The sequence below is a fragment of the Paractinoplanes globisporus DSM 43857 genome (assembly GCF_000379645.1).
GTDB classification, from domain to species: domain Bacteria; phylum Actinomycetota; class Actinomycetes; order Mycobacteriales; family Micromonosporaceae; genus Actinoplanes; species Actinoplanes globisporus.
In genome coordinates this window covers 1-89,843 of the sequence record NZ_KB903327.1, presented here as the reverse complement: position 1 = coordinate 89,843, position 89,843 = coordinate 1, and the positions used below count along the sequence as shown (strand labels likewise).

56 protein-coding genes are annotated in these 89,843 nt (G+C 71.0%); 35 read left to right on the top strand and 21 right to left on the bottom strand.

From position 1 onward, the window contains the following. A partial coding sequence (locus A3CQ_RS55400) for an arabinofuranosidase catalytic domain-containing protein (protein ID WP_020516030.1) occupies positions 1-1,217 on the bottom strand: 1,217 nt, incomplete at its 3' end. A gap of 593 nt (positions 1,218-1,810) precedes the next feature. On the opposite strand from A3CQ_RS55400, the gene A3CQ_RS0137115 reads away from it, so the two are divergent. The 4 genes from A3CQ_RS0137115 to A3CQ_RS0137100 are packed head-to-tail and all read left to right on the top strand — an operon-like array spanning position 1,811 to position 6,181. After that, on the top strand, positions 1,811-3,166 hold the full coding sequence (locus A3CQ_RS0137115) for an ABC transporter substrate-binding protein (RefSeq protein ID WP_026206633.1): 1,356 nt from the start codon (positions 1,811-1,813) through the stop codon (positions 3,164-3,166). Continuing rightward, positions 3,163-4,095: a carbohydrate ABC transporter permease gene (locus tag A3CQ_RS0137110; protein ID WP_020516028.1), complete on the top strand. Its 933-nt coding sequence runs from the start codon at positions 3,163-3,165 to the stop codon at positions 4,093-4,095. The genes A3CQ_RS0137115 and A3CQ_RS0137110 overlap by 4 nt, the downstream gene beginning before the upstream one ends. Positions 4,096-4,098: 3 nt before the next feature. Beyond that, the gene (locus A3CQ_RS0137105) at positions 4,099-4,998 is read left to right on the top strand and encodes a carbohydrate ABC transporter permease (RefSeq protein WP_020516027.1); all 900 of its coding nucleotides are present in this window, start codon (positions 4,099-4,101) and stop codon (positions 4,996-4,998) included. A gap of 28 nt (positions 4,999-5,026) precedes the next feature. Next, a complete protein-coding gene (locus tag A3CQ_RS0137100; protein ID WP_020516026.1) occupies positions 5,027-6,181 on the top strand; it encodes a mandelate racemase/muconate lactonizing enzyme family protein in 1,155 nt (384 codons plus the stop codon). Positions 6,182-6,194: 13 nt separating this feature from the next. On the opposite strand, the gene A3CQ_RS0137095 is transcribed toward A3CQ_RS0137100, so the two are convergent. From A3CQ_RS0137095 to A3CQ_RS0137080, 4 genes are all read right to left on the bottom strand, one after another. Beyond that, the gene (locus tag A3CQ_RS0137095) at positions 6,195-6,947 is read right to left on the bottom strand and encodes a FadR/GntR family transcriptional regulator (protein WP_020516025.1); all 753 of its coding nucleotides are present in this window, start codon (positions 6,945-6,947) and stop codon (positions 6,195-6,197) included. A 107-nt stretch (positions 6,948-7,054) separates the two neighbouring features. Then, the gene (locus tag A3CQ_RS0137090; protein WP_020516024.1) at positions 7,055-8,548 is read right to left on the bottom strand and encodes an arabinofuranosidase catalytic domain-containing protein; all 1,494 of its coding nucleotides are present in this window, start codon (positions 8,546-8,548) and stop codon (positions 7,055-7,057) included. Positions 8,549-8,622: 74 nt separating this feature from the next. Beyond that, complete coding sequence (locus A3CQ_RS0137085; protein ID WP_026206631.1) at positions 8,623-10,437, bottom strand: RICIN domain-containing protein; 1,815 nt, start codon at positions 10,435-10,437, stop codon at positions 8,623-8,625. Positions 10,438-10,707: 270 nt separating this feature from the next. Further along, positions 10,708-12,078: an endo-1,4-beta-xylanase gene (locus tag A3CQ_RS0137080; RefSeq protein ID WP_157296802.1), complete on the bottom strand. Its 1,371-nt coding sequence runs from the start codon at positions 12,076-12,078 to the stop codon at positions 10,708-10,710. 797 nt (positions 12,079-12,875) lie between these two features. On the opposite strand from A3CQ_RS0137080, the gene A3CQ_RS0137075 reads away from it, so the two are divergent. The 7 genes from A3CQ_RS0137075 to A3CQ_RS0137045 all read left to right on the top strand — a co-directional run bounded on the left by A3CQ_RS0137075 (position 12,876) and on the right by A3CQ_RS0137045 (position 24,495). Continuing rightward, the gene (locus tag A3CQ_RS0137075; protein WP_020516021.1) at positions 12,876-14,222 is read left to right on the top strand and encodes a glycoside hydrolase family 10 protein; all 1,347 of its coding nucleotides are present in this window, start codon (positions 12,876-12,878) and stop codon (positions 14,220-14,222) included. A 76-nt stretch (positions 14,223-14,298) separates the two neighbouring features. Beyond that, the gene (locus tag A3CQ_RS0137070) at positions 14,299-16,290 is read left to right on the top strand and encodes a family 43 glycosylhydrolase (RefSeq protein WP_026206629.1); all 1,992 of its coding nucleotides are present in this window, start codon (positions 14,299-14,301) and stop codon (positions 16,288-16,290) included. Between the two features lie 14 nt (positions 16,291-16,304). After that, positions 16,305-17,567 carry a CE1 family esterase gene (locus tag A3CQ_RS0137065; RefSeq protein WP_020516019.1) on the top strand — a complete coding sequence of 421 codons (1,263 nt, stop codon included), beginning with the start codon at positions 16,305-16,307 and terminating at the stop codon, positions 17,565-17,567. Between the two features lie 331 nt (positions 17,568-17,898). After that, positions 17,899-19,617 (top strand): RICIN domain-containing protein, encoded by a 1,719-nt coding sequence (locus A3CQ_RS0137060; protein WP_157296793.1) that lies wholly within the window; start codon positions 17,899-17,901, stop codon positions 19,615-19,617. Positions 19,618-19,924: 307 nt separating this feature from the next. After that, complete coding sequence (locus A3CQ_RS0137055) at positions 19,925-21,028, top strand: ricin-type beta-trefoil lectin domain protein (RefSeq protein WP_245577506.1); 1,104 nt, start codon at positions 19,925-19,927, stop codon at positions 21,026-21,028. Positions 21,029-21,030: 2 nt separating this feature from the next. Then, positions 21,031-22,656, top strand: coding sequence for a glycoside hydrolase family 27 protein (locus tag A3CQ_RS0137050; RefSeq protein ID WP_020516016.1), 1,626 nt, complete (start codon positions 21,031-21,033; stop codon positions 22,654-22,656). Between the two features lie 27 nt (positions 22,657-22,683). Further along, positions 22,684-24,495, top strand: a complete 1,812-nt coding sequence (locus A3CQ_RS0137045) for a family 43 glycosylhydrolase (RefSeq protein ID WP_020516015.1) — start codon at positions 22,684-22,686, stop codon at positions 24,493-24,495. 55 nt (positions 24,496-24,550) lie between these two features. Here the strand turns inward: A3CQ_RS0137045 and A3CQ_RS0137040 are convergent, their stop codons facing one another. Further along, entirely contained in the window at positions 24,551-25,903 is a 1,353-nt protein-coding gene (locus A3CQ_RS0137040; protein WP_020516014.1) for an extracellular catalytic domain type 1 short-chain-length polyhydroxyalkanoate depolymerase, read from the bottom strand. A gap of 277 nt (positions 25,904-26,180) precedes the next feature. Here A3CQ_RS0137040 and A3CQ_RS0137035 point away from each other — a divergent pair, with 277 nt between their 5' ends. From A3CQ_RS0137035 to A3CQ_RS0137005, 7 genes are all read left to right on the top strand, one after another. Next, a complete protein-coding gene (locus A3CQ_RS0137035) occupies positions 26,181-27,131 on the top strand; it encodes a PaaX family transcriptional regulator (protein WP_020516013.1) in 951 nt (316 codons plus the stop codon). A gap of 111 nt (positions 27,132-27,242) precedes the next feature. Further along, entirely contained in the window at positions 27,243-28,235 is a 993-nt protein-coding gene (locus tag A3CQ_RS0137030) for a LacI family DNA-binding transcriptional regulator (protein ID WP_020516012.1), read from the top strand. A 138-nt stretch (positions 28,236-28,373) separates the two neighbouring features. Beyond that, positions 28,374-28,529 carry a hypothetical protein gene (locus A3CQ_RS0137025; protein WP_157296790.1) on the top strand — a complete coding sequence of 52 codons (156 nt, stop codon included), beginning with the start codon at positions 28,374-28,376 and terminating at the stop codon, positions 28,527-28,529. A 76-nt stretch (positions 28,530-28,605) separates the two neighbouring features. After that, complete coding sequence (locus tag A3CQ_RS0137020; protein ID WP_026206628.1) at positions 28,606-29,961, top strand: ABC transporter substrate-binding protein; 1,356 nt, start codon at positions 28,606-28,608, stop codon at positions 29,959-29,961. After that, positions 29,961-30,869 (top strand): carbohydrate ABC transporter permease, encoded by a 909-nt coding sequence (locus A3CQ_RS0137015; RefSeq protein WP_020516009.1) that lies wholly within the window; start codon positions 29,961-29,963, stop codon positions 30,867-30,869. The genes A3CQ_RS0137020 and A3CQ_RS0137015 overlap by 1 nt, the downstream gene beginning before the upstream one ends. Next, positions 30,866-31,690: a carbohydrate ABC transporter permease gene (locus A3CQ_RS0137010; RefSeq protein ID WP_020516008.1), complete on the top strand. Its 825-nt coding sequence runs from the start codon at positions 30,866-30,868 to the stop codon at positions 31,688-31,690. Before A3CQ_RS0137015 ends, A3CQ_RS0137010 begins: the two co-directional genes overlap by 4 nt. After that, positions 31,687-32,556: an SGNH/GDSL hydrolase family protein gene (locus A3CQ_RS0137005; protein WP_020516007.1), complete on the top strand. Its 870-nt coding sequence runs from the start codon at positions 31,687-31,689 to the stop codon at positions 32,554-32,556. Before A3CQ_RS0137010 ends, A3CQ_RS0137005 begins: the two co-directional genes overlap by 4 nt. Positions 32,557-32,733: 177 nt before the next feature. Here the strand turns inward: A3CQ_RS0137005 and A3CQ_RS0137000 are convergent, their stop codons facing one another. Continuing rightward, positions 32,734-34,203 carry a sigma-70 family RNA polymerase sigma factor gene (locus A3CQ_RS0137000; protein ID WP_245577505.1) on the bottom strand — a complete coding sequence of 490 codons (1,470 nt, stop codon included), beginning with the start codon at positions 34,201-34,203 and terminating at the stop codon, positions 32,734-32,736. 164 nt (positions 34,204-34,367) lie between these two features. Next, positions 34,368-35,549, bottom strand: coding sequence for an RCC1 domain-containing protein (locus A3CQ_RS0136995; protein ID WP_020516005.1), 1,182 nt, complete (start codon positions 35,547-35,549; stop codon positions 34,368-34,370). A 600-nt stretch (positions 35,550-36,149) separates the two neighbouring features. Here A3CQ_RS0136995 and A3CQ_RS0136990 point away from each other — a divergent pair. Both A3CQ_RS0136990 and A3CQ_RS0136985 read left to right on the top strand, forming a co-directional pair. After that, the gene (locus tag A3CQ_RS0136990) at positions 36,150-37,172 is read left to right on the top strand and encodes a glycoside hydrolase family 11 protein (protein WP_026206627.1); all 1,023 of its coding nucleotides are present in this window, start codon (positions 36,150-36,152) and stop codon (positions 37,170-37,172) included. A gap of 76 nt (positions 37,173-37,248) precedes the next feature. Continuing rightward, positions 37,249-38,466 (top strand): MFS transporter, encoded by a 1,218-nt coding sequence (locus tag A3CQ_RS0136985; RefSeq protein WP_020516003.1) that lies wholly within the window; start codon positions 37,249-37,251, stop codon positions 38,464-38,466. On the opposite strand, the gene A3CQ_RS0136980 is transcribed toward A3CQ_RS0136985, so the two are convergent. The 6 genes from A3CQ_RS0136980 to A3CQ_RS0136955 form a co-directional block, all read right to left on the bottom strand. Continuing rightward, positions 38,461-39,210, bottom strand: a complete 750-nt coding sequence (locus A3CQ_RS0136980) for an IclR family transcriptional regulator (RefSeq protein WP_051115465.1) — start codon at positions 39,208-39,210, stop codon at positions 38,461-38,463. The genes A3CQ_RS0136985 and A3CQ_RS0136980 overlap by 6 nt on opposite strands. Next, the gene (locus tag A3CQ_RS0136975) at positions 39,207-40,142 is read right to left on the bottom strand and encodes a PDR/VanB family oxidoreductase (RefSeq protein ID WP_051115466.1); all 936 of its coding nucleotides are present in this window, start codon (positions 40,140-40,142) and stop codon (positions 39,207-39,209) included. Before A3CQ_RS0136975 ends, A3CQ_RS0136980 begins: the two co-directional genes overlap by 4 nt. Beyond that, the gene (locus tag A3CQ_RS0136970) at positions 40,142-40,330 is read right to left on the bottom strand and encodes a hypothetical protein (RefSeq protein ID WP_020516000.1); all 189 of its coding nucleotides are present in this window, start codon (positions 40,328-40,330) and stop codon (positions 40,142-40,144) included. The genes A3CQ_RS0136975 and A3CQ_RS0136970 overlap by 1 nt, the downstream gene beginning before the upstream one ends. After that, complete coding sequence (locus tag A3CQ_RS0136965) at positions 40,327-41,352, bottom strand: Rieske 2Fe-2S domain-containing protein (protein ID WP_020515999.1); 1,026 nt, start codon at positions 41,350-41,352, stop codon at positions 40,327-40,329. Before A3CQ_RS0136965 ends, A3CQ_RS0136970 begins: the two co-directional genes overlap by 4 nt. Before the next feature lie 73 nt (positions 41,353-41,425). Continuing rightward, on the bottom strand, positions 41,426-42,694 hold the full coding sequence (locus tag A3CQ_RS0136960) for an MFS transporter (protein ID WP_020515998.1): 1,269 nt from the start codon (positions 42,692-42,694) through the stop codon (positions 41,426-41,428). A 196-nt stretch (positions 42,695-42,890) separates the two neighbouring features. Then, entirely contained in the window at positions 42,891-43,946 is a 1,056-nt protein-coding gene (locus A3CQ_RS0136955) for an iron-siderophore ABC transporter substrate-binding protein (protein ID WP_020515997.1), read from the bottom strand. A 104-nt stretch (positions 43,947-44,050) separates the two neighbouring features. On the opposite strand from A3CQ_RS0136955, the gene A3CQ_RS0136950 reads away from it, so the two are divergent. The 5 genes from A3CQ_RS0136950 to A3CQ_RS0136930 are packed head-to-tail and all read left to right on the top strand — an operon-like array spanning position 44,051 to position 50,391. After that, positions 44,051-45,121: a FecCD family ABC transporter permease gene (locus A3CQ_RS0136950; RefSeq protein ID WP_020515996.1), complete on the top strand. Its 1,071-nt coding sequence runs from the start codon at positions 44,051-44,053 to the stop codon at positions 45,119-45,121. Further along, positions 45,118-46,191, top strand: coding sequence for a FecCD family ABC transporter permease (locus A3CQ_RS0136945; RefSeq protein WP_245577503.1), 1,074 nt, complete (start codon positions 45,118-45,120; stop codon positions 46,189-46,191). The genes A3CQ_RS0136950 and A3CQ_RS0136945 overlap by 4 nt, the downstream gene beginning before the upstream one ends. Beyond that, a complete protein-coding gene (locus A3CQ_RS0136940) occupies positions 46,188-47,012 on the top strand; it encodes an ABC transporter ATP-binding protein (RefSeq protein ID WP_020515994.1) in 825 nt (274 codons plus the stop codon). Before A3CQ_RS0136945 ends, A3CQ_RS0136940 begins: the two co-directional genes overlap by 4 nt. Further along, positions 47,009-48,670, top strand: coding sequence for an ABC transporter ATP-binding protein (locus A3CQ_RS0136935; protein ID WP_020515993.1), 1,662 nt, complete (start codon positions 47,009-47,011; stop codon positions 48,668-48,670). Before A3CQ_RS0136940 ends, A3CQ_RS0136935 begins: the two co-directional genes overlap by 4 nt. Beyond that, positions 48,667-50,391 carry an ABC transporter ATP-binding protein gene (locus A3CQ_RS0136930; RefSeq protein ID WP_020515992.1) on the top strand — a complete coding sequence of 575 codons (1,725 nt, stop codon included), beginning with the start codon at positions 48,667-48,669 and terminating at the stop codon, positions 50,389-50,391. The genes A3CQ_RS0136935 and A3CQ_RS0136930 overlap by 4 nt, the downstream gene beginning before the upstream one ends. Before the next feature lie 21 nt (positions 50,392-50,412). Here A3CQ_RS0136930 and A3CQ_RS0136925 read toward each other — a convergent pair whose 3' ends face one another. The 5 genes from A3CQ_RS0136925 to A3CQ_RS0136905 form a co-directional block, all read right to left on the bottom strand. Continuing rightward, a complete protein-coding gene (locus A3CQ_RS0136925; protein WP_020515991.1) occupies positions 50,413-50,613 on the bottom strand; it encodes an MbtH family protein in 201 nt (66 codons plus the stop codon). Continuing rightward, the gene (locus A3CQ_RS0136920; protein ID WP_020515990.1) at positions 50,610-61,094 is read right to left on the bottom strand and encodes a non-ribosomal peptide synthetase; all 10,485 of its coding nucleotides are present in this window, start codon (positions 61,092-61,094) and stop codon (positions 50,610-50,612) included. The genes A3CQ_RS0136925 and A3CQ_RS0136920 overlap by 4 nt, the downstream gene beginning before the upstream one ends. After that, a complete protein-coding gene (locus tag A3CQ_RS0136915) occupies positions 61,091-71,392 on the bottom strand; it encodes a non-ribosomal peptide synthetase (RefSeq protein WP_020515989.1) in 10,302 nt (3,433 codons plus the stop codon). The genes A3CQ_RS0136920 and A3CQ_RS0136915 overlap by 4 nt, the downstream gene beginning before the upstream one ends. After that, positions 71,389-75,462 carry a non-ribosomal peptide synthetase gene (locus tag A3CQ_RS0136910; protein WP_020515988.1) on the bottom strand — a complete coding sequence of 1,358 codons (4,074 nt, stop codon included), beginning with the start codon at positions 75,460-75,462 and terminating at the stop codon, positions 71,389-71,391. Before A3CQ_RS0136910 ends, A3CQ_RS0136915 begins: the two co-directional genes overlap by 4 nt. Before the next feature lie 91 nt (positions 75,463-75,553). After that, positions 75,554-76,498, bottom strand: a complete 945-nt coding sequence (locus A3CQ_RS0136905) for a methionyl-tRNA formyltransferase (RefSeq protein ID WP_026206625.1) — start codon at positions 76,496-76,498, stop codon at positions 75,554-75,556. Between the two features lie 106 nt (positions 76,499-76,604). Between A3CQ_RS0136905 and A3CQ_RS0136900 the strand changes: the two genes are divergently transcribed. From A3CQ_RS0136900 to A3CQ_RS0136860, 9 genes are all read left to right on the top strand, one after another. Continuing rightward, entirely contained in the window at positions 76,605-77,936 is a 1,332-nt protein-coding gene (locus A3CQ_RS0136900) for a lysine N(6)-hydroxylase/L-ornithine N(5)-oxygenase family protein (protein ID WP_020515986.1), read from the top strand. Positions 77,937-78,227: 291 nt separating this feature from the next. Beyond that, complete coding sequence (locus tag A3CQ_RS0136895; protein ID WP_063713651.1) at positions 78,228-79,280, top strand: acyltransferase family protein; 1,053 nt, start codon at positions 78,228-78,230, stop codon at positions 79,278-79,280. Positions 79,281-79,418: 138 nt separating this feature from the next. Then, the gene (locus tag A3CQ_RS58085) at positions 79,419-80,561 is read left to right on the top strand and encodes a hypothetical protein (protein ID WP_020515984.1); all 1,143 of its coding nucleotides are present in this window, start codon (positions 79,419-79,421) and stop codon (positions 80,559-80,561) included. A gap of 159 nt (positions 80,562-80,720) precedes the next feature. Next, a complete protein-coding gene (locus A3CQ_RS61305; RefSeq protein WP_020515983.1) occupies positions 80,721-81,209 on the top strand; it encodes a hypothetical protein in 489 nt (162 codons plus the stop codon). A gap of 77 nt (positions 81,210-81,286) precedes the next feature. Continuing rightward, the gene (locus A3CQ_RS0136880) at positions 81,287-83,092 is read left to right on the top strand and encodes an ABC transporter substrate-binding protein (RefSeq protein WP_020515982.1); all 1,806 of its coding nucleotides are present in this window, start codon (positions 81,287-81,289) and stop codon (positions 83,090-83,092) included. Positions 83,093-83,162: 70 nt separating this feature from the next. Beyond that, complete coding sequence (locus A3CQ_RS0136875) at positions 83,163-84,152, top strand: ABC transporter ATP-binding protein (protein WP_020515981.1); 990 nt, start codon at positions 83,163-83,165, stop codon at positions 84,150-84,152. Further along, positions 84,149-85,150 (top strand): ABC transporter ATP-binding protein, encoded by a 1,002-nt coding sequence (locus A3CQ_RS0136870; protein WP_020515980.1) that lies wholly within the window; start codon positions 84,149-84,151, stop codon positions 85,148-85,150. Before A3CQ_RS0136875 ends, A3CQ_RS0136870 begins: the two co-directional genes overlap by 4 nt. Next, the gene (locus A3CQ_RS0136865; RefSeq protein WP_020515979.1) at positions 85,147-86,094 is read left to right on the top strand and encodes an ABC transporter permease; all 948 of its coding nucleotides are present in this window, start codon (positions 85,147-85,149) and stop codon (positions 86,092-86,094) included. The genes A3CQ_RS0136870 and A3CQ_RS0136865 overlap by 4 nt, the downstream gene beginning before the upstream one ends. Then, positions 86,091-87,050, top strand: coding sequence for an ABC transporter permease (locus A3CQ_RS0136860; protein ID WP_020515978.1), 960 nt, complete (start codon positions 86,091-86,093; stop codon positions 87,048-87,050). Before A3CQ_RS0136865 ends, A3CQ_RS0136860 begins: the two co-directional genes overlap by 4 nt. A gap of 10 nt (positions 87,051-87,060) precedes the next feature. Here A3CQ_RS0136860 and A3CQ_RS0136855 read toward each other — a convergent pair whose 3' ends face one another. Both A3CQ_RS0136855 and A3CQ_RS0136850 read right to left on the bottom strand, forming a co-directional pair. Further along, positions 87,061-87,735 (bottom strand): response regulator transcription factor, encoded by a 675-nt coding sequence (locus tag A3CQ_RS0136855; RefSeq protein WP_026206623.1) that lies wholly within the window; start codon positions 87,733-87,735, stop codon positions 87,061-87,063. Between the two features lie 48 nt (positions 87,736-87,783). Beyond that, positions 87,784-88,251 carry a hypothetical protein gene (locus A3CQ_RS0136850; protein WP_020515976.1) on the bottom strand — a complete coding sequence of 156 codons (468 nt, stop codon included), beginning with the start codon at positions 88,249-88,251 and terminating at the stop codon, positions 87,784-87,786. 45 nt (positions 88,252-88,296) lie between these two features. Between A3CQ_RS0136850 and A3CQ_RS0136845 the strand changes: the two genes are divergently transcribed. Continuing rightward, positions 88,297-89,655 (top strand): sensor histidine kinase, encoded by a 1,359-nt coding sequence (locus tag A3CQ_RS0136845; protein ID WP_020515975.1) that lies wholly within the window; start codon positions 88,297-88,299, stop codon positions 89,653-89,655. The last annotated feature ends 188 nt before the right edge of the window (positions 89,656-89,843 follow it).

Below are 89,843 nucleotides of genomic sequence, written 5' to 3'. Positions count from 1 at the left end.
GTCCACCGCTGATTCGCACCACCCGAGCAATCCCACAACTGCGCCAGCGCACCGTTCGCCGTGCTCTGACCCGTGACATCGAGACACCGCCCGGACTGAGCGCCGACGATCTCGGCGTTGCTCGGATTGCTGCCGCCACCGAAGGAGTAGCCGGCGGCGGTGATGCTGGCCTGCACCGCGTTCTCGGTCGCGTCGGACGGGTAGCCGGAGATGATCGCGCCCTCGAAGAAGTACCCGACACCGGTGACGCTGTTGTCCCCGCCGGTGCCCAGCAGGAGAGAGCTGTCGGTACGCATCGGCGAGTAGCCGTTCGGCAGCGGCCCCGAGAAGGTGGTGGTCAGGCCGCCGCTGGTGGCGTTGCCGTACTTGAGCGTGAAGTTGCTCGTGCCGTTGTTCTTCTCCCAGGCGCTGACGAAGGGGAAATGCACGCCGGAGTTCGCGGGGTCTTTGTTGGAGCCGGTGTTCGTGTGGTACATCCCGTTCTCCAGGTCGGCCTCGACCCACGGGCCGGCGCCGACGCATCCGCCGAACCAGCAGGCGGTGCCCCACTCGATGGCGTTCATGGTGGCGTTGCCGGTGTCGGTGTGGGAGTTCTCGCCGCTGCCGTAGTCGAAGCAGCACCACTGGTTCACGTAGTTCGAGGACGTCACCATGTAGATGCCCTCGGGATGCGAGCCGGTCGGCGCGTTCCGGGCGTTGTCGACGCGATATCCGACTCCCTGGGTCACCTTGATGCCGTAGGCGGGGTGCCCGGCGACGGTCAGCGGCAGCGCCTTGGCGTCGGCGCCGACGTCGGCGCCGTTGGGGCCGGGTCCCTTCCAGTAGCCACCCCAGGAGATCGGCATGTCGTTGTGATTGCTGGTCTGGTCATAGATCTTGGTGATCGTGCAGGCCGTGCCGGCGCAGAAGGAGTCCTGCGTCGCGGCGTTGGCGTAGCCGCCGGCCGAGAGCAGTCCGACGTCGGTGTATGCCTTGTCGGACGCCCGCTGCACCTGGTAAAGCGGGCCGTTGTAGGACCCGGACAGCGCGCGGGTCGTGCTGTGCGCTCCGATGCACGGCGTGCCGCCGGCGGCGTAGATGTCACACACCGCGGAGGGGGCGGCGACCGCGGAGGTGGCCGGCGCGAGGGCCACGATCGTCGCGGCGGCCGCGAGAACGGACGCGAAGGTGCCGGCCGTGCGGAAGCGTTTTCTTTGTCGGCGGATTGCCTGCCACATGATGTTCTCCCGGCGATCAGGGCTGGTTGGACGGTGTCGACGCGACCCTTGACGCGTAGCGGCGATGCCGGGGAGTAACCACGCCGCTCGAGGGATGAGAACGTTAACACCTCAATTCAGCAGGTTGCCAGAATGTTTCCCCACATTCAAGTACAAGAATTTGTTGACGCATCTCCTGAGGCATACCAGCAGCTCATCATGGTTCCTGCTGCCGCGCTCACGGCGTGCGACCCTCGGCCGGCGCTCGGCATAACAACTTTCAGCACGTCCTCAAATCTTTTTCCGGACATCATTTCGCGAATGGGGTCGATGGCGCCGAACACCGCCCGGAATGGCCTTTCCGCTGGGCATTTACGGAAGCTGTCGAACCAGGTGCCGTCCACCGCGAGAATCGCATCGGAGAGGTAGCCCGGCGCGGCCGGGCAGCGAAGATCGCCGCGCCGGCGAGGTCGTCGGCGCGGGCGGGCCGACGGCGCCGGTGTCGTCCCGGCGGCATCCTGTCGGCGAGGTCTTGCAAACATAATACGTATGCTCTTATATTTCGTGACGATGAACTCCCCGTCGATACGGTCTCCCTGACTAAGGACCTCAATATGGGTGGAATCACGCGAGCTTCACGTGCGATCGGCGGCGCCGGGGCATTAGCCGTCGCCCTGGCGTTGGCCGCCTGCGGTGGCAGTGGTGGCGGCGACACCTCGGCCGGCTCCTACGGATTTCCGCAGGCTGCTCAGGACGACAAGGCTGAGATCACGGTGTGGGTGGACGCCGACCGTTCGGGTGCGGCGGACGCCTTCAAGAAGGCCAACCCCGACGTACCGATCAAGGTGGTCACCTACGACGGCTCGGCGAACGGCTCCAATTCGTTCCGTACCAAGATGCAACTGTTCGACCGGGCCGGCAGCGGCTGGCCGGACGTCGTGTTCTCGAGCCAGAACAACGACGCGGCGTGGGCGAGCCAGAAGTCCGGCGGCAAGCAGGCGTTCGCGGCCGTGCTGGGCGGCGGGCTGGTCCCCAAGGCCACCCTCGACGGTTTCACGCCGGGCTCGCTCGACCCGTGCACGGTGGAGGGCAAGGTCTACTGCCTGCGCAACGACCTCGCCCAGGTGGTGCTCTGGTACAACAAGGACCTGCTGACGAAGTTCGGCTACGCGGTACCGACGACCTGGGAGGAGTACCAGGCGCTCGGCGAGAAGGTGGCGCGGGAGCACCCGGGCTACATCGTCGGGACGGTCGGCGACGCCTTCGCTCCGGAGATCTACTTCTGGAGCAGCAAGTGCCAGGCGAACGGTGTCACGGGGCCCACGTCGGTCACGGTCGATACCGGCACGACGGAGTGCAAGCGGGTCGCCGCCATGCTCGACACCCTCATCAAGAACGGCACCACCCCCAACATCAGCGTCTTCACGCCGGAGTTCGTCAAGAAGTACTCCGGCAAGGTCCTCGTCATGCCCGGACCGGCCTGGTACGCCGGCGCCATCTTCAACAACCCGCAGTCGCTCAACGTGCCCAAGGGGCAGCTCGGCGTCGCGGCCCCGCCGGCCTGGCAGGGCGACGCCGCGGTGACCGGCAACGTCGGCGGCGGCACCTGGTTCATCAGCAGCCATTCGAAGAACCTGAAGGCCGCGGCGAAGTTCGCCGAGTTCGTCACCACCGCCGACGACTACCAGGTGAACCTCGCCCCCGGTTACCCGGCCTTCACGGCGGCCTCCGACAAATGGGTCAAGAAGCAGGAGTCGAGCGGCTACTACGCGACCGATCTGCAGCCCATCATCAAGGCCGGCACGGAGATCTGGGACGGCTGGGGTTCCGGGATCTTCAGCCAGGAGGCGATCTGGGCCAAGACCATGACTCCGGCCGTCGCCGACGGCAAGAGCCTGGTCGATCTGCTTCCCGAGTGGGGAACGGCGATCAAGAACCAGGCTCAGGTCAACGGTTACACGGTCAAATGACCGCTCTGGAACAGACCGCACGGCCGGCGGCGCTCGCACGCCGCCGGCCGGGCGGCCGGAAGCGGGCCGGCGGCCGGAGCGCGATGAGCTACGGCTTCATCGCCCTCTACACGGCCCTGACCGTCGCCTTCGGGATCGTTCCCGCCCTGTACGCGCTGTACCTCTCCCTCACCGACGCTGACGGCGGCTTCGCCGGGCTCGCCAACTTCACCAAGGTCGTCGGGGACTTCCGCTTCCTGCCCGCGGTGGGACACGTCGCGTACTTCCTCGTGCTCTGGCTGATCGCGCTGGTCGTGCTGGTGACGGTCCTCGCGATCGCCGTGCACGCCATCCGGCTGCGCTGGCTCGGCAGCGGCCTCCGGCTCATCTTCTATCTGCCCGGGGCGCTGGCGGGCGCGTCGAGCGTGCTGCTCTGGCTGTTCCTGCTGGACCCGACCGCCAGCCCGGTCGGCGGGCTGTTGCGGTTCCTGGGCCTGTCCAGCTTCGTCGAGGTCATCGTCCCCGGCCACCTGCCATTGATCTTCGCCATCATCGCGTTCTGGACCGGCGCCGGCGGCTGGATCGTGATCATGTACGGCGCGCTCAACAACATCAGCGCCGAGGTGATCGAGGCGGCCCGCATCGACGGCGCCGGCCCGGTTCAGATCGCCTGGCGCATCCAGCTGCCGATGCTGCGTAAGTGGATCTCGTACATGGGGATCATGTCGCTCGCCGCCGGCACCCAGCTCTTCGTCGAGCCGCAACTGCTGTCGCAGGCCAGCAATGCCATCGTGCCGAACGACTACTCGCTCAACCAACTCGCCTACCAGTACGCGTTCCAGCAGAACGACTTCAACGGCGCGGCGGCCATCTCCCTGCTGCTGCTCGTCATCGCCCTCGCGCTGTCGGCGGTGTTCGTGCTGCGCGGCGGCCTGTTCGAGACGGATTGAGCCATGACGACAGCAACTACCGGCCGGCGGTCAGGTCTCGGCGGCTGGAGCGGCCGTACGATCGTCGGGGTCGTTCTCGCGATCTTCGTGCTGTTCTTCGTCATCCCGATCGTCTGGCTGCTGCTGGCGACGACGAAGTCGGCACGTGGCCTCATCGTGCGCGATCCGTTCGCTCCGGGCGGGCTCAGCGACCTGAGGGCCAATTGGCACCAGCTCTTCGCGTTCCAGGACGGAGCGGTCACGACCTGGGTGGCCAACTCGGCGCTGTACGCGGTGGGTGCGTTGGTGATCACCCTGATCGCCAGCATCCCGGCCGGTTACGCGATGGCCCTGACCCGGTTCCGGTTCCGGCGGCTGCTGCTGATCCTCACGCTGATCGTGATGCTGATCCCGAACACGGCGCTCGTCCTGCCCATCTTCCTGGAGCTGAACACCCTGGGCCTGATCGGCAGCCCGCTCTCGGTGATCCTGCCGATGTCGTTCTTCCCGTTCGGCGTCTACCTCACCTACATCTACTTCTCGACGAGCATCCCGCGGGACCTGCTCGCCGCGGCGCGGATCGACGGATGCTCCGAGTTCCAGGTCTTCGCGAGGGTGGCCCTGCCCCTGGCCGCCCCGATCGTCGCTCTCGTCGCCTTCTTCAGCTTCGTCCAGAGCTGGAACAACTTCTTCCTGCCCTTCGTGATGCTGCCCTCGAGCGACGGGTACCCGATCCAGGTGGGACTCACCTCCCTGCTCGCGTCCACCCCCGCGTTCAATCCCAGTTCCGCCGGGACGCAATCCGTGCAGCTGCCGACGCTGGCGCTCGCCACGGTGATCTCGGTGCTGCCGGTGCTGATCGTCTTCCTCTTCTCCCAGCGTTTCCTGGTCGCCGGCATGACGGCGGGCGGCACGAAGGAGTGAGTCGAATACCTGCCGAGAAGGAGCAACAGTGAAAGTCACCGGGTACCGGAGCGTGACGACCGAGCATGACTGGGGGAGGCTGACCGGCGACGCCAACGGGGTGATGTCCGGGCCACGGACCGAGGTGCATGTGCTGATCCTCGAGACGGATGCCGGCATCGACGGGGTGGGCGTCGGCCCGCACGGCGACATCGACCGGGTCTTCGACGCCGTGGAGGGCCAGGATCCGCGGGGCGTGTCGGTCCTCTACGACAGGATGCTGGCCCGGGCCTTCAAGACCGGGCACGCCGGCGCGACGTTCGGTGCGATCGGCGCCATCGACACGGCGTTGTGGGATCTCAAGGCGAAGGCCGCGGGCGAACCCCTTTGGCGTACCCTCGGCGCGCTCGACCGGTTCGTGCCGGGCTACGCCTCGGGTCTCGACATCGCGCTCGACGACGAGGGGCTTGCACGCCTGTATGAGGAGTTCGCCGATCGCGGCTTCAGCGCCGGCAAGCTCAAGGGCGGCCGGAGTCTCGGCGACGACCTGCGGCGGCTGAAGATCATGCGCGGCGCGCTCGGCCGCAACTCGGCGAACCCCGCGCTCATGCTGGACGCGAACGAGTCCTGGAACCGGTCTCAGGCCGTACGGTATCTGACCGCGCTCGAGCGGGAGGTCGATCTCACCTGGATCGAGGAGCCCGTACGCCGATGGGACGCCGCCGGGCTCGCCTCGGTGCGCCGGGGCGTCCGCGCCGCCGTCGCGACCGGCGAGAACCTCACGGGACTCGAGCAGTACCGGCCGCTGCTGGACGCCGACGCGGTCGACATCGTGCAGGTGGGCAACGTCTGGGGCATCACCCACTTCCTCCGGGTCGCGGCGGTGGCACACGGCCACGACCTGCCGGTCAGCCCGGTGGCCTACCACACCAACCCGGTCGCGCACGCGGCCGCGGCCGTGCCCAATCATCTCGCCTTCGAGGTCCAGGGTCTCCACTCACCGATCGGGCTCCGGGTGGACCAGGAGTACGACGACGGGGGAATCGTTCTCGGGAACGAGCCGGGGATCGGCATCCAGGTCGACGAGGACGTCATCGGCCCCGCGCGGGCGGCCGGCCGGCGCCCGGAGGACGCGGGGCCCCACGTCCGGCCCGGCCGGGCGGGCCTGCGCCTGGTTCCCGACTCGTCACGCGATCTGTTGTGAGGCCGATGCTCTCCTAGGCCTCCGCGTCGCCGCGGGACGGGTCAAACCGGCGTCGCTGCCAGGAGCCGACGATGTGGTCGCGCATCGCCCGTTCCGCCGCGGCGACGTCCTGCCGGGCGATCGCGTCGACGACCACGGCGTGCTGGTCGAGGGTCGAGCTGAACGCGCCCTCGTACTGCATCCCGTGGTATCTCGTGCTCTCGAGCGCGCGCCGGTAGAGGCGCTTGGTGATGTTCTCGGCCAGGCGGTTGCGGGAGAGCTCCATCACCGTGAGGTGGAAGACCACGTCCGCCTCGTTGAAGGAATCGCTCTCGTGCTGCATCTGCCGCATCACCTGCAGCGCGTGCTCGATCCGGGTCAGCTCCTCCGGCGTGCGGTTGGCGGCGACCGCCCCGGCCATCGCGGACTCGAGATTTCCCCGTACGACGGTCAGCTCGTCCAGCACCCCCAGCGACTCGTCATTGTCGATGAGCGCGGAGAGCACGACCGGATCGAGCATGTTCCACGACCCGGACCGCGCCACCTGCGTCCCCCGGCCCTGACTGACGATCAGCAGGCCCTTCTCCTCGAGCCGCTTGGCCGACTCGCGGATCACCGTGCGGCTCACGCCGAAGTGCTCGCTGAGCGGACCCTCGGGCGGCAGCAGATCGCCCTCGGCCAGTTGCCCGGTGACGATCAGCTCGACCAGCTCGGTCACTACCGCGACGCTCAGCCGCTCGGCGCGGCGGCGGGGAGGGAGCTTGAATGCGTCGGATGGGGCCGTCATGGCTGGTACCTTACCCACCGGTCGCGGACCGTTCCCCATGGTCAGGCCGGCGGAGCACGACCGGCGGCGGCCCGGGTCCGACCGGGCCGCCGCACGGGCCCGAGGGATCAGCGGTAGCCGGCGGCCACCACGTTCGCCTGAACCGCGTTCTCGGTCGCGTCGGACGGATAACCGGAGACGACCGCCCCCTCGTAGAAGGTGCCGGCACTCTGGTTGGCGCCGCCGTCCGGCTTGCAGCAGTCACCGCCGCTGCCGAGCACGATCGCGCCCTGCTTCTTCATGGGGCTGTATCCCGACGGCAGCCCGCCGTCCCACAACGTGAAGAGGCTTCCGCTCTGGGCGTTGCTGCCCTTGATGGCGAACCGAGAGGTCCCGTTGTTCTTCAGCGTGGCGGTGACGAACTTGCTGGTGAACGCCCGCTGGTTGGAGTTCCAGGAACTGCTGCCGCCCGGGAACAACCCCCATTCGAGGTCGGCCTGCACCCACGGGCCGGTACCCGAGCAGCCGCCGAACCAGCAGCTGGTGCCGAAGTAGATCGCGTCCATGGCGCCGGCCGCGTCCGCCTTCCGCGTGGTCTCGCTGTTGCCGTAGTCGAAGCAACAGCCGCTGTTGACATGCGTCCCGCTGGTGACCATGTAGACGCCCTGGGGAGCGCTGCCGGTCGGCACGCCGGTCAGGTGGCCGTCGCGCCAGTAGCTGTTGCCCGGGTTGATGTAGAGCGAGTACGCCTTGGACCCGCCGATGGTCAGCGACTCGGTGGTGGCGGTGGCCGGGCGGCTCTGCGAGGACCCGGGCACCACCGAGGATCCCTGGTACCACAGGTCGTTGCCGCGCCCGGACTGGTCGTAGACGACGGTGATCACGCAGGTGGTGCCGGCGCAGAAGCTGTCCTGGGCGGCGGCGTCGGCCGTGCCGCTGCTCAGCGTCCCGATGTTCCGGGTGCTGCTGTCGGAGGATCGCCGGACCTGGTAGAGAGAGCCGCGGTACGCGCCGTACAGGGCGCGTACGGTGCTGTGCGCGGCCACGCACGGCGTGCCGCCCGAGGCGTAGATGTCGCACGGCCCTCCGGAGGAGCCACCCGAGGTCGCCTGCGTCCATTGCTGGTTGGTCTGTCCGTTGCAGGACCAGAGGATGACTTTGGTGCCGTTGGCGGTGGCGGCCCCGTTGGCGTCCAGGCACAGTCCGGACTGCACGCCCGTCACGGTGCCGTTCGCGTTGACGTTCCACTGCTGGTTGGTCTGGCCGTTGCAGTCCCAGATCACGACCGCGGTGCCGTTGGTGGTGCCCCGGCCCGAGGCGTCCAGGCACTTGTTCCCGTAGACCGTGAGTTGCTTGCCCGAGCCGTACGTCCAGGACTGGTTGCCCTGGCCGCTGCAGTCCCAGAGCTGGGCCTGGGTGCCGTTGGTGGTGCTGGAGTTGGGCACGTCGAGACAGCGTCCGGACTGAGCGCCGACGATGGGGGTCGGGGTGCCGACGACCGCGGCGTCCGCGGCGTCGTGGCCGGCGACGATTCCGGCCGCGATCAGGAACAGGCTCAGGGTGGTGGCGAGGAGGAGGCGGCGACGGCTGGGGCGCCGCACCGCCGAGGCGGGATGGACCATGGGAGTTCCTCCGGGGATGGAGAGGACACATGGATCGCGAGACGGGCCGGGGCTCGTCCCGGGGAGAGGGAGGCCTAGCGGCCGAGCAGTCGCCAGGTCTGGTTGAGCGGGCTCGCCTGGCCGGCCGGGTTGCACTGCCATTGGTGGACCAGGGCGTGGGCGGCGGTGGAGACGCCGCTGACGTCGACGCACTTGCCGCTGTGCCGGGCGACCAGTTGGTAGTCGTGCGGGTCGTTGCCGGCGTAGGTGACGCGGCGGAGCGTGAACTGCTGGTTCTGCGCCCCGCTGAGGCAGGTCCACTGCTGCACGACGGCGCCGTCGGCGGTGGACACCGCGTTGACGTCGAGGCACTTGCCGGTCTGCTGATTGACGACCGTGTACGTGCCGGCGACCCCGGCGACCGGCTTGAAGTTCCACTGCTGCTGGTCGCCGCCTTCGCAGTAGAACTGCTGCTGCTGGTTGCCGTCGTTCGTGCGCAGGTCGGTGTTATCCAGGCACTGCCCGCTGTGCTGCACGACCGCGACGCTCTGGAAGCTCGTGTCGCCCGGCGGCAGCAGGGTGACGGTGAAGGTGTCGTTCACGTCGGGATGCGCCACGTTCACGGTGGTGGCTCCGTTGGACACGGTCACCACGCTGTCCTGGACGGTCACCGGCCCGGCCACCGCGCCGCCGCTGTTGTACGGGACTCGCTGGACGCGTACCCGGATCTGGTTGTTGGTCACGATGCCGGAGGTCGCCCCGAGGCCCTGGATGGCGACCGCGATGTTGCCGGTCGTGCGGCCGCCGCCGATCAGGATCTTCGCGCTGCCGCTGGTCCTGGTGGCGAACGCGTCGTAGTCGTTGCTCGGCGTGGTCGCCACGATCGTGCCCGTCTGCCCGGCGTAGAAGCGGTAGACCCACCACTCGCCCTTGGGCTGGTACTGCCCGGCCGAGTTGCGGAGCAGCAGGTTGCCCAGGTCGTTGTGGAGGTTGTTGCCGCCGGCCCAGTTGGCCCGCAGGCCGTCGGTGCCGGCCCGCTCCAGGCGGGTGACGTACCAGGAGCCGTCGCCGGGGTTCTGCTCGTTGGACGCGCCGTACTCATTGATCTGGTACGGGCGGGAGTGCGCGATGCCCCGGGAATCCAGGGTCGTGGTGGCGGTGGCCGCGTTCGACACCGGATCGCCGGGCAGCGAGTGCCAGCTCACGATGTCGGGGACGACGTTGTTCGCCTTCACGTAGTCCAGGTACTGGGTCCACCAGCCGGACGTCGAGGGTACGCAGGCGCAGCTCGGACCGACGATGACCGTGCCCGGGAGCTCGGCCCGGACGCGCTGGTAGGTACGCCGCCACAGCTCGAAGTACTGCGACTGCGGCCGGTTCCAAAACAGGGTGATGTTGGGTTCGTTCCAGATGTCCCACTGAACCGGGACGCCGGTGGCCCGGACGTCGGCGAAGAGCCGGGTCAGGAAGTTGTTGTAGTCGGTCCAGTCGCCGTTGTCGCCGGGGAACCGCGAGATGGCGGCGCCGTCCGCGCCCCACAGGTCGTGAGCCAGCAGCACGAACTTGCCGCCGAGCGCGTTCGTGCGCACGAGCTGGGCCCGGGTCGCGTTCCAGCGGCGATCGTAACCACCGCCGACCCAGCCGCCACCGGGCAGCTGCGCGCCGCCCGCCCGCATGGCCCGGAACTTGACGTCGGTGAAGAAGTGCGACGGCGGATTGGCGCCGTCCTCGGTCATGCCGTAGATCCAGCCGGACGCGCGGTAGGTCGGGGAACCGCCGCCGGCCGCGAAGTTCACGGTGATGCCCTGGTCGTTTGCTCGGGCGGGCGCACCGACGGCGACCAGAGCCGCGACGACGAGGGCCGCCACCACCAGTCGTCCGGTACTGCGGCCACGCGACGGGAATCTCACGGTGCCTCCTGCGATAGGGATGGGATGAGCACGCAAACCCGGCGGGGCCACCGAAGCGGGGGAGACAGTCCCGTCGAACCGATTCGCTGAACACGCTAGGCAGCGAAGGCGGCCGATGTCAACGGTGTTAAGGTTTGCAGCCTCCTAAGGCGCTGGGCCCCTGTCGTCCGGCGAACCGAGAAGTCGAACCGATTCGCTACACCGGGACCGGAAGCGGCGACGCGGTGTGGCAGCATCCCGCCGCCACACCGCGCGTTCAACGCGTCGAGGTCAGTTCAAGCTGAACCGCTGGTTGGCCTGTCCGCTGCAGTCGTAGATCTGGACCTGCTGACCGTTGCCGGTCCCCCAGACGTCCAGGCAGCGTCCGGACTGGACGCCGGTGATGGTGCCGTTGGAGTTGACGTTCCACTGCTGGTTGGTCTGCCCGTTGCAGCTGTAGATCTGCACGGCCGAGCCGTTGCCCGACCCGGCGGCGTCCAGACACCTGGTGCCATAGACGGTCAGTTGTTTGCTCGAGGTGAGGGTCCAGGTCTGGTTGGTCTGGCCATTGCAGTCGTAGAGCTGGACCCGGGTGCCGTTGTTCTGCGACGCGTTCGGCACGTCGATGCAGCGGCCGGACTGGGCGCCGACGATCCGGTTCCCGGTGCCCTGCGTGGGCGGCGGAGAACTCGTGCTGCCGCCGGTGGGGGTGGGAGAGGTCGTCTGGATCGGGCCGGCCGAGTTGAGGGCGTTGAGCACCGAGGTGTACGCGGCCTTCTTGTTGCCGCCACCGTCGAAGAGCAGCGGGCTCTCGCCGGAGCGCCAGGAGTCGCTGTCGCGTACGCCCCAGACGGTGATGCCGACGCAGCGGGACACGTTCAGGCAGGCCTGGGTCAGTCCGGCGTACTGGCTGGTCGAGGCGTTGGTGACGTCGACCTCGGTCAGGGCCACGTCCACGCCCAGGGCGGCGAAGCTCGAGAGGGTGGTCTGGAAGTTGCTCGGCAGCGAGCTGCCGCCGGTGAAGTGGGTCTGCAGGCCGACGCAGTCGATCGGCACGCCGCGGGACTTGAAGTCCTGGATCATGCGGTAGACGCCCTGCGTCTTGCCGTACGACCAGTTCTCGATGTTGTAGTCGTTGTAGCAGAGCTTGACCGACGGGTCGGCATTGCGGGCGGTACGGAACGCCACCTCGATCCAGTCGTTGCCGGTGCCCTGCAGGTTGGAGTTGCGGCGGCTGCCGTCCTCGTTGAACGCCTCGTTGACGACGTCCCAGTACGCGAGCTTGCCCTTGTAGTGGGCCATCACGCCGTTGATGTGATCGATCATCGCCTGGCGCAGGCTGCTGCCGCTGAGGCTCTGCATCCAGCCGGGCTGCTGGGAGTGCCAGGCGAGGGTGTGGCCGCGCACCTTCATGCCGCGCTGAGTCGCCCAGTTGTAGATCTGGTCGCCCGAGCTGAAGTTGAACTGGCCCCGCTGCGGCTCGGTCGCGTCCGGCTTCATCTCGTTCTCGGCGGTGACCATGTTGAACTCGCGCCCGGCGATCGTGCTGTAGGTCGAGTCACCGAGCCGGCTCGCGGCGATCGCCGTGCCGAAATAGCGGCCCGACTGCGCGGCGGCCGCGCCCAGGGTGCCGGCGGCGGCGCTCGCGTCCGGCACCACCATCACCACACCGAAGGCCGCGACGGCGGCGACGGCGCCGCTGACCAATAGTCGGACACGCAACGATCGGCTTCCCGGGGAGCCGGGGGAGGGGTCGGGAGAACTGACTGCCACGTTGGCTTCCTTTCTCGATCCTGTCCCGGGCGCCGCGCACCCACACGCGCCGGCGGCCGTAGCCGCCGCGCGTGCGGGGGAGTCGGTGGATCGCGCAACCCGGACTGAAGAGCGATGGACTTCAATGCCACGTCATGCTAGGCACGGCAACATCGCCGAAACAATACCTTCCGGAGAACTACCGGAAATTATCAGCGCAGTCATGGTGCATGATTTGCGCCGCGATACCGCCTCTAGCTGCGAGTTCGCCGACAGATGTGTCGTGTGGACTGTTGCTTCGTGGTTACGGCAGCGTAATCGGCGGCTGGACGCGGGGATCGGACACCGAAACTTACGGACTTCGGATCGTAAAGTGCCGGGCCGGCCGGCGCCGCTCGCGTCCGGGGGCGCCTCGCCGGTGCAGCGCATTCTTCTGGATGCTTCCGGCATCGCGACCAAATTATGGGCCGTCTATTTGCCTTCGATGTTTCGACATTCGGAAAAAATGGCGAGCTGAAAAGTGATATGACCACGACCTCGGCATCGTAGTGCCTGGTAGGGCCCCCGATGCAGCAGGTATTGACGGGGATCGCTTGATTGTATGGGAGCGCTCCCGTAACATCCGGGACATCACGCTGTTAACGTTCACTATTCGTCTGCGAAGGCCCTCATCCTTTCTTTCGACCATTCCCTGGAAGGTTCCCCTCATGCCCATCCCCAGGCACGGCCGTCTCGCCCTGCTCGCCACGGCCGCCGCCGGCGTCGTCGTCGCGGCGAGCGTCGCCGTGATCGGCACCGCCGACGCCGCTTCCACGCTCGGCGCCTCGGCGGCGCAGACCGGTCGTTACTTCGGGGCGGCGATCGCGGCCGGCAAGCTCGGCGACTCCACCTACACCGGCATCCTCAACCGGGAGTTCAACGCGGTGACACCGGAGAACGAGATGAAGTGGGACGCGACCGAGCCGTCCCAGGGCCGGTTCACGTACACCAACGGCGACCGGATCCTCAACCAGGGGATCTCGATGGGCGCCAAGATCCGTGGACACGCCCTGCTCTGGCACCAGCAGCAACCGTCCTGGGCGCAAGGACTGTCCGGCAGCGCGCTGCGCAACGCCGCGATCAACCACGTCACGCAGGTCGCCACCCACTACAAGGGCAAGATCTACGCCTGGGACGTGGTCAACGAGGCCTTCGCCGACGGCGGCAGCGGCGGCCGCCGCGACTCCAACCTGCAACGCACCGGCAACGACTGGATCGAGGCCGCTTTCCGGGCGGCGCGGGCGGCCGACCCGAACGCCAAGCTCTGCTACAACGACTACAACACCGACGGCGTGAACGCCAAGAGCACCGGCGTGTACAACATGGTCCGCGACTTCAAGTCCCGCGGGGTGCCGATCGACTGTGTCGGCTTCCAGTCGCATCTGGGCACCAGCATCCCCGGCGACTATCAGGCCAATCTGCAGCGCTTCGCCGACCTCGGCGTCGAGGTGCAGATCACCGAGCTCGACGTGGCGCAGGGCGGCAACCAGGCGAACATCTACGCCGCGGTGACCCGGGCCTGCGTGGCCGTGTCCCGCTGCGGGGGCATCACCGTGTGGGGCATCCGGGACAGCGACTCCTGGCGGACCGGCGAGAACCCGCTGCTGTTCGACTCGTCCGGCAACAAGAAGGCCGCGTACACGTCGGTGCTGAACGCCCTCAACGCCGGTGGCCCCACCAACCCGACAACCCCGGTCACCACCACGCCGACGGGCAATCCGCCGTCCGGGGCCTGCGCCGCGAGCGTGTCGCTGAACTCCTGGAACGGCGGCTTCGTCGCCACCGTCCGGGTCACCGCCGGCTCGGCCGCGGTCAACGGCTGGACGGTCAGCCTGGCCCTTCCGTCGGGCAGCGCGGTCACCAGCACCTGGAACGCCACCGGCAGCGGCTCGACCGGCACGATCAGCTTCCGCAACGTGAGCTACAACGGCCAGATCCCGGCCGGTGGCTACACCGAGTTCGGCTTCCAGGGCACCGGCGCCGGACCCGGCACCGCCTCCTGTACGGCCGGCTAGCCCGGCCCTTTTCTCCCCGTGCTCTCCGGCCCGGCACCCCCAGGGCCGGAGAGCCCCCCGAACGAGGAGTCGACCCATGAGAAGACAGTTCTGGTTGGCGTCCGCGCTCACGCTCGCCGTCGCGGCCGGCCTCACCGCGGTCGCCACCACCGCCGAGGCCGCCGCCGGGTGCCGGGTCACCTACACCGTGACCAACCAGTGGCAGGGCGGGTTCGGCGCCGACGTGACCATCACCAACCTCGGAGATCCGCTCACCGGCTGGCAATTGTCCTGGGCCTACGCCGCGGGCCAGACGGTGACCCAGCTGTGGAACGGCACAGTGACCCAGTCGGGAGCGCAGGTGACCGTCACCAACACCGGATACAACGGCGCCCTCCCCACCGGCGGCACCGCAAACTTCGGCTTCAACGGAAGCTGGACCTCCAGCAACCCGGCGCCGGCCGGCTTCACGCTCAACGGCGTCGCCTGCACCGGATCCACCACGCCGACCTCAGCACCGACCACCGATCCGACCACGACCCCGACCACCGCGCCGACCACCTCGGCCCCGCCCCCCACGGACCCGCCGACCAGCGCGCCGAGCACCTTCAGTAATCCGGTCGTGTGGCAGGACTTCGCCGACGGCGACATCATCCGGGTCGGGGACGTGTACTACTACTCGGCCTCGACCATGCACTACTCGCCGGGCGCGCCGATCCTGCGCTCGTACGACCTGGTGAACTGGGAGTACGCCGGGCACTCGGTGCCGCGGCTGGACTTCGACTCGAGCGCCTACGACCTCAGCGGCGGCCGGGCGTACGTGAAGGGCATCTGGGCCTCGGCCTTCAACTACCGGCCGAGCAACAGCACGTTCTACTGGCTGGGCTGCACCGAGTTCAACCGCACCTATGTGTACGCCTCGACGGCGATCGGCAGCGGCTGGGGCAAGAAGGCCCGGATCAACAAGTGTTACTACGATGCCGGTCTGCTGTTTGACAACGACACCCCGTATGTCGCCTACGGCAACACCACGATCAGCGTCGCCCAGCTCGCGCCCGACCTGACGTCGGAGGTGCGGTCGCAGACGGTCTACACCACCCCGTCGAGCATCGGCACGCTCGAGGGCTCCCGGATGTACAAGCGCGGAAACTACTACTACATCTGGCTCACCCGGCCCGCCAACGGCCAGTACGTGCTGCGCTCGACCAGCCCGTGGGGCCCGTACGAGCAGCGTCAGGTCCTGCTGAACCTGCCCGGCCCGATCTCCGGCGGCGGCGTGCCGCACCAGGGCGGTCTCGTGCAGACCCAGAACGGCGACTGGTGGTACATGGCGTTCACCGACGCGTACCCGGGGGGCCGGATGCCGACCCTGGCCCCGATCACGTGGAGCAGCGACGGCTGGCCGGTCCTGCAGACCGTCAACGGCCGCTGGGGCGCCACCTACCCGAGGCCGAACCTGCCCTGGCACCCGCTGGCCTCGATGACCGGGTCGGACAGCTTCACCACCGGCGCCCTGGGCCCGCAGTGGGAGTGGAACCACAATCCCGACACCAGCAAGTTCAGCGTCGGCAACGGGCTGCGGCTGTCCACGGCCACCGTCACCAACGATCTCTACAACGCCCGGAACACGCTGACCCGCCGCATTCCGGGTCCCTCGTCGACCGCGACGATCCAGCTGGACTACACCGGCATGGCCAACGGTGACCGGGCCGGGCTGGCGATGCTGCGCGACCAGTCGGCCTGGATCGGCATCCGCAAGGACAACGGCGCCACCCGGGTGTCGATGACCAACGGTTTGACCATGTCGACCAGCGGCTGGACCACCACCGGCACGGGCACCGAGCAGGCCGGCGCGACGGTGTCCGGCGGGAAGATCTGGCTGCGGGTGTCCGCGAACATCCAGCCCGGATCCGGCCGGACCGCCGGCTTCTCGTACAGCACGAACGGCAGCACCTTCAGCCCGCTCGGACCCGCTTTCACGCTCAACAACGACTGGCAGTTCTTCATGGGCTACCGGTTCGGCGTCTTCAACTACGCCACCAGCGCGCTCGGCGGCTCCGTCACCGTCAACCAGTTCGCCGTCTCCTGAAACGAGGAACCGTGATGTCCATCCGTAAACTCGCCGGTGGGGTGGCGGCCGCCATGCTGGCCATCGCCGCGGCGGTGGCAGTCATGACCGCGGCGCCCGCCGACGCGGCGGTGACCGCCGGCTGCGGCAAGGCGCCGACGCTGACCAGCGGCACCCGCACCATCTCCAGCGGCGGCCAGAACCGCACCTACATCCTGCGGGTGCCGGACAACTACAACCGCAACCAGCCGTACAAGCTGATCTTCGCCTTCCACTGGCTGAACGGAACCGCCGCCAACGTCGTGAGCGGTGGCTACTACGGGCTCCAGCAGCTGTCGAACAACTCGGCGATCCTGGTCGCCCCGCAGGGCATCGACAACGGCTGGGCCAACACCGGCAACCGGGACCTCACGCTCGTCGACAACCTCACCTCGTTGATCGAGGGCGACCTCTGTGTCGACACGTCCCAGCTGTTCGCGCTCGGCTGGAGTTACGGCGGCTCGATGAGCTACGCCGTCGCGTGCGCCCGGCCCACCGTCTTCCGGGCGGTCGCGGTGCTCTCCGGCGCCAACCTCAGCGGCTGCAGCCCCGGCACCCAGCCGGTCGCCTACCTCGGGATCCACGGCATCCACGACAGCGTGCTCAACATCTCGCTCGGCCGCTCGATCCGGGACACCTTCGTCCGGAACAACGGCTGCACCTCGCAGAATCCGCCGGAGCCCGCCCAGGGCAGTCTGACCCACATCGTGACCGCGTACGCGGGCTGTCGCGCCGGATATCCGGTGGCGTGGGCGGCGTTCGACGGCGACCACACCCCCGAGCCGGTGGACGGAACCACGTCGACCAGTGGCGCCCGGACCTGGGTGGGCGGCGAGATCTGGAAGTTCTTCTCGCAGCTGTCCAGCACCACGCCGACCTCGTCCCCGCCGACGTCACCCTCGTCCCCGCCGACCTCGCCGACCTCGCCCCCGCCCACCTCGTCGCCCACCGGCCAGCCCGGCGCCTGCTCCGCGGTGTACCGGATCACCGGCCAGTGGCAGGGCGGATTCCAGGGCGAGGTCACGGTGACGGCCGGTTCCACCGCCCTGACCGGGTGGCGGGTGAGCTGGACGTTCGCGAACGGCCAGACGATCAGCCAGATCTGGGGCGGCCGTAACACCGCCAGCGGCAGCACCCAGACCGTCACCAACGAGACCTGGAACGGCACCGTCGCCGCGGGCGCGTCCACCACCTTCGGGTTCCTCGGCAGCTGGAACGGAACCAACAGCGTGCCCTCGGCGAGCTGCTCGGTGGCTTAGTCGCACGGGGGGATGAGGGGGTGCCGCCGGATCGTCCGGCGGCACCCCTGCTTTTGGGCCCGTTCATCGACGTCGACCGCTTGACACGGCCGAAACGGCGCCGATACATTTAGGAAAACGATTTCCTTTCACGAAGTCCGAGGTGAACGCTAATTTCGGACCGTGAAAGTACACGCGTTTTCCTACCCGCCGACCTCGGTTCGCGCCGCTCCCTCGTGCTTGAACTCGGGTCGAGACCTGGGCCGCCCGTCCACACCGCGGCCTGGTGCCGGCTCCAAGCGGGACGAAGCAGGAACCTCGACGAACGGAGACGAGCAGGATGATCCGATTCATGCGAACGACCGGCCCCAGGCGGGTCCGCCGCCCGTTGGTCGCGGCAGCCGCCGCCGGCCTCCTCGGCCTCGGGCTGACGGCGGCGCCCGCCTCGGCGGCGGCCGCCTCGGCAACCCTGGTGGTGAACGCGAACCAGGTGCTGCGGTCGGCGACCCACGTGGCGACCGGCAGCCTGTACGGGCTCGCGAACGCGACCCAGCCGACCGTCGCCCTCGCCCAGGCGATCAAGCCGAACACCTTCGTGCAGATGCCGGCGGGCGGCAAGCAGCAACCCACCGGCGACATCTCGGTGGTGGCGCCGACCGCGGTCAGCGTCGGCGCGAAACTGGTCAACCGGCTGTCGGACTACTACGCCGGCTGGCCCTATCAGTTCAGCTGGAGCACCTGGACGCCCTTCATCACCTCGCAGATCAACGCGATGAAGTCGTCGTCCTACTACAACAACATCTCCGCGTACGAGCTGTGGAACGAGTCGGACAACACCTGGAAGTCGGCCAACGGGACGTACGAGTCCTTCTGGACCACGACCTTCCGGCAGGTCCGCTCGATCGACGCCGGCAAGCCCATTCAGGGCCCGAGCTTCTCCGACAACATCAGCGACATGGAGAACTTCCTCCGCAACGCGGTCGCCACCAACACCGTGCCCGACATCCTCGCCTGGCACGAGCTGTCCAGCTCCTCCAAGATCGCCGGTGACGTGGCCAAGGTCCAGGCACTCGAGGATCAGCTCGGCATCAGCCGGCGGCCGATAGCGATCGAGGAGTACGCGTCACCGAGCGAGGTCGGCCTGCCCGGTCCGCTCGTCGGCTACATCTCGAAGTTCGAGCGGCTCGGCATCCGCGACGCCGAGCTGGCCTTCTGGAACCAGTCCGGCACCCTCGGCGATCTGCTGACCGCGAGGGGCGGCAGCCCGAACGCCGCGTACTGGCTCTACACCTGGTACGCGGCCATGAGCGGCAACATGGTGGTGACGAACCCGCCCGCGCAGACCGGCATCGACGGGTTCGCGTCCGTGCCGTCCGGCAACAACCAGGTGAGCATCGTCGTCGGCAACTGCAACGGGTCGTGCGCCGTCACCGTCAACGGGCTCAACGCGCTCAGCCTCGGCAGCACCGTCACCGTGAAGGTCGAGCAGACCGTGTCCCAGGGCCGCACCGTCGCGTCCGGCGGCCCCAGCACGATCTCGAGCACGACCTACACCCCGTCCAACGGCACCATCAGCGTTCCGATCACGATGGCCACCAACAACGCGTACCGCATCACCATCACGGCCGGTTCGACGAGCCCGAGCCTCGCCGGCACGTACCGGATCACGAATGTCAACAGCAGCCTGCGTCTCGCCACGCTGAACGGCAGCACGGCCTGGGGCACCTCGGTGATCCAGGAGACGGCCGGCAGCGGCTCCTCCCAGGTCTGGACCCTCGTGGCCGACGGCTCCGGGCACTACAAGATCGTCAATCAGGCGGGCAGTGTGGTCCTCGGCATCCAGAACCAGTCGACCACGCAGGGCGCCCCGGCCCTCGTGTGGGGAGACACCGGCACGCCCGATCACCTGTGGACGATGACCCCGGACGGCGCCGGCCACTACAAGATCGTGAACGTCAACAGCAACCTGATGCTCGGCGTCACGAACATGGCCACCACCTCCGGCGCCCAGGTGCTCCAGTGGGGCGACAACGGTACGGCCGACCACCTCTGGACCCTGACCAGGGTCTGATGACGATTCCGGCGGGTGCGGTCCGGGCCGACCGGGCGGCACCCGCCGTTCTTGCGAAAGCAATTCGCCGCCGGAATGGCACTGAACAAACGTTACGTGAACGCCGACCGGCCGTATCGACGATTGCCACTTGTCCACGCGGAAACATTCTGGCAATGTCACGAATCGAACTTGTTAACGTTCCCATCCCGTCCCCCTCGGCGAATCTTCAACTCCCCCGGTTAGTTGAATGCTCGATTGTTATCGCTAACACGTGCCGATTCGTCACCTCGCTCCGAGCGGCCCCGCCGCGGAAGGAGGCACCCCCGTGCAGAGAAGAAGACGATGGTTCGTCAATGCGGCACTCGGCGCCATGGCCATCGCGATCGGCATCACCGTCCCGGCCGGCAGCGCGGCCGCGGAGTCGAACGGCGGCGTCAGGGTCATGCCGCTGGGTGACTCCATCACCGAAGGCACCCAGGTCCCCGGCGGTTACCGCATCGGACTGTGGCAGCGGATGGCCGCCGCCGGCTACCGGGTCGACCTGGTCGGCTCGCAGTTCAACGGGCCGGCCGCTCTCGGCGATCACGATCACGAAGGCCATCCCGGGTGGCGGATCGACCAGATCGACGCCAACATCACCGGATGGCTGGGCAGCACCAGCCCGCGCACCGTGCTGCTGCACATCGGGACCAACGACGTTCTGCAGAACTACAACCTCGGCGGCGCGCCCGGCCGTCTGTCCACTCTGATCGACCACATCACCGCGGCGGCGCCGTCGGCGGACGTGTTCGTGGCGACGATCATCCCGTTGAGCTCCGCGAGCCAGGAATCGGCCGGGCGCACCTTCAACGCGGCTGTTCCGGGAATCGTGCAGGCCAAGGCCAACGCGGGCAAGCGGGTCCACCTGGTCGACATGCACGCCGCCCTGACCACCGCGGATCTCATCGACGGCATCCATCCCACGGCCACCGGCTACGACAAGATGGCCGCCGCCTGGTACGCGGCATTGCGCGCGGTTCCCGGCACCATCGGCGACCCCGGTACCCCCGGCACCGGCGGCGCCCTGGTCGGCGTCGCCTCCGGCCGCTGCCTCGACGTGCCGGGCGGCAACACCGCCAACGGCACCCAGCCGATCATCTGGGACTGCAGCGGCGCCACCAACCAGCGCTGGACCGTCAACGGCCAGGCCCTGCAGGCCCTCGGCAAATGCCTGGACTCACCGACCAACGCCACCGCGGGCGCCAAGGCACAGCTGTGGGACTGCCACGGCGGCACGAACCAGCGGTGGAACCTCAACTCCAACGGCACGATCAGCAATGCGCAGTCCGGGCTCTGCCTGGACGTCAGCGGCAATGCCTCGGCGAACGGCACCCCCGTCGTGCTGTGGACCTGCACCGCGGCCGCGAATCAACTCTGGACGAGGCGGTAACCATGAGACGTCTGAAGACCGCGCTCGCCGCGGGACTGCTGTTGCTGTCGGGCGCCCTGACCGTCGTATCCGCCCCGGCCGCGCAGGCCCTGGAGAACGGGGTGGCCCGGACCCCGCCGATGGGATGGAACAGCTGGAACACCTTCGGGTGCAACATCAACGAAACGCTGATCCGGCAGATGGCCGACGCCATGGTCAGCTCCGGGCTGCGCGACCTGGGCTACCAGTACGTCGTGGTCGACGACTGCTGGTTCAACCCGAATCGCGACTCGGCCGGCAACCTGCAGGGCGACCCTTCCCGCTTTCCCAGCGGCATGAAGGCCCTCGGCGACTACCTGCACGGCAAAGGCCTGAAGTTCGGCCTGTACGAGGTGCCGGTGGACAAGACCTGCGCCCAGTACTTCAGCTCCTACCCCGGCGCGACCGGCAGCCAGGGCCACGAGGCCCAGGACGCCCGGCAGTTCGCCGCATGGGGCGTCGACTACCTCAAGTATGACTGGTGCTCGCCCAACGGGACCATCAACGACCAGGTCGCCACCTTCGCCAAGATGCGCGACGCGCTCGCCGCCACCGGCCGGCCGATCGTCTACAGCATCAACCCCAACAGCATCCACGCCAAGACCGGGCCCCAGCGCAACTGGGGCGACGTGGCCAACATGTGGCGCACCACCGAGGACATCACCAACGCCTGGGACACCGGGCAGGCCAACGGCTACCCGATGGGGATCCGGAACATCGTCGACGTGACCGTGCCGCTCGCCGGGTACGCCCGGCCCGGCGCCTTCAACGACCCCGACATGATGGAGGTCGGCCGGGGCGGCATGACCGACACCGAGATGCGCAGCCATTTCGCGCTCTGGGCGATGCTCGCCTCGCCGCTGATCGCCGGCAACGACCTGCGCTCGATGACCTCGGCCACCCAGGCCATCCTGAAGAACCAGAACCTCATCGCGATCAACCAGGACACCTTCGGCCTGCAGGCCACGCAGATCTCGAACGACGGCACCCGCCGGGTGCTGGCCAAGCGACTGTCCAACGGCGACGTCGCGGTGGCCCTGTTCAACCAGGGCAGCGCGACGACGACCGTCTCGACCACGGCCGCGGCCGTCGGCAAGTCCGGCGCCTCGTTCACCCTGCTCGACGCCTGGACCGGCGCGACCGCCACCACCACCGGGACGATCAGCGCGACGGTGCCGAGCCACGGCACCACGGTGTACCGCGTCAGCGGCGGCGGAACCGGTACCCCCTCCGGCGCCACCACCCTGGTCAGCGCGGCGTCCGGCCGCTGCCTGGACGTGCCCAACGGCAACACCGCCAACGGCACCCAACCGGTCATCTGGGACTGCAACGGTGGCGCCAACCAGCGCTGGACCGCTTCCGGGCAAAGCCTTCAAGCGCTCGGCAAGTGCCTCGACGCCCCGGTCAACGCCGCCGCCGGCGCGAAAGTACAGCTGTGGGACTGCAACGGCGGCACCAACCAGCAGTGGACGGTCAACTCCGACGGCACGATCCGCGGCACGCAGTCCGGCCTGTGCCTCGACGTCGACCACAACCTCACCGCCAACGGCACCGTCGTTCTGCTGTGGACCTGCAGCGCGGCCGCCAACCAGCGGTGGTCCCGCGTCTGACCCCCGCCCTTTCCCCAAGGAGTCCCCTTGCGCTCCAAGCTCATCGGCAGCCTCATGACTGTCGCGATGCTGTGCCTGGCCGCCCTGTTCGCGCCGGCCGCGCACGCCGACAACCCGATCGTGCAGACCATCTACACCGCCGATCCGGCGCCGCTGGTGTACAACGGCCGCGTCTACCTCTACACCGGGCACGACGAGGACAACTCGACGTACTTCACGATGAAGGAATGGCGAGTCTATTCGTCGGCCGACATGGTCAATTGGACCGACCACGGCTCGCCGCTGAGTCTGGCCAGCTTCAGCTGGGCCAGCGCCAACGCCTGGGCCGGGCAGACGATCTACCGCAACGGCAAGTTCTACTGGTACGTGCCGATGACCGTGCGCGCCACCGGCCAGATGGGCATCGGCGTGGCCGTCTCCACCAGCCCCACCGGTCCGTTCACCGACGCGATCGGGCATCCCCTGGTCAGCAACGGCCAGATCGACCCGACCGTGTTCGTCGACGACGACGGCCAGGCGTACCTGTACTGGGGCAACCCGGATCTCTGGTACGTCCGGCTCAACGCCGACATGACCTCCTACTCGGGCAGCCCCACGAAGATCCCGCTGACCACCGCCGGGTTCGGGACCCGCACCGGGGATGCCAACCGGCCGACCCTGTTCGAGGAGGGGCCGTGGGTGTACAAGCGCAACGGCCTCTACTACATCGTCTTCGCGGCGAAGTGCTGCTCGGAGTTCATCGCCTACTCGACCGCGCCCGGTCCGACCGGGCCGTGGACGTACCGCGGCACCATCATGCCGACCCAGGGCAGCAGCTTCACCAACCATCCCGGCGTGATCGACTTCAACGGCGGGTCGTACTTCTTCTACCACAACGGCGCGCTGCCCGGCGGCGGCGGTTACACCCGGTCCGTGGCGGTGGAGAAGTTCAGCTACAACTCGGACGGGAGCATCCCGACGATCACCATGACCACGGCCGGAGCGCCGCAGAACGGCACTCTCGACCCGTACGTGCGTCAGGAAGCCGAGACCATCGCCTGGAGCTCGGGCGTCGAGACCGAGCCGGCGAGCGAGGGCGGCATGAACGTCGGTTATATCGACAACGGCGACTACATCAAGGTGAAGGGGGTGGCGTTCGGCGCCGGCGCGACATCGTTCTCGGCACGGGTCGCCTCGGCCGCGTCCGGTGGCAAGATCGAGCTCCGCCTGGGCGGTACGAGCGGCACGGTGGCCGGCACCTGCACCGTCCCCGGCACCGGCGGCTGGCAGACCTGGACGACGATCACCTGCCCGGTCAGCGGGGCCACCGGCACGCAGGACCTCTATCTGCGGTTCACCGGCGGCAGCGGCTCACTGTTCAACGTCAATTGGTGGCAGTTCAGCGGCGCCGCCGGGAGCAGCGACGCGATCACCAACGGCAACACCGAGAACGGCACGACCGGCTGGCGGGTCTTCGGCAGCGGGACGTTGTCGTCGAACACGAGCGTGGTGCACGGCGGCTCCCGATCCCTCGCGATCACCGGCCGTACGGCGTCCTGGAACGGCATCGCCCAGGACGTGACCTCGCGCCTGACGAACGGCAAGACGTACACCACCAACGCGTGGATCCGAACCCAGAGCGGCACCCCGGCGGCGCGCGCCACCCTCGCCGTCGCCGCGGGCGGCTCGACCAGCTATGTCTCGCTGACACCGGCGACGACGGTCAACTCCGGCGGCTGGACGCTGCTGTCCGGCACGGCGGCCGTCTCGTGGAGCGGGAGCCTGTCGAGCGCGACGCTCTACGTCGAGACGGACTCCGGCACCGACGGCTACTACCTCGACGACGTATCGCTGCGATAGCGGGCGACCGGCGCGGCTCGACGTCCCGATGTCGAGCCGCGCCGTCGGCCCGGACTCAGGCGATGCCGCAGGCGTTGCCGTTGAGCGTGAACGCGGACGGCTTGCCGGTGTTGCCGGTGTGGGTGGCCTGGAAGCCGATGGTCACCGATCCGCCGGCCGGGATCGCGCCGTTGTAGGACGCGTTCCGGGCGGTCACCTGGCCGGAGGACGGCGAGTACGTGGCGTTCCAGCCCGAGGTGATGGTCTGCCCGCCCGGGAGCGTGAAGACCAGCGACCAGCCGTTGACGGCGGCGGACCCGGTGTTGGTGATGGCGAGGTTCTCGGTCAGGCCGGTGTTCCACGCGTTCACGGTCGCCGTCACGCGGCACGCGCCCTGGGAAGGCGGGCTGGTCGGCGGCGAGGTCGGTGGCGTGGTCGGGGGAGTGGTCGGCGGGGTGGTCGGGGGAGTGGTCGGCGGGGTGGTCGGGGGCGTGCCGCCGGTGAGGCCGAAGAACGCGATCGCCGACGCGGCCATGCCCGTCCCCGGCAGGGTGTGCCCGGCGCCCTGGATGCTGTACGCCTCGACCTGAACCGTGCCGGAGCTGTCGGCAAAACGGCGCCGGTTCCAGCCGGACTGTGGCGTGTCGGTGGACGTCGGCGTCTGACTCAGCCCGAACACGTTGGTCCACTGCTCGATCTCCTCCTGCAGCAGCGAGTACGGCACCAGGGTGTCACTGGTGCCGTGCCAGAGCTGCATGCGCGGGCGCGGGCCGGAGTAGCCCGGGTACGCCTGGCGGACCGCGTCGCCCCACTGCTGCGGGGTCCGGTCCATGCTGCCCCCGGTGCACTTGCTGGTGCCCGGCGGGTAGTCGGCGGCGTTGGCGAAACAATTGAACGGCACACCCATGAACGCCGCTCCGGCCTTGAAGACGTCGGGGTAGAGGGCGAGCATCTCGTTGGTCATCATCCCGCCGGACGAGCTGCCGGTCGCGTAGATCCGGTTCGGGTCACCGCCGTACTGCCGCTCGGCGTACGTGATCATCGAGACGATCGACACCGGATCGCTGCCGCCGCCGCGCCGTTTGGCCGCGTCCGACCAGGTGTCGAAGCAGTTGCCGAACCCGGCCTGCTGGGTCGCGCTGGGATAGATGACCAGGAACCCGTACCGGTCGGCCAGCCCGGCGAACTCGCTGCCGGAATAGAAGCCGGGTCCCGAGCCGCCGCAGCCGTGCATGGCCACCACGATGGCGGGGTTGGCCGGGCGGGAATCCGGGACGTAGATGTGCATCCGCATGCCGCCGGGGTTGTCGCCGAAGGCGGTGACCTCGGTCAGCGAGGCGGCGAACGCGGGCCGCGCCGCCGGCACGGCCAGGCCGGCGACGGCCAGCGACATGGCCGCCACGAGCAGGATCTTCCGTCTGATCTTCATCGTCTGGCTCCTTCGATTCCCGCGCAGGCGGGCGGGACCGGTCGCGCGGTGGACTGCGCGATCGGCGGGCTGGATTGAGGGGTACGCGTGGGGGGAGTCGGCCGAGAGAACGGCCGCGCCGAGGTGGTGCATGACATGCCGCGTGCAACGCGCATCAGGACAACGAGCGTGTCCGGGTCCACCACCATCGCGTGACACTTATCATTCACTCGGGACAAGCAACTGTCAATCGATGTACCTCGATCAAATGACCGGCCCGGCCTTTAGAGTCGTCGTTGTGACCAGCCCGTACGACATCGACGAGATCTTCCCGGAGGAGGCCTCCGGCGCGGTCCGGCTGCCGCGGCGGCAGGCCGGCAACTCGCCGCAGGGCCTGGCGATCACCCTGCTGGCGGACTACACGCTGCGGTCGCGGGCCTGGCTGCCGTCGGCGGCCATCGTCGCTCTGCTGGCCGAGGCCGGAATCAGTCCGGCCGGCGCCCGGACGGCGATCAGCCGGCTCGCCCGTCGCGGCGTGCTCGAGAGCCGCCGCCAGGGCCGGCACAGCTCCTACCGGCTGACGGCGGCGGCCGCTGCCTTCCTGGTGATCGGCGGCGGCGCCATCGTCGCGGGAGCGGCAACGCGGTCGTGGGACGGGCAGTGGACGCTGATCGCCTTCTCGCTGCCGCAGGAGGAGGGCGCGCTCCGCCGGGGACTGCGCAGCCAACTGCGGTGGATGGGATACGCGCCGCTGTACGACGGGCTCTGGATCTCCCCGCACCAGCTGACCGAGAAGACCAAGGCGCGGCTGGCCGAGCTCACCCTCGGCACCCTGACCGTCTTCCGCGCCCGGCACGTCGAGCTGGACGCGGCGATCCGCCGGAATCCGCTCGACGCCTGGGACACCGCGGAGATCGGGCGGCAGTACGAGTCCTTCATCCGGCACTGGTCCGCGACGCCGACCCGGATGGCCGCCGGGCAGATCGCCGGGCCGGAGGCGGTCCGGGCCCGTACCGAGGTGATGGACACCTACCGCCGACTGCCCATCCTCGACCCCCAGTTGCCCGTACGGCTGCTGCCGCCGGGATGGTTGCGCGAGCCGGCCCGTGGCCTCTTCGTCGCCGTCTACGACGGTCTGGCCGAAGCCGCCGAGAGCCACGTACGCGCGGTGACCGGTCGGCACGCCGGCGGGCAGATCTCCGGCATACGCGCGCACACCGTCGCCGACCTGACGACCGGCTTCTCCTGACGACCGGACACCGACAGCGGGCGGCCGTTGATCGGCGCCGCCTGTAGAGTGCTTGTACTAAAGCGCTTTGCGGCATCGGGCCGCGGCGACGGCGGGAACCGGGGCGGGACGTTGACGGCGGGACATCGAGTCACGATCTACGAGGTCGCCGAGCGCGCGCAAGTCAGCATCTCGACCGTCTCCAACGTGCTGAACAAGCCGGACCGGGTCAGCCCGGCGACCCGCGAGCGGGTGCTCGCGGTCGTCGACGACCTGGGGTTCGTGCCCAAGGTACAGGCGGTGAGCCTGGCCCGGCAGGGTACCGGCCGGATCGGCGTGATGGCGCCCTTCACCTCGTACGGCTCCTATCTGCGGCGGCTGTCCGGGCTGCTCACGGTGGCGACCGAGCTCGAGATCGACGTGGTGGTCTTCGACCACGAGTCGGCGGCCCTGGCCTCCTCGCCGGTGCTGGCCAGCATGCCGGTGCACGGCCGGCTGGACGGGCTGATCGTGATGGGGCTGCGCATCGAGGACGCCATCGCCGACCGCCTGCGCGAGCGGCGTCTGCCCACGGTGGCGGTCGACGCCGACAGCGCGTTGTTCAGCCGGGTGGTGATCGACGACCGTGGCGGCGGACGCCTGGCCGGCGAGCATCTGCGCGATCGCGGCCATCGCCGGGTCGGTTACGTTCTCGAGCGGCAGGTCTCGGACTACGAGTCGCAAGCGATCAAGCGACTGGCAGGCTTCCGCGAGGTGGTCGCCGCGGCCGGCGGCGAGGTGGTCGTGACGGACAGCGGCAACTCGGTCGACGACGCCCGGCAGGCCGCCGCGGACCTGCTCGATCGGCCGGACCGGCCTACCGCGATCATGGCGCACCACGACGCGCTCGCCGTCGGGGTGCTGCTGGCCGCGCGTGACCGCGGGCTGCGTGTCCCGCAGGACGTCGCCGTCATGGGCTTCGACGACGGTGAGCTGGCCACCGCCGCCGACCTGACCACGGTGCGCCAGCCGTTCGAGGAGTCCGGCAGCACCGCCCTGAGCGTGCTGCTCGGCCATCTCGGCGGCTCCGACCTGCGATCGACGACGGTGCTCGACGTCCGCCTGGTCAAGCGCTCGACCACCTGACCGGCGATCCGGCCTTCCCGCGGCGTCCGGCGCTCGCGCATAAAAGTGCTTCTAGAGAATCTCTTGACACTGTCTTCGCCGTGCGGTTTCGTGCATGTAACGCGGAGCCGCACCCGCTGGTTCGCCGAGGAGGTGTCCATGGACCTGGATCCGGCCGTACTCGCCCTGGATCTGACCCTCCAGGGAATGCGTAACTCCGGTGTAAGCGACGAATACGGCATTACGGTCGGCGAGATGGAACTGTGCCGCGATGGCTCGATGGTGACGGCGCCCCGCCAAGCACACGCGCGGTAGGCCCGCGCTTCCGACAGACCTGATTCCGCCGGCCCTCCCTCCGGCCGGAGAGGAACCTCTCGCAAGGAGTAGCAATATGTCAGCAAAAAGAATAAGAAAACCCGTCCTTGCGGCACTGGGTAGTGCCGCCGTACTGCTCGCCACGGCCTGCAGCGCGCCCGGCGGCGATGCCGGCTCGACCACCGGCGGTGCCACCAGCGCGGCCGCCGTGGCCACCTCGTGCGGAAGTGGCCCGGTCACGCTCAAGGGGTATTTCGAGACGGGCTTCCCTCTGCCCAAGCAGCTGGCCGACGAGTTCACCAAGCAGTTCCCGAACGTCAAGTGGGACATCCGTGAGGACCAGTTCGCGGTCATCACGCAGAACGCGCCGCGGGTGCTGGCCGACGACCCGCCGGACCTCATGCGTCTGCCGCAGGTTTCCGAGCTGGTCAAGGACGGCCTGCTGAAGAACCTCGACGGCTACGCGCAGGCGTACGGCTGGGACAAGTGGCCCGCCTCGCAGCTGGAGCAGATGCGGGTCGGCTCCAACGGTCAGCGCGGCGACGGCCCGCTCTACGCCCAGGGCCTGAACTTCAGCATGACCGGGGTGTTCTACAACAAGAAGCTCGCCGCGCAGATCGGGATGACCCAGGCGCCGGCCACGCTGGCCGACCTGGACTCCGCGCTGCAGAAGGCCAAGGACGCCGGGATCACGCCGATCAACCAGTTCAACGGCGGCGCCACCGGCGGACTGGCCTTCCCGCTGCAGAACCTCATGGCCGCGTACGGCGAACCGGGCCCGATCAACGACTGGATCTTCCAGAAGCCGGGCGCCACCATCGACACGCCCAGCAACCTGCAGGCCACCCAGCACCTCGAGAAGTGGATCAAGGCCGGTTACTTCGCGTCCGACATCAACTCGCAGGACTACGCGACGATGATGAGCCGCTTCATCGGCGGCAAGGCGCTGTTCATCTTCGACGGCGACTGGGAGTCCGGGAACCTGGACAAGCAGATGGCCGGCAACGTCGGGTTCTTCCTGATGCCACCGTCGCAGGCCGGTGGTAAGCAGGCCGCGATGTCGGCGCCGCTCACGTACGGGATCAGCGCGAAGGCCGCGAACGCCGACTGCGCCGCGTTCTTCCTCAACTGGGTGGCGACCAACCAGAAGGCGCGCGACATCGACGTGTCGGTGGGCGGATCGCACCCGATGGGCCCGTCCGACGCGTACATGCCGCCCGTGAAGGAAGGCTCGATCACGGCCGCCACGCTGGAAGCCGGCGCCACCATCGGCAAGGACAACGGGTCGATGGACTTCATCGCGAACGCGACCGGGGCCATCTACGCCAAGAGCTGGACGCCGCAGCTGCAGAAGCTCGCGGCCGGCCAGCAGACACCGGACGCGCTGCTCAAGTCGGTGCAGAAGGACTACGAGAGCCAGGTCAAGGGCTGATGCCGGCCCCGGTCACGGGACGGCGCGCGCGTCGCGCGCGCCGTCCCGGCGCCTGGCTGGGCTGGCTGTTCGTGGCCCCCGCGGCCGTCATGTACGCCGTCTTCGTCCTGCGCCCGCTCGGCCTCACCGTCCAGTACTCGTTCTACGACTGGAACGGGATCGGCGCGTCCACCTGGGTCGGGCTGGAGAACTACGCCCGGTTGTTCACCGAGCCCGAGCTGTTCGCGACGATCGTGCACGCCTTCGAGCTGATCCTGTTCTTCAGCCTGATCCCGGTGCTGCTGGGACTGTTCGTGGCGGCCACCATCCGCGGTATCGCGCAGAGCCGCCTGGCGCTGGTCGCCCGTACGGTGCTCTTCCTGCCGCAGGTCATCCCCCTGGTCGCGGCCGGGATCATGTGGAGCTGGCTGTTGTCCTCCACCGGCCTGGCGAACCAGCTGCTGTCCGCGGTCGGGCTGGGCGGGGTGACCCGCGCCTGGCTCGGCGACTTCGGCACCGCCCTGCCGGCCGTGGGCGTGATCGGCGCCTGGGTGCTGGTCGGGCTGTGCACGCTGCTCCTGCTGGCCGGGATGAGCAAGATCGATCCAGCGCTGTACGAGTCGGCCCGCCTCGACGGCGCCGGCCCGGTCCGCGAGTTCTTCGCCATCACGCTGCCCAGCCTGCGGCAGGAGATCGGCGTCTGCGTCACGGTGACCGTGATCGCCGCCCTGGCCAGCTTCGACGTCGTCTACATCTCCACCCAGGGCGGCCCCGGCAACTCCACCATGGTCCCCGGACTCGAGATCTTCTACCTCGCGTTCTCGGAGCGCGAGGTCGGCCGGGCGTCCGCCCTGGCGGTCGTCCTCATCGTCCTCGTTCTGGCCTGCGTCCTGCCCATCCAACGCCTCACCAGGGACGGATCCCGATGATCGTCAATCGCCGCGAAGTCCTGACCGGGCGGATCCTGCTCGTCCTGCTCATGGCGATCACCGTGGTGCCGTTCCTCAGCCTGTTCGTCACGGCGCTGCACCCTGCCGGGACGTACCCGTCGGGATTGTCCTGGCCGGCTCATCCGCACTGGGGGAACTTCACCGACGCCTTCCGGGCCGCGCACATGGGCGAGTTGCTGCTCTCCAGCGTCCTGATCGTGGCCGGCGTCGTCCCGATCTCGCTGCTGCTGGGCACGATGGCCGGCTTCGCCTTCGGCCACCTGCGCATGCCCGGTCACCGCGTCGGCTTCCTGATCTTCGTGCTGGGCCTGACCCTCCCGTTCGAGGGCATCATCACCCCGCTTTACTACCAGATCCGCGACCTCGGGCTGCTGAACACCCGATGGGCGATCATCCTGCCGCTGATCGGCCTGTTCATGCCGTTCTCGGTGCTGTGGATGCGGGCGCACTTCGTCACGATGCCCGACGAGCTGTCCGAGGCGGCGCGGATCGACGGCGCCGGCACCTGGCAGCTGTTCTGGCGCGTACACGTCCCGCTGTCGCGCCCGGCGCTGTCGTCGCTGGCGATCCTGCTGTTCCTCTGGACCTGGAACCAGTTCCTGCTGGCCATCGTCCTCGTCGACGACCCGGCCAAACGGACCATGGCCGGCGCGCTCGGCGCCTTCCAGGGCCAATGGGGGACCGACATCCCGCTGCTGTGCGCGGGCTCGTTGCTCATTCTCGCCCCGACGCTGGCGGTCTTCCTGATCTTCCAGCGACGCTTCGTGGCCGCTCTCCTGCAAGGTTCGATCAAGGGATGACCGCCCCGCACCGCCTCACCGACGCCCAGGTCCGGGACTTCATCCGCTACACCGATACCCGGCGCTGGCCGCTGCTCGGGCGCTTCCCCGTCGGGGAGGAACTGCACAGCGAACTGCTCGCCCAGATGCTCGGCTCTTCCCGGGACACCGTGCGGTCGATCGTCGGCGAATTCGCCTCGCGGGCCCGCCGGACCGCGGAAGAGATGCTCGCCGACCGCCGCTTCCGCGACTCGATCCGGGCGCTGCCGTTCGGGCCGGGGGACCGGGTCGTCGGAGTCGGCGACTCGGTCACCGCCGACCGGCTCGGCTGGTTCGAGCTGCTGTCCGCCGCGGCGGCGCTCGGCGGGCGGTCCGCCGGTGACATGGTCAACCTGGGCGTCAGCGGGAACACCACCGCCGACGTGCTCGAGCGATTCGACCTGCTGGAGGAGGCCCGGCCCAGCCATGTGCTGCTCATGCTCGGCACCAACGACGCCCGCTCGCACGGTCGCGCCGTCGCCTACCGCATGGTCAGTGCGGCGGAGACCGAACGCAACTTCCGTGCGCTCGTCGACCTCATCGTCACCGGGCTCGGCGCCGGCGTCACCGTCATCACGCCACCGGCGGTGGATCAGCGCCGCATCGACACGTCCTTCGCCGAGGCCGCCGTGGGATGGCGTGCCGACGATGTCGCCGAGGTCGCTGGCATCGCCCGTAAGGTCGCGCCGGCCGGCATCGATCTGCACGGCCTGACCAGCGATCACGTCGGGGGAGATTTCCTCGAGGCCGACGGCGTCCATCCCACCCCGGCCGGCCAGCGGCTCATCCTGACCCGCGTCGTCGCTCATCTCGCCGAGAGGCCGGCCACGATCGGCAGGCGCCGATGATCCCGGTCGAAGGCGCCGGGGTCCCGGTCCACCGTCCGGGCGCCCCGACGCCGGTCAGCCGGCGGATCGGGCCGGGACCGGAGTGTCGCCCCAATCGTGCCAAAGCGGCTCCGGTCAGTTCAAGATCCGACCATTCGGAAGACCCGTGCATAGCAGTTTTTCATCGGGCCATTACGGTCAGCCCAGCGGCGGCCGTACGAAGAATGAGCTGTCCGCGCGGAATTCCGCGCTCCCGTCGTACTGGTCGATCCACATTTGATCGCCGACATGGCGCAGGAAGAAGTTGCGGTAGTTGAACGATTCCAGCGAGATCGAGCCGGCGAGGAAGCCGGCGCGGGCGCAGAACGTCGCGTCCTGGCGGAACAGCACTGTCCCCTCGTCCGGGCTCAGCCGCAGCCGGAACGAGGAATGCCGTAGGTAGCGGCCGTCCGGCCGGCGGAACGAGAAGCACGACGGGTCGGCCAGGCCGGCGACGGCTCGCAGGCCGGCCCGTTCCCGCGCGGCCGGGTCGCTCGACGGGCCGACCGCGGCGAGCACGCCGGTGTCGCCCGTGACGGCGACGTATCGTCCAGCCGTGCCGGCCGATTCCAGCGAGACCCGGCCGATGGCGAGCGTTCCGGCCGTGACGCTGGGTGGAGGGCCGGCCGTGCCGGTCAGCCCGGGCGGGGGCGGCGCCGACCTGGTCCAGCCGGTCGTCGGGACGGTGACGCCGACGGCCAGGATGCCGGCGGTGACCGTGGCGGCGACCGGGTGTGCGGCCGCCGCCTGGACCGCGCGGCCCAGCCAGGAGACGACACCCGACGCGGCCGTCGCGCCCGAGCCGGCCGCCGCGCCGGTCGCGAGCGCCTTGGCCGCCACCGCGGCCGCGAGCGCGACCGGGACGGGCAGAAGGAACAGCCCGGTCATGAGCCGGTCGGTGGGCAGCAGCCGTCCGGTGGCGCGGGCGCACACCGGGCAGGACGACACGTGGCGCGCGAGCCGCTTGCGCCAGTACGGACTCGGCGTTCCGTCCCATCCGGCCATGAGGTCGCCGAGCACGTCGCAGCCGGGCATGGCCTCCAGCGCGGCGACGATCTGCCGGCTGGACTCGAGCTGTTCGCGCATCCGCTGCATCCGTACGCCGGCATACGCGATGGTCATTCCGAGGGCGGAGGCGACTTCGGCCCGGGTGAGCTCGCCGGCCATTTCCAGCCACCACAGCGAGAACGCCGTACGCTCGTCCGCGCCCATCCAGGACAGCGCGTGTCCCACCTGCTTCCGTTGACCGGACAGCTCCACCCGCAGCAGCGCCGGTCCTTCCACCTCGGCGCCGGCGTCCGGGCGGCCTATCGCGACATCCAGCGGAGCCTGACGGTGGGCAGCGAGATCCTCCCGGGACAGGTGGGTGCCGATCTGGCGTACGGCGATGGCGGCCAGCCACGGCCGGAAGCTGCCCGCCGAGCGCAGGTCCGGAAGCTGCCGCAGGGCGCGTACCAGCACGTCCTGCACGACGTCGTCGACCGCCGGGTCATCGTGCAGCGCGCGCCGGACGAGGTTGTAGACCATCGGCAGGTGCCGGCGGATCAGTTCGTTCAGTGCGGACCGGTCGCCGGCCCGCGCGGCGACGACGAGCGCGTCATCGCCGGCGCGGGACGGTTGAACCAACACGATGTCCTGACTATGACAAGGGAAAGTGAACGCTCACATTCTGCGACCACATGCTATGAGCGCGGACCCTCATATTCAAGACGGTGTTTGCCGACCAGGCCATTGTCTACGTTTCAATCCGTTGCCCGAATTCCATTTTCGAGCGTCGAGAGAAACCGTCGGCGTCAGGCCGGGAAATTCACCCGCGCCGGAGCGGTCCGGTTCACGGTGGTGCCGTCGCCGAGCTGGCCGGCCGGGTTGTAGCCCCAGCACCACAGTGTCCCGTCGGCTCCGGCGGCGCAGGCGTGATAGGCGACGTCGAGGCTGCCGGTCCAGCCGGCGGCGTCACCGACCCGCGTCGGGGCGTACCGGTTGACGGTGGTGCCGTCGCCGACCTGGCCGGCCATGTTGTTGCCCCAGCACCAGAGGGTGTGGTCGGTGCGGGTCGCACAGGTGGTGTTGAAGCTCGCGCCGACGGAGGCCCAGGTGGTGCCGTCGCCGACCCGCATCGGGGTGGTCTGGTACGTGGTGGCGGCGCCCAGCTGCCCGTACCCGTTCTCGCCCCAGCACCAGAGGGTTCCGTCGGAGCGGACCGCGCAGGTGAAGGCGTACCCGGCCGTGACGCCGGTCCAGGTGGTGGCGGTGCCGACCTGGGCCGGGGTGGCGGTGTAGCTGAGGATGCCGAGGCCGAGCTGCCCGGTCGTGCTGTCGCCCCAGCACCACAGGGTGCTGTCGGTCCGGATGGCGCAGGTGTGCGCGAAGCCGGTCGTGACCCGGGCCCAGGTGGTCGCCGTGCCGACCTGGACCGGTGTGGTGGCGTAGTAGACGTCGATGCCGATGCCCAGCTGGCCCAGGCGGTTGAAGCCCCAGCACCAGAGCGTGCCGTCGGTGCGCACGGCACAGGTGTGGCTGTCGCCGGCGCTGACCGAGGCCCACGTCGTGGCGGTGCCGACCTGCACCGGGGTGCCGCGGTCGGTGGTGGTGCCGTCGCCGAGCTGGCCGCGGCGGTTGCTGCCCCAGCACCAGAGCGTGCCGTCGGTGCGGACCGCGCAGGTGTAGCTCGTGCCGGCGTCCACCGTGGCCCAGGTGGTGGCGGCGCCGACCTGGGCCGGGGCGGAGTGGCTCGTGGTGGTGCCGTCGCCGAGCTGGCCGCTCTCGTTGCCGCCCCAGCACCACAGCGTTCCGCCGGTGCGGACGGCGCAGGTGTGCGAGTAGCCGGTGCCGATGACGGCCGGAGCGGGACTGGCGGCCGCGGCGGCCGGGCCGGTGACGCCCCAGATGAGTGCCGCGACGGCGGCGGAGATCAGCGCCGCGACGACGATCGATCGGCGTCTGGCGCGCGGGCGGTCGTCCGGAAATCTGTTCATGTCGTTTCCCCAGCGATTCGATGCGTGAACGGTGGTGGCTCCGTTGCCGCGGGTCGCGGACGACCCATCAGTTCATAGCATCGACCCCAATGCATTGACCAGAAGCAATATGTTGAGGCTTGGTCGAACGCTGCGCGACTTTGGCCGAGAAATCTGCATAACAGGTTTTCAGTAAATATTTGAGTGCCGAATACGTTCGAGTCCCGGCTCCGGAAGTTTCGGAACCGAAAGATCTCGACATGGGCGGCGGGCGTGGCGGGCTACCTGATCGGTGGTTGATTGCCATCCGGAAATAGCAGGCAAACGCACATGGATCGGGGCAGATCTTGCGCGATGGCGGGGCAAGAAACTTCCGCGAACTTCCGGTAATTGTTGACACGCGAGCGGTCTCCGGATGATGATGTCGCCACGGATGGTTAGACCCCTATCGATGAGGTCCGCCGCGATCCGGCTCTCCCCGGGCCGGTCGACTGACACCCCAGAGAATCGCTACCTGCGGGTGCGGCGCCGATGTGCCTTGCCGTCGCTCAGGCATTCGGCTCCCGCCGGCAACGTCCTGCTGTCCGTATGTCCCCCGAGTCCTCCGGAAAGGACGTATCGATGAACCACACAACAGCTCAGCCGGGGCGCCGCGGGCGCCGCCGCACGCGGTTGTTCCTCGGCCTGGCCAGCACCGTGGCCATGGCCGTGGCCACGGTGGGCGTCGCTGGCGTCGCCCACGCCGAGGCGGACCGCACGATCACTTCCAACTCGACCGGCACCCACAACGGGTACTTCTACTCGTACTGGAAAGACAACGGCAACGTCACCATGAACCTGGGCGCCGGCGGCAACTACAGCGTCCAGATGAGCAGCATCAACAACTCCGTCGTCGGCAAGGGCTGGAACCCGGGCTCGACCAGCCACACGGTCAACTACTCCGGCTCCTTCAACTGCGGCGGCAACTGCTACCTGGCCCTGTACGGCTGGATGACCAACCCGCTCGTCGAGTACTACATCGTCGACAACTTCGGCTCGTACAACCCGAGCTCGGGCGCCACCCGGCTGGGCTCGGTCACCACCGACGGCAGCACCTACGACCTCTACCGCACCCAGCGGGTCAACCAGCCCTCCATCCAGGGCACCGCGACGTTCTACCAGTACTGGAGCGTCCGTCAGCAGCACCGCACCGGCGGCACGATCTCGGTGGGCAACCACTTCAACGCGTGGCGGCAAGCCGGCCTGCAGCTGGGTAGTCCGAACTACCAGATCCTGGCCACCGAGGGCTACCAGAGCAACGTCAGCTCCAACATCACGGTCAGCGAAGGCTCCGGCGGTGGCGGTGGCGGTGGCGGCGGTGGCGGTGGCGGTGGCGGCGGCGGTTGCACGGCCAGCCTTTCCGCCGGACAGAAGTGGAGCGATCGCTACAACCTCAACGTGGCGGTGTCCGGTTCCAGCAACTGGACCGTGACGATGAACCTCGCCTCCCCGTCGGTCGTCAGCTCGACCTGGAACACCAGCGCCAGCTGGCCCAGTCAGTACGTGATGGTCGCCAAACCGAATGGAAGCGGCAACAACTTCGGTGTCACGATCATGGCGAACGGCAACTGGACCTGGCCGTCAGTCTCCTGCAGTGCCGGCTGACCACCGGCACATCCCACCAACCTGACCCACGGCGCGGCGGCTTCGGCTGCCGCGCCACAACCCCGAAAAGGCCGTGATGCGACGACCGTCGAGGGGGCCGGTCCTCCTGGCGTACGCCGCCTTCGTGCTCGTCGGCGTGAACGCCGGCGTCACCGGCGTGTTGCTGGCCGCGCAGATGGACGACTACGGCGTCTCCCGGGCAACGCTCGGCCTCACCTTCTTCGCCGGCTCGGCCGGGTTCGTGCTGGCCGGAGTCACCGCCGGCGCGCTGATCCACCGATTCGGCACCCGGATCGCGGTGGCGACCGGCGGCTGCGTGTACGTGCTCGCCGCCCTGTACGCGGGCACTCGACCGCCATTCGTGGCGCTCGTCGTACTCCAGATCGCGTCCGGCTACGGGGTCGGGTTGCTGGAGTCCCTGCTCAACGCGTACCTGTCCGCCCTGCCGAACGCGACCACGCTGCTCAACCGGCTGCACGGCTTCTTCGGCGTCGGGGCGCTGCTCGGTCCTCCGATGGCGGCCGGGATCGTGGCCGTCGCCTCCTGGCCCACGGTCATGCTGCTGCTCGGGGCGGTGGCCGTCCCGCTCACGGCCGGCTTCCTGATCGTCTATCCGCGTGCGGGGTCGGATCCGGCCGCGGCCAAGCCGGAGTCGCCGGCCCCGGGCCGCCTGGCCGGTCTCGCGGCACGGCAGCGGGGCGTTCTGCTCGGCGCTGCGCTGCTCACCGTCTACGTAGGACTCGAGCTGGGCATGGGGAACTGGGCGTTCGGCTACCTCGTCCAGACGCGGGGACAGGCCGAGGTGCTCGCCGGGTACGCGGTCAGCGGTTACTGGTTCGGGCTCACCGCCGGCCGGTTCCTGCTCGGTCCGATCGCCACCCGGTTCGGCCTCACCGCGGCCGGCCTGATGCGGACCTGCCTCGTCGGCGTCTCCGTCGTCACCGCGCTGACCTGGCTGCTGCCGGGCCAGGCCGCCGCCGCGGCGGGTCTGGTCCTGCTCGGCTTCTTCCTCGGGCCGATCTTCCCGACCGCGATGGCCGTGGCGCCGCGGCTCACCACCGAGCGTCTGGTGCCGGCCTCGATCGGCATCATGAACGCGGGATCGGTCGTCGGTGGCTCGCTGTTCCCCTGGCTCGCCGGCGCGATCGCCGGGGGCGTGGGGGTCTGGACCCTGCTTCCCTTCACGCTGGCCCTGTCCCTGCTCCAGCAAGTGATCTGGTGGCCGATGGCCCGGCGGGTCGGCGCCCACCCGGAATCGCCGTCCCGCACCACCGGCTCAGCCGCACGCTCATGACCGCAGCGCCCGGGTGATGCCCTGCGCGGTGGCCCGCACCGCCGGGGCCAGCGCGGCCGGCAGGGCCGTTCCGGACGTCACCACGATCGACACGGCCGCTACCACCTCGCCGTCGGCGGCCCGGATCGGCGCGGCGACCGAGAGCGAGTCCATGGTCACCTGGCGGTCGTTCACGGCGAAACCGTGCGCCCGGACGTCAGCGAGGATCTTGCGTAGTGCGTCCGGGTCGACGACGGTGAGCGGGGTGAACCGGGTGAGGGGACCGGCCAGCACCGCCTCCTGAATGTCGGTCGGCGCATGGGCCAGCAGCACCCGGCCGACGCCGGTGGGATGCAGGGGGAAGCGGCCGCCCACCCTGGTCAGCACGGGAACGGCGTGCCGGCCGGCCAGCCGCTCCACGTAGACCGATTCGACGCCCTCGCGGACCGCCAGCTGGACATTCTCCCGGGTCACGGCGAACAGGTCCTCCATGTACGGCAGGGCCCGCTCGCGCAGACCGAGGCCGCGCGGGGCCAGCGAGGCGATCTCCCAGAGCCGCAGGCCGACCCGGTACCGGCCGTCGGCGTCGCGCTCCAACAGGCCGCAGTGAACCAGCTCGCCCACGAGGCGGTGGGTGGTGGTCAGGGGCAAACCGGCGCGGCGGGCCAGCTGGGTCAGTGTCAGGGCCGGCCGGTCCGAGGTGAACGCCGTCAACACTTGGGTGGCGCGCCGCAGCACCGGCCCGGTCTCGCCCCTGGAACTCATAGGTCCAGGATCAGGCGTGGACCGGCCGCGCGGGACACGCAGATGAACATCGTGTCGTTCGCCGCCCGTTCGCCCGGCGTCAGCAGGCTGTCCCGATGGTCGACCTCCCCACCGAGCACAGCGGTCTCACAAGTGCCGCAGGTTCCTTCGGTGCACGACCAGAGCACCTCGACACCCGCGTCCTCGACCGTCCGCAGGATCGACCGGCCGGGTGGCACGGTCAGGGTGCGGCCGGTGCGGGCCAGCTCCACCTCGAACGAGTCGGTGCGAACCGGTTCGCCGTGCTCGTTCGGGTCCCTCGGGGCGAAGCGCTCCAGATGCAGCGGGCGGCCCGGGCAGCGCTGCTCGATCGCCGTCAGCAGCGGTTCCGGCCCGCAGCAGTAGATCGGCGTGTCGGCCGGCTCGTCCGCGAGGATTCCATCCAGGTCGAGCAGGCCGGTTTCGTCCTGCGGACAAATCAAGACCCGGCCGCCGTACGCGGAACGGAGCGCGGATCGGAACGCCATGGAACCGCGGCTGCGGCCGCCGTAGTGGAGCCGCCATTCCGCTCCGCGCGCCGCGGCGGCGGCAATCATGGGCAGCAGCGGGGTGATGCCGATGCCACCGGCGACGAACAGATAGCGGGGAGCCGGCACGAGCGGGAAGTGGTTGCGCGGGCCGCGAACCTCGACGAGGTCGCCCTCGGCCAGCTTGTCGTGCAGTGCCCGCGAGCCGCCGCGGCCGTCCGGCTCGCGGAGCACGGCGATGCGCCAGACCGTGCGGTCGGCCGGGTCTCCGCAGAGCGAGTACTGCCGCACGACGCCCGCGGCCGGCACCACGTCGATGTGCGCACCCGGCGTCCAGGACGGCAGGTCGGACCCGGACGGATCGCGCAGGTCGAGAACCACGACACCGTCGGCGACCACCTCGCGCCGGACCAACGACAGCCGCATCACGGGGCTTCCCGGCGTACGAAGGATGGATGGTTTTGATGGTCTGGCCAATGGTTTGGATGGTCCAGCAGCCATTTCCACATCGCGACCGGATCGTCCGCGACCGATTCGGCGCCGCAATGGCAGCGCCCGCGCAACTGGTCGGAGCCCGGCACCCAGTCGACCTGCAGCACCTTCCGGCCGGTCATCGGAGTTTGGCGATCAGCCGGCGAGCGGCGAGGCCGCCGGTGTCGATGTTGATCGACAGTTCCTGGTATCCGTCCGGCTCGGCGGCGATGACCCGCTCGAGGACGTTGAGCGCGGCCACGTCCTGCAGGACGACGGTCCGGTTGTTCTCCTCGAGGAAGCCGGACACGCCCTGGTCGTCGAGGGCGAAATCGCGGGCGACGGCCCAGAAGTCGTGCGTCGAGTGCTCGGTCTCCGGGGTGAGCGCGTAGACCACCTCGACGTGGAACGCGTCGGGGTCGGCGCCGTCCGCGCCAGGCAGCACCCCGACCGGCGCGATCCGGCTGTGCAGCAGATAGAGGCAGGGCGGCGTGAACTCGATGTCCTGCCAGCGGGTGATCCGGCCGGTGATGCCGGTGCTCTTGGCGTAGAACGGCGGGCAGGCGGCATCGGCCATCCGCCGGGAGACGTGGACGATCCCGGCCTCCTCGTCGACCCGGGTGACGATCGGTGTCTCGGCGACCTCCGGCGTGCCGATGTAGCCGCCGTGCAGATAGGTCTCGTGGGACAGGTCGAGCAGGTTGTCGACGAGCAGGCTGTACCGGGCGGCCAGCGGTTCCATTCCGGAGACCGCGGTCCAGCCCGGCATGTCGAGCCACGGCGCTCGGGGGACGCGGGTGGAGCCGGCGTTGGCCCGATCGCCGATGAAGACCCAGACGAAGCCGTCCAGCTCGGTCACGGGGTATGAGGTGAGCCGGGCCGTACGCGGGATCCGGGTCTGGCCCGGCACGGCCACGCAGGCGCCGCCCTGGTCGTAGGTGAAGCCGTGATAGCCGCAGACCACGGTGTCGCCGGCGAGGTGGCTGGGGGCCTGCGAGAGCGGGAATCGCCGGTGGACGCAGCGGTCGCTCATCGCGGCGACGGCGCCGGCCTCGGTGCGCCAGAAGAGGATGGACTCGCCGCAGACGGTCCGGCTGAACAACTCCCGGCCGATCTCCCGGCCGTACGCCGCCACGTACCACTGGTTCCGCACGAATTCGCTCATCGGCTCAGCGTGACGGCAGTCACCCCGGCGCCGGTCGGGCTCTTCCGGATTTCGGAAGCAACCGCCGGTCGTGTCAGTTCGGTCCGAGTGCTCCGGTCGTCGGCACATCGATCCGGGTGCCGCGGCGCAGCAGCACGCCGCCGAGACCGAGCGTCCACACCAGGGAGGCCAGGACGCCGATGCAGCCGACGGTGAGCCCGAGCCGCACGCCGAGCAGCTGACCGGTGAGCCCGCCCGCCGCCGCGCCCACCGTGATCGACCCGTAGGAGATCGCCCGCGTCGTCGCGTTCACCCGGCCGCGGAGCGCGTCGGGCACGCGGATCTGCCGCACCGTCAGCAGAATCACCGACGAAATCGCGGCCGTGAACCCGTTCGCCGCGAAGACGCCGCCGAGCACCGAGATGAGCACCACGGTGCCCCATTCCGGCTGCGCGAAGGGCAGCACGAGGAAAATCGCGTCGACGCCCGCGCACCAGAGGCACGCCTGCAGGGCGCCGAGCCGCCGGGACACCGCCGGCGCGACCGCGGCCCCGAGCAGCGCGCCGACGGCGCCGATCGACAGGACGAGGCCGAACTGGCCGGCCGTGAGCCCGAGCCGTCGTACGGCGTCGATGGTGAACAACACCTTGATCCACTGCTCGAACGGGTTGTAGATGGCGGAGAAACCGACGGCCCACAACAGCACCGGGTCGCGCACGAGGAACCGCACCCCTTCGGCGATCGCGGGCAGCAGCCGGAGGTGCTGCCCGGACGGCGCCGCCTCGACGCCGCGGATGCGGAGCAGCGACATCGCCGACACCGCCGACGTCACGACCTGCACCGCCAGGGCGCCCGCGGCGGAGACGGCCTGCACGAGCAGACCGCCGATCCCGGGTCCGGCGATGAGCGCGACCGACTCGGTCGACTGCAGGCGGCTGTTCGCCACATCCAGCCGCTCCGGCGGCACCAGCGACGGCAGGTACGACTGGTAGCCGACCTCGTAGAGCACCGAGCAGCACCCGAGCAGCAGGGACAACGCCACGAGCAGCTCGAACCCGAGGGCGCCGACCAAAGTCAGAACCACGAGCGCGAGCAGCACGACCGCGCGACCGATCTCGGCCGCGACCAGCAGCGGCCGGCGCCGCATCCGATCGAACAGCACCCCGAGCGGCAGGGCGATAAGGAGGAACGGGAGCCACTGAACGGTCACGATCGCGCCGACCTGGCCCGGCGAGACACCCAGCGTCAACACCGCCAGCAGCGGCAGAGCCACCGCCGTGATCTGCATCCCGAGCGAGGTCACCGCGGTCGCGAACCACACCCGCCGGAAGTCCGCTCCAAGCCGCTGCACCGACACGTCCACCACCGAACTCCCTTCACGCGACGCGGGGCTTCGTCGTCCATCGATGGATCAATCCTCGATCGAAGGGGAGGCGCCCACATCGGAAGGGCTCACCTATTTCCTGCTCAGCGATGGTGGGCGGCGGCCTAGGCATACCTAGTCACACGCCGACGGCCGGCCTGCGCGAGGCGCGGACCGGCCGTCGGGGCAAACGGAATCAGGCGGCTGGGCGGCCCACCGCCGTGGCCGGGTCGCCGTCGACCGCGGCCTGCAGCAGTGGGGTCAGCTTCTCCAGGAGGAACGGCAGGCTCAGCGGGGTGATGAACGAGGTGGCCGCGCCGACCAGTTCCTCATTCTCCAGGTAGATGTCGCGGCCCTCGGTCTTCACCTTGAGCTTCGAGTAGAGCGGATCGGCCTCCACCTTCGCCTTGTCGGTGTCGTACTTGTCGACCAGCCAGATCAGCACGTCGGTGTCGAGCAGGTCGGTGCGTTCGCGGCTCAGGTTCGCGCCGAACTCCTTGCCGGTGATCTGGGCGAGACCGTCCGGCAGCTTGAAGCCGAGGTCGGTGAGGAAGCGCCCGCGCGCGTCCTCCGGGCCATAGACGTAATAGCCCTCGTACGTGGTCGCCATGAGGCCGGTCGCGCCGTTGAACTTCGGGTTCGCGGCCTTGACCGCCTCGAACTTCGCCTGCACGTCGGCGACGACCTTCTCGGCCTGCTCGGACCGCCCGACCGCCTTGCCGACCGTCCGAGTGACCTCCTGCCAGGAAACGCCGTAGTCGACCTGGTTCTTCGGCTGGGCGAGCACCGGGGCGATCTTCGACAGCGTGTCGTACTCCTGCTTCGTCAGGCCGGAGTACAGGCCGATGATCAGGTCGGGCCGCAGCGCCGCGACCTTTTCCACCTGTACGCCGTCGGTGTTGGTGAGCACCTGCGGCCTCGGGTTGCTGCCGAGCGCGGCCTCGGCCCACGGCCAGATCGCGCCGGGCTTCTCGCCGAACCACTCGGTGGTGGCCACCGGCACCACGCCGAGCGCGAGCAGCGCGTCCTGCTCGACCAGTCCGACCACGACGATCCGCTTGGGCTCGGCCTTGACGGTCGTGGTGCCGTACTTGTTGTCGATCGACACGGGGAACGCGTTGGCGGCGGGAGCACCGCTGGTCGAGGACGCCGCCGGCTCCTCGGTGCCGCTCCCGCCGCATGCCGCGAGAACGAGCAGGAGCGCAGACGCCGCCGTCGCGCCGACGGTCCGCCGGATATGGGTAAGCCGCACGGCTGATCCTTTCTGCCTCAAGGGGAGGCCGACAGGGGATGGCCTCCGACCCGCAGTGTAGGTTAGCCTCACCTAATCACACGACCTCGGAGGGATGGAAACGCGTGACCGCAGGCACCGGGGTCCGACCGGCGCCGGCGAGCGTCCCGCCGGACGGAGAGCCGGATCAGAAGCCGGCCTCGCGCGCCGCGCGCCGCTGGACCGGGCTCGCCGTCGGAATCGCTCTCCTCGCCGGAGCGGTGGCGCTGAGCATCGCGGTCGGCAGCCGCACGATCGGTCTGTCCACTGTGTGGCATGTGCTCTGGCACAACGACGGAACACCGGAAGCCGTCATCGTGCACCAGCTGCGCCTGCCGCGGACGGTGCTCGGCATCGGCGTGGGCGCCGCGCTCGGCCTGGCCGGCACGCTCATGCAGGCGCTGACCCGCAACCCGCTCGCCGAGCCCGGCCTGCTCGGGGTCAACCTGGGCGCCTCCACCGCGGTGGTGCTGGCGATCGCGTTCCTCGGCGTCGCCTCGCCCGCCGGCTACATCTGGTTCGCCTTCATCGGCGCCGGGCTGACCTCGGTCACCGTGTTCGCGCTCGGTGGCTCCGGCCGCGCCCCGACCCCCGAACGGCAGGTGCTGGCCGGCGTCGCGTTCACGTCGGTGCTCGGCGCGATCGTCTGGGCGATCCTGGTGTCCAAGCGCGAAGTGTTCGACCGCTACCGGCACTGGGACGTGGGCTCGCTCGCCGACCGGGAGACCTCGACGATCGTCCAGCTCGCCCCGTTCATCGTGGCCGGCGTGGTGCTCGCGCTGGCGCTGGGCCGGCAGCTGAACGCGCTGGCGCTCGGCGACGAGTCGGCCACCTCGATGGGCGCGAAGCCCGGCCGGATCCGCGCGCTCGGCATGATCGCGATCACCCTGCTGTGCGGGGCCGCCACCGCCGCGTCCGGGCCGATCTGGTTCCTCGGGCTCGCCGTCCCGTACGCGGCGCGGATGTTCGTCGGCTCGGACCACCGCTGGATCCTGGCGTACGCGCTGGTCCTCGGCCCGACGCTGCTGCTCGTCTCGGACGTGATCGGCCGCGTGCTGGTCGCCCCGGCCGAGCTGCCGGTCGGCGTGGTCACCGCGTTCCTCGGCGCACCGCTGTTCATCGCGCTGTGCCGCCGACGCCGGCTGAGTGTTCTGTGACCGCCCCGGGTCTCCACCTCACCAGGGTGGGCGGCGCGCGGCGGATCGTCATCGGCAGCCGGTCCGGCCGCCTCTCGCTGCGGATGCCGTTCCGCTCGGCGCTCGCCGGCACCGGCCTGCTGCTGGTCTCCCTGGGCGTCTCGCTGGTCAGCCTGACCTCGGGCGACTTCCCGGTGCCGGTGGCCGACGTGCTGAAGAGCCTGATCGGGCAGGGCGACGCCGGCACCGACTTCATCGTCCAGGAACTGAGGCTGCCCCGGGTGCTGATCACGCTGCTGGTCGGCGCGGCGTTCGGGGCCAGCGGCACGATCTTCCAGGGTCTGACCCGCAACCCGCTCGGCAGCCCGGATTTCGTCGGCCTGACCGTGGGCGCGGCGACCGGCGCGCTGGTGGTGATCCTGCTGCTCGGCGGCGGCGGGTTCGGCGTGGCGATCGGCGCGATCGCCGGTTGTCTGGCCACCGCGGTCGCCATCTACCTGCTCGCGTTCCGCCGCGGTGTGCAACCGTTCCGCCTGGTGCTCATGGGCATCGGCGTCTCCGCGCTGCTCGAGGCGGCGAACTCGTACCTGATCTACCGGGCCCAGCTGGACGAGGCGGTCGCCGCGCAGGTCTGGCTGATCGGCAGCACCAACGGGCGCGGCTGGACCGAGGTGACGCTGGTCGGCGTCGCGGTCGTCGTGCTCCTGCCGATCGTGCTCTACCACGGCCGGCACCTGGACATGCTGGCGCTCGGCGACGAGACCGCGACACTGCACGGCGTCCCGGTCGAGCGCAGCCGGGCGGTCCTCGCGCTCTCCGGGGTGGGCCTCGCCGCCGCGGCCACCGCCGCGGCCGGGCCGATCGCGTTCGTGGCGCTCGCCGCCGGACCCCTGGCCGGCCGGCTCACCCGCTCGCCGCACGCCGGAATCCTGCCCGGCGCGCTGATGGGCGCGGCGCTGCTGAGCGTCAGCGACTGGCTCGCCCAGCACGCGTGGCCCGGCGGGGACATCCCGGTCGGCAACGTCACCGCCGCGCTCGGCGGCATCTACCTGACCTGGCTGCTGGTCCACGAGCGACGGAGAGTGGCATGAGCACGAACGACCCGCGGCTCCAGACGGAGACCCTGACCCTGGCCTACGACAAGCGGGTGATCGTCGACCGGCTCGACGTGCGGATCGCCGACGGGTCGTTCACGGTGATCGTCGGCCCGAACGCGTGCGGCAAGTCCACCCTGCTGAAGTCGCTGGCGCGCGTGCTCAAGCCGCGGGCGGGCGCGGTTCTGCTGGACGGGCAGGCGATCGCCTCGTACCCGTCGAAGCAGGTCGCCAAGCGGCTGGGCATGCTGCCGCAGTCGCCGGTGGTGCCGGGCGGGATCGTGGTCGAGGAGCTGGTGGCTCGCGGCCGGTTCGCGCACCAGAAACTCCTGCGGCAATGGTCGCCCGAGGACGAGGCCGCGGTGGCCGGCGCGATGCGGCAGACCGAGGTGACCGACCTGGCCGACCGGTTCGTCGACGAGCTCTCCGGCGGGCAGCGGCAGCGCGTGTGGCTGGCGATGGCGCTCGCCCAGCAGACCCCGATCCTGCTGCTCGACGAGCCGACCACCTTCCTCGACCTGTCCCACCAGTTCGAGGTGCTCGACCTCTGCGCCGACCTGCACGAGCAGGGCCGCACCATCGTCGCGGTGCTGCACGACCTGAACCACGCCTGCCGGTACGCCACCGAGCTGATCGTGATGAAGGACGGCGCGGTGCTCGCCCAGGGCGCGCCGGCCGAGGTGATGACCGAGGACCTGGTCGAGCGGGTGTTCTCGATGCCCTGCCGGGTGATGAACGACCCGGAGACCGACACCCCGATGGTCGTTCCGGCGAGCCGGGAACGCCGCCGGGCCGGGTCGTCGAGGGTGTCCGCGTGAGCGGGGTCCTCCGGGAAGCACTGAAGGGGCAGCGCCGCACTCTGATCCTCGCGACCGCGATGGTCACCGGGCATCAGGCGGGCGAGGCCGCGGTCCCGTTCCTCATCGGCGTGATCATCGACAAGGCGGTCGACGGCGGCGTGGACCAGTTGGTCCTCTGGCTCGGCGTGCTGGCCGCCGTCTACGTGACGCTCAGCTACAGCTACCGCTGGGGCGCCCGATTCGGCGAGCGCGCCTCGGAGCGGGCCGCGCACGAGTTGCGGATGCGAATCACCCGGCGGGTGCTGCACGAGCGCGGCGGCGCCGAGACCGACCGGATGCCCGGCGCTCTGGTGTCGATAGCGACCAGCGACGCTTCCCGGGTCGGCGCGGTGGCGGTCGCGGTCACCTACGCGATCGCGGCGAGCTTCGGCCTGATTTTCGCGGCGGTCCTGTTGCTGAACATCTCGATCCCGCTCGGGCTGGTGGTTCTGCTCGGCACCCCGCCTCTGCTGTGGCTGATCCGCAAGGTCGGCGAGCCGCTCGAGGAGCGCAGCGAGGTCGAGCAGGAGCACGGCGCGCACGCCTCGGGCATCGCGGCCGACCTGGTCGCCGGTCTGCGAGTGGTGAAGGGGCTGCGGGCCGAGAGCGCCGCGGTGGACCGCTATCGGCAGCGCAGCCGTCACGCGCTGACCGCGACCGTGCGGGCCGCTCGGGCCGAGGCCGCCTATCAGGGCGTGGTGCTGTCACTCAGCGGCGCGTTCCTCGCGGTGGTCGCGGTCGTCGGCGGTCTCTTCGCGGTGCGCGGCGATCTGAGCGTCGGTCAGCTGATCTCCACGCTCGGTCTGGCCCAGTTCCTCGTCAATCCCATGTCGACATTCGCCTGGGTGGGTGCCGATTGGGCGCAGGGCCGGGCCTCCGCGCGTCGCGTGCAGGCCGTGCTGGACGCGCCCGAGGCAATCAAAACCGGCGATCAAAAGCCTTCCCGTCCCGTACGAGGTGAGCTCACGATCCGCGGCATCCGAGGCGGGATCGACCTCGACGTCGCGCCCGGCGAACTGGTCGGGATCGTCGCGAGCGACCCGGCCGACGCCGCCGACCTGATCCGCTTGCTGGGCCGCGCCTACGACCCCGCCGACGGCCGCATCGAGCTGGACGGGCGGGCGCTGACCGTCCTGGCCCCGGAGCCGTTGCGGGCGGCGCTCCTGGCCACTGAGCACCACACCGACATCTTCGACGGCACCGTGCGCGACGCGGTCTCCCTCGGCGGCCGGGCGGACGCGCGTACGGTCGCCGCGGCGGTTATCGCGGCCGGCGCCGACGAGGTGGCCCGCACCCTGCCCGACGGCCTGGACACGATGCTCGACGACCGGGCGCGCTCGCTCTCCGGTGGCCAGCGGCAGCGGATCGCGCTGGCCCGCGCGCTCGCCGGAGAGCCGCCGGTGCTGGTCGTGCACGACCCGACCACCGCGGTCGACGCCGTCACCGAGGCCCGGATCGCGGGACGGCTGCGCACGATGCGCGCGGGCCGCACGACCGTGCTGATCACCACGAGCCCCGCTCTGCTCGCGATCACCGACCGGGTGATCGTGGTGCGCGACGGCAAGGTCCGCACCGACGGCACCCACGCCGGCCTGGTCGCCGAGGACGCCGAATACCGGGAGACCGTGCTGGCATGAGCGAAACGACCCTGCTGCCGATCGCGACCGGCCGGCGGACCCGCGCCCAGCTGAAGGCGCTCGCCCGGCCGCTGCGGCGGCGCCTGGCCGGCGCGATGCTGCTGATGGTCGCGGGCACGATCGCCGGTCTGGTCACCCCGCCGCTGCTCGGCCACATCGTCGACCTGGCCACCTCCGGGGGCGGTACGACCGACTTCGTGCTGACCGGGGTGGGGCTGATCGCCGGCGCGCTCGGCGAGGCGGTGCTGGCCGGGATCGGGTTCGCGCTGCTCGCCCAGGTCGGCGAGAGCATGCTGGCCGGGCTCCGCGAGCGGTTCGTCGCATCGGCTCTGCGCCTGCCGCTGGAGCAGGTCGAGCGGGCTGGCGCGGGCGACCTCACCTCGCGGGTGACCAACGACGTCACGGTGGTCGCCGAGGCGGCCCGCAGCGCGCTGCCCGAGTTCGTCCGGGCGATGCTCACGATCGTCCTGACCCTGGCCGGGATGGCCGTGCTGGACTGGCGTTTCCTGCTCGCCGCGCTGATCGCGGTGCCGGTGCAGGCCTACACCGTCCGGTGGTACGCCCGGCGGGCCGTGCCGCTCTACGCGAAGCAGCGGATCGCGGTCGCCGACCAGCAGCACCACCTGCTCGCCACGATCGACGGCGCTCCGACCATTCGCGCGTTCCGGCTCGCTCCCGAGCACCGGGACCGGGTCGGCGCGAAGTCCGAGCAGGCGGTCGACCTGTTGCTGCGCGGGGTGGCCCTGCAGACCCGGTTCTACGCGCGGCTGCACGTCGCCGAGTTCGCCGGGCTCGCCGCCGTGCTCGCAACGGGGTTCTTCCTGGTGCGCGGCGACGTGGTGAGCATCGGCACGGCGACCGCCGCGGCGCTCTACTTCCACGGGCTGTTCTCGCCGGTCAACACCGCGCTGGCGCTGGCCGACGACGCACAGGCGGCCGCCTCGGGACTGAACCGGCTGGTCGGCGTGGCCGACATCGACGTGCCCGAGCGGGAGCCGGCCGTGATCGGGCCGGGACCGGATGCGGTCGTCGTACGCGATCTGGGTTTTGCCTATGTTCCGGACCGCCCGGTGCTGGCCGGCGTCGACCTGACGATCGGACGGGGCGAACGGGTGGCGGTGGTCGGCTCCAGCGGCGCCGGGAAGACCACCCTGGCCAAGGTGATCGCCGGGGTGCACGAGCCCACCACGGGCCGCGTCGAGGTGCCGGCCGGCGAGGTCGCGCTGATCACCCAGGAGGTGCACGTGTTCGCCGGGCCGCTCGGCGACGATCTGCGCCTGGCCCGGCCGGACGCCTCCGACGAGGAGGTACGCGCGGCACTGGCCGAAGTGGACGCGCTGGGCTGGGTCGAGCAGCTGCCGGACGGCCTGGACACCGAGGTCGGCTCGGGCGGGCACGCGCTCACCGCGGCCCAGGCCCAGCAGCTGGCGTTCGCCCGGCTGATCCTGGCCGACCCGCCCGTCGCGATTCTGGACGAGGCGACGGCGGAGGCGGGCAGCGCGGGCGCCCGGTTGCTCGAACGGGTCGCCGCGGCCGCCCTGGAGGGGCGCACGGCGCTGATCATCGCGCACCGGCTCACCCAGGCGGTGACCGCCGACCGGGTCGTGGTGATGGAGGCCGGGCGGGTCGTCGAGGTCGGCGCCCACCAGGACCTGATCAAGCAGGACGGGCCGTACGCGGTGCTCTGGCAGGCCTGGTCGGACCAGCGCGCCCATTCCTGAGCGCGCCGGTCCTTCCCGATTTCAGGAGATCAGGCTCTGCGGCCGCATGTCGGTCCAGTTGGCGTTCACGTAGTCCAGGCAGTCCTGCCGCCCGGCCGGGCCGTGGACGGTCCGCCAGCCGGCCGGCACCTCGGCGAACTCCGGCCACAGGCTGTGCTGGTTCTCGTCGTTCACCAGCACGAGAAACGTGCCGTCGGCGTTGTCGAACGGGTTGGTGCTCATCGCGTACTCCTCGTCGGGATGTGGGTTGTCAGGGCTTGCAGGGCGTCGAACCAGGCCGCGGCCAGGTCCTGGACGGACTTCTCGTCGAGCACGGCGTCGGGCCAGGCCCAGGTGGCGACCAGCTGTGGGCCGCCCGACCGGTCCTCGGTCTGGGCGTTGACCACCAGCTCGTACGTCTCGGGCATGGCGTCGTCGGCGCCGTTCTCGGCCGCCTCCGCCTCCGGCGCGTACTCCCAGTCCGCGGCGTCCGGGAAGTCGAACCGGCCCATGTAGTTGAACTGGATCGGCGGGTGCGGCCGCGCGGCCAGCGCCGGTCCGGTGCGGGGGTTGAGGTAGCGCAGCAGGCCGTAACCCATGCCGTTGTCGGGCAGCGCGGCCAGATGGTCGCGCACCCGGATCACCGCCTCGGCCACGGCCGCCTCCCCGGCCAGGTCGATTCCGGCCGTGTCCAGGCAGACCGGGAAGATGGTGGTGAACCAGCCGACCGTGCCGGACAGGTCGGCCCCGGGGACCAGGTGCTCCTCGCGGCCGTGGCCCTCCAGCGCGACCAGGACGGCGTCGCCCTCGCGCCAGCGGGCGACGGCGACGCCGAGCGCGCCGAGCAGCACGTCGTTGATGCTCGCGGCGAGCGCCGCCGGCACCCGGGTGAGCAGCGCCTCGGTGACGTCGGCCGGCAGCGTGAGCGTGAGGTCCCGGAGCGTGCCGGCCACGTCGACCTTCGGGTCCAGCGGGCGGCGGACCGGTAGCGGATCGCCCTTGCCGACCAGCTCGGTCCACATCGGAAGCTCGGCCTCCCGCTGCGGCGAGAGCGCCTGCGCGGTCAGCCCGGTGGCCCATCGCCGGAACGAGGTGCCGGTGGCCGCGGTGACCGGGGCGCGGCCGGCGACCGCGTCCCGCCAGGCCGCGCCGATCTCGGGCAGCAGCACCCGCCACGACACCCCGTCGACGACCAGGTGGTGGACGAGCAGCAACAGGCGGCCCGGCCGTTCGGGGCCGGCGTCCAGCCAGGCGGCCCGGATCATCACGCCGTGGTCCGGGTCGAGCGCCGCCTGGGCGATCCGCGCCTGCTCGGCCACCGCATCCCAGAGCCCGCGCTCGTCGAGCCCCTCGACGTCGACGCGGACGGTGAAGCCGGCGGCCTTTGTGGAGAAGGGCGGCGGCACAGTCAGAGACCAGTCGCCGCCGCGGTCCAGTCGCGCCCGCAGCAGGTCGTGCCGGTCGACGACCGCCTGCAGCGCGGCCAGCAGCGGCTCCCAGCCGAGATCGGCCGGCACCTGCACCACCGCGGACTGGTTGAAACCGTCGATCGGCCCGTCGACCTCGCTGAGCCAGCGCATCACCGGCGTGAGCGGGAACGCGCCGACGCCGTCGGCTTCCGGCGAACCGGCCGGGTCGAGCGCGGTGGCGACCAGCGCGAGCCCGGCCACCGTGCGCTCGGCGAACACCTGGCGCGGGGTGATCCGCAGGCCGGCCGCGCGGGCCCGGCCGACCAGCTGCATGGCCACGATGCTGTCGCCGCCGAGCGCGAAGAAGTCGGCCTCGACGTCGACCGTGTCGAGGCCGAGCGCGGCCGCCACGACCTCGCTCAGCGCGCGTTCGCGGTCGTTCGCGGGCTCCCGGCCCTTGTTCTCTCCGCCGAGGTCAGGGGCGGGCAGGGCGGCCTTGTCGAGCTTGCCGTTGGCGAGCGTGGGCAGCCGGTCGAGCCGGATCAGCGCGGCCGGGACCATGTAGTCGGGCAGTTCGGCGGCCACCGCGGCGCGAAGCGCGGCCGTGTCCAGGGTTTCCGCGCCGACCACGTAGCCGGCGAGCCGGCGGACGCCGGGACGGTCCTCTCGGGCGATCACGACCGCCTCGGTGACGCCGGGCTGCGCGGCGAGCACGGTCTCGATCTCGCCCAGTTCGATCCGGAAGCCGCGGATCTTGACCTGCTCGTCGACCCGGCCGAGGTATTCGACCCGGCCGTCGTCGGTCCAGCGGACCAGGTCGCCGGTGCGGTACATGCGGTCGCCGGGACGGCCGTACGGGTCGGCGACGAACCGCTCGGCGGTCGGCCCGGGCCGGCCCAGATAGCCGCGGGCCAGCCCGGCCCCGGCCACGTAGAGCTCGCCGGCGATCCCGGCCGGCGCGTGCCGCAGGGCGTGGTCCAGGACGTAGGCGCGGGCGCCGCCGACGGCCCGGCCGATGACCGGCGTCGGGGTGTCGGCGACCCGGGCCGACAACGCGTCCACTGTGGCCTCGGTCGGCCCGTACAGGTTGAACGCCTCGGTGTCCGGCAGCGACCCGAGCCGCTCCCAGAACGCCGGGGCGATCGCTTCGCCGCCGACCCCGACCACGGCGAGCGGGCACTTCCCGTCCCGGATCAGCCCGGCGTCGGCGACCTGGGCGAGGTGCGACGGGGTCAGCTCGATGAAGTCGATGCCCTCGTCGCGGATCAGCGTGGCCATCTGTTCGGGGTCGCGCTGGATCTGTTCGGTGACGATGTGCAGGGCGTGGCCGTCGAGCAGCCACAGCTGCGGCTGCCAGGAGGCGTCGAACGCGAACGACCAGGCGTGCCCGACCCGCAGGTGCCGCCGCCCGGTGGCCGCGCGCGCGGGCCGGTGCAGCTGGGCGTTGTGGCTGCGGAACAGGTTGACCAGGTTCCGGTGGGTGACCACGACGCCCTTGGGCCGTCCGGTCGAGCCGGAGGTGTAGATGACATAGGCCGGATGGCGCGGGTCGACCCGGCGACCCAGATTCGATGCGTCGTGCTCGCTCTCGTTGACCAGCACCCGCGGGAGGCCGGTCGCGATCTCCACGCCCTCGGCCGTGATGAGCAGCTTCGGCTTCGCGTCGCCGAGCGTCGCGGCGATCCGCGCGGCCGGGTAGGCCGGGTCCAGCGGCAGGTACGCGGCGCCCGACTTGAGCACGCCGAGGATCGCGGTAATCGCGTCGGCGGTGCGCGGCAGGGCGATCGCCACGATGTCCTCGGGGCCCGCCCCGCGTGCGGCCAGTAGCCGGGCGAGGCGGTTGGCCCGCGCGTTCAGCTCGGCGAACGTCCACCGTGTCTCTCCGCAGACGACCGCGACGGCGTCCGGTGACTCGGCGGCCTGCCGCTCGAACAGGTCGGTGACGGTCGGATCGTCGGCGGGGGTCATCGGGCCCGGGTTCCAGCCCTCCCGGTCCTCTCCGGACGCCAGGTCGAGGCGGCCCACCGGGCGCGACGGGTCGACCGTGAACGCGGTCAGCACCGCGGCGACCGCGGCGACGACCCGCCCGGCGACTACGCCGGTGAACAGGTCGGGCCGGTACTCCAGGCCGATCCGCAGGCGCTCGCCGGGATCGGCGACCACGGTGAGCGGATAGTGGGTGGCATCCCGGCCGCCCGCGTCGGCCGCGGCAAGCAGCGACTCCGGGTCGTCGCCGCGGTCCGGGTAGTTCTCGACGATCAGCAGCGTGTCGAACAACTCGCCGGCGCCGGCCAGCCGCTGGATGTCGGCGAGCCCGAGGTACTGATGGTCGAGCAGCGCCGACTGCTCGTCCTGCACCCGGGCGAGCAGGGCCCGGACGGGCTCGGCCGGATCGATCCGGACGCGGACCGGCACGGTGTTGATGAACAGGCCGATCATCGACTCGACGCCGGGCAGCTGAGCCGGGCGGCCGGAGACGGTGGCCCCGAACACCACGTCGTCCCGGCCGGTGAGCCGGCCCAGCACGATGCTCCACGCCGCCTGCACCAGCGTGTTCAGCGTCAGGCCACGGCTGCGGGCGAGCGCCACGAGCGAGTCGGTGACGTGCCGGGGCAGTTCACGGTCGATCAGCTCGGGGACGGCCGGTTCGCGCTGCGGGTCGGCCGGGGCGAGGCGGGTGGCGTCCTCGATGCCGGCGAGCGCGGTCCGCCAGGCGTCCTCGGCGGCGGCGCGGTCCTGCCCGGCGAGCCAGGCGAGGAAGTCCCGGTACGGGGTGGCCTCGACCGGCTGCCCCGCGTAGAGGGCGGCGAGTTGCTCGATCAGCGGCCCGCGGGACCATCCGTCGAGCAGCATGTGCTGGTGCGTGAGGACCAGCCGGAAACCGCCCGCGACCCGGACCAGCATCATCCGCAGCAGCGGCGCGGTGGCCGGGTCGAAACGGCGGCCCTCCTCGGCGAGACAGCGCTCCCAGGCCTCGTCCTCCGCGCCCAGGTCGACGACGGCCCAGGGCAGGCCGACGTGCCGGGAGACCACCGCGACCGGGCGGCCGGAGCCGAGCTGGTGGAACGAGGCGCGCAGGTTCGCGTGCCGATCGAGGAGGGCCTGCCCGGCGGCGCGCAGGCGCGTGGGGTCGACCGAGGCGGGCAGGTCGAAGACCATCTGCACGGTGTAGAGGTCGAGGCCGCCCTCGTCGAACGCGGCGTGGAACAGCAGCCCGGCCTGCAGCGGCGAGAGCGGCAGCACCTCGGCCACGTCCAGGCCCAGCCCGGCGATCTCCGCCGTCTCCGCGTCGGTCAGCTCGACCAGCGCGCCCTCGCCGCCGGCCGCGGTGAACGCGGATCCGGCCGCTGTGGCCAGCGCGGCCGGGGTGCGCAGCTGGAACACCTGCCGCAGGGTCAGTGACAGGCCGGCCGCGCGGGCCCGGCCGACCAGCTGGATCGAGACGATGCTGTCCCCGCCCAGGCCGAAGAAGTCGTCCTCGGCGCCGACCGTCGGCACCCCGAGGACCTCGGCGAACAGGTCGCAGAGCAGTTGCTCGCGCGGCGTGCGTGGGGCCGTGCCGGTGCTCGCGGCGGCGAAGTCGGGGGCGGGCAGCGCGGCCCGGTCAAGTTTGCCGTTGACGCTCACCGGCAGCGCGTCCAGCTCGACGAACGCGGACGGCACCATGTGGTCGGGCAGCTTCTTACGAAGCGCGTCGGCGTCGGCGGGGCCCACGACGTACGCGACCAGGCGGCCGTCGCGGATCACCACCGCGCAGGGCCGGCCGATCGCGGCCTCGATCTCGCCGAGCTCGACCCGCTGCCCGCGGATCTTGACCTGGCCGTCGCCGCGACCGAGGAATTCGAGGACGCCCTCGGCGATCCAGCGGACCCGGTCGCCGGTGCGGTACATGCGCTCGCCCGGCCCGCCGTAGGGGTCGGCGACGAACCGGCCCGCGGTCAGGCCGGGCTGCCCGCGATAGCCGCGAGCGAGCTGGACCCCGGCCAGATACAGCTCGCCGAGTACGCCGAGGGGCACCGGGCGCAGCGCGTCGTCTAGCACGCTCACCCGGGTGTTCCAGACCGGGCCGCCGATCGGCACGCCGGTCGTGCCGGTCTCCCTCGCGGCGGGCCAGAAAGTGACGTCCACCGAGGCTTCGGTCGGGCCGTAGAGGTTGTGCAGCCCGGCGTCCGGGAGCACCTCGGCGAAGCGGTCGGCAAGCGCGGCCGGCAGGGCCTCGCCGCTGCAGACGACCCGGCGCAGGCTCGGGCAGCCCTCGGCCGAGGGCAGGAACGCCGCGAGCATCGACGGGACGAAGTGGACGGTGGTGACGGCCTCTCGCCGGATCAGATCGGCGAGGTAGGAGGGGTCGCGATGACCGTCCGGCCTGGCGACGACCAGGGTGGCGCCGGCGATCAGCGGCCAGAAGAACTCCCATACCGACACGTCGAACCCGGCCGGGGTCTTCTGCAGCACCCGGTCCTCGCCGCTGAGCGCGTACTCGTGCTGCATCCAGAGAAGCCGGTTGACGATGCCGGCGTGCTCGACGGCGACACCCTTTGGCGCGCCCGTCGAGCCGGAGGTGTAGATGACGTACGCCGGGTGCCGCGGCCCGGGCGCGACCGGCGTGATCGCCGGGTCGTCGAGCGGCTCGTCCAGCCGGATCGCCTCGCCCGGCAGCCGGACGGCCGTCGAGGAGAGCGCGAGCACCGCGACCGGCCGCGCGTCGGCCAGCATCCCGGCCAGGCGGGCGTCCGGGTGGTCGAGGTCCAGCGGCAGGTAGGCGGCGCCGGCCCGGACCACGGCGTGGATCGCGACCACGAGCTCGACCGAGCGCGGAAGGGCGAGCGCCACCACGGTTTCCGGCCCGGCGCCCGCCGCGGCCAGCACCCGGGCGAGCCGGTCGATCCGGGCGTCCAGCTCGCGGTAGGTCAGCCTCTCCCCGGCCGGGCCGACCAGGGCCAGGGCGTCCGGAGTGGCCTCGACCTGGGCGGAGACGAGAGCGGGCAGGGTCGTCGGCGGCAGCTCACGGAGTTCGCCGGTGCCCCCGGGCGGCGGCGTGTCGAGCAGCCCGATCCGGCCGACCGGCGCGTCCAGCCCGGCGGCGAGCCCGTCGACCAGCGCGACGAGGCCGTCGGCGAGGCGGGCGGCGAGGGCGGGATCGACCACGTCCGGCCGGAACTCGATCGCGAGCCGTAGCGTCTCCCCGGGCTCGGCGATCAGGGTGAGCGGATAGTGGGTGGCGTCGTGCCCCTCGGTCCCGGTGACCGGCAGCCCGCCGGCCTCCGCGCCGTCGTCGGGATAGTTCTCGAACACCACCAGGGTGTCGAACAGCTCGCCCCGCCCCGCGATCCGCTGGATGTCGGTGAGGCTGAGGTACTGGTGCTCCATCAGCGCGGACTGCTCGTCCTGCAGCCGGTCCAGCAGCGTGTGCGCGGGCTCGGCCGGGTCGATCCGCACCCGTACGGGCACGGTGTTGATGAACAGGCCGACCATCGACTCGACGCCGGGAAGCTGCGGCGGGCGGCCCGAGACGGTCGCGCCGAAAACGATGTCGTCGCGGCCGGTCAGCCGGGCCAGTAGCAGCGCCCAGGCGGCCTGGACGACGGTGTTGAGGGTGAGCCCGCGGGCCCGGCCGATCGCGGTGAGCGCGGCGGTCCGGTCGGCCGCGAGCTCGACCTCGACTGCCGAAGGGGTGAGCGCCTCGCGCTGCCCGCCGGACGCGACCCGGGTCGGCTCGGCCAGTCCGGCCAGCGCGGCGGTCCAGGCCCGTTCGGCGGCCGACCGGTCCTGCCCGGCCAGCCAGGCGAGGTAGTCGCGGAACGGGCGGCCGGTCGATGTCGCCGACGGATCCCGGTAGAGCGCGGACAGCTCGGCCATCAGCGGCCCGCGGGACCAGCCGTCGAGCAGCAGGTGGTGGTGGGTGAGCACGAGTCGGTGGGTGTCCGGCCCGGTGTGCACGAGCGCGAACCGGATCAGCGGGCCCGCCGCCGGGTCGAACCGGTGGGCCCGCTGGTCGAGAACCCGCTGCCAGGCCTGCTCGTCCGGGGCGTCGGCCTCGGTCCAGGCCACAGTGGACGTGGCCGGGACGACGCTGACCGTGGTGCCCGAGGTGAGGTGGTGGAACGAGGCGCGCAGGTTGCCGTGCCGGTCGAGCAGCGCCTCGGCGGCGGCGCGCAGCCGGTCGGCGTCCACCGGACCGGTCAGGTCGAACACCATCCGGACCGTGTAGACGTCCGGGCCGGCCTCGTCGAGCAGGGTGTGGAAGAGCAGGCCGGTCTGCAGCGGCGCGAGCGGCAGCACCTCGCGGACGTCGAAACCGAGCCCGGCGATCTCGCGCCGGTCGGCCTCGGAGAGCGTGACCAGCGACAGGTTCGCCGGCACGGCGTCGGCGCCGGTGACCGTGCCCGCCACCGCGACCAGCCGGGCCGGGGTGCGGTTCTGGAAGACCTGGCGGGGCGAGAGCACCAGACCGGCGGTGCGGGCCCGGCCGACCAGTTGCATCGACATGATGCTGTCGCCGCCGAGCGCGAAGAAGTCGTCGTCGATGCCGATTTTCTCGACCCCGAGGACCTCGGTGAAGACGTCGCAGAGCAGCTTCTCGCGGGGCGTGCGCGGGGCGCGTCCGGTGCGGCCGGCGGTGAAGTCGGGTGCGGGCAGCGCGGCCCGGTCGAGCTTGCCGTTGACGTTGACCGGGAGCTTCTCGAGGGGCACGAACGCGGCCGGGACCATGTGGTCGGGCAGGACCGTGCTCACATCCGTACGAAGTCGGGCCGGGTCGGCGCCCCCCACGACGTACGCGATGATGCGTTTGGTGCCGGCGTCGGTGCGCAGCACCACGGCCGCCTGCCCGACGCCCGGCTGGCGGGCGACGACGGCCTCGATCTCGCCGAGCTCGACCCGAAAGCCGCGGATCTTCACCTGGTGGTCGGCCCGGCCGGCGAACTCGATCGCGCCCCGATCGGTCCAGCGCACCAGATCGCCGGTGCGGTACATCCGGGAACCGTTGCCGGCGAACGGATCCGGCAGGAAACGCTCGGCGGTCAGGGCGGGCCGGTTCAGGTAGCCGCGGGCGAGGCCGAGGCCGCCGAGGTAGAGCTCGCCGACAATGCCGGGCGGCACCGGGTTGAGGCCGCCGTCGAGCACGTAGGCGAGCTGTCCGGGGTCCGGCACGCCGATCGGCACGGTTCCGCCCGCGACCGGCGCGACCTCCCACAGCGTGGCGTTGACGCTGGTCTCGGTCGGCCCGTACGCGTTGAACATGTGCCGGCCGGGCGCGAACCGCTCGGCCAGGCGGGCCGGGACCTCCTCGGTGCCGACCAGCAGGTGCACGCCGAGCGGAAGCCGGACGCCGGCCGGCAGCGCGCCGAGCACCGACGGCGGTAGCGCCAGGTGAGTGACCTCGTGCTTGACGATGTAGTCGACCAGTGGCGCGCCCGGCGACCGCAGCTCGGTCGGCACGACGACCAGGGTGCCGCCGGAGAGCAGCGCCCAGCACATCTCCCAGTAGGCGAGGTCGAAGCTGGGCGACGCGAGCTGCAGGGCCCGGCTGTGTTCGGTGACGCCGATCCGCCGGGTCTGGGTGGCGAGCAGCTTGGCCACGCCCTCGTGGGCGACGACGACGCCCTTGGGCCGGCCGGTGGAACCCGAGGTGTAGATGACGTACGCGGCATCCAGCGGCCCGGGCTCGCGCGGCTCGGCATGCGGTCCGTCGCCGGCCAGGTCGGCCGCGGTGACGGTGCACAGTGGACGGGCGTCGTCCAGCATGTACCGCAGGCGCTCCGGCGGGTAGTCGAGATCGAGCGCGAGGTACGCGGCTCCGGAGCGGAGCACGCCGACCAGCGCGGTGATCAGGTCGGCCGAGCGGGGGAGCGCGACCGCGACGACCTCGCCGGGACCCGCACCCCGGGCCGCGAGGGAGCGGGCGAGGCGGTCCGAGCGGGCGTCGAGTTCCGCGTACGTGACCTGTTCGTCCTCGCAGACGATCGCGACGTGCTCGGGGTACGCGGCGGCCATCTCGGCGAACCGGCGCGGGAAGGTGGTGAGCTCGATGCCGTCGGTGCGGCCGGCCCAGTCGTCGAGAAGCCGGGAACGCTCGGCCGGTTCGAGCATGTCGATGCGACCGACCGGGCGGGACGGGTCGTCGGCGATCGCGGTCAGGATGCGGACCAGCCGGTCCAGCAGGTTCTGGGCGGCAGCGGCGCCGACGCGGTGCCTGATCGCCAGGTGGATGCGCTCGCCCGGCTCGGCGGTCAGCACTACCGGGTAGTGGGTGGCGTCCTCGTCGTACGCCTCGGTGATCCGCAGTCCGGGCACCGGCTCGGCGGGCCCGCCGGGGTAGCTCTCGAAGACGGTCAGCGTGTCGAACAGTTCGCCGTGCCCGGCCAGGCGCTGAATCTCGCCGGGGCCGAGATACTGGTGCTCGATCAGCGCGGCCTGCTCGTCCTGCAGCCGGATCAGCAGGTCGCGGGCGGGTTCGGCCGGGTCGATCCGCACCCGCACCGGGACGGTGTTGATGAACAGGCCGATCATCGACTCGACCCCGGGCAGCTGCGGCGGCCGGCCGGAGACGGTCGCGCCGAAGACCACGTCGTCACGGCCGGTGGTACGGGCCAGCAGCAGTCCCCAGGCGGCCTGGACGAGCGTGTTGAGGGTGAAGCCGTGGGTGCGGGCCAGGGCGGTGAGGCGGGCGCTCAGCGGTTCCGGGAGTGCGGTCTCGACCGAGTCCGGGATCGACGGCTCGGTGGGGGCGCCGATCCGGGTCGGCTCGTCCAGACCGGAGAGTGCCTCGCGCCAGGCGGTGACGGCGGCCGGCTTGTCCCAGCGGCTGAGCCAGGCCAGGTAGTTCTTGTACGGGGTGACCGGCGGCAGTTCCCGCCCGGCGTAAAGGTCGAACAGCTCGCGGACCAGCAGCGGCGACGACCAGCCGTCGAGCAGGATGTGGTGGTGGCTGATGACGAGCCGGTGGACGTCCTCGGCGAGCCGGGTCAGCGTCATTCGCAGCAGCGGCGGCCGGGCCATGTCGAAACGCGGAGTCTCCTCGACTTCCGGCTCGGTCGCGCGGTACTCCCACGGCAGCCGCACGCGGGTGGGGATCGCCGCGACCGTCGTGCCCTTGGCCGTGCGGCGGAAACCGGCCCGCAGGTTCGGGTGCCGGTCGAGCAGCGCCTGCCCCGCCGCCCGCAGCCGTTCGACGTCGAGGTCGCCGGTGAGGTCGAGGGCGGTCGACACCGTGTAGACGTCCGGCCGGTCGGCGTCGTACAGGGCGTGGAACAGCAGGCCCTCCTGCAGCGGCGACAGCGGCAGCACGTCCTGGAGCCCGATCTTGTTCGTCACTGCGTCTCCCACTCGGACTCGAAGCCGGCGAAGTCGGCCTCGAGGCTGTCGATGTCGTCCTGGCTGAGGTCGACCAGATCCAGGTCGGACGGGGTGTGGCCGCCGTCCGAGCCGGTGGCCAGCGCGCGCAGCGCCGCCCGGAACCGGTCGGCCAGCTCGTGCACCCGCTCGGCGGCGAGCAGGCCGCGCGGCCAGGTGAAGGTGGCGGCGAGGCGGGGCCCGCCGGGCTGGTCCTCGGTGATGGCGTTGATCTCGAGGGGGTAGTCGGCGGGCATGCCCTCGTCGGCGCCGCCGCCCCAGCCCTCGCCGGCCGGCTCCCACGGCCCCTCACCCGCGTCCCCGGCGGTGAACCGGCCGAGGTAGTTGAACCCGATCAGCGGCTGCGGCTTGCCGGCCAGCGGGGCCGCGGGATGCGACCAGCGCAGCAGGCCGTAGCCGACGCCGTGGTCCGGCACCGCGCGCAGGCGCTCCTTGACGACCTTCAGCGCGTCGCCGGGGTTCTCCGCGCCGAGGTCGAGCCGCACCGGGTATTCGGTGGTGAACCAGCCGACCGTCCGGGACAGGTCGGCGCCGGGCACGAGCTGCTCCTCCCGCCCGTGCCCCTCCAGCATGACCAGCCAGCCCGAGCTGCCCGCCCAGTCGCGCAGGGCGAGCGCCAGCCCGGTCAGCAGCACGTCCTCGACCGTGGCGTGGAAGCCGGCCGGCACGCTCGTCAGCAGCGGCTCGGTCTCGTCCGGCGGCAGCGTAACGGTGTGCTCGTCGCAGGTGCCGACGGTGTCCCGGGCCGGATCCAGTTCGCGGTGGCCGAGCACGGCGCGCGGCCCGTCGAGGACCTCGGCCCAGTACGGCAACTGGCTCTCCGTGCGGGGATCGCGGGCGAGCCGGTCGAGCTCGCGGGCCCATCGCCGGAACGAGGTACCCGGCCGGGGCAGCTCCCGGCCCGGCCAGGCGTCGGCGAGGTCGGGCAGCAGGATCCGCCACGAGACGCCGTCGACGACCAGGTGATGAAGGACGAGCAGGAGGAACGGGCCGGTGAGCACCGCCTGCAGCAGCACGCCCCGGGCCGGGTCGAGCCGGTCGCGGGCCTCGGCGGCGATCCGCGGCAGCGCGGCCGGGTCGCCCGTCTCCACCCGTACCGGATCGATCGGCGCTCCCGGCTCGGGGATCTCGATGCCGTCCGCGGTGATGCGGGCGCGCAGCAGATCGTGCCGGTCGGCGAGCGCCTGCACCACCTCGGTGAGCCGGCCGGCGGTGACCTCGGCGGGGGCGTGCAGCAGCATCGACTGGCTGTAACCCCGGATCGGACCGTCCACATCGAACAACCAGCGCATGACCGGGGTCAGCGGAGCGGTGCCCCACGCGTGGCTCGGCTCTTCCGTCACGGTCGGGGCCTCGACGACGGCGGCCACGGCGAGCGCGGCCGGGGTCTTGTGCCGGAAGACGTCGCGCGGGCTGATCCCGAGACCGGCCGCGCGGGCCCGGCTGACCAGTTGGATCGAGACGATGCTGTCGCCGCCGAGCGCGAAGAAGTCGTCGTCGGCGCCGACCGCGGGCAGGCCGAGCACGTCGGCGAACAGGTCGCACAGCTGCTGCTCGCGGTCGTTGCGGGCGGCGGTGCCGCGGCTGAGCGCGCCGAAGTCGGGTGCGGGCAGCGCGGCCACGTCGAGCTTCCCGGCGACCGTGCGGGGCAGCGCGTCGACCTCGACGAATGCGGCCGGGATCAGGTGGTCGGGCAGCTTTCTTCGGAGTCCGGGAAGGTCGGCCGGCCCGACTGTGTATGCGATGAGCCGCCCGTCGCGGACCACGACCGCGCACGGTCGGTCGATGGCGGCCTCGATTTCGCCCAACTCGATGCGGAAGCCGCGCACCTTGACCTGGCCGTCGGCGCGGCCGGCGAACTCCAGCGCGCCGTCGTGGTTCCAGCGGGCCAGGTCGCCGGTGCGGTACATCCGGCCCTCGTGGAAGGGGTCGGCGACGAACCGTTCCGCGGTCAGGCCCGGGCGGTGGAGGTAGCCGTGAGCGAGGCCGGGGCCGGCCACGTACAGCTCGCCGAGGACGCCCGGCGGGACCGGCTGCAGGGCGGCGTCCAGCAGGTAGGTCCGGACATTGTCGAGCCGGTAGGGCGTTCGGGCCGGGCCGGACCAGCCGTAGGCGTCGACGGAGGCCTCGGTGGGCCCGTAGAGGTCGTGACAGTCGAGGCCGTCGACCGCGCAGATCTGGTGCCACAGCTGGGGATCGATGGCCTCGCCGCCGACCAGCAGCATGCTCAGTCCGGCGTCGAGCACCCCGGCCGGGATGAGCTCGCGCAGGTAGGTCGGGGTCACGTCGAGCACGTCGACCCGGTGTTCGCGCACATAGCCGACGAGTGCGGCGTCGTCGCGGTATTCGTCGTCGTCCAGGACGTGCAGGGCATGTCCGTCGAGCAGCCAGATCAGCGGCTCCCAGGATCCGTCGAAGGTGAACGAGGCGACGTGCGCGACCCGGCGTTTCGGGCCGGGCATGAGCCGGGCGCGGTGGGAGGCGAAGAGGTTGACGATGCCGCGGTGGGGGACGACGACGCCCTTGGGCCTGCCGGTCGAGCCGGAGGTGTAGATGACGTACGCCGGGTCGTCGCCGCGGACCGCCGGGCGGACGCCGCGGTTGGGCAAGGCGCCGTCGCCGACCGTGAGGCGGAGGCCGGTCCACGGCAGGTCGATTCCGTTGGTGGCGACCAGCATCGCGGGCGCCGCGTCGTCCAGCATTGCGGTGATCCGGGCGGCGGGCTGGGCGGCGTCCAGCGGCAGGTAGGCCGCACCCGACTTGAGGACCCCCAGGATGGCGGGCACGGTGAGCGGGCGGGCGGTGGCCAGAGCCACCAGGTCACCCCGGCCGACCCCCGCCGCGGCCAGCGCACCGGCCAGCCCCGACGACCAGTCGTCGAGCTCGTCGAAGGTCCAGGTGCGGCCGCCGGAGACCAGTGCGACGGCGTGCGGCGTGGCGGCGGCTTGCGCCTCGATCAGGTCCACGATGGACCCGGCCGGAGCCTCGCCGTGCCGGGCGGGCAGCAGGCGAGCCAGTTCCGTCGGCGTCAGGACGTCGATTCGGCTCACGACCGCGGCGGGATCGGCGGCGACCGTGGCGAGGACCCGCTGCAGGCGATCGACCAGGGTGCGGGCCGAGGCGGGATCGTAGCGGTCGGTGGCGAACTCGAGGATGCCCTCGATGCCGCCGGCCGCGTCGGCGAAGTCGAAGGAGAGGTCGAACATCGCCGCGCGGTGGCCGACCGGTTCCGGACGTCCGTCGAGGTCGCCGAGGCGCCACACGTCGCCGCTGCCGGGCTGGTAGGAGACCATCGTCTGGAAAAGCGGGTGCCGGCCGAGGGACCGGATCGGGTTGAGTGCCTCGACGAGGTGTTCGAACGGTACGTCCTGACGATCAAAGGCGGCAAGATCGGTTTCCCGTACGCGGGAGAGCAGCTCCCGGAACGAAGGGTCGCCGCTGGTGTCCGTGCGGAGGACCAGGGTGTTGACGAAGAAGCCGACCAGATCGTCCAGCGCCGGGTCCGGGCGGCCGGCCACGGGTGAGCCGAGGGGGATGTCGGTGCCGGCGCCGAGGCGGGTGAGCAGCACCGCGACCGCGGCCTGGACGACCATGAACATGCTCGTGCCGGTGTTCCGGGCGAGGGCGCGCAGCCGCGTGGTCACCTCGCTGGGCACGGCGAACTCGACGATTCCGCCGTGGTAGCTCGCCTCGGCCGGGCGAGGCCGGTCGGCGGGCAGGTCCAGTTCCTCGGGGAGCCCGGCGAGCGCCTCCTGCCAGCCCGCGACGTCGAGCGCCTGATCCCGTTGCCAGAGCGCGAAATCCGCGTACTGCACCGGAAGCGGCGAGAACGACGGCGCGCGACCGGCGCGCCGGGCCTCGTACGCGATGCTCAGATCCCGCCGCAGCGGCTCCTCCGACCACTCGTCGCCGGCGATGTGGTGCAGCAGCACGAGCATCACGTGCTCGTCCGGCCCGGCCGGGAAGATGTCCACGCGCAGTGGCGCTTCCCAGTCGAGCTCGAACGCGTGCGAGGCCGCGCCGTCCAGGTCGCCGCGGGAGTGGAAGATGACCGGCACCTCCCCGGCGTCGAGGACGTGTTGATACGGCGTGCCGTCGACCTCGGGGAAGACGGTCCGCAGCGTCTCGTGCCGCTCGGCGACGTCCCGGACCGCGGCGGTCAACGCCTCCCGGTCGAGCGGTCCGCACAGGCGCCACGCCATCGGGATGTTGTAGGTCGGGCTCGGCCCTTCGAGCCGGTAGAGGAACCACAACCGTTGCTGCGCAAAGGAGAGCGGCACCCGCGCCGGCCGGGGACGCGCGGTGACCGGCTCCCGGTCTGTCCGGGCGAGGCGGGGCAGCAGCGCGGCGACGGTCGGCGTGTCGAAGACGGCCCGCACCGGCAGGTCGACGCCCATCTCGGCGCGTACCCGCCCGGCGAGGCGCATCACCAGCAGCGAGTGGCCGCCGAGCGCGAAGAAGTCGTCGTCGACGCTCACGGCGGGCAGGCCGAGCACGTCGGCGAACAGGTCGCACAGCTGCCGTTCCCGACGGTTGCGGGCGGCCCGGCCGCGGCTGAGCGACGACAGGTCAGGTGCGGGTAGGGCGGCCACGTCGAGCTTGCCGGCCACCGTGCGGGGCAGTGAGTCGACCTCGACGAACACGGCCGGGACCATGTAGTCGGGCAGCTTTTTCCGGAGTCCGGGGAGGTCGGCCGGGCCGACCGTGTAGGCGATGAGCCGCCCGTCGCGGACCACGACCGCGCATGGCCGGTCGATCGCGGCCTCGATCTCGCCGAGTTCGATGCGGTAGCCGCGCACCTTGACCTGGCCGTCGGCGCGGCCGGCGAAATCCAGCGCGCCGTCGTGGTTCCATCGGGCCAGGTCGCCGGTGCGGTACATCCGGCCCTCGTGGAAGGGGTCGGCGACGAACCGTTCCGCGGTCAGGCCCGGCCGGTTGAGGTAGCCGTGGGCGAGGCCGGGCCCGGCGACGTACAACTCGCCCAGGACACCCGGTGGGACCGGCTGCAACGCCGCGTCGAGCAGATAGGTGCGCACGTTGGCGAGCTGGTACGGATCCCGGGAAGGACCGTGCCATCCGTACGTGTCCACCGAGGCCTCGGTCGGCCCGTAAAGGTCGTGACAGGTCAGGCCGTCGAACGCGCAGATCTGCTGCCACAGCTGCGGATCGATGGCCTCGCCGCCGACCAGCAGCATGCTGAGCCCGGCGTCGAGCACCCCGGCCGGGATCAGCTCGCGCAGGTAAGTCGGGGTGACGTCGATCAGGTCGACCTGCCGCGCGCGCAGCAGCGGCACCAGCACCCGGGCGTCGCGGTACTCGTCGTCGTCGAAGACGTGCAGGGCGTGGCCGTCGAGCAGCCAGATCAGCGGCTCCCAGGATCCGTCGAAGGTGAACGACGCCGTGTGGGCGACCCGGCGTTTCGGGCCGGGCATGAGCCGGTCGCGGTGGGAGGCGAAGAGGTTGACGATGCCACGGTGGGGGACGACGACGCCCTTGGGTTTGCCGGTCGAGCCGGAGGTGTAGATGACGTACGCCGGGTCGTCGCCGCGGACCGCCGGGCGGACGCCCCGGTTCGGCAGAGCGTCGTGGCCGACGACGAGGCGCGGGCCGGTCCACGGCACGTCGATTCCCTCGGTGGCGACCAGCATCGCGGGCGCGGCGTCGTCCAGCATCGAGGCCACGCGGTCGCTCGGCTGGTGGGCGTCGAGCGGCAGATAGGCCGCACCCGACCTGAGGACGCCCAGGATGACGGGCACGGTCAGCGGGCGCACGGTAGCCAGGGCGACCAGGTCACCCCGGCCGACCCCTGCCGCCGCCAACGCACCGGCCAGCCCCGACGACCATTCGTCCAGGTCCGCAAAGGTCCAGCCGCGGCCGCCGGAGACCAGCGCCACGGCATACGGCGTGGCGGCCGCCTGAGCCTCAAAGAGGTCCACGATGGACCCGGGCGGAACCTCGCTTCGGCGGGCCGGCAGCAGGCGAGCCCGTTCCGTCGGCGTCAGCACGTCGATCCGGCTCACGACCGCGGCGGGATCCGCGGCGACCGTGGCAAGGACCCGGTTCAGGCGCTCGGCGAGCACGACGGCCGACGACCGGTCGAAGCGGTCGGTCGCGAACTCGAGTTCTCCGCGCACCCCGTCGCGGGTCGCGAAGAAGTCGAACGACAGGTCGAACATCGCGACCCGCTGCCGCACATGCTCGGTCTCGACCCGCAGCGAGCCGAGATGCCAGGTGCCGGAGTCCTCGCTCAGGTAGGAGACCATCGTCTGGAACAGCGGGTGCCGGCCGAGGGACCGGACCGGGTTGAGCGCCTCCACGAGATGCTCGAACGGCACGTCCTGACGATCAAGAGCGGCAAGATCGGTTTCCCGTACGCGGGAGAGCAGCTCCCGGAACGAAGGGTCGCCGCTGGTGTCGGTGCGCAGGACGAGAGTGTTGACGAAGAAGCCGACCAGATCGTCCACGGCCGGGTCCGGGCGGCCGGCCACGGGTGAGCCGAGCGGGATGTCGGTGCCGGCGCCGAGGCGGGTCAGCAGCACTGCCACCGCGGCCTGTACGACCATGAACATGCTTGTGCCGGTGTCCCGGGCGAGGGCGCGCAGCGGTGTGGTCACCTCGCCGGGCAGGTCGAAGCGGACCACGTCGCCGCGGTAGCTCGACTCGGCCGGGCGGGGCCGGTCGGCCGGGACGTCGATCTCGTCGGGGAGTCCGTTGAGCGCCTCCCGCCAGCCCGCGATGTCCAGCGGCTGATTCCGTTGCCAGAGCGCGAAATCCGCGTACTGCGCGGGGAGGGGCGGGAAGGCCGGTGCCAGGCCGGCGCAGCGTGCGGTGTAGACGGCGACGAGGTCGCGGCGAAGCGGCACGTCCGACCACTCGTCCCCGGCGATGTGATGCACCAGGAGAACGAGGACGTGCTCGTCCGGTGCGACGCGGAACAGGTGGGCGCGCAGCGGTGCCTCTTGGTCGAGCCGGAACCCGTAGGCGCCGATGGTTTCCAGCCGCACGGCCAGCTCACCCTCGGTGACCTGTTCGACCGGCACCGGGACCGGACCAGGAGGCAAAATCCGTTGGTACGGCTCGCCGCCGTCGTCGGCGAACACCGTGCGCAGCGTCTCATGCCGCTCGGCCACGTCGGCGACCGCGGCGATCAGCGCGTCCGCGTCCAGCCGGCCGCGCAGCCGCCACGCGATCGGGATGTTGTACGTCGGGCTCGGTCCTTCGAGCCGGTAGAGGAACCACAGCCGTTGCTGGGCAAAGGAGAGCGGGACCCGATCGGGTCGCGGCTGCGCGGTCAGCGGCGCCCGGGTCGAGCCGGTGAGGCGCGGCAGCAGCGCGGCCACGGTCGGCGCCTCGAACACCGCGCGCACCGGCACGTCGACGCCCATCGCCGCGCGTACCCGCCCGGCCAGGCGCATCACCGACAGCGAGTGGCCGCCGAGCGCGAAGAAGTCGTCGTCGATGCCGACCGAGGGGAGGCCGAGCACCTCGGCGAACAGGTCGCACAGCTGCTGCTCGCGGGTGCTCCGGGCGGTGCGGCCGCCGGTCGGCGCTGAGATGCCGGGGTCGGGCAGAGCGGTCACGTCGAGCTTGCCGGCGACCGTCCGCGGCAGGGCGTCGACCTCGACGAACGCCGACGGAATCAGGTAGCCGGGCAGCTTCTTTTGCAGCCCGGGAAGGTCCGCCGGGCCGACCGTGTAGGCGATGAGCCGCCCATCGCGGACCACCACCGCGCTCTGGCCGCCCAGCGCCGCCTCGATCTCGCCCAGCTCGATCCGGAAGCCGCGCACCTTGACCTGGCGGTCCGCGCGACCGGCGAACTCCAGCACGCCGTCGTCGTTGCGCCGGACCAGATCGCCGGTGCGGTACATCCGGCCGCCATTCGGATCCGCGACGAACCGTTCCGCGGTCAGGCCGGGGCGGTTGAGGTAGCCGTGGGCGAGGCCGGCGCCGGCCACGTACAGCTCGCCGAGAACCCCCGGCGGCACCGGCCTCAGCGCCGCGTCGAGCACGTAGGTCCGCACATTCGCGAGTCGGTAGGGCTCCCGCGCCGGACCGGTCCACCCGTAGGCGTCCACCGAGGCCTCGGTCGGTCCGTACAGGTCGTAGCAGTCCAGGCCGTCGACCGCGGTGATCTGCTGCCACAGCTTAGGATCGGTCGCCTCGCCGCCGACCAGCAGCATGCTCAGGCCGGCGTCGAGCACCCCGGCCGGAATCAACTCGCGCAGGTGGGTCGGCGTGACATCGAGGAAGTTGATCCGCTGCTCGCGAAGGTAGCCGACGGTGGCGGCGGCGTCCCGGTAGACGTCGGCGTCGAGCACGTGCAGGGTGTGCCCGTCGAGCATCCAGATCAGCGGTTCCCAGGATCCGTCGAAGGTGAACGAGGCCACGTGCGCGACCCGCCGCTTCGGACCCGTCATGAACCGCGCGCGATGAGTGGCGAACAGGTTCACGATTCCTCGGTGCGGCACCACGACGCCCTTGGGCCGTCCGGTGGATCCGGAGGTGTAGATGACGTAGGCCGGGTCCTCGGCCGAGACCGGTTCGCCGTCGGCCTCGTCGGCCGCCACCTGCTCGGCGACGTGCAGCCGCGGCCCGTCCCAGGGCAGGGCGACACTCTCCTCGGTGACGACAACCGCGGGCGCGGCATCCTCGAGCATCGCGGCGATGCGCTCACGCGGCTGGTCGAGGTCGAGCGGCAGATAGGCGGCGCCCGCGGTCATCACCCCGAACATTGCCTGCGGGGTGAGCGCCCGGGGCAGCGCGAGCGCGACCCGGTCGCCGCGGCCGACCCCCAGCTCGCACAGCCGGGCGGCCAGCACGCCGGCCCACGCTGAGACCTCGGCGAACGTCCACTCGCGGCCGCCGGCGACGAGGGCCACCGCGTCCGGGGTCCGGTCGGTCTGCGCGGCGAGCAGATCCGGGATCGTGGCGGCGGGCAGCGGCGCGGCGACCACGTCGAGCAGCCGGGCTCGCTCGGCCGGGTCGAGCACCTCGACCGTGGCGAGCCGGGCCGACGGCGCGTCGCACAGCCGGGTCAGCACCACCGTCAGCCGGTCCAGCAGGCGCGCGGCGGCGGCCGGGGTGAACAGGTCGCCGCGGTACTCCAGGTCGAGGTGCATCCGCTCGCCCGGGCGGGCGGTCAGTGTCACCGGATAGTGCGCGCAGTCCCGGATCGAGGCCCCGGTGACCCGGGTTTCGCCGCCGGCCGCCGGCAGCGACGAGCCGAGCGGGTAATTCTCGAAGACGGTCAGCGTGTCGAACAGTTCGCCATGCTCCGCCAACTGCTGGATCTCGGCCAGGCCCAGATGCTGGTGGTCCATCAGGCGGGCCTGTCCGTCCTGCAGGTCGCGCAGCGCGGCGACGGCCGGCGCGGCCGGGTCGAGGCGTACCCGGACCGGGATCGTGTTGAGGAACAGGCCGATCATCGTGTCCGAGCCGGGCAGGTCCGGTGGGCGGCCGGCAACCGTGGCGCCGACCACGACGTCGTCGCGTCCGGTCAGTGCCCCGACGACGATCGCCCAGGCGCCCTGGACGAGCGTGTTGAGCGTGAGCCCCTCGGCGCGGCCGAGCGCGGTCAGCCGGGCGGTGAGCGCGGCCGGCAGGTCGCGCCGCAGCCGGTCGGGCACCACCGCGCGGGCCGGCGGATGCCCGGCGAGCCGGGTCGGCCCATCGAGCCCGGCGAGAGCTGACCGCCAGGCTTCGGCGGCGGCCGTCCGGTCCTGCTCGGCGGTCCAGGCCAGGTAGGTGCGGAAGTCCGCGGGTGGGGGCAGCGCGTCGCCGCGGTACAGCGCGAAGAGCTCGTCCAGCAGCAGCGGCACCGACCAGCCGTCGAGCAGCAAATGGTGGTGGGTGACGACGAGCCGGTGGTCGTCCGGGCCGAGCGAGACCAGTGCCATCCGCAGCAGCGGCGCGGTGGCCGGCTCGAAGCGGGTGGCCAGGTCGTCGTCGAGGAACTTCGGCAACTCCTCGGCGCCGAGCGACATCGTGGTCCACGGCAGGGCGACCTGCCTCGGCACGATCGCGACCGCCTGGCCGTTCCTGCGGCGGCGGAACGCCACCCGCAGGTTGGGCCGGCGGTCGAGCAACGCCTGCCCGGCCGCGCGCATCCGGCCGGCGTCCACCGGGCCGGTCAGTGAGATCGTCAACTGTCCGGTGTAGACGTCCGGGCCGTCGGCGGCGAGCTGGGTGTGGAACAGCAGGCCTTCCTGCAGCGGGGTGAGCGGCAGGATGTCGCTGATGCCGGAGGCGGGCGCGGTCACGGAAGCTCCCATTCGGCCTCGAACTCCTCGATCTCGTCCTGGCCGAGCGTCAGCGTCAGGTCGGAGGGGGTGAGCCCGCCGGCGACCGGTCCCCGCACGTGCTCGACCAGCGCCTCGAGCGCGGCGAACCATCCGTCGGCCAGCTCGGCGACCGCCTCGGCGGACAGCAGGTCCCGCGGGTAGGCCCAGGTCACGCCGAGCTCGGGGCCGTCGGCGGCGTCCTGCACGTACGCGTTGATCTCGAGGATGTAGGGCGCGACCGGCATGCCGAGGTCGAAGCCGCCGGCCAGGATCCCGTGCCCGGCGACCGGCGCCCAGTCCTCGCCCGACCCGGCGGCGAACCGGCCGAGGTAGTTGAAGCTGATCTGCGGGGTGGGCAGCGCGGCCAGGGCGGGGGAGGTCTCCGGGTTGAGGTAGCGCAGCAGGCCGTAGCCGATGCCGTGGTCCGGGATCTCGCGTAGCTGTTCCTTGATGCGCTTGAGCGCGGTGCCCGCGGCCGGGCCGCCGGCGAGCGCGTCGGCGAGGTCGGCGTCGCCCGGGTCGAGCCGGACCGGGAACACGCTGGTGAACCAGCCGAGCGTCGAGGCGAGGTCGGCGCCGGGGACGACCTGTTCCTCGCGGCCGTGCCCCTCCAGCGCGATCAGCACGGACCGTTCGCCGCCGCCGCGCCATTTCGCGACCGCGAGGGCGAGGCCGGTGAGCAGAACGTCGTTGATGCCGGCGTGGAAGGCCGGCGCGACCCGGGCGATGACCGGCTCGGTGCGGCCGGCCGGGAGCCGCACGGTGTGGCGGGCGACCGATGCCAGGTCCTCGACCGGGCGCAGCGGGCGGTGGCTCAGCGCCGGATCCGGGCCGTCGAGGATCCGTTGCCACATCGGCAGTTCCGCGCTTCGCCGAGTGGCCGCATCGCGCAGGCCCAGGGCCCAGCGGCGGAACGAGGTGCCGGTGCACGAGGGGGTGCGCGACTCCCCGAGCGCGGCCAGGTCGTCGGGCAGGATCCGCAGCGAGACCCCGTCGACGATGCTGTGGTGGACGACCAGCAGCAGCTCGCGGCGGGCCGGGAAGAACACCGCCTGGGCCATCACGCCGTGGGCGGGGTCGAGCCGCAGCGCCGCCGCCTGCTCCTCGGCCGCGATCGTCGCGCCCTCGGCGGCCACCCGGAGCCACGGTCCGGTCGAGCCCCGCGGCGCGACCCGCAGCACTCCGGCCTCCCGGTCGAGCGTGGCGCGCAGCAGGTCGTGCCGATCGGTCAGCCCGGCGAGGACCGCGGCCAGGTCGCCGGCGTTGGCGCTCGGGGGAGTGGTGACGACGATCGACTGGCTGAACGCGGTGAGATCGCCGCCGGTCTCGTCCAGCCAGCGCAGGATCGGGGTGAACGGGATCTCGCCGATTCCGTCGTCCGGTGCCTCGGGGCGGGCGGTCTCCTGGTCGGTGACCACCTCGGCGAGGGCGGTGACCGTGCGGGTCTCGAACACCTGGCGGGCGGTGCAGACCAGGCCGGCGGCGCGGGCGCGCAGGACGAGCTGGATCGAGACGATGCTGTCGCCGCCGAGGCCGAAGAAGTCGTCGTCGATGCCGACGCCGGGCACGCCGAGCACGTCCGCGTAGAGCTCGCAGAGGATCTTCTCGCGCCGGGTGCGGGGGGCGGTGCCGGTGGCGAGCACGGCGTAGTCGGGGGCGGGCAGCGCGGCCCGGTCGAGCTTGCCGCTGGTCAGCACCGGCAGCGCATCGAGCAGCACGTACCCGGTAGGGACCAGGTAGGCGGGCAGCCAGGACTCGGCGTGCAGGCGCAGCGCCTTGACGAGCGCGGCCGGGTCGGTGAACGCGGCCGGGGCGTTCGCGAGCGGGTAGTCGCCGGCCGGAGCCTCGCCGAGCGGGAAGACGGCGTAGGTCTGCTCGACTGGTGGTTCTTCCCTCGCCGACGTGAAGAGTATGACGTCATACCGGTAGCGGGTCAGCTCGTTGTCGTGGCGGGACTGCTTCGCGCGTACGTCCGCGAATGAAATCCCGGCAATGCCGAGAGTCGCGAAATAGTCCGGATCCAGCAGGAGCTCGCGTTCGGCCCGCAGGGCCGCCTCGACGTCGCGGCCCGGCCGCACGGCCGCGATCGCCTCGTGCAGCGCCCGATGCAGCCGCAGATTGCGGACGTCGCCCACGAAGATGCGTCCGCCGGGGGCGAGCCGGGTGACCGCCGCGCGCAGGACCGAGGTCAGATAGTCGGCGCTCGGGAAATATTGGACCACCGAGTTGATGACGACCGTGTCGAAGTAACCCTCGGGCACCCCGGTCAGGTCGTGGGCCGGCTGCGCGCGCAGCACCACGCCCGGCATGTCGGCGGTCGGTCCGCGCAGCGTCGCGATGGCCTCCTCGGAGAGGTCGAGGCCCCAGTAGCTCTCCACATCCGGCGCGAGCCGGGACAGCAGCAGTCCACTGCCGACCCCGATCTCCAGAACCCGTTGCGGGGCAAGGGCCTTGATCCTGGCGACGGTCGCGTCCCGCCACTCGCGCATCTGGTCGAGCGGGATCGGCGAACCGTCGAAGCTGGAGTTCCAGCCGGTGAAGTTCTCGTCGAAGGCCTCCACCCGGCCGGCCCGGTAGAGCAGCTCGTGCAGCTCCTTCCACTCGGCGACCTGGGCGTCCGCCCTCTCCCGCGGAGCGGCGGCGCCGTCGGAGGGCACGACGTAGGCGGCGAGCCGGACGTCGCCGGGCCGGTCCTCGCGCGCGATCACCGCGACCTGGCCGACCCCGGGATGGCGGCCGAGCACCGACTCGATCTCGCCGAGCTCGATCCGGTAGCCGCGGACCTTGACCTGATCGTCGACGCGGCCGAGGAAGTCCAGCCGGCCGTCCTCCCGCCACTGGGCGACGTCGCCGGTGCGGTACATCCGGCCGCCGGTCTGGTCGAACGGGTTGGCGACGAACCGCTCGGCGGTCAGGTCGGGCCGGTTCACATAGCAGCGGGCCAGGCCCGGCCCGGCCAGGTACAGCTCGCCGGGGACGCCGGGCGCGACCGGGCGCAGGGCGGGGTCCAGCACGTACGCGTCGGTGGCCGGGTCCGGGCGGCCGATCGGCACCGACGAGCCGACGATCGCGTCCGGGTCGCATTCGCCGAGCGTCGAGTTCACCGTGGCCTCGGTCGGCCCGTACGCGTTGAACATCCGGCGATGGCGCGCCCAGCGGGCGACGAGCTCCGGCGAGACCCGTTCGGTGCCGGCCAGGAGGATGCCCGGCGGCAGCTCGCACTCCGGCGGCAGGGCGGCCAGCAGCGCCGGCGGCAGGATCATGAAGTTCGTCCGGTGCCGCATCGCATACTCGGTCAGCGCGAGCCCGGCCACCCGGCGGTCGGCGGGCACGACGACGATCCGGCCGCCGGAGCCGAGCGACAGCACCAGGTCCCAGAACGCGACGTCGAAGCTGGGCGAGGCGAAGTGCAGCACGCGGACGTCCGGGGTGAGCCCGAACCGCTCGAACTGCGTGGACATCAGCTTCGCGACGCCGGAGTGGGTGAGCAGCACCCCCTTGGGCCGGCCGGTGGAGCCGGAGGTGTAGATGACGTACGCGGCGTGCTCGACCCGCAGCCCGTCGCGTACCGGATCGGTCTCCGGCGCGGCCGACAGCTCGGCGGTCACCGCCGGGTCGTCGAGCAGCAGCCGCGGCAGGCCCTTCGGACTGGGCAGCCGATCGTCGACCTCGGCGGTGGTGACCAGGCAGATCGGCCTCGCGTCGGCGATCAGGTAGCCGAGCCGCCCGGCCGGGTCCGCCGGGTCCAGCGGCAGGTACGCGGCGCCCGCCTTGAGCACGGCCAGCTCCGCCACGATCATCTCGATCGAGCGCGGCACCGCGAGCCCGACCACCCGGTCCGGGCCGGCGCCGTGCGCGATCAGCAGGTGGGCCAGGCGGTTCGCCCGCGTGTCCAGTTCCGCGTAGCTGATCTCGGCGTCCTCGTAGACCACGGCCACCGCGCCCGGATCGCGCCGGACGCTCGCCGCGAACACCTCGGGAAGCGTGGCCGGCGCGACGGTGAGTGGTCCGCCGCGGGACCATCGATTCGCCTCGATCGTGTCGTGCATGCGTCGCTCCTGATGGTCCGGGATGGGGGCGCGTGGCATCCGGGCCCCGCCCTCGTCGGCGCGGCCCCGGTTTCGTTTGGGAGAAGCCGGCCTAGGGGTGGGAGGTCAGGTATCCGCCCATCGAGCGGAAGTACTCGCCGGCGGAGAGTTCCGTGCCGTCGTCGCGGCGGATCCGGTCGATCGCCAGCCCGTGGCTGGTGCCCCGGCGGGCCTCGGCGCCGGCCACGACGACCACGGCGTCGCCCTCGCGGTAGAAGATGCGGCCGGGCGTACCGCCGTAGATGCCGTCGGAGACGTGCGCGGCGACGATCCGCAGCCGCTGTCCGTTGTGGAAGGCGTACGCGTTCGGGTACGGGTCGGACTGCGCGCGGATCAGCCGGTCCAGCTCCTCGGCCGTCCACGCCCAGTCGATCCGGCTGTCCTCCTCCGAGCGCTTGTGGAAGAAGCTCGCCCGCGAGCGGTCCTGCGGGGTCCAGTCGGTGCGGCCGGAGGCGATCAGCGCGAGCCCGTCGACGGCTATCGGGCCGAACAGATCCAGCGTCTTGTGGAAGAGGTCAGTGGTGGTGTCCCGGTCGCCGACCGGGACCGAGCGCTGCAGCACGATGTCGCCGGCGTCGAGGGTGCCGTCCATCATGTGCGCGGTGACCCCGACCTGTTTCTCGCCGTTGATCAGCGCCCAGATCAGCGGGGAGAAGCCGGCGTACTTGGGCAGCAGCGAGTCGTGCACGTTCAGCGTGCCGAGGCGGGGGAGCGAGAAGATCTGGGGCGGGATCCACGTGCGCCAGTTGGTCGCCACGATGATGTCGGGGTCTGCCTCCTTGAGCGGGCCGAGCAGGTCGTCCTCGGGCCGGTCGCGCACCTCCACCGGGACGCCGTGAGCGGCGGCGAGCTCGGCGACCGAGTCGCTCCAGATCCGCTCGTACGCGTGGTCGCTCCTCGGGTGGGTGACCACCAGCGTGACCTCGTGTTCCGAGTCCAGAAGGGCTTGCAGGGTCCGATGACCCCACGTCTGGTACCCGAACATGACTACCCGCACGGTTCCTCCTCGCCCATCCATCCCGGCAAAAGTTAGGTTAGTCTAACCTAGCTTCAGGCCGCCGAAGAGGGTGGTTTCGCTCGGCCTTCACGAAGGGGACTTGCCGATGTCACCGATCGATCCGCAGGGTGAAGTTCCGGTGTACGACCTGGTGGGAGTCGGTTTCGGTCCGTCCAATCTGGCGTTGGCGATAGCCGTGGAGGAGCACAACGGGCGCGCCGGCCAGGATCCGGTCACCGCGGTTTTCCTGGAACGCCAGCCCTCGTTCGGCTGGCACCGCGGGATGCTGCTGGAGGACGCCACCATGCAGGTGTCGTTCCTCAAGGACCTGGTCACCCTCCGGAACCCGACCAGCGAGTACAGCTTCCTCTGCTACCTGAAGGACCGCGACCGGCTGATCGACTTCATCAATCACAAGAACTTCTTCCCGCTCCGCGTGGAGTTCCACGACTACCTGGAGTGGGCGGCGGCCAAGGTGGATGACATGGTCCAGTACGGCCACGAGGTCGACGGGGTCGTACCGGTGGTCCGCGACGGCGTGGTCGAGGCGTTCGACGTGCTCGTCCGGCACGCGGGCGGGGTCGGTTCGTACCGGGCGCGCAATCTGGTCGTCGCGACCGGGCTGCGCCCGCAGATCCCGGCCGGCGTCGATTCGTCCGGGCGGATCTGGCACAGCCGCGACCTGCTCACGAACATCGGCCGGCTGGACGGCACCGACCCGTCCCGGTTCGTCGTGGTCGGCGCCGGGCAGAGCGCCGCCGAGGTCACCGCGTTCCTGCACGAACGGTTCCCGCGGGCGGAGGTGTGCGGGGTGTTCTCCCGGTACGGCTACTCGCCGGCCGACGACAGTTCGTTCGCCAACCGCATCTTCGACCCGGCCGCGGTCGACGACTACTTCGCCGCCCCGCCGGAGATCAAGACCATGCTGATGAACTACCACAGCAACACGAACTACGCGGTCGTCGACAACGACCTGATCGAAGAGCTGTATCGGCGCTCGTACCGGGAAAAGGTCAATGGAACCCGGCGGCTGTGGCTGATCAATGTGTCCCGGCTGGCCGGAGCCAAGGAGGGGCGGAACGGCCGGGTCGAGGTGACGATCGAGACGCTCACCACCGGCGCGCGGTCCACCCTCGAGGCGGACGTGCTGATCTGTGCCACCGGATACCAGCCGGTCGACCCGTTCCCGCTGCTCGGCGCCGCCGCCCGGCACTATCGGCGGGACGAGTTCGGCCGGGCCGTGGTCGAGCGCGACTACCGGCTCGCGGCCGGCCCGTCGGTCACCGCCGGTGTTTACCTGCAGGGCGGCACCGAGCATTCGCACGGCATCACGGCGTCGCTGCTCTCCAACGCCGCGGTCCGCTCCGGCGAGATCATCGAGTCGATCGCCGCCCGGCTCGGCGCGGACCGGCCGCTCGCGGTCGCCGCTCGCGCCTGACTCGGCCAATCCTCGCCCGCGCGGTCACCGCGGTGGCCCACTGACGCGCTGTAACGGGGAGGCGACGCGATCCGCCACCACAAGGTATGGCCGTATCACCTTTCGAGGGGGTCGTCATTGTCCTTTCGGATGGGTTACGGCGGCATGCCCGTTGGCACATCCGCATGGTTGACGGACGGTGGGCTCCGAGCCGGAGCGCTAGCGTGGCCGGATTCCAAGGCGCTCCACTAACCGTTTCACGCCTCACCGGAAATGTCAGACGGTCTGAACTCTGCGGCTGTTGGAGGTTGGGTGCAAAGGACGAGCCTGAAGCTGGACGAAGCTCGTCCGAGTACGCGTGGGCGTAATCGCTACTTCGACCTGCTCCGGGCCGGCGCGCTGATGCGGGTCATCGTCTACCACACGGTCGGCTGGCCGTGGCTGCATCTCCTCGTTCCGGCGATGGGTGTGATGTTCGCGCTGGGCGGGTGTTTGATGGCCAAATCGTTGGACCGCCAGCCGCCGGTGCGGGTGGTGGTGTCGCGGATGCGCCGGCTGCTGCCCCCGGTGTGGGCCTTCGGGATCCTCGCCATCGCGATGGGGTGGGTCGCCGTCGGTGTGGGCCGGCACGAGTGGATCCACCTGCTGTACTGGCTGGTGCCGCTGCGTGATCCCGAGTCGCATGCGGTCGGATTCGGGTATGTCGACATCCTTTGGTATGTCCGTACCTATTTATGGTTCGTCATTCTCTCCCCGGTGCTGCTGATGGCCTTTCGGAAGGCTCCGGTGGCGACCCTGGTCGCGCCGCTCGCATTGTTGCCGGTGGCGGCATTGACATCGCTTTTCACCTCGGCCGGGCGTGGGGCCGTCACCGACATTCTCGGTTTCGGCACATGCTGGACGCTGGGCTTCGCCGCGTATGACGGTTTCCTCGCCGCGCTTCCCGTTCTGGTGTGCGGTGTTGTCGTCGCCGCGCTGAGCGCGGTGGGTCTGACCCTCGAGGTCGCCTATCCGTTCGCCGGGTCCGGGGGTTCCGGGCCGGTATTCGTCGGGTACGCGCTGTTCTCCGCGGCGTGGGTGCTGGTTTTGATGCGGTGGAACCCCGACATGTCGTGGATGAGGAAGAGCGGCTGGCTGAGGAGAGCGGTCGCGATCATCAACGCGCGCGCCGTCACCATCTACATCTGGCACGACGCCGCCATCGCCGTCATCGCGATCTTCGTCCACGCGACGCGGATGCACGTCTCGCGCGTCGCCGAGCTTCCGGCCGTCCTTCTGCTCACCGCGCTCGCGGTGCTCGCCCTCGGCTGGGTCGAGGATCTCGCGGCCCGCCGCCAGCCCGTGCTCCTGCCCCGGGCGGGCTGACCCGCCGGCCGAATATTACCAACGGTGGCTATTGAAATTTGCGTCCGTCGGGCGCAGGCTCCTTGTTAACGCAAGCTTGCGCTAGCGAAAACCGGACCGGGCCTCAGCTGAAAGGAATGACGACAAGGAGGTCGAACCATGCGCACACCCCACCCCGGCGCGCCGCTCCGGGCGTCGGTCATCTTCCTCGCCGTCGGTGCCATGCTGCTCGCCGGCAGCCCGGCACAGGCGTTCGGATGGACCACCGTTGCCAGCCCCAGCGAAACGCCGGGCGACAACTACCTATACGGCGCCGACTCGTCGGACTCGAGCAACGTCTGGGCCGTGGGGGTTGTCTATCCGCCGACCGGCGGCAGCTCGCACGACCTGGCATTGCGGTACGACGGGACAGCATGGCGCTCGGTCCCGCGCACCGGTCTGCCCGGCGATGACACGCTCCGCGGCGTCGACGCGGTATCGGCCGGCGACGTCTGGGTGGTCGGCGACCATCGCGCCGGGATCGGCCGCTACGAAACCATGGCGGCCCACTGGAACGGGACGACCTGGTCCCGGGAGCCCACCCCTAACGGCAACCCGAGCGGCATGAACAACGTCTACGGCGTCGCGGCCACGGGCGGCACGGTGTGGGCGGTCGGCACGTATGTCGACCCGAGCGCGCCGGCCAACCGGCGGAAGCTGATCCTGCAGCGCGCGGGCGGTAGCTGGCGCGTCTCCCCAGCGCCGACGGTGGCGGCGTACGAGAGTCTCGTGGCCGTCGATGCCACCGGACCCGCCGACGCGTGGGCGGTGGGCTCTGCCACCACCGACATCGCGAGTGCGACGCTGACGCCGCTCACCCTGCATTGGAACGGCACCGGCTGGGTCTCGATCACGCTGCCGGCCCCGATCGGCACCGCGCTGACCGGCGTCGACGCGCGGACGCCCGGCGACGTGTGGGCGGTCGGGTCAACCTCCGGCGCCATCGGCGCGCAGCCCTACGTCGCGCATTTCGACGGCACGTCCTGGCGTCGCGTGACCACGCCGGCCATTGCGGGCGGCGGTGCGCTCACCGACGTGGTGGCGCTGTCGCCGTCGGCCGTCGTCGCGGTCGGCCGGTCCAACGGCGCCCCGATGATCCTGCGCTGGGACGGCGGGTCCTGGATCCGGGAGACCACTCCGGCATCGTCGAACCCCTTCCTCACGGGCGCCGCCGCGGCCGGTCCCGGCTCCGTCTGGGCGATCGGGTATCGCTTCGAACTGAGCGCGTACGCGAACCGGACGCTGACTCTGCTCGGCGCCTGACGCCCGTCCGGGCGGCGGGCTCCCGGTCCTCGGCTGCCCGCCGCCCGGCCATGCCCGGGCTGACGGCAGAACCCAGAATCCTGGGATGGAGGTCGCCGGTACCGCGCTCCACGCTGAACGGGACCAGTTGAGCCCGGCCAAGCGAGGAGGAGAAACACCATGCGGGATCACATCCGGACGGGAACGGACAACCGGCTCGGGACGGACGTCGGCGAACGTCGGCGCGGGCGGTTTCTCGGTGTGCGGTCTGTCCTGCCGCCGGCGGCGGTTGCCGTGGTGGCGCTTGCCGCACCTGCCACCGCCGCGCAGGCGTCCGCGGCGCAGGCGTCCGCCGGCAACGCCCGTCCATCGGCCGCCGCCGCGGCGCAGGCGATCGGACCCGACGGCATCCCGGTCGCGGAGCTCGCGGCGACCTGCCATTACCGGGTGAACCACTCCGGCGGCATCCGCATCTACCGGCAACCGGCCGTCGGCGCCTCGTGGGGGAGTTTCGCCAACGGGGCGACGTTCTACAGCACCTGCGCCAACGGGGGCGGCCAGGTCTACACGGACTGCCCGGGCCCGCTGCTGTCGTTCCAGTGGAAGACGGTCGGCGTCAGCGGCGGCCACACCGGTTACGTCAAAACCAAGTGCCTGGTCCGCATCTGAGGGGGATGCGTTTCTCACGGTCCTCTCATCGGGGGCGGGCCAGCGTTTCCTCGACACCCTGATGTGGAGGGAACGAGATGGCACTTCGACGGCAAAGCCGCAGCCCGGTCGCGGCCACCCTGGCGGTCCTGGCCGTCAGCGTGGTCGCGCTTGCCGCCTGCGGCAGCAACAGTGGCGGCAGCACGACCGGCGCATCGGGCAAACCGGTCAGCGGTGGGACGCTCAAGCTGCTCGGCAGCAGCGACGTCGACCACCTGGACACGGCCAGCGCCTATTACACGGCCAGTTACACGCTCGAGCGCACGTTCGCCCGGCAGTTGTTCTCCTATCCGGCATCGGCCGACACCGCGACGGCGAACACGCCGGTGCCCGATCTGGCGACCGAGATGCCGACCAAGGCGAACGGTGGCATCAGCGCCGACGGCAAGACGTACACGATCCATCTGCGTACGGGCGTGGATTGGAACACCACCCCGGCCCGCGCGGTCACCGCTCAGGACGAGGTTCTGGGTCTCAAGCGGCTGTGCAACCCGGTCAGCCCGGTCGGCGCGCCCGGCTACTACGAGAACACCATCGTCGGGATGAAGTCCTACTGCGACGGCTTCGCCAAGGTGCCGGGCACCGCGTCGGCGATCGCGGCATACATCAACGGCCACCAGATCTCGGGAGTGACCACGCCCGACGCGCAGACGGTCGTCTTCACGCTGCTGCAGCCGGCCAGCGACTTGGTCAACATCCTGGCGATGCCGTTCGCGTCGCCGGCGCCGAAGGAGTACCTGCAGTACGTGCCGGACTCGGCGGCGTTCCGGCAGCACACGATCTCCGACGGGCCCTATCAGGTCGTCGGCTACACGGCGAACCAGAGCATCACGCTGGACAAGAACCCGGCCTGGACGCAGGCCTCCGACCCGATCCGGCACCAGTACGTCGACCACATCGACATCACCGAGGGCCAGGACGCCGGGCCGGTGCAGCAGCAGATCCAGGCCGGCACCGCGGACCTCGAATGGGACACCACCGTGCCGACGCCGAACATCCCGGCGCTGCAGGCGGCCAAGGACGCCCGGCTCGGCCTGTACCCGGCCCTGGACACCAACCCGTACCTGGTGTTCAACCTGCAGAGCCCGACCGCGAAGGGCGCGCTCAAGAACGTCAAGGTCCGGCAGGCCATCGAGTACGCGATCGACAAGACCGCGATCGGCCAGGTCTACGGCGGCCCGGCCCTCAACACCCCGCTCGACCAGGTCATCCCGCCCGGCAACGTCGGATACCAGCAGTTCGACCTGTACCCGACGGCGAACAGCAAGGGCGACCCGGCCACCTGCAAGTCGATGCTGGCCGCGGCCGGTTACCCGAACGGCTTCACCATCACCGACGTCTACCGCAACGCCGGCAACCACCCGGCCGTGGCGCAGGACATCCAGGCCGACCTGAAGGCGTGCGGCATCACCGACAAGCTCGTCCCGGTCAACCAGGGCGACTACTACGGCAAGTACCTGAACAGCCCGAGCGCCGCCCAGCGCGGTGTCTGGGACATCAGCGAGCCGGGCTGGGTGCCCGACTGGTACGGCAACAACGGCCGCGCCATCATCGAGCCGCTGTTCGACGGGCGTAACTACGGCCCCAACTCGGTCGACTACGGCGACTACAACAACCCGGCCGTCAACTCGCTGATCGACAAGGCCCTCGCCGCGCCGGACGAGAACACCGCGGCCACCTACTGGCACCAGGCCGACATGCAGATCATGAAGGACGCCGCGATCGTCCCGTTCCAGACCCAGAAGACCGCCCTGTACCGGTCGTCCCGGGTCCAGAACGCCATCTTCCTGCCGTTCAGCCAGGCGTACGACCTCACTCAGATCTGGCTCAGCCCGAACAGCTGACGGCCCGCGGAAGGCCGGATCCGGGGGTGTCCGGCCTTCCGCGTGCGCAAGGAATGCGTACGAAGGGAAAATGGTCGTGAATTTGCTCGAGGTCAATGGTCTGACCGTCACCTTCCCGACCCCCGACGGCCCGGTACGCGCGGTCCGGGGCATCTCGTTCGGCGTCGACCGCGGCCGGACCCTCGGCATCGTCGGCGAGTCGGGCTCGGGCAAGAGCGTGGCCGCGCTGACCCTGCTCGGGCTCACGCCGGGCGCGAGCGTCGGCGGGCAGGCGCTGTTCGGCGGCGACGACCTGCTGGCCATGAGCGAGCCGGAGCTGCGGGCCGTGCGCGGCGCCCGGATCGCGGTGGTCTTCCAGGACCCGCTCTCCAGCCTGCACCCGATGTACCGGGTCGGCTGGCAGATCACCGAGGCGATCCGCGCACACACCCCGGCGAGCCGGCGCGCCGCCCGCGAACGCGCGATCGAGCTGCTCGGGATGGTGGGCATCGCCCAGCCCCGGCGCCGGATCGACGACTACCCGCACCAGTTCTCCGGCGGCATGCGCCAGCGCGTCATGATCGCCATGGCCCTCGCGCTCGGCCCGGACCTGGTGATCGCCGACGAGCCGACCACCGCCCTGGACACGACGGTGCAGGCCCAGATCCTCGACCTGCTGCACCGGCTGCAGCAGGAACTGGGCATGGCGCTGATCATCATCACCCACGACCTCGGGGTCGTCGCGCAGACCGCGGACGAGGTTCAGGTGATGTACGCGGGCCGGATCGCCGAGACCGCGGACCGGCGCACCATCTTCTACCGCGCGCACCATCCGTACACCCTCGGCCTGCTCGGATCGGTGCCGTCGGCGGCCGGTCGGGGCCGGCTCACTCCGATCGCCGGGCAGCCGCCCAGTCCGATTCGGCTGCCGTCCGGCTGTCCCTTCCATCCCCGCTGCGCCTACCGGATGGACCGCTGCACCGTCGAGGAGCCGCCGCTGCTGACCGTCGGCGGCGGGCCGGGGCATCGGTCGGCGTGCTGGCTGCCCGTCGACGCCCGCCGGTCGGAGGTAATGGTATGACCGACAACGAGGTACTTTTGCAGGCCATTGACGTGGTCAAACATTTCGCCGTACGGCGGCGTGGACCGCACGTCCGGGCGGTCGACGGCGTCAGCCTGACCGTGCACAGTGGGGAAACAGTCGGCCTGGTCGGCGAGACCGGCTGCGGCAAGTCGACCCTGGCCCGCTGCATCGCCCGGCTGTACGAGCTCAGCTCCGGCCGGGTCGTCTTCGAAGGGCGGGACATCACCCGGCTGTCGCGGCGGCGGCTCGCCCCCGTGCGCCGGAACCTGCAGATGATCTTCCAGGATCCGTACGGGTCGCTGAACCCGCGCCGCCGGGTCGGATCGATCATCGGCGACCCGCTCGCCATTCACGACGTCGCCGACGGCCGCGACCGGCGGCGACGGGTGCAGGAGCTGATGGAGCTGGTCGGGCTCAACCCGGAGCACTACAACCGGTATCCGGCCGAGTTCTCCGGCGGGCAGCGCCAGCGCATCGGCGTCGCCCGCGCGGTCGCGCTGCGGCCCCGGCTGATCGTGTGCGACGAGCCGGTCTCGGCCCTCGACGTGTCCATCCAGGCGCAGATCATCAACCTGTTGGACGATCTGAAGGACCAGCTCGGCATCGCGTACGTGTTCATCTCGCACGACCTGTCGGTGGTGAGGCACGTCAGCGACCGGGTCGCGGTGATGTACCTCGGCCAGATCGTCGAGACCGCGGCGGCCGAGGACCTGTACGCGCGGCCACGGCATCCGTACACGGTGGCGCTGCTGTCCGCGACCCCGGTCGCCGATCCCGATCTGGCCGACCGGCGCACGCCGATCCTGCTGACCGGCGACGTTCCTTCGCCGGTCGACCCGCCGTCCGGGTGCCGGTTCCATCCCCGCTGCCCCAAGGCGCGGGAACGCTGCCGCATCGAGGCGCCGGCGCTCGAGTCGCGTACCCCCGGGGAAGACACGCATCTGACCGCCTGCCACTTCCCGGTGCACGACCCCGCCGAGCTGATGGCGTCATGAGTACCGTCCCGCTCGAAACCGTGGCCGCCGATGCCGTGCCCGCCATCGAGGGACGGGCGCCGCTGCGGCTCGCCATGGACCGGCTGCGCCGCGATCGGGTCGCGATCGCCTGCGCCGTCGTCATCCTGCTGCTGGTCGTCACCGCCCTCGCCGCGCCGCTGATCGCCCACCTGACCGGGCACGACCCGACGACCCAGTACCGCGACACGGGACTGACCCCGGCCGGGCTGCCGGTCGGGCCGAACCGGCAATTCTGGTTCGGCACCGACAATCTCGGCCGCGACGTGTTCATCCGGGTCGTCTACGGCACCCGCATCTCCCTGCTCGTCGGCGTCGTCTCCACCGTGCTCGCGATCGTCGCCGGTGTCGTGGTCGGGGTGACGGCCGGCTACTTCCAGGGCGCCGTCGACACGGTCCTGGCCCGGTTCATGGACGTCGTCCTGTCGCTGCCGTTCCTGCTGTTCGCGATCGCGCTGGTCGCCGTGGCCGGGCCCAGCATCGTGGTGTCGGTCTGTGTCATCGCGTTCTTCTCGTTCGCCGCCGTCGGCCGCATCGTCCGCGGCCAGACGCTGTCGATCCGGGAACGCGAATACATCGAGGCGGCCCGCTCCCTCGGCGCGAGCGACCTGCGCATCATGGCCGTCGACGTGGTGCCCAACCTGATCGCTCCGGTGATCGTCTACACCACCCTGCTGATCCCGACCGCGATCGTCTTCGAGGCCACCCTGTCGTTCCTCGGCATGGGCGTGGTCCCGCCCACCCCGACCTGGGGCAACATGCTGTCCGACTCGCTGCAGTACTACCAGGTCGCCTGGTGGTTCATCCTCTTCCCCGGTCTCGCGCTGCTGATCACCACTCTCGCCTTCAACCTGCTCGGCGACAGCGTCCGCGACGCGCTCGACCCGTCCACGTTCACGTCCGCTTCTGTGAAGAGCCGATCATGATCCGGTTTCTGGTACGCCGCGTTCTGTTCGGGATCCTGGTCCTCTGGCTGATCAGCGTCGCCGTGTTCGTGCTGTTCTTCGTCGCCCCGCACGACCCGGCCCGGGCCATCGCCGGCCGGCAGGCCACCGCCGAGACGGTCGCGCTGGTCGAGCACCGTCTCGGCCTCGACCAGCCGGTGCTCACCCAGTACTGGCATTTCCTCGTCCGGCTGGCGCACGGGGATCTCGGCTACTCCTACTACAACTCCGAACCGGTCCGGTCGCTGATCGTCGCCCGCCTGCCCGTCACGCTGTCGCTCACCCTCGGCGGCGCGATCCTGTGGCTGCTGCTCGGCGTCGGCATCGGGATCGCCTCGGCCCGCCATCCGCGGTCCCTGCTCGACCGGTCGGCGACGGTGTTCGTGCTCGGCGGGCTGTCGATGCCGACGTTCCTGGTCGGGCTGCTGCTGCTCTACTTCTTGTTCTTCCGGCTCCACCTGCTCGGCGTCGACGCCTTCCCCGGCGGCGGGTACGTGCCCTTCACGCAGAGCCCGGCCCAGTGGGCGCAGCACCTGATCCTGCCGTGGCTCACCCTGGCCCTGGTCTCGGCGGCCACCTACTCCCGGCTGACCCGCGGGTCCCTGCTCGAGGTGTTCGGCGAGGACTACGTGCGCACCGCCCGCGCCAAGGGGATCACCGAGCAGCGGGTCGTCTACCGGCACGCGCTGCGCAGCGCGCTCACCCCGGTCGTGACCCAGCTCGGCATCGACGTCGGCGCGCTGCTCGGCGGGGCGATCATCACCGAGAACGTATTCGGGCTGCCCGGCCTCGGCCAGCTCGCCGTGCAGTCGGTGGTCACCCAGGACCTGCCGGTCATCGTCGGCATCGTCCTGGTCGCCGCGTTCTTCGTGGTCGCCGCGAACATCGTGGTCGACTTCCTCTACGCGGTGCTGGACCCGCGTGTGCGCCGCCGCTAGTCGTACACCCTCAGGCTTGGGGGTCGAGTCGGTAGCCGGCGCCGCGCATGGTCCGGATCGTGTCCCGCCCGAACGGCCGGTCGACCTTGTCGCGCAGGTAGCGCACGTACACGTCGACGACGTTCGACCCGCCGTCGTACGCGAAATCCCAGACATGCTCGATGAGGTACGTCCGGGAAAGGGTCTCGCCCGCGCGGCGCATCAGCTCGTGCAGCAGGGCGAACTCCTTGGCCGACAACGCGATCGGTGTCGTGCCGCGGAACACGGTACGGCTCGCAGGGTCGAGCACGAGATCGCCGACGCGCACCTGCGTCGGCCGTTCCAGCGGTTCCCGGCGCAGCAGAGCCCGCACCCGGGCGAGCAACTCGTCCAGGGCGAACGGCTTGGTGAGGTAGTCGTCGGCGCCGGCGTCCAGGCCGCGGACCTTGTCGGCCGTGTCGCCGCGGGCGGTGAGCATCAGCACCGGCATCCACCGGTCCTTCGCGCGTACCTGCCGGCACACCTCGAACCCGTCCGGCGCGGGGATCATCGCGTCCAGCACCACGACGTCGTACGGCGTCTCGACTATGGTCCAGACCGCGTCGACGCCGGTGCCGACCGTGTCCACGGCGTAGCCCTCGCGGCGCAGGCCCCGCGTCAGCATGGCGGCCATCGCCGGATCGTCCTCGACCACCAGGACTCTCATGCGGCCCAGCCTAGGACCGGGATCAACCGGGGCGGCCCGGCCGCGAGGTCAGCTCCGGCGCGGCGCATGGCCCGCCCTCTCGGCGACCGCGGCGATCCGCGCGATGTCGGCGTGCAGCTGTCCTATCTGCTCGCGCAGGTCCTCGGCGACGGCGGCCGCCCGGCGGGCATGGTCGAGGTGGTACAGGGCCAGCTCGACCGCGATCCGCTCGGCCCGGCGCACGCCCAGCAGCACCAGCGACACCTCGACGAGCGCCACCGCCGACAGGCCGGCCACGAGCAGCGCCCGGGTGCCGGCGTCCCGGCCGGGCAGCAGCGCCACCACGGCGCCGGCCACCACGACGCCGGTGATCATGATCAGGAACGGCCAGGATCCCGCCACCCCGAAGAGCCGGTCGGCGGCGCGTTCACCCGGTCGCAGCCGGACGCCGGTGCGGACCCCGGGATGCTGGTCCCAGCCCTTCCGGCCACCGACGCGGATCGGGTCGAATCGGGTGCTCGGATCGGTCGGCGTCATGTAGGTAAGCCTGGTCCGCCCGCCATGAGAGGATCGTGAAGATCGGTGGAGGTGACGCTGGTGCGGCTGGTTCCCGCCTCCCTGCGCGCGCGGCTGGCGCTGCTGTTCGGGGCGGGCACTCTCGTGGTGCTGCTGGTGGCGTTGTCGCTGCTCTATGTGGCGCTGGACCGGCAGCTCGCGGGCGCGGTCGACGCGGATCTGGCCGGCCGCGGCGACGACCTGATGGCGAGCGTGCGGGCGCACGATCTGACCGTCGTGACCGGGGACCCGATGGCGCAGCTCTACGACCGCGACGGCACACCGATCGCCACGTCGGTGTCGATCGCCGGCCGGGTCCTGCTGACTCCGGCCCAGGCCCGCGAGGTTCGTGGTGTCACGGCGACCAGCCGGACCCTGCCGTTGGGTGCGGCCGGCCGGCCGTTGCGGGTACGGATGCTGTCGCAACCGGTCGGCCGGACAGGGCAGGTGCTGACCGTGGCACTGCCGTCGGCCGCCGTGGAGAAAGCCGGCGACCGGCAGCTGATCGTGCTGGCGGTGGCGACCCCGCTGCTGATCGCGGCGCTGGCCGGTCTGGGCTGGCTGCTGCTGCGGGCGGCGTTGCGCCCGGTCGACGTGCTGACCCGCGAGGCCGCCGCCATCTCGACGCTCGACTCCGACCGCCGCCTGCCGGTGGTGCGCGGCGACGACGAGATCGCCCGTCTCGCGGCCACCCTCGACGGGATGCTCGCCCGTCTGTCGGTCGCGTTCTCCCGGGAGCGGGCGTTCGTCGACGATGCCAGCCACGAGCTGCGCAGCCCGATCGCGGTGCTGCGCGGCGAGATCGACCTGGCCCTGGGCGCCGTCGACGACCCCGACGAGGTCCGCGAGTCGCTGCTGGCGGCCCAGGGCCAGGTGATCCGGCTGGGGCGGCTCGCCGAGGACCTGCTCCTGCTGGCCCGGGAGCGGGCCGGAGTCCTGGTGGTGCACAGCGTTCCCGTGGACCTGACCGACCTGGCGATCGCGGAGACCACACTGCTGGAGTCAGTGACCGGGTTGAGTTTCGACGTCGCCGGCGGCCCGGTGGTCGTCGAGGCCGACGCCGACCGGCTGCGCCAGGTGCTGACCAATCTGGCCGTCAACAGCGCCGCGGCCGGCGCCGCCGCGGTGCGGATCACCATCACCGCCGACCAGCAGTGGGCCCGGGTCGAGTGGGCGGACGACGGTCCGGGCTTCCCACCGGCCCTGCTCGCCGCCGCGTTCGAGCGCTTCGTCCGCGGCGATCCGGCCCGAAGCGGCGCCTCGGGGGCGGGCTTGGGGCTCTCCATCGTGCGGGCCGTGGTGGCCGCGCACGGTGGCTCCGCCCAGCTCAGCAACGGCGGCCCCCTGGGCGGAGCGGTCGTCACCGTGCAGCTGCCGCTCGGCTGAGCGGCCGGCCCGGTCTTTCGGTGCCTGCCGGTCAGGTCAGACTGTCGCGCCGCGCGACGGGGTCTCGGGGTGGGGGCTGCCGCGCCGCGCGATGGCGTCTCGGGTCGGGCTGCCGCCGCGCGATGGCGTCTTGGGTGGCGGCTGTCGCGCCGCGCGACGGTGCCGTACCTGGGGCTGCCGCGCCGCGC

Bases quoted from the DNA above. Each gene is read 5' to 3' on its own strand.
- A3CQ_RS0137115 (WP_026206633.1), top strand. From the start codon at position 1,811: ATGGGTGGAATCACGCGAGCTTCACGTGCGATCGGCGGCGCCGGGGCA.
- A3CQ_RS0137110 (WP_020516028.1), top strand. From the start codon at position 3,163: ATGACCGCTCTGGAACAGACCGCACGGCCGGCGGCGCTCGCACGCCGC.
- A3CQ_RS0137105 (WP_020516027.1), top strand. From the start codon at position 4,099: ATGACGACAGCAACTACCGGCCGGCGGTCAGGTCTCGGCGGCTGGAGC.
- A3CQ_RS0137095 (WP_020516025.1), bottom strand. From the start codon at position 6,947: ATGACGGCCCCATCCGACGCATTCAAGCTCCCTCCCCGCCGCCGCGCC.
- A3CQ_RS0137090 (WP_020516024.1), bottom strand. From the start codon at position 8,548: ATGGTCCATCCCGCCTCGGCGGTGCGGCGCCCCAGCCGTCGCCGCCTC.
- A3CQ_RS0137080 (WP_157296802.1), bottom strand. From the start codon at position 12,078: ATGGTGGTGCCGGACGCGAGCGCCGCCGCCGGCACCCTGGGCGCGGCC.
- A3CQ_RS0137075 (WP_020516021.1), top strand. From the start codon at position 12,876: ATGCCCATCCCCAGGCACGGCCGTCTCGCCCTGCTCGCCACGGCCGCC.
- A3CQ_RS0137070 (WP_026206629.1), top strand. From the start codon at position 14,299: ATGAGAAGACAGTTCTGGTTGGCGTCCGCGCTCACGCTCGCCGTCGCG.
- A3CQ_RS0137065 (WP_020516019.1), top strand. From the start codon at position 16,305: ATGTCCATCCGTAAACTCGCCGGTGGGGTGGCGGCCGCCATGCTGGCC.
- A3CQ_RS0137060 (WP_157296793.1), top strand. From the start codon at position 17,899: ATGCGAACGACCGGCCCCAGGCGGGTCCGCCGCCCGTTGGTCGCGGCA.
- A3CQ_RS0137050 (WP_020516016.1), top strand. From the start codon at position 21,031: ATGAGACGTCTGAAGACCGCGCTCGCCGCGGGACTGCTGTTGCTGTCG.
- A3CQ_RS0137040 (WP_020516014.1), bottom strand. From the start codon at position 25,903: ATGAAGATCAGACGGAAGATCCTGCTCGTGGCGGCCATGTCGCTGGCC.
- A3CQ_RS0137025 (WP_157296790.1), top strand. From the start codon at position 28,374: ATGGACCTGGATCCGGCCGTACTCGCCCTGGATCTGACCCTCCAGGGA.
- A3CQ_RS0137020 (WP_026206628.1), top strand. From the start codon at position 28,606: ATGTCAGCAAAAAGAATAAGAAAACCCGTCCTTGCGGCACTGGGTAGT.
- A3CQ_RS0137015 (WP_020516009.1), top strand. From the start codon at position 29,961: ATGCCGGCCCCGGTCACGGGACGGCGCGCGCGTCGCGCGCGCCGTCCC.
- A3CQ_RS0137010 (WP_020516008.1), top strand. From the start codon at position 30,866: ATGATCGTCAATCGCCGCGAAGTCCTGACCGGGCGGATCCTGCTCGTC.
- A3CQ_RS0137005 (WP_020516007.1), top strand. From the start codon at position 31,687: ATGACCGCCCCGCACCGCCTCACCGACGCCCAGGTCCGGGACTTCATC.
- A3CQ_RS0136995 (WP_020516005.1), bottom strand. From the start codon at position 35,549: ATGAACAGATTTCCGGACGACCGCCCGCGCGCCAGACGCCGATCGATC.
- A3CQ_RS0136990 (WP_026206627.1), top strand. From the start codon at position 36,150: ATGAACCACACAACAGCTCAGCCGGGGCGCCGCGGGCGCCGCCGCACG.
- A3CQ_RS0136985 (WP_020516003.1), top strand. From the start codon at position 37,249: ATGCGACGACCGTCGAGGGGGCCGGTCCTCCTGGCGTACGCCGCCTTC.
- A3CQ_RS0136980 (WP_051115465.1), bottom strand. From the start codon at position 39,210: ATGAGTTCCAGGGGCGAGACCGGGCCGGTGCTGCGGCGCGCCACCCAA.
- A3CQ_RS0136975 (WP_051115466.1), bottom strand. From the start codon at position 40,142: ATGCGGCTGTCGTTGGTCCGGCGCGAGGTGGTCGCCGACGGTGTCGTG.
- A3CQ_RS0136970 (WP_020516000.1), bottom strand. From the start codon at position 40,330: ATGACCGGCCGGAAGGTGCTGCAGGTCGACTGGGTGCCGGGCTCCGAC.
- A3CQ_RS0136965 (WP_020515999.1), bottom strand. From the start codon at position 41,352: ATGAGCGAATTCGTGCGGAACCAGTGGTACGTGGCGGCGTACGGCCGG.
- A3CQ_RS0136940 (WP_020515994.1), top strand. From the start codon at position 46,188: ATGAGCACGAACGACCCGCGGCTCCAGACGGAGACCCTGACCCTGGCC.
- A3CQ_RS0136930 (WP_020515992.1), top strand. From the start codon at position 48,667: ATGAGCGAAACGACCCTGCTGCCGATCGCGACCGGCCGGCGGACCCGC.
- A3CQ_RS0136925 (WP_020515991.1), bottom strand. From the start codon at position 50,613: ATGAGCACCAACCCGTTCGACAACGCCGACGGCACGTTTCTCGTGCTG.
- A3CQ_RS0136910 (WP_020515988.1), bottom strand. From the start codon at position 75,462: ATGCACGACACGATCGAGGCGAATCGATGGTCCCGCGGCGGACCACTC.
- A3CQ_RS0136900 (WP_020515986.1), top strand. From the start codon at position 76,605: ATGTCACCGATCGATCCGCAGGGTGAAGTTCCGGTGTACGACCTGGTG.
- A3CQ_RS58085 (WP_020515984.1), top strand. From the start codon at position 79,419: ATGCGCACACCCCACCCCGGCGCGCCGCTCCGGGCGTCGGTCATCTTC.
- A3CQ_RS61305 (WP_020515983.1), top strand. From the start codon at position 80,721: ATGCGGGATCACATCCGGACGGGAACGGACAACCGGCTCGGGACGGAC.
- A3CQ_RS0136880 (WP_020515982.1), top strand. From the start codon at position 81,287: ATGGCACTTCGACGGCAAAGCCGCAGCCCGGTCGCGGCCACCCTGGCG.
- A3CQ_RS0136875 (WP_020515981.1), top strand. From the start codon at position 83,163: ATGGTCGTGAATTTGCTCGAGGTCAATGGTCTGACCGTCACCTTCCCG.
- A3CQ_RS0136870 (WP_020515980.1), top strand. From the start codon at position 84,149: ATGACCGACAACGAGGTACTTTTGCAGGCCATTGACGTGGTCAAACAT.
- A3CQ_RS0136865 (WP_020515979.1), top strand. From the start codon at position 85,147: ATGAGTACCGTCCCGCTCGAAACCGTGGCCGCCGATGCCGTGCCCGCC.
- A3CQ_RS0136860 (WP_020515978.1), top strand. From the start codon at position 86,091: ATGATCCGGTTTCTGGTACGCCGCGTTCTGTTCGGGATCCTGGTCCTC.
- A3CQ_RS0136855 (WP_026206623.1), bottom strand. From the start codon at position 87,735: ATGAGAGTCCTGGTGGTCGAGGACGATCCGGCGATGGCCGCCATGCTG.
- A3CQ_RS0136850 (WP_020515976.1), bottom strand. From the start codon at position 88,251: ATGACGCCGACCGATCCGAGCACCCGATTCGACCCGATCCGCGTCGGT.